The 114,828-nt window shown below is 67.0% G+C and carries 96 protein-coding genes, 4 tRNA genes and 3 pseudogenes (1 of these 103 only partly in view); 62 read left to right on the top strand and 41 right to left on the bottom strand.

Going from position 1 to position 114,828, the window contains the following annotated elements:
• Positions 1-256: 256 nt before the first annotated feature.
• Complete coding sequence (locus ACLJPX_RS15945) at positions 257-868, bottom strand: hypothetical protein (protein ID WP_410600768.1); 612 nt, start codon at positions 866-868, stop codon at positions 257-259.
• A gap of 373 nt (positions 869-1,241) precedes the next feature.
• Here ACLJPX_RS15945 and ACLJPX_RS15950 point away from each other — a divergent pair, with 373 nt between their 5' ends.
• Positions 1,242-1,784, top strand: coding sequence for a DUF4232 domain-containing protein (locus ACLJPX_RS15950; protein ID WP_410600769.1), 543 nt, complete (start codon positions 1,242-1,244; stop codon positions 1,782-1,784).
• 206 nt (positions 1,785-1,990) lie between these two features.
• Here ACLJPX_RS15950 and ACLJPX_RS15955 read toward each other — a convergent pair whose 3' ends face one another.
• Entirely contained in the window at positions 1,991-2,884 is an 894-nt protein-coding gene (locus ACLJPX_RS15955; protein ID WP_410600770.1) for a LysR family transcriptional regulator, read from the bottom strand.
• 95 nt (positions 2,885-2,979) lie between these two features.
• Here ACLJPX_RS15955 and ACLJPX_RS15960 point away from each other — a divergent pair, with 95 nt between their 5' ends.
• A complete protein-coding gene (locus ACLJPX_RS15960) occupies positions 2,980-4,149 on the top strand; it encodes an MFS transporter (RefSeq protein ID WP_410600771.1) in 1,170 nt (389 codons plus the stop codon).
• Here the strand turns inward: ACLJPX_RS15960 and ACLJPX_RS15965 are convergent.
• The gene (locus ACLJPX_RS15965) at positions 4,146-4,307 is read right to left on the bottom strand and encodes a hypothetical protein (RefSeq protein WP_410600772.1); all 162 of its coding nucleotides are present in this window, start codon (positions 4,305-4,307) and stop codon (positions 4,146-4,148) included. The genes ACLJPX_RS15960 and ACLJPX_RS15965 overlap by 4 nt on opposite strands.
• Positions 4,308-4,348: 41 nt before the next feature.
• On the opposite strand from ACLJPX_RS15965, the gene ACLJPX_RS15970 reads away from it, so the two are divergent.
• Positions 4,349-5,035 (top strand): hypothetical protein, encoded by a 687-nt coding sequence (locus ACLJPX_RS15970; protein ID WP_410600773.1) that lies wholly within the window; start codon positions 4,349-4,351, stop codon positions 5,033-5,035.
• An 85-nt stretch (positions 5,036-5,120) separates the two neighbouring features.
• On the opposite strand, the gene ACLJPX_RS15975 is transcribed toward ACLJPX_RS15970, so the two are convergent.
• Genes ACLJPX_RS15975 through ACLJPX_RS15985 form a run of 3 tightly spaced genes read right to left on the bottom strand, consistent with a single transcriptional unit; the run spans position 5,121 to position 7,449 of the window.
• Positions 5,121-5,636 carry an SRPBCC family protein gene (locus ACLJPX_RS15975; protein WP_410600774.1) on the bottom strand — a complete coding sequence of 172 codons (516 nt, stop codon included), beginning with the start codon at positions 5,634-5,636 and terminating at the stop codon, positions 5,121-5,123.
• Positions 5,637-5,666: 30 nt separating this feature from the next.
• Positions 5,667-6,590, bottom strand: coding sequence for a VOC family protein (locus tag ACLJPX_RS15980; protein WP_410600775.1), 924 nt, complete (start codon positions 6,588-6,590; stop codon positions 5,667-5,669).
• A gap of 1 nt (position 6,591) precedes the next feature.
• Entirely contained in the window at positions 6,592-7,449 is an 858-nt protein-coding gene (locus ACLJPX_RS15985; protein WP_410600776.1) for a fumarylacetoacetate hydrolase family protein, read from the bottom strand.
• A gap of 128 nt (positions 7,450-7,577) precedes the next feature.
• Here ACLJPX_RS15985 and ACLJPX_RS15990 point away from each other — a divergent pair, with 128 nt between their 5' ends.
• Positions 7,578-8,300 (top strand): GntR family transcriptional regulator, encoded by a 723-nt coding sequence (locus tag ACLJPX_RS15990; protein WP_410600777.1) that lies wholly within the window; start codon positions 7,578-7,580, stop codon positions 8,298-8,300.
• Here the strand turns inward: ACLJPX_RS15990 and ACLJPX_RS15995 are convergent.
• The gene (locus ACLJPX_RS15995; protein WP_410600778.1) at positions 8,284-9,825 is read right to left on the bottom strand and encodes an FAD-dependent oxidoreductase; all 1,542 of its coding nucleotides are present in this window, start codon (positions 9,823-9,825) and stop codon (positions 8,284-8,286) included. The genes ACLJPX_RS15990 and ACLJPX_RS15995 overlap by 17 nt on opposite strands.
• A 278-nt stretch (positions 9,826-10,103) precedes the next feature.
• Here ACLJPX_RS15995 and ACLJPX_RS16000 point away from each other — a divergent pair, with 278 nt between their 5' ends.
• From ACLJPX_RS16000 to ACLJPX_RS16090, 19 genes and pseudogenes are all read left to right on the top strand, one after another.
• Entirely contained in the window at positions 10,104-10,235 is a 132-nt protein-coding gene (locus ACLJPX_RS16000; protein WP_410600779.1) for a hypothetical protein, read from the top strand.
• Between the two features lie 537 nt (positions 10,236-10,772).
• On the top strand, positions 10,773-11,633 hold the full coding sequence (locus tag ACLJPX_RS16005) for an STAS domain-containing protein (protein ID WP_410600780.1): 861 nt from the start codon (positions 10,773-10,775) through the stop codon (positions 11,631-11,633).
• Entirely contained in the window at positions 11,633-12,040 is a 408-nt protein-coding gene (locus ACLJPX_RS16010; protein WP_410600781.1) for an STAS domain-containing protein, read from the top strand. Before ACLJPX_RS16005 ends, ACLJPX_RS16010 begins: the two co-directional genes overlap by 1 nt.
• Positions 12,037-12,447 (top strand): anti-sigma regulatory factor, encoded by a 411-nt coding sequence (locus ACLJPX_RS16015; RefSeq protein WP_410600782.1) that lies wholly within the window; start codon positions 12,037-12,039, stop codon positions 12,445-12,447. The genes ACLJPX_RS16010 and ACLJPX_RS16015 overlap by 4 nt, the downstream gene beginning before the upstream one ends.
• Positions 12,444-13,478 (top strand): ATP-binding protein, encoded by a 1,035-nt coding sequence (locus ACLJPX_RS16020; RefSeq protein WP_410601319.1) that lies wholly within the window; start codon positions 12,444-12,446, stop codon positions 13,476-13,478. Before ACLJPX_RS16015 ends, ACLJPX_RS16020 begins: the two co-directional genes overlap by 4 nt.
• Complete coding sequence (locus ACLJPX_RS16025; protein ID WP_410600783.1) at positions 13,475-15,223, top strand: ATP-binding protein; 1,749 nt, start codon at positions 13,475-13,477, stop codon at positions 15,221-15,223. Before ACLJPX_RS16020 ends, ACLJPX_RS16025 begins: the two co-directional genes overlap by 4 nt.
• A complete protein-coding gene (locus ACLJPX_RS16030; RefSeq protein WP_410600784.1) occupies positions 15,223-16,788 on the top strand; it encodes a SpoIIE family protein phosphatase in 1,566 nt (521 codons plus the stop codon). Before ACLJPX_RS16025 ends, ACLJPX_RS16030 begins: the two co-directional genes overlap by 1 nt.
• Positions 16,789-16,879: 91 nt before the next feature.
• Entirely contained in the window at positions 16,880-17,221 is a 342-nt protein-coding gene (locus ACLJPX_RS16035) for an STAS domain-containing protein (RefSeq protein ID WP_410600785.1), read from the top strand.
• Between the two features lie 11 nt (positions 17,222-17,232).
• Positions 17,233-17,637 (top strand): hypothetical protein, encoded by a 405-nt coding sequence (locus ACLJPX_RS16040; RefSeq protein WP_410600786.1) that lies wholly within the window; start codon positions 17,233-17,235, stop codon positions 17,635-17,637.
• A gap of 367 nt (positions 17,638-18,004) precedes the next feature.
• Positions 18,005-18,424: a hypothetical protein gene (locus ACLJPX_RS16045; protein WP_410600787.1), complete on the top strand. Its 420-nt coding sequence runs from the start codon at positions 18,005-18,007 to the stop codon at positions 18,422-18,424.
• A gap of 620 nt (positions 18,425-19,044) precedes the next feature.
• On the top strand, positions 19,045-19,866 hold the full coding sequence (locus ACLJPX_RS16050; protein WP_410600788.1) for an AfsR/SARP family transcriptional regulator: 822 nt from the start codon (positions 19,045-19,047) through the stop codon (positions 19,864-19,866).
• 406 nt (positions 19,867-20,272) lie between these two features.
• Complete coding sequence (locus ACLJPX_RS16055; RefSeq protein WP_410600789.1) at positions 20,273-21,394, top strand: hypothetical protein; 1,122 nt, start codon at positions 20,273-20,275, stop codon at positions 21,392-21,394.
• A gap of 41 nt (positions 21,395-21,435) precedes the next feature.
• Positions 21,436-22,674 carry an MFS transporter gene (locus ACLJPX_RS16060; protein ID WP_410600790.1) on the top strand — a complete coding sequence of 413 codons (1,239 nt, stop codon included), beginning with the start codon at positions 21,436-21,438 and terminating at the stop codon, positions 22,672-22,674.
• Positions 22,671-23,411 carry a PDZ domain-containing protein gene (locus ACLJPX_RS16065; protein WP_410600791.1) on the top strand — a complete coding sequence of 247 codons (741 nt, stop codon included), beginning with the start codon at positions 22,671-22,673 and terminating at the stop codon, positions 23,409-23,411. Before ACLJPX_RS16060 ends, ACLJPX_RS16065 begins: the two co-directional genes overlap by 4 nt.
• 12 nt (positions 23,412-23,423) lie before the next feature.
• Positions 23,424-24,851: an alpha/beta hydrolase gene (locus ACLJPX_RS16070; protein WP_410600792.1), complete on the top strand. Its 1,428-nt coding sequence runs from the start codon at positions 23,424-23,426 to the stop codon at positions 24,849-24,851.
• Positions 24,848-25,402: pseudogene (locus ACLJPX_RS16075) on the top strand (flavin reductase family protein). Before ACLJPX_RS16070 ends, ACLJPX_RS16075 begins: the two are co-directional and overlap by 4 nt.
• 307 nt (positions 25,403-25,709) lie before the next feature.
• Positions 25,710-28,736: a tetratricopeptide repeat protein gene (locus ACLJPX_RS16080; protein WP_410600793.1), complete on the top strand. Its 3,027-nt coding sequence runs from the start codon at positions 25,710-25,712 to the stop codon at positions 28,734-28,736.
• Positions 28,737-28,782: 46 nt separating this feature from the next.
• The gene (locus ACLJPX_RS16085) at positions 28,783-29,052 is read left to right on the top strand and encodes a hypothetical protein (RefSeq protein WP_410601338.1); all 270 of its coding nucleotides are present in this window, start codon (positions 28,783-28,785) and stop codon (positions 29,050-29,052) included.
• Between the two features lie 16 nt (positions 29,053-29,068).
• Positions 29,069-30,136, top strand: a complete 1,068-nt coding sequence (locus ACLJPX_RS16090) for an integrase core domain-containing protein (RefSeq protein WP_410600794.1) — start codon at positions 29,069-29,071, stop codon at positions 30,134-30,136.
• A 226-nt stretch (positions 30,137-30,362) separates the two neighbouring features.
• On the opposite strand, the gene ACLJPX_RS16095 is transcribed toward ACLJPX_RS16090, so the two are convergent.
• From ACLJPX_RS16095 to ACLJPX_RS16110, 4 genes are read right to left on the bottom strand one after another with little or no spacing between them, the layout of a single operon-like run.
• On the bottom strand, positions 30,363-32,996 hold the full coding sequence (locus tag ACLJPX_RS16095) for an SAV_2336 N-terminal domain-related protein (protein WP_410600795.1): 2,634 nt from the start codon (positions 32,994-32,996) through the stop codon (positions 30,363-30,365).
• Positions 32,997-33,003: 7 nt separating this feature from the next.
• Entirely contained in the window at positions 33,004-33,933 is a 930-nt protein-coding gene (locus ACLJPX_RS16100; RefSeq protein ID WP_410600796.1) for an AAA family ATPase, read from the bottom strand.
• Positions 33,933-35,930 carry a hypothetical protein gene (locus tag ACLJPX_RS16105; RefSeq protein ID WP_410600797.1) on the bottom strand — a complete coding sequence of 666 codons (1,998 nt, stop codon included), beginning with the start codon at positions 35,928-35,930 and terminating at the stop codon, positions 33,933-33,935. Before ACLJPX_RS16105 ends, ACLJPX_RS16100 begins: the two co-directional genes overlap by 1 nt.
• Complete coding sequence (locus tag ACLJPX_RS16110; RefSeq protein WP_410600798.1) at positions 35,927-36,847, bottom strand: hypothetical protein; 921 nt, start codon at positions 36,845-36,847, stop codon at positions 35,927-35,929. Before ACLJPX_RS16110 ends, ACLJPX_RS16105 begins: the two co-directional genes overlap by 4 nt.
• A gap of 695 nt (positions 36,848-37,542) precedes the next feature.
• Here ACLJPX_RS16110 and ACLJPX_RS16115 point away from each other — a divergent pair.
• Positions 37,543-37,854 carry a hypothetical protein gene (locus ACLJPX_RS16115; protein ID WP_410600799.1) on the top strand — a complete coding sequence of 104 codons (312 nt, stop codon included), beginning with the start codon at positions 37,543-37,545 and terminating at the stop codon, positions 37,852-37,854.
• Between the two features lie 459 nt (positions 37,855-38,313).
• On the opposite strand, the gene ACLJPX_RS16120 is transcribed toward ACLJPX_RS16115, so the two are convergent.
• From ACLJPX_RS16120 to ACLJPX_RS16130, 3 genes are all read right to left on the bottom strand, one after another.
• Entirely contained in the window at positions 38,314-38,586 is a 273-nt protein-coding gene (locus tag ACLJPX_RS16120; RefSeq protein WP_410600800.1) for a hypothetical protein, read from the bottom strand.
• Between the two features lie 278 nt (positions 38,587-38,864).
• Positions 38,865-39,284, bottom strand: coding sequence for a hypothetical protein (locus ACLJPX_RS16125; protein WP_410600801.1), 420 nt, complete (start codon positions 39,282-39,284; stop codon positions 38,865-38,867).
• A 163-nt stretch (positions 39,285-39,447) separates the two neighbouring features.
• Complete coding sequence (locus ACLJPX_RS16130) at positions 39,448-40,458, bottom strand: hypothetical protein (RefSeq protein WP_410600802.1); 1,011 nt, start codon at positions 40,456-40,458, stop codon at positions 39,448-39,450.
• A gap of 598 nt (positions 40,459-41,056) precedes the next feature.
• Between ACLJPX_RS16130 and ACLJPX_RS16135 the strand changes: the two genes are divergently transcribed.
• The 5 genes and pseudogenes from ACLJPX_RS16135 (at position 41,057) to ACLJPX_RS16155 (ending at position 46,424) form a co-directional block, all read left to right on the top strand.
• The gene (locus ACLJPX_RS16135) at positions 41,057-42,115 is read left to right on the top strand and encodes an integrase core domain-containing protein (RefSeq protein ID WP_410600803.1); all 1,059 of its coding nucleotides are present in this window, start codon (positions 41,057-41,059) and stop codon (positions 42,113-42,115) included.
• Positions 42,116-42,422: 307 nt separating this feature from the next.
• A complete protein-coding gene (locus ACLJPX_RS16140; RefSeq protein WP_410600804.1) occupies positions 42,423-43,640 on the top strand; it encodes a hypothetical protein in 1,218 nt (405 codons plus the stop codon).
• 116 nt (positions 43,641-43,756) lie between these two features.
• Positions 43,757-44,857, top strand: coding sequence for a hypothetical protein (locus ACLJPX_RS16145; RefSeq protein ID WP_410600805.1), 1,101 nt, complete (start codon positions 43,757-43,759; stop codon positions 44,855-44,857).
• Between the two features lie 281 nt (positions 44,858-45,138).
• Positions 45,139-45,327, top strand: coding sequence for a hypothetical protein (locus ACLJPX_RS16150; RefSeq protein WP_410600806.1), 189 nt, complete (start codon positions 45,139-45,141; stop codon positions 45,325-45,327).
• 105 nt (positions 45,328-45,432) lie between these two features.
• Positions 45,433-46,424, top strand: a pseudogene (locus tag ACLJPX_RS16155) (IS481 family transposase).
• Here the strand turns inward: ACLJPX_RS16155 and ACLJPX_RS16160 are convergent.
• Positions 46,421-48,358 (bottom strand): NACHT domain-containing protein, encoded by a 1,938-nt coding sequence (locus tag ACLJPX_RS16160; protein ID WP_410600807.1) that lies wholly within the window; start codon positions 48,356-48,358, stop codon positions 46,421-46,423. The pseudogene ACLJPX_RS16155 and the gene ACLJPX_RS16160 sit on opposite strands and share 4 nt — an antisense overlap.
• Before the next feature lie 7 nt (positions 48,359-48,365).
• A complete protein-coding gene (locus tag ACLJPX_RS16165; protein WP_410600808.1) occupies positions 48,366-49,457 on the bottom strand; it encodes a hypothetical protein in 1,092 nt (363 codons plus the stop codon).
• Positions 49,458-49,616: 159 nt separating this feature from the next.
• Between ACLJPX_RS16165 and ACLJPX_RS16170 the strand changes: the two genes are divergently transcribed.
• Positions 49,617-50,645, top strand: a complete 1,029-nt coding sequence (locus ACLJPX_RS16170; RefSeq protein WP_410600809.1) for a hypothetical protein — start codon at positions 49,617-49,619, stop codon at positions 50,643-50,645.
• A gap of 627 nt (positions 50,646-51,272) precedes the next feature.
• Positions 51,273-52,016, top strand: a complete 744-nt coding sequence (locus ACLJPX_RS16175; protein WP_410600810.1) for a CHAT domain-containing protein — start codon at positions 51,273-51,275, stop codon at positions 52,014-52,016.
• Positions 52,017-52,950: 934 nt separating this feature from the next.
• Here the strand turns inward: ACLJPX_RS16175 and ACLJPX_RS16180 are convergent.
• The gene (locus ACLJPX_RS16180) at positions 52,951-53,868 is read right to left on the bottom strand and encodes a tyrosine-type recombinase/integrase (protein ID WP_410600811.1); all 918 of its coding nucleotides are present in this window, start codon (positions 53,866-53,868) and stop codon (positions 52,951-52,953) included.
• 141 nt (positions 53,869-54,009) lie between these two features.
• Positions 54,010-55,179 (bottom strand): annotated as a pseudogene (locus tag ACLJPX_RS16185) (PHP domain-containing protein); the annotation flags it as partial.
• Between the two features lie 690 nt (positions 55,180-55,869).
• Between ACLJPX_RS16185 and ACLJPX_RS16190 the strand changes: the two are divergent.
• On the top strand, positions 55,870-56,073 hold the full coding sequence (locus tag ACLJPX_RS16190) for a hypothetical protein (RefSeq protein ID WP_410600812.1): 204 nt from the start codon (positions 55,870-55,872) through the stop codon (positions 56,071-56,073).
• A complete protein-coding gene (locus ACLJPX_RS16195; RefSeq protein WP_410600813.1) occupies positions 56,070-56,867 on the top strand; it encodes an RNA polymerase sigma factor in 798 nt (265 codons plus the stop codon). The genes ACLJPX_RS16190 and ACLJPX_RS16195 overlap by 4 nt, the downstream gene beginning before the upstream one ends.
• A gap of 54 nt (positions 56,868-56,921) precedes the next feature.
• On the opposite strand, the gene ACLJPX_RS16200 is transcribed toward ACLJPX_RS16195, so the two are convergent.
• Complete coding sequence (locus tag ACLJPX_RS16200) at positions 56,922-57,059, bottom strand: hypothetical protein (RefSeq protein ID WP_410600814.1); 138 nt, start codon at positions 57,057-57,059, stop codon at positions 56,922-56,924.
• 279 nt (positions 57,060-57,338) lie between these two features.
• Here ACLJPX_RS16200 and ACLJPX_RS16205 point away from each other — a divergent pair, with 279 nt between their 5' ends.
• Both ACLJPX_RS16205 and ACLJPX_RS16210 read left to right on the top strand, forming a co-directional pair.
• Positions 57,339-58,013: a hypothetical protein gene (locus tag ACLJPX_RS16205; RefSeq protein WP_410600815.1), complete on the top strand. Its 675-nt coding sequence runs from the start codon at positions 57,339-57,341 to the stop codon at positions 58,011-58,013.
• 356 nt (positions 58,014-58,369) lie between these two features.
• Positions 58,370-58,816 carry a dihydrofolate reductase family protein gene (locus ACLJPX_RS16210; RefSeq protein ID WP_410601320.1) on the top strand — a complete coding sequence of 149 codons (447 nt, stop codon included), beginning with the start codon at positions 58,370-58,372 and terminating at the stop codon, positions 58,814-58,816.
• 77 nt (positions 58,817-58,893) lie between these two features.
• Here the strand turns inward: ACLJPX_RS16210 and ACLJPX_RS16215 are convergent, their stop codons facing one another.
• Positions 58,894-59,769: an aminoglycoside phosphotransferase family protein gene (locus ACLJPX_RS16215; protein ID WP_410600816.1), complete on the bottom strand. Its 876-nt coding sequence runs from the start codon at positions 59,767-59,769 to the stop codon at positions 58,894-58,896.
• 290 nt (positions 59,770-60,059) lie between these two features.
• A complete protein-coding gene (locus ACLJPX_RS16220) occupies positions 60,060-60,662 on the bottom strand; it encodes a GNAT family N-acetyltransferase (protein ID WP_410600817.1) in 603 nt (200 codons plus the stop codon).
• 62 nt (positions 60,663-60,724) lie between these two features.
• Here ACLJPX_RS16220 and ACLJPX_RS16225 point away from each other — a divergent pair, with 62 nt between their 5' ends.
• Entirely contained in the window at positions 60,725-61,006 is a 282-nt protein-coding gene (locus ACLJPX_RS16225; protein ID WP_410600818.1) for a hypothetical protein, read from the top strand.
• Positions 61,007-61,138: 132 nt separating this feature from the next.
• Positions 61,139-61,336 (top strand): hypothetical protein, encoded by a 198-nt coding sequence (locus ACLJPX_RS16230; RefSeq protein ID WP_410600819.1) that lies wholly within the window; start codon positions 61,139-61,141, stop codon positions 61,334-61,336.
• 19 nt (positions 61,337-61,355) lie between these two features.
• Here ACLJPX_RS16230 and ACLJPX_RS16235 read toward each other — a convergent pair whose 3' ends face one another.
• Together ACLJPX_RS16235 and ACLJPX_RS16240 are read right to left on the bottom strand one after the other, a co-directional pair.
• Entirely contained in the window at positions 61,356-62,138 is a 783-nt protein-coding gene (locus ACLJPX_RS16235) for a hypothetical protein (protein ID WP_410600820.1), read from the bottom strand.
• A gap of 10 nt (positions 62,139-62,148) precedes the next feature.
• Entirely contained in the window at positions 62,149-62,538 is a 390-nt protein-coding gene (locus ACLJPX_RS16240; RefSeq protein ID WP_410600821.1) for a hypothetical protein, read from the bottom strand.
• Between the two features lie 37 nt (positions 62,539-62,575).
• Here ACLJPX_RS16240 and ACLJPX_RS16245 point away from each other — a divergent pair, with 37 nt between their 5' ends.
• A complete protein-coding gene (locus ACLJPX_RS16245) occupies positions 62,576-62,767 on the top strand; it encodes a hypothetical protein (protein ID WP_410600822.1) in 192 nt (63 codons plus the stop codon).
• On the opposite strand, the gene ACLJPX_RS16250 is transcribed toward ACLJPX_RS16245, so the two are convergent.
• The gene (locus tag ACLJPX_RS16250; RefSeq protein ID WP_410600823.1) at positions 62,764-63,003 is read right to left on the bottom strand and encodes a DUF6355 family natural product biosynthesis protein; all 240 of its coding nucleotides are present in this window, start codon (positions 63,001-63,003) and stop codon (positions 62,764-62,766) included. The genes ACLJPX_RS16245 and ACLJPX_RS16250 overlap by 4 nt on opposite strands.
• A gap of 305 nt (positions 63,004-63,308) precedes the next feature.
• Between ACLJPX_RS16250 and ACLJPX_RS16255 the strand changes: the two genes are divergently transcribed.
• A complete protein-coding gene (locus ACLJPX_RS16255; RefSeq protein ID WP_410600824.1) occupies positions 63,309-66,239 on the top strand; it encodes a helix-turn-helix domain-containing protein in 2,931 nt (976 codons plus the stop codon).
• On the opposite strand, the gene ACLJPX_RS16260 is transcribed toward ACLJPX_RS16255, so the two are convergent.
• A complete protein-coding gene (locus ACLJPX_RS16260) occupies positions 66,218-66,415 on the bottom strand; it encodes a (d)CMP kinase (protein WP_410601321.1) in 198 nt (65 codons plus the stop codon). The genes ACLJPX_RS16255 and ACLJPX_RS16260 overlap by 22 nt on opposite strands.
• 163 nt (positions 66,416-66,578) lie before the next feature.
• Between ACLJPX_RS16260 and ACLJPX_RS16265 the strand changes: the two genes are divergently transcribed.
• Entirely contained in the window at positions 66,579-67,331 is a 753-nt protein-coding gene (locus tag ACLJPX_RS16265) for a hypothetical protein (protein WP_410600825.1), read from the top strand.
• Positions 67,332-67,339: 8 nt separating this feature from the next.
• Entirely contained in the window at positions 67,340-67,561 is a 222-nt protein-coding gene (locus ACLJPX_RS16270) for a hypothetical protein (RefSeq protein WP_410600826.1), read from the top strand.
• A gap of 49 nt (positions 67,562-67,610) precedes the next feature.
• Here ACLJPX_RS16270 and ACLJPX_RS16275 read toward each other — a convergent pair.
• The 4 genes from ACLJPX_RS16275 to ACLJPX_RS16290 form a co-directional block, all read right to left on the bottom strand.
• A tRNA-Val gene (locus tag ACLJPX_RS16275) sits at positions 67,611-67,685 on the bottom strand.
• Position 67,686: 1 nt separating this feature from the next.
• Positions 67,687-67,757, bottom strand: a tRNA-Cys gene (locus tag ACLJPX_RS16280).
• 25 nt (positions 67,758-67,782) lie between these two features.
• Positions 67,783-67,855 (bottom strand) — tRNA-Gly (locus ACLJPX_RS16285).
• Between the two features lie 136 nt (positions 67,856-67,991).
• Positions 67,992-68,417 (bottom strand): SsgA family sporulation/cell division regulator, encoded by a 426-nt coding sequence (locus ACLJPX_RS16290; protein WP_020672550.1) that lies wholly within the window; start codon positions 68,415-68,417, stop codon positions 67,992-67,994.
• Positions 68,418-68,817: 400 nt separating this feature from the next.
• Between ACLJPX_RS16290 and ACLJPX_RS16295 the strand changes: the two genes are divergently transcribed.
• The 5 genes from ACLJPX_RS16295 (at position 68,818) to ACLJPX_RS16315 (ending at position 74,813) form a co-directional block, all read left to right on the top strand.
• Positions 68,818-68,889, top strand: a tRNA-Val gene (locus tag ACLJPX_RS16295).
• Positions 68,890-69,782: 893 nt separating this feature from the next.
• Positions 69,783-71,309 (top strand): sugar transferase, encoded by a 1,527-nt coding sequence (locus ACLJPX_RS16300; protein ID WP_410600827.1) that lies wholly within the window; start codon positions 69,783-69,785, stop codon positions 71,307-71,309.
• Between the two features lie 148 nt (positions 71,310-71,457).
• Positions 71,458-72,072, top strand: coding sequence for a malonic semialdehyde reductase (locus tag ACLJPX_RS16305; protein WP_410600828.1), 615 nt, complete (start codon positions 71,458-71,460; stop codon positions 72,070-72,072).
• 180 nt (positions 72,073-72,252) lie between these two features.
• On the top strand, positions 72,253-74,280 hold the full coding sequence (gene thrS / locus ACLJPX_RS16310; RefSeq protein ID WP_410600829.1) for a threonine--tRNA ligase: 2,028 nt from the start codon (positions 72,253-72,255) through the stop codon (positions 74,278-74,280).
• Complete coding sequence (locus ACLJPX_RS16315) at positions 74,277-74,813, top strand: HIT family protein (protein WP_101607333.1); 537 nt, start codon at positions 74,277-74,279, stop codon at positions 74,811-74,813. Before thrS ends, ACLJPX_RS16315 begins: the two co-directional genes overlap by 4 nt.
• 157 nt (positions 74,814-74,970) lie before the next feature.
• Here ACLJPX_RS16315 and ACLJPX_RS16320 read toward each other — a convergent pair whose 3' ends face one another.
• On the bottom strand, positions 74,971-75,513 hold the full coding sequence (locus ACLJPX_RS16320) for a YceI family protein (protein WP_410600830.1): 543 nt from the start codon (positions 75,511-75,513) through the stop codon (positions 74,971-74,973).
• A gap of 117 nt (positions 75,514-75,630) precedes the next feature.
• On the opposite strand from ACLJPX_RS16320, the gene ACLJPX_RS16325 reads away from it, so the two are divergent.
• The 6 genes from ACLJPX_RS16325 to ACLJPX_RS16350 all read left to right on the top strand — a co-directional run bounded on the left by ACLJPX_RS16325 (position 75,631) and on the right by ACLJPX_RS16350 (position 79,949).
• Entirely contained in the window at positions 75,631-76,173 is a 543-nt protein-coding gene (locus ACLJPX_RS16325; protein WP_101607334.1) for a MarR family winged helix-turn-helix transcriptional regulator, read from the top strand.
• A gap of 102 nt (positions 76,174-76,275) precedes the next feature.
• Entirely contained in the window at positions 76,276-76,917 is a 642-nt protein-coding gene (gene pgsA, locus ACLJPX_RS16330; RefSeq protein ID WP_101607335.1) for a phosphatidylinositol phosphate synthase, read from the top strand.
• On the top strand, positions 76,914-77,831 hold the full coding sequence (locus ACLJPX_RS16335; protein ID WP_410600831.1) for a phosphatidylinositol mannoside acyltransferase: 918 nt from the start codon (positions 76,914-76,916) through the stop codon (positions 77,829-77,831). The genes pgsA and ACLJPX_RS16335 overlap by 4 nt, the downstream gene beginning before the upstream one ends.
• A gap of 22 nt (positions 77,832-77,853) precedes the next feature.
• Positions 77,854-78,999: a glycosyltransferase family 4 protein gene (locus ACLJPX_RS16340; RefSeq protein WP_410600832.1), complete on the top strand. Its 1,146-nt coding sequence runs from the start codon at positions 77,854-77,856 to the stop codon at positions 78,997-78,999.
• Positions 78,996-79,478 carry an NUDIX hydrolase gene (locus ACLJPX_RS16345; RefSeq protein WP_410600833.1) on the top strand — a complete coding sequence of 161 codons (483 nt, stop codon included), beginning with the start codon at positions 78,996-78,998 and terminating at the stop codon, positions 79,476-79,478. The genes ACLJPX_RS16340 and ACLJPX_RS16345 overlap by 4 nt, the downstream gene beginning before the upstream one ends.
• Positions 79,479-79,490: 12 nt before the next feature.
• Entirely contained in the window at positions 79,491-79,949 is a 459-nt protein-coding gene (locus ACLJPX_RS16350; protein ID WP_410600834.1) for an XdhC family protein, read from the top strand.
• Here ACLJPX_RS16350 and ACLJPX_RS16355 read toward each other — a convergent pair.
• Entirely contained in the window at positions 79,946-82,054 is a 2,109-nt protein-coding gene (locus ACLJPX_RS16355; protein ID WP_410600835.1) for an elongation factor G-like protein EF-G2, read from the bottom strand. The two genes, ACLJPX_RS16350 and ACLJPX_RS16355, sit on opposite strands and share 4 nt — an antisense overlap.
• A 174-nt stretch (positions 82,055-82,228) precedes the next feature.
• On the opposite strand from ACLJPX_RS16355, the gene ACLJPX_RS16360 reads away from it, so the two are divergent.
• The 3 genes from ACLJPX_RS16360 to ACLJPX_RS16370 all read left to right on the top strand — a co-directional run bounded on the left by ACLJPX_RS16360 (position 82,229) and on the right by ACLJPX_RS16370 (position 85,148).
• A complete protein-coding gene (locus ACLJPX_RS16360) occupies positions 82,229-83,653 on the top strand; it encodes an FAD-binding oxidoreductase (RefSeq protein WP_410600836.1) in 1,425 nt (474 codons plus the stop codon).
• A 190-nt stretch (positions 83,654-83,843) separates the two neighbouring features.
• Complete coding sequence (gene pdxS, locus ACLJPX_RS16365) at positions 83,844-84,758, top strand: pyridoxal 5'-phosphate synthase lyase subunit PdxS (RefSeq protein ID WP_101607340.1); 915 nt, start codon at positions 83,844-83,846, stop codon at positions 84,756-84,758.
• Between the two features lie 225 nt (positions 84,759-84,983).
• Positions 84,984-85,148 (top strand): hypothetical protein, encoded by a 165-nt coding sequence (locus ACLJPX_RS16370; RefSeq protein ID WP_158255806.1) that lies wholly within the window; start codon positions 84,984-84,986, stop codon positions 85,146-85,148.
• 10 nt (positions 85,149-85,158) lie between these two features.
• Here ACLJPX_RS16370 and ACLJPX_RS16375 read toward each other — a convergent pair whose 3' ends face one another.
• The 5 genes from ACLJPX_RS16375 to ACLJPX_RS16395 all read right to left on the bottom strand — a co-directional run bounded on the left by ACLJPX_RS16375 (position 85,159) and on the right by ACLJPX_RS16395 (position 99,396).
• A complete protein-coding gene (locus ACLJPX_RS16375; RefSeq protein ID WP_410600837.1) occupies positions 85,159-95,538 on the bottom strand; it encodes an amino acid adenylation domain-containing protein in 10,380 nt (3,459 codons plus the stop codon).
• Positions 95,538-96,785 (bottom strand): MFS transporter, encoded by a 1,248-nt coding sequence (locus tag ACLJPX_RS16380; protein WP_410600838.1) that lies wholly within the window; start codon positions 96,783-96,785, stop codon positions 95,538-95,540. The genes ACLJPX_RS16375 and ACLJPX_RS16380 overlap by 1 nt, the downstream gene beginning before the upstream one ends.
• A 467-nt stretch (positions 96,786-97,252) precedes the next feature.
• Positions 97,253-98,437 carry an MAB_1171c family putative transporter gene (locus tag ACLJPX_RS16385; protein ID WP_410600839.1) on the bottom strand — a complete coding sequence of 395 codons (1,185 nt, stop codon included), beginning with the start codon at positions 98,435-98,437 and terminating at the stop codon, positions 97,253-97,255.
• A 21-nt stretch (positions 98,438-98,458) separates the two neighbouring features.
• Positions 98,459-98,869: a hypothetical protein gene (locus ACLJPX_RS16390; protein ID WP_410600840.1), complete on the bottom strand. Its 411-nt coding sequence runs from the start codon at positions 98,867-98,869 to the stop codon at positions 98,459-98,461.
• Positions 98,870-98,970: 101 nt separating this feature from the next.
• On the bottom strand, positions 98,971-99,396 hold the full coding sequence (locus tag ACLJPX_RS16395; RefSeq protein ID WP_410600841.1) for a helix-turn-helix domain-containing protein: 426 nt from the start codon (positions 99,394-99,396) through the stop codon (positions 98,971-98,973).
• 296 nt (positions 99,397-99,692) lie between these two features.
• Between ACLJPX_RS16395 and ACLJPX_RS16400 the strand changes: the two genes are divergently transcribed.
• Complete coding sequence (locus ACLJPX_RS16400; protein WP_410600842.1) at positions 99,693-100,130, top strand: peptidase inhibitor family I36 protein; 438 nt, start codon at positions 99,693-99,695, stop codon at positions 100,128-100,130.
• Positions 100,131-100,216: 86 nt separating this feature from the next.
• Here ACLJPX_RS16400 and ACLJPX_RS16405 read toward each other — a convergent pair whose 3' ends face one another.
• On the bottom strand, positions 100,217-100,513 hold the full coding sequence (locus ACLJPX_RS16405) for a YkvA family protein (RefSeq protein WP_410600843.1): 297 nt from the start codon (positions 100,511-100,513) through the stop codon (positions 100,217-100,219).
• A 57-nt stretch (positions 100,514-100,570) separates the two neighbouring features.
• Positions 100,571-103,321 carry an ATP-binding protein gene (locus tag ACLJPX_RS16410; RefSeq protein WP_410600844.1) on the bottom strand — a complete coding sequence of 917 codons (2,751 nt, stop codon included), beginning with the start codon at positions 103,319-103,321 and terminating at the stop codon, positions 100,571-100,573.
• 182 nt (positions 103,322-103,503) lie between these two features.
• On the opposite strand from ACLJPX_RS16410, the gene ACLJPX_RS16415 reads away from it, so the two are divergent.
• The 4 genes from ACLJPX_RS16415 to ACLJPX_RS16430 all read left to right on the top strand — a co-directional run bounded on the left by ACLJPX_RS16415 (position 103,504) and on the right by ACLJPX_RS16430 (position 110,769).
• Positions 103,504-105,453, top strand: a complete 1,950-nt coding sequence (locus tag ACLJPX_RS16415; protein ID WP_410600845.1) for a S8 family serine peptidase — start codon at positions 103,504-103,506, stop codon at positions 105,451-105,453.
• A 67-nt stretch (positions 105,454-105,520) separates the two neighbouring features.
• Positions 105,521-107,338 (top strand): proprotein convertase P-domain-containing protein, encoded by a 1,818-nt coding sequence (locus tag ACLJPX_RS16420; RefSeq protein WP_410600846.1) that lies wholly within the window; start codon positions 105,521-105,523, stop codon positions 107,336-107,338.
• A gap of 193 nt (positions 107,339-107,531) precedes the next feature.
• Positions 107,532-107,978, top strand: coding sequence for a peptidase inhibitor family I36 protein (locus ACLJPX_RS16425; RefSeq protein WP_410601322.1), 447 nt, complete (start codon positions 107,532-107,534; stop codon positions 107,976-107,978).
• Positions 107,979-108,066: 88 nt separating this feature from the next.
• Positions 108,067-110,769, top strand: coding sequence for a BTAD domain-containing putative transcriptional regulator (locus ACLJPX_RS16430; RefSeq protein ID WP_410600847.1), 2,703 nt, complete (start codon positions 108,067-108,069; stop codon positions 110,767-110,769).
• Between the two features lie 21 nt (positions 110,770-110,790).
• Here the strand turns inward: ACLJPX_RS16430 and ACLJPX_RS16435 are convergent, their stop codons facing one another.
• Positions 110,791-111,855: a P1 family peptidase gene (locus ACLJPX_RS16435; RefSeq protein WP_410600848.1), complete on the bottom strand. Its 1,065-nt coding sequence runs from the start codon at positions 111,853-111,855 to the stop codon at positions 110,791-110,793.
• Positions 111,852-112,463 carry a TetR/AcrR family transcriptional regulator gene (locus tag ACLJPX_RS16440; protein ID WP_410600849.1) on the bottom strand — a complete coding sequence of 204 codons (612 nt, stop codon included), beginning with the start codon at positions 112,461-112,463 and terminating at the stop codon, positions 111,852-111,854. Before ACLJPX_RS16440 ends, ACLJPX_RS16435 begins: the two co-directional genes overlap by 4 nt.
• A 142-nt stretch (positions 112,464-112,605) precedes the next feature.
• Between ACLJPX_RS16440 and ACLJPX_RS16445 the strand changes: the two genes are divergently transcribed.
• Positions 112,606-113,997, top strand: coding sequence for an APC family permease (locus tag ACLJPX_RS16445; RefSeq protein ID WP_101607354.1), 1,392 nt, complete (start codon positions 112,606-112,608; stop codon positions 113,995-113,997).
• On the opposite strand, the gene ACLJPX_RS16450 is transcribed toward ACLJPX_RS16445, so the two are convergent.
• On the bottom strand, positions 113,998-114,564 hold the full coding sequence (locus ACLJPX_RS16450; RefSeq protein WP_410600850.1) for a helix-turn-helix domain-containing protein: 567 nt from the start codon (positions 114,562-114,564) through the stop codon (positions 113,998-114,000). It abuts the gene before it with no gap.
• 68 nt (positions 114,565-114,632) lie between these two features.
• Here ACLJPX_RS16450 and ACLJPX_RS16455 point away from each other — a divergent pair, with 68 nt between their 5' ends.
• A protein-coding gene (locus ACLJPX_RS16455) for an AzlC family ABC transporter permease (protein WP_410600851.1) crosses the window boundary here: on the top strand, positions 114,633-114,828 show its 5' end (the start). 518 nt of this gene lie beyond the right edge of the window; 196 of the gene's 714 nt are visible here — the first part of the coding sequence; the start codon lies at positions 114,633-114,635; its stop codon lies off the right edge, out of view.

Below are 114,828 nucleotides of genomic sequence, written 5' to 3' on the forward strand. Positions count from 1 at the left end.
CCGGAACGAGGAGCGCGGAGGACGAACGCGCCCAGGCCCGGCTCACGGAGGTCGCGGACTTCTTCGAGTCCTATGTGGACGCGGGAGAGCAGATGCTGCGAAACAGACGTTCGTAACGCGGCACCTGCTCTACCGTGCCACCACGGTCATGCTCCATCGAATCTCACCGGGTCGAGGTCCGCCGAGATTCGACAACGTCCGCGACCAAGACCGTGGTGCTCGAGCTCTGGACCAGTCGGCGAGCTAAGGATCTCCGTCAGTTTTTCGGCCCCGCTCCCATCGCGTCCGGCGTGCGTCCGTTCTCGACGGACTCGGATGCTGTCGGGGGCTTTTCGGTTGTCTTTGTCGTGTCTGGCTCGTCGTGAAGCTCCAATGCGGGCGGCTTCTTCTTCATGCGAAGGATGTAGGCCGCTCCCATGGCCACTGCTGCGACTACCACGATCCATGGCCAGCGGGGGCGGGACTTCGGGAGACCTTCTCCTCGGGCCACGCTCTTGGCCTCGGCAAAGGCTTCGCCCAGGTTTGCCTTCGCGGCGGCTCGTCGCTTCTTGCCCCGCCGCCCGGGCTCTCGGGTTGATTTCGCGGCGAGCACTGCGGCTTTCGTCGCCCTGCGCCCAGGCTCGCGTAACCCGGCCATTCTCGTGAGCGTCTCATCGCGTACGGCAGCTGAGTTCTCCCGAATCTCCTTGCGGGTTTTCCGTGTGTGCTTGACAAACTTCTGACGTGCGCGGCGGGTGGTCTTGCTGACTTCGTCAGCTCCTTCGGAGAACTTCCGCTCGGCGATATCGGCAACCTCGGCGACCGTTTCGGCCCCGGCCTTTCCCGCCTCCACGGCGAGTTCGCGTACGCCAGTCACGCCGGTGCTCATCGATTGCCCCATCGAATTCGGGCTTTGCGCCATCACCTTCTCCTCACTGGCCGTACTACAAGGTCTTCCTGCTCAAGCAGCTGCGATCCCGGTTTACCCCCTGGCCGCGCCGCTGAAACAGTCCGGGGTTGGCCCGCCCATCGGGTGATCGGGAGGTCTGTGCCCAAGCCCGTCGGTTCGATCACGTCGGGGCGTGGAACTCGGGCTTAGGTCAGGTCGAGGTTGCTTCCAGCTGATCAATCTCACGTTGCCGCATGTCGGGGCCGCGGGATGGGCAGTTCAGTGGCGAGAGCGATTTCGGTCGGCATGACGCCCGCCGATCGCCGCCCGGGCAGGACCGTCCGTCCCGGAGTAGCGCAGAAGGGGAAGATCCATGACCACTCGCACGAATGTCCGCCGGAGCGCCGCGGTCCTGCTCGTCGCCGGAGCGGCGGCCGGGGCCACCTTCCTGACCACCGGTACCGCCGGCGCGATGCCCACCGATTTTCGGTGCACGTCGGGCCAGGTCACCAGTCAGCTCGTCTACGGCGGAGCGGGTGCCGGGGGCCGGGACGCGGCCATCCAGTTCACCGCGAGGCCGGGTGAGACCTGCACACTGCCCGGAGCGCTGCCCATCGACCTCGTCGGCGCCCGCGACGTGATGCTGTCCTCGGACGCCGCACCGGACGCTCCGTCAGTGGAGATCAGTGACGGCTCCTCGGCCTACATCCCGCTGCACTGGAGCGCGATCGGTGCGCCGCGGCAGGAGACACCGGTGGCGATCACGGTCACCGCGCCCCAGGAGACCAGCCCGCGCGGCGACACCAGCGACCCGCGGATCACCCTGCCCTGGAACTTCGGCGCGGTCAACGCCGCCCCGGAGAGTCACACCATCCACACCGGAGCGACGACGGCAGGCACCGCGCCCACCGTCTGACCACACCCGGACTTCGCCGTTTCCCGGCGGTCGGCCGCCCCGGCCCGGCTGCCGGGAACAGCGACCACGTGAGCGTATTCCTGGTGCTGACACAACTCCGCCTTGTCATACAGGGCTGACATGAAACGCATACGGACCCATTTGCCGCGGCATTGGTATCGGCGAACGACTGCATGGGTGGCAGGGGGCCAGGTCACACATCGAGGTCAGCTTCGAGCCGGACCAGCGATCTCCTCTGCGAAGGCCCGCGCCCGGCCGCTGTCCTCCGCATGCCAGACCACGCCGAGCACCGATTCCGGCAGTCCGGTGAGCGGTACGAAGACGACCGAATCCCGCCGTCCTTGGTGCTCGGCTGTCGAGCGGCACAGCACCATGCCGCCTTGGCCCGCCGCGGCGAGACCCATGCCTTCCTGCAGTGTGCCGACGGTCGGGCCGCGCGGTATCCGGCGGCCTCCGGGGGTGATTTCGGGGGCTTGGGCGTGGCGCCAGTAGTCCGGGGCCGGACCGCGGATCCCGATCAGAGGACATTCCGCCAGCTCCTCGACGGTGACGGACTCCCTGTGGGCGAACCGATGCCGAGGCGAGATGGCGAGCATCTGCGGCTGACGAGAGAAGACCGGGCCGAGTGCGAGATCCGGTTCCTCCACCGGAAGCAGCACCACCGCGGCGTCGATCTCTCGACGGCGGAGCGAGCCGAACGGATCGGCCAGCGGGATTTCGGTGAGTTCCACCGCGCAGTCCGGGTGGTGCTTCTCAAATCCGCCGATGGCGTTCGCGAGGTGGTCGTCGATGATGCCCTGGAAGCCGATTCGCAGCACGCCGCCGATCCCTCGCGCGGTGGACCGGGTGTGGTCCACGGCGGCCCGCAGCGCCTCATAGGCCGGACGTAGTTCGGCGAGGAATTTCTCTCCCAGCGGAGTCAGTTCCACCCGGCGGCTCGTGCGCTCGACGAGCGTCGCGCCGATCCGTCCCTCCAGTGAGCGGAGCAGCTGACTGACCCGGCTCTGAGAGACGTACAGGCGTTCGCCTGCCCGGCCGAAGTGCAGCTCCTCGGCGAGTACCAGGAACGCCTCCAGCTCACGGATCTCCAGGCCGCTCATCGGTCTTCTCCTTCCGTGGATCCATTAGTCCCGCTCATGGAAGGATGAGACATCGGCCGTTGTTCCCGGCAGCGGACGAAGGTTGCCTGGAACACGTGACGACAAGGGAAACCGAACAGAGGAAAAAGGGCTGGCCGGCGGTGGTCTCGCTCGCCGGGGCGACCTTCACCGTGGTCACCTCGGAAATGCTGCCGGTGGGTTTGCTGACCCCCATCAGCCGCGACCTGCAGGTCACCGAGGGTATGGCGGGTCTGACGCTCACGGTCACCGGTCTGGTCGCGGCCGTCTCCGCACCCCTGCTGATCCCGGCGCTCGGGAATCTCGACCGGCGGGCCGTGCTGTGCGCGTTGACGGCGCTGCTGGCGGTAGGGAATCTCCTGGCAGCGTGGTCGCCCGGCTACGGCGTCATGCTGGTCGCCCGAGTCCTGGTCGGGATCGGCATGGGCGGAGTGTGGGCGATCGCCGCGAGCCTGGCTGTGCGGCTGGTTCCACCGCGGTCGGTCGGATCCGCGACTTCGCTGATCTTCAGCGGAATCGCCGTGGCGTCCGTGCTGGGTGTACCGGCAGGCACCTATCTCGGGGAACTGGTCGGCTGGCGGATGGCTTTCGTAGGTGCCGGCGGCCTTTCACTGGTGGTAGTGGCCGCCTTGGTGATGTCACTGCCGTCGTTGCCGACGGAAGGGGCCGTTCGCCTGGGCGCGATGCTGCGGCTGGCCGGTGTGCCGCGGGTGCGCCTCGGCCTGATCGTGGTGACGCTGCTCGTCATCGGGCATTTCACCGCGTACACCTATGTCCGGCCGGTACTGGAAAAGGTGTCCGGGGTCAGCGCGGGGCAGATCGGGACGCTCCTTTTGGTCTACGGGATCTTCGGGGTCGCGGGCAATTTCGCCTCGGGCGCGGGAGCGGCGCGATCACCACGGGTGACCTTGCTGGTGCTCGGCGGGACTTTGTCGGCGACGATGGCGCTGGTTCCGCTCCTGGGGCTGACCACACTGGCGGCCGTGGCGCTCTTGGTGGTCTGGGGCCTGGCGTACGGCGGTGTCTCGGTGGCCGCGCAAGCATGGATGCTGGCGGCCGCGCCGGAGGCTCGTGAAGCGACGTCGGGTCTGTTCGCCGGAGTGTTCAACGCGGCGATCGCGGTGGGAGCGCTGGTCGGCGGGCTGGCCACGGACGCAGCCGGGACCACCGCGGTGATGTGGCTCGGTGGGGTATTCGCGGCCGGAGCGGTGCTGGTTCTCGCCACCGCCGGTGGCCGGTCCGCCTAGCAGGTCATGCGGGGCTCGCGGACGTCGCGCAGGAACGGAAGCTGCCCGAGGTGACGACTGTCCTGAGTGGACAGTACTGCCCGGCCTTCGGTCGGACACATCTTCAGCCGGGCGAAGACGGGGGAACCGCGCAGGTCCCGCACGCGTCGGAGTGACACTGACTGCTACAATGTCACATCGATCTGAGGGAGTGTGTCACATGTCGACTCGGTTCTTTCCCGTGCTCGCCGCGGGACTTGTTCTGCTGGTCACCGCGTGTTCCGGTGACGGCGGCGGCACCGACACGGCGGCGACCACCGGCGATACACCGTTCGACAGCTCGGCCACGGCCCAGTCGGGCCCGAAATACACGCGGTTCGCCGACTTCCCCGGTCAGGCCCTCGTCACCACGGAACCGGGCCTTGACCTGGCGATACAGGTCAAGGCCGTCGACGTCGTCTGGACGCCCGAACTGGCCGGCGTGTCGGCGAAGGCGGGAAAGCACTACGTCGCGGTGTATGTGGCTGCGACCGGAGAGCTTGCCGATCGTGGCGTGCAGCGAGCCAAGATCAAGTATCTGCAGCTCCGTCACCGCAACACGGCCGGAAAAACGTGCGACCCGTACCAGCCGAAAGAAGTCCCTCAGTACTGCTTCACCGAGGCATACCCCGCCAGCGACCTCAAAACCAAAGTCGCGGACAAGACGTGGCGCGACGCCAGTTGGTCGGCGGACTCCCTGATGGGCAGGGACATCGACCGGGGTGAAACCGCGATCGGCGTGGTCGGTTTCAGTCTGGAGGACGGCGCGGACACCGAAGGTCTCCAGCTCTGCGGGCCGACCAAGGAGACGACGGTCGACACCGATCGTTTCCCGTGTGTCCCGATCCCGAAGCCGGAAAGCGTCTGAAGCCGACCAAGCCGAGGCTGCCAGAACGGACCACGTTTCGGGGAGCCCGACGCAACTGGACAACGTTCCCGGTCCACATCCGGCGTCAGCCGGCCGTGCCATCGAGGTGCGCCTTGATCAGTTCCAGGCCGGGCTGGATGCGGGCCGGGTCCTCGACCGGATGCGGGCCGGGGGGCTCGGTGTCCGGGATCAGTCGTTCGAACAGGCGGCAGAACAGGGTCGTTCCGTCTCCGAGGTCGAACGTGGTGAAGGTGGCGATCGCGTGCATCGCCGGGGCCAGGGAGCCGTCGTCGAGCACGTCCCTGCCGACCACCGTCCACAGCTTGCCGGGGACCCGCGCCACCACTGTGTAGAGCTTCGGCTTCTCGTTCAGTTCCGGCCGGATGGTCTCGAGCAGTACGTCGCCCATCTCGGCGGGGACGCCTTCGGTGCCGCGTCGCACCTCGGTGCCGAGGGCCATCGGCAGCCATTTCGGCAGGTTCGACCAGGTGGTCACCCAGTCGTAGACGGCCTGTGCCGGGCGGTCGATGACGATGTGGTTTTCGACGAACCGGATGTTCAGGTTGTCCGGGATTTGAGGGACATACAGTTCCACTGGCATGACTTTCTCCTTTGCTGATCAGTTACGAGGTCACCGGGAGGGTGCGTGTTGTCCGGTCATGAGCGCGGCGAGGTCGTCCGGTTCCAGGAACGACGGTGGCGGTGGCGGGCCCCAGCTGAACAGGCCTTGGGCACCCTCGAAGACTTCCGGGGTCCAGATCTCGTCCTCGGGGATGCAGTCCATGTCGGCGTAGTACTCGCTGAAGTTGCCCGCCGGATCCTTGAGGTACCAGAAGAAGTTGGATCCCGCGTGGTGCCTGCCGAGGCCCCAGACATGTCGCTCGGGGTTGCCTGTCAGCATCGCCGCCGCGCCTCGTCCGACGTCGTCGATGTCGTCGACCTGCCAGGACGTGTGATGGAGGAAGTTCACCGGTGCCGCGAGCGCCAGCACGTTGTGGTGATCGACCGAGCAGCGCATGAAGGCGCCCTTGTTCCCGATGTAGTCGCTGACCTTGAAACCGAGTCCCTCGGTGAAGAACCCCATGGTGGCTTCGAGATCGGTCGTGCCCACCACGCAGTGGCCGAGTTTCTTGGGCCGGATCGGGTCCTCGCGCAGCACTCCGGGCGCGCGGCCGAACCGCTCGATGCGGCTGGGCCCGTTGTAGGGCGTGGCCGGGACGGGCCGTTGCACGATTCTCGGCGCGATTTCGACGCGGACGGTGAACCCGGAGACCGGCTCGATCGCGGTGACCGCGGTGCCGTCCGTGCCGCCTGCCACGCCGAGGCGATCCAGCTGTGACGCGGCCCGTGCGATGTCGTCGGCATCGTCGACCCCCACCCCGAGTTGGAGCAATCGTCGTGATGCGGCGTGCCGGACCCGCAACTGCTCGCCGCCTTCGCGAGTGCTGAATACCCCATCATCGAGGTGGGTGAGCCCGAACTCGGAGTAGTAGGCGATGGTTTCCGCGACGTTCGGGACACCCATGGTGACCTGGGTGAGGCGGTGCATGCCCATGTCAGTCCTCCTGTGCGGTGACGAAGGTCTGGCGCATCTCACCGATGCCTTCGATCCAGCTGACGAGGTGTTCGCCTGCTCGCAGGAACCGCTTCGGCGTGCGGCCCATGCCCACGCCCGCCGGGGTCCCGGTGAAGACGAGATCGCCCGGATACAGGGTGATGGTCCGCGACAGCGCGGATACCAGCCTGGCGACCGGGTAGATCAGTTCGCGGGTGCGCCCGTCCTGCACGGTCTCGCCGTCGACCGCGCAGCCGAGCGCCAGGTCGTCCCGGTTCGCCAGCTCGTCCGGCGTGACCAGCCACGGCCCGACCGGCGCGAAGTTCGGGAAGGACTTACCCAGGCTGAACTGCGGGGCGGGGCCGGCCAGTTGCGTGACGCGCTCGGAGAGGTCCTGTCCGATCGTCACCCCGGCGACGTGGTCCCACGCGTCGGATTCCGCGACTCGGGTGGCGGTCCGTCCGATGACGGCGACGAGTTCCACCTCCCAGTCCACGTCGCCACCGGCCGGTAGCACGACCTCCGCGTCGGGGCCGGTCAGCGCGGAGACGAACTTGGTGAACGTCGGGGGAAGTCCTTCCGGTGCCTGGAAACCGGACTCGGCGGCGTGGGCGTCGTAGTTCAGGCCGATCGCGACGATCTGCCGCGGGGCAGGGGAAGGGGAGCCCAGCTGCGCGCGGGTGAAGACGACGCCGGGTTCGGCGGGCGGCTGTCGCGCCCAGGCCCGGAACCCGTCCCAGTTCTCGTAAACGGACACGAGACCGGGGCCGAACTTGCCGGCCGACGCGGTTTCGACGTCGATTCCGGTGTTGTCGGCGGTCAGCAGGACCGCGCGCCCGTCCACATTGGCCAGTTTCATGACTGCACCTTTCGGGATCCGGCCGTGCACGACCTCTCGTGCGGCTCAGGGGATCTTGGGATAATTCGAAACTAACCCCAAACTTTCGAAAGTTCAACCCAGATTCGTAAAGTGCTAGGCTGGAGGGCATGACCAAGAGCGGCGGAGCGACCCGCACCGACGGCATCCACCAGGCGTTACGCGCCGACATCCTCGCCGGTCGGCTGGTTCCGGGCGGCCGGCTCAAGTTTCCGGACCTGGCCGACCGCTACCAAGTGAGCGTCGGTGCCACCCGCGAGGCGCTGACGAGGCTGGTCGCCGAAGGGCTGGTGGTGGCCAGGCCGCGTCAGGGGTACCTGGTCCGGCCGCTGTCCCATCAGGATCTGGCCGAACTGACACAGGCGCGGGCGGAGATCGAGTCCCTGGTACTGGGGCTGTCGGTGCGGGAAGGCGACACCCGCTGGGAGGCCGATGCCGTTGCCGCGCACCACTTTCTGGAACGCGCGCCGTATCGTGACCCGGCCGATCCGGACCACCTGTCCGACGAGTGGTCGCAGGCACACGCGGCCTTCCACCACGCGCTGCTGGCCGGCTGCCGCAACCAGCGGCTGCTCGACGCGGCACGGTCGTTGCGGCAGGAGGCCGAGCTGTACCGGCAGTGGTCGGTGTCCCTCGGCAACGAACCCGGCCGCGATGTCGCCGCCGAGCATCGAGCACTGCTCGACGCCGTGCTCGCGCACGACGCCGAACGCGCGCAGGAGCTGCTGCGTGACCACATCGCGCACACCGCCCGGCTGTTGATCAGCTGTGCGCCCGATCAACCCAACCAGGTCGCCGACATCGTCGCCGCGACGGTCAGGCGCTCCGGCTGACGCCGACCCGGTCCAGGTAGTCCCGCACGGCGGTCCTGCTCGCTCCGGGCGCGCGCAGCGCGAGATAGCCGTCGGGCCGCACCAGGACGAGGGTGTCCCCGGTGACGCCGTACGCGGTCCGCGCGTGCCCCTCGACGTCCTCCAGATCGGCACCGCTGCCCGGCGCGCCGACGGACACCGGCTTGACGAGTCCACGGTGGACGGTGCCGGCGTCCTGCAGTGGACCGGCGCAGGAATCGCCGAAGCCGAGCAGGGTGAAATGCGGGCCGCGGAAGGCGTCGAACAGCCGTCGTGGCGTGCCGGAGTTGTCGACGCAGGGCGCGTCGGGCGCACGATCACCGGCTCGCGGTCCATTCCCGGCGTCGCCGTCGACGGACAGCGAGCTGGCCGGGTAGCCGAGCCCGAGCTGCTGGCCGTCCGGGGGTGCGCCGTCCGCGATGTCCGGGCTGCCGCCGTCGGCGAACCGCTCCGCGACCCTGCGCAGACCCTCGTCACTCACGCCGAGTGTCCACGCGGCGACAGGGAGCCGCTCCTCCTGGTAGCTGTCCAGCAGCGTCTGCCGCGCGCCGGAACACACCAGGGCGAGCTTCCAGCCGAGGTTGTACGCGTCCTGGACGCCGGTGTTCATGCCGAGGCCGCCGGACGGCGGATGCACGTGCGCCGCGTCGCCGGCCAGCAACACCCTGCCCACCCTGAACCGGTCGGCCATCCGCACGTTCACCCGGTACGTGGACAGCCAGTTTGCCTTCGAGAGGCGGATGCCGTGCCCGCCGGCGAGATCGTCCACGATCCGCCGGAAGTACGGCAGCGAGGGTTCGGGGAGGCCGCCCTCCGCGCCGAAGTCGCGGGACGGTACGGCCTGCAGTTGCCAGGTCCGCTCGTGGCGGAACGGGCACAGGGCCAGGAACCCGCGACTGCGGACGGTCCACTGGTACCAGGCGTCCGGTTCGAGCCCGCTGAGCTCTACGTCCCCGAGCAGCATGGCCTGCTCCCTGCTCTCGCCCTCGAAGCGCACGCCGAGTGCCTTGCGCACGGTGCTGCGGCCGCCGTCACAGCCGACCAGGTAGCGCGCGGCCACCCGCTCGCCGGTGTCCAGCACCGCATGCACACCGTTCGCGGACTGGCTGAACTCGGCGACGCCCGCGGCCAGTTCCACCCGCACGCCGTCCTCGGCGAGCCGCGCGCGCAGGATCCGCTCGATCCGCCACTGCGGGATCAGCAGCCCGCCGTCGTAGGGCCGATCCGGTGTGGGTGCCCGCCGGGCGTGCGGGTCGGCCTCGGCAACCAGGTCGCCGTCGAGGTACCGCCGGTGTGGCAGGTGCCGGAACCCGTGGTGCAGCACCTCGTCGGCGACACCGAGGTCGTCCAGCACCTCCTGGGTGCGCGCGGTGAGCCCCTTGCCGCGCGAACCGGGGAAGTGCTCGCCGGCTCGGTCGACGATGCGCACGTCGACGCCCCGGCGGGCCAGCTCGATGGCCAGCGTGAGCCCGGTGGGTCCGGCACCCGCGATCAGGACGTCGGTCATCGGTCACCGTCCTGGCGCACTGCCGGCGCCGATGCGGCATGCATGCTCGCCATCACACCCTCCCTGATCCCGTGCGGTCACTGAAGCGATCGGCGGTGACGCTAACCGGTTTCCGGGCAGGGTGTCCTGGTGCCGGAGGTGGAGACGGGGTGGAGATCTGCCTGGGAAATCTCCACCGCGGTTCCTACCGCGAACCGACGACACACCCGGGCGGTCTTCGTAGCGTCGTCATCAAGGGTTGAGCCGTCGCGATAGTGACCATCGAAGGAGTACCACCCATGTTGATCGGATCCCTGCTGAGTGCCGCCGGCGTGTTGTTCGGTGTGCCCACCGTGGTGTGGGTGACCGTGGCCGTCCTCGCCGTGGTGGGCGTGGTGGCCTTCAAGACAAGGAGGCGCCGACGGCGTTGACCACCGCGATCGTTGCGTGCGATGCGGGTAAGGGGCCCTTCGGCTGTGCCCGGGCGGCGCTGTCCAAAGTCGCTGATCACCGAGACGAAAGTATGTCCTCTTCGGACAGTCATGGACCGGGGACTTTCGCGACACGGCCGCACGGCATCGGACGCGGCGAAGGACACCCTCGGCCCACCACCGATCCGCCCGCGAAGACGCCACCTTTGCTTTGCCCCTCAAGACATCCGAGCGTGGCCCCGGGCTCCGCCGGTTCAGTGGTGTGCCGGCGGAGTACTTCCGGGGCAGGGCGAGAAAGCTCGTCGTGCAGCTTCCTGTCGGAATGCCGGGAAATCTTCCTTGGTGCGGCGAACGCCTCACCTGTCACGAAGCCCGGGCTCCTCAGGCTGCCGCCGGATGGCCCAGCGGCTTCGGCGTCCGTCGACGGCGATCCGTTCGAACCGGACACCGTGACATCACCCGTGACCGCGACGTCGGCGGTGGCGATCAGCAAGCTAAGGTTCGCCGGAGATACTGCGAGGCTAGGGAGGCCCCGGGATGGCTGCCGATGACGAGCAGGCACAGAGACTTTCGGAGTTGCTGCGAGAGAACGCCGACCGATTGATCACCCGATGGGTCGAGCTGGCGGGTGCCGGCATGCGCGGACGGATCACGACGGCCGAGCTCACCCGCGAACTTGGTGAACTCTTCACAACTTTGATGCCTGTCGTAAAGGAAGGTGGCGACAACCTCGACCGCGACGAGTACGGTGAAATCAAGGCGTTTCTCGCTGAGATCTCCCGTACTCGTGCCCGCCAGGGATTCACCCCTTCGGAGACGGCTTCCGGTGTTTTCGCGTTGAAGCGCGCGGTGTTCGAGCTGACCGAGCAGAACGACGATCCGGTGGTGTTCCGCCAGCTGATGACGTTCTCCGGTCTCCTGGACGCGTTGGGGCTGTGGACCTTCGAGTCGTACGCGGCCGCCCGCGAGGCGATCATCGCGGAGCAGTCCGAGCAGCTGCTGGAGCTGACGACCCCGGTCGTGAAGCTGTGGGAAGGCGTCCTCGCGGTGCCGTTGGTCGGCACCCTCGACTCCGCCCGGACCCAGGTGGTCATGGAGAAGCTGCTCCAGACGTTGGTCGAGACCAATTCCGAGCACGCGATCATCGACATCACCGGTGTCCTCGCCGTCGACACCCAGGTGGCTCAGCACCTGCTGAAGACCGTCGTCGCGGCGCGGCTGATGGGCGCCGAGTGCACCATCTCCGGGATCCGGCCCCAGATCGCTCAGACGATCGTCGCGCTCGGGATCGAGTTCGGCGACATCACGACGAAGGCGTCGCTGGCCGACGCGCTGCGGCACGCCCTGCGCCGCGAAGGCGTCGACCTGGTGCGGCAGCAGACCAGGCGGCTGTCCTGATGGACCGGGTTCCGATTCTCAAGATCGGTGACGTCCTCCTGGTCTCCATCCAGGTCGATCTGCAGGACCAGACGGTCCTCGCGCTGGAGGAGGACCTCGCCGAGAAGATCAGCTCGTCCGGGGCGTCCGGGGTGGTGATCGACATCTCGGCGGTCGAGATCGTCGACTCCTTCATCGGCCGCATGTTCGCCACCATCGCCTCGCTCTCGCGGTTGTTCGACGCGGACACCGTCGTGGTCGGCATGCGGCCCGCGGTCGCGATCACGCTGGTGGAACTCGGCCTGACGCTGGGCGACGTACGGACGGCGCTGGACCTCGACCGGGGGATGGCGATCTTGCGCGGTCTCACGGCCGCCAAACGCGGATTCGCCGAGCCCGACGACGATCTCCCGCCGGGGGCGAGATGACCTCCGCCGGCGTGGTGGAGGAAATCCCGATCGTCACGGACGAAGACGTCGTCCGGGTCCGGCAGTTCGTCCGGGCGCTGGCTCAGAAGATCAAGCTCTCCCTGGTCGATCAGACCAAACTCGTGACGGCGACGAGCGAACTCGCCCGCAACACCCTTGTCTACGGCGGGGGTGGCGTGGCGAGGATCGAGGTCGTCGGTGACGGCCGCCGCTCCGGGGTGAAGGCCGTCTTCCACGACGACGGACCCGGGATCCCGGACATCACTCTGGCTCTCGCGGACGGCTGGAGCAGTGGCAAGGGGCTCGGTCTCGGGCTGAGCGGCGCGCGCCGGCTCGTCGACGAATTCGATTTGGACACCGAAGCGGGCAGGGGGACCGACGTGACCGTGGTGAAGTGGTCGCGATGATCGGCGCTTTCTGCCTGCCGGTGACCGACGACGTCGCCTGGGTGCGGGTGGACGAGCCGACCGCTGCCGGGCAGGCACGCAGAGCGGCGACCGCGCTGGCCCGGCAGCTGGGCTTCGGGGAGAACCGGGTCGCCGAGATCGGCATCGTGGTGACCGAACTCGCCACCAACCTGGATCGGCACGCCGATCAGGGAACGCTGGTGGTGCGATCGGTCCGGGCGACCGCTCACGCCGCCGTCGAGGTCGTCGCCATCGACCGAGGGCCCGGAATCGCCGACTTGGCCTCGGCGATCGAAGACGGCCGCTCCACGGCGGGAACGCTCGGTGTCGGTCTCGGGGCGGTGCACCGGCTCGCCGACGTCGTGACCGCGTTGTCCGAACCGGGACAAGGCACGGTCATCACCGCCCGATTCCACGCGTCGAAGGAGTCGCCGTCCGAACTGGCCGCCGACGACGCCGCCGGGCTGACCAGGCCGATCGAAGGTGAAGAGATCTGCGGTGACGCCTATGCCGTGATGCGGGCGGACGGCCGGATGCGCCTGATGATGTGCGATGGCTCCGGGCACGGACCGCTGGCCGCCGCCGCTTCCCGCGCCGCGGTCGCGACCTTCTGTGAGCGGCCCTCCGGCGAACCGCCCGAAGCGGTCGTCGCCGCGATCCACGCCGCCCTGCGGGGCAGCAGGGGAGGGGCAGTCGCGGTCGCGGATCTGGATCCCGCCGGGGGGCGGGTCCGCTTCGCCGGGTTGGGCAACATCGCCGCCTGCGTCGTCGCCGAGAACCGGAAAAGCGGCATGATCTCCGTTCCCGGCATCGCCGGGTACCAGGCCCGGACCATTCGCGCGTTCGACCATGCGCTCCCGGCTGGTGCGACCGTGGTGCTGCACAGCGACGGGCTGACCGGGAAGTGGTCCGCGGAGACTTGGCCGAGGCTGTTCTCCAGCACTCCACTGGTCATCGCGTCGGTGCTGCTGCGTGACGCCGGCGTCCACCGGGACGACGCGAGCGTCCTCGTCGCCAGGCCCGGCCCATGACTCCGAGACGAAGCCCGAACGAACTCCTCCGCATGGTGATCAGCGGGGAGCCCGACGTCTTCACCGTCCGGCAGCACGGTCGTGAGGTCGCGAAGGCGCTCGGGCTGGACACCCAGGACCAGGTCCGCGTCGCGACCGCCCTCAGCGACGTGGGGCGGGATCTGGTCCGGAGCGGCGTCGAGGTCTCGGTGGTCTTCGCTCTGAGGTCCACGTCGGCGCCGAGCTTGGACATCGAGTTCTCGTGGTCCGGCCCGTCCGCGACCGAACTGCTCAGCTTGAGCCACGCGACAGCGACCCGGCTGATGGACGAGGTGGTCACAGGACAAGAGGACGACCGAAGCAGCGTCGTGATGTCGAAGGGCGCCTTGGCGGCTCTGCCCGCGCTGACGGTGTCTCCGGCGACGTTGCGCAAACGGCTCTCCGCCAGCGACGTCGTCAGCCCGCTGGACGAGTTGCGCGCCCAGAATCAGGAGTTGCTCACCGCCCTCGGCGACCTGGAGCGCAAGCAGCAGGAACTGGTCAGGCTCAACGACGAACTCGAGGAGACCAACCAGGGCGTGGTGGCCCTCTACAAGGAGCTTTCCGACGAACTCGAAGAGACCAACCGCGGCGTCGTCGCCCTCTACGCGGATCTGAACGAGAAGTCGACGCAGCTGGCCGCCGTCAACGACGCCAAAACCCGCTTCTGGTCCAACATCAGCCACGAACTGCGCGCCCCGGTCAACTCGATCGTCGGTCTCGCGCGGCTGCTCGACGCGGGTGGTCCCGATCCGCTTTCCCCCGAGCAGAGCCGCCAGGTGCGGCTGATCAACGATTCGGGCGAGACCCTGCTGGCGCTGGTCAACGAACTGCTCGACACGGCCAAGGCGGAGTCGGGAAGGCTGGTACCGCAGCTCGCGCCCGTGGACCTGCGCGCGATCGTCCTGCACCTGCGAGGCGTGCTGCGGTCGACAGTGCCCGACGAGGTGGAGCTACGGGTCGCCGAACCCGGCGTGGACACCATCCTGACCGACGAGACGATGCTCGTCCGCATTCTCCGCAACGTCCTCTCGAACAGCGTGAAGTTCACGGAGCGGGGCCAGGTCGAGCTGACCGTCACCGCGGAGGACGACGATCACGTCCGCTTCACCGTCACCGATACCGGGATCGGTATCCCCGAAGACCAGGTCGAGCGGGTCTTCGAAGAGTTCTACCAGGTCAGGAACAAACTTCAGGCGAAGGCGGGCGGGACCGGCCTCGGCCTGTCCTACGCCAGGAAACTCGCCGAAATCCTCGGCGGCGACATGCGCCTGAGCAGTGTGCCCGGCCAGGGGACCACCGTGGAGCTGCGGTTGCCTCTCCGCCCGCCCGGTGACGACATCACCGACCTCGGCGAAGTGCTCGTCGTCGACGACGACCCGGTGTTCCGTGAGGAGTTCACCCGGCACGTGACGACGTTCGCCCGCGAGATCCAGTACGCCACCGACGGCCGCGAGGCGTTGGCGCTGCTCGCGGCCTCCCGGCCGGACGTGCTGTTCCTCGATCTCGTCATGCCGGGGATGAACGGCCGCGAGGTTCTCACCGTGCTGCGGGCGAAACCCGAGTCGCGCGACGTGCCCGTCGTGGTGGTCACCTCGGCCGTACCGGGAGGGCTGGATCTCACGGCGGCCGGATTGCGCGCGGGATTGCTGCTCAAATCGCAGATCTCCCCCGAAACCGTCAGGCTTGCAGTCGGCGAGGCGTTCGCCGTGGTGCGGAGGGCATGATGTCGAAACCGGTGACAGGTGACGTTCCCGTGGCGACGATCCTCGTCGTCGACGATATGGAAGCGAACCGCTACCTCGCGGGAAGCTGGTTGCGGCGCAAGGGATACCGCGTCGTCGAGGCGGCGACAGGTGCCGAAGCGCTGGAAACGCTCGCGGCCGAGCAGCCGAACCTGGTCCTCTTGGACGTGCATCTGCCCGACGTCAGCGGTTTCGAGGTCTGCGCGCGGATCAAGGCCGATCCGGAGACCGCGGCGATCCCGGTGATCCACATGTCCGCCACCGCCATCGAACCGGACGACCGGACCGACGGCCTCAACCACGGCGCCGACGGGTACGTCGTGGAGCCGGTGGATCCGGCCGAACTCATCGCCGTGGTCGAGTCGGCGCTGCGCTACCACCGCGCCCGCGCGGACGCGGAGCATCTGGCCGGCAGACTCACGAAACTCACCGAGGCCACACTGGCGATCAATTCGGCCACCACCTTCGACGATTTCCTCACCGCGGTGGCCGGGGGAGCGGCGGCTATCTTCGAAGTACCGGCGGCGGCGCTGACCACGACCCCGCTGGGCGTTCCCCGGGTGGCAACTGTTTCCGGGGGCGAAACATCAGTGGGCGCCGGGGCGGAGTCCGCCCTCGACGACCTGATCGATGTCGGGTTCCCCCCGGAAGCGCGCACGGTCATCAGCGACGGGCAACGGCCCGGCTGGCGCGCCGGCCGGAGCTCGACGATCGTGCTTTCCCGGTTCAAGGTCGACGCCCCCACGATCTGTATCGCGGTCGATGAGGCGGTGGCCACGACCGAACAGGCCCGCAACCTGCTCATCCAGCTCGGTCAGGTGGCCGCGCTGGCCGCGAACGCCATGCGGACCTTGAACGAGGAGCGCAATCTCGCCGTCACTCTCCAGCGAAGCCTGCTTCCCCGTCGGCTGCCGAGCAACAGCCGGCTGCCGATGGCGGCTCGCTACCAGCCCGCTTCCAACCATGCGGAAATCGGCGGTGACTTCTACGAGGTGACCGACCTCGACGGCCGGCTGCTCATCGCTGTCGGCGACGTCTGCGGCCACTCGATCAAGGCCGCGACGGTGATGGGCGAAGTGCGGCACGCGCTGCGTGCCTACGCCGCCGAGGGACATGGCCTGGTCCAGATCCTCGACCGGCTCGACGCGATGTTGATGCGATTCCACCCCGACGGCCTCACCACCGCCTGCCTCATGCTCGTGGACCCCGAGAGCGGCGCTGCCGAAGTGGCGTGCGCGGGGCACATCCCGCCGTTGGTGGCGGACCACACCGGCACCCGCTACCTCGATGTCAGCGGGCCTCTGCTCGGCGCCGGTATCGCGCGTCCCGAATCGACCAAGTTCGATCTGCCGCTCGGATCGCTGACGCTTTTGGTCACCGACGGTCTTCTCGAACGACGCGGTGTCGATATCGATGATGGATTGGCGGCCCTTGCCGCGACCGTCACCTCCGATGCCGATCTCGACACGCTGTGCGACAAACTGCTGAAGGAGTTCGGTCACGACGCGGAGGACGACATCGCCGTTCTTTCTTTCCGGCGTCGGTAGAGTGCCATCTTCGAGAATTTTTTCGGTCACGGCGAATTATTCGAAGGGCCATTCGGTTGCGGTCCATTTCTCCGCTTTGTAGGGTTCTTATATGGGTGCGAACACCGGAGCGGACAAGTCTTCGCCACTGTCCATGACCACGACAGGGCAGACGTCCTCCGTCATCACGGTCGTGGTCACTGGTGACGTCGATCTGGTGACCAGTCCGCAGCTTCGCGACAAAGTCGGCGAGTGTCTGGACGCGGGTCCGCGCGCGGTGGTGATCGACATGACCGGTGTGAATTTCTGCGATTCTTCCGGCCTCACCGTGCTGGTCGCACTTTCCCGTATCTGTACTGCCTCGAGTATCGACCTCGAGGTCGTTCCCTCCAGAGTTGTTCGTCGGGTGCTCGAACTCACCGGACTGACCGGAACGTTGAACGTGAGCGAATAGGTGTGGTCCGATTGCCGCGCGAGCAGTTGGCGGCGATCTGCCACTGCACCAGGCTCGACATGGTGAACACGAAGTTGGTGTTTACTGCAAAACTGTCGGGTGTCGTGCCCGCTGCCCGTGGCCCCTTCGACGTACACCTGGATCGGTCGAGCTTCCTCAACCGCTATTGGCGCTCGGCGTGGGGCGGTAGTGATGCTGAACACACGCGGTCTGCGGAAGTGGTTCAGCCGATCCTGCCGACGTTCACCCTCCACGAAGGACGGCACAGCCACAGCACCTGGTCGGCCGAGGCAGTTGGAGACCGCTCCGAGGACCATCGCCATTTCATCGTCCTTGAACGACTGAAGCCCTGCCTCTCCGAAGAGAGACAGGGCTTCAGTCCTGTGAAAACAGGTGGTGCGCGATACTGGGATTGAACCAGTGACCTCTTCCGTGTCAGGGAAGATCGAACTAGCTCCTGACCAGGCATTTCCCCTGTTTCTGCAGGCCCACGGTCTCTCGTTCCTCCTCGTTGGGGCGGCTTCGAACGCGTTGCGGCGCGTTCAGGTCGCCTGAGTATCGCCAGTTGATCTTGGAATGCTGGTTACGAGGAGTTACTTCGTGTCTGCTAAAGCTGTTGGTTTCCGGTCGAGCGTGACGTTGTTCTGCAGCTGGTGACGGTAATCGTCGGTGTCATCGTGGGGTTGACGTTCCTGTTTTGGGTTCGGCAACGTCCTGGCGTTCGGTCTCCGGCTGGGCGTACCCGGCTGGGTCGCCTCGCTAGTCGCGCCTGCCTCTGCCGAGGTGATCCGGCCGGCGCGTCGTCTGCTGTCGGTCTCGAGCTTCGTCGCGCTGGCATTGAGCGTGGCTGAACCGCTCATCGCGGGTGAGATCGGCCGGGCACTGTTTGATGCGGTCGGCCCGCTCCTGTTGATCGGCTGGGCCGACGTCGGCCCAGCGCTACTTCGTGAGCTTGCTTCCGCGACTCCACCTGTCGAGCAAAATGCTGGCCTGCTGGCGTCGCCGCACCTCTACGTTAGCCCTGCGACTACCGAAGCTCCCACGGATTCGCAGCCTCATGTGATCGACTCGTCCGCACCGTCTGCGGCGTGGTCAAGCTTGTCGAAGCTCGACGACGTACGGGTCGAGCAAGCCGTCGAGGTGGACCGTCGTCATCGCGAGGAGCACCAACGTCCCATCTCAGCGGAAGGCCTGATGCGATGATTCGGCCTCGGAGCGGAACGCTCACGCCTGCTGATGCGCACGGTGCGAGCGAAATGGGTTACTGACAACTAGCTCGAGGATGGCGACGGCATCGTGGAGCGTCGCCGCCGGGGGACTGGTCGGCATCGGGCCCGGCTACATGCGCGTCCTCGCCCCCGAACTCCTCGAGCGCCGGGCGACACGGCACGGGGCGGGTGATGGGCCGCGACGGCGATGGACGGACGGTGTCATCGTGATCGTCGCCAGGGCGCGAGCGCGACTTCGGTCGCGGTCCTCATCGCGGCCATGCTCGTGCCGAAGACCGGCATCGGCTTGGCGACCCGAAATTTCGCGGATCGCGCCTGGCCGCGGAGCGTGTGACCGCACGAACGACGGAACAGAACGGCCTCTGCTGAAACCGAGTTCGCAGTGCGCGCGCATCCGAGCAGTTCAACAATCACGACGACCCCTGGACGAACGGACTGGGGTGATCAGCGGCGGCTCGAGCCCGCCGTCGATCATGCCGGGGCGGAATCATCCGGGTCGGCAGGTCAGGGAAGATCGTGCCGCCGATACCACTTCGATGGCGACCGAATCTAGTGTCCAGTCGATCACGGTGCGACTATCCGGTGGGGGTCCGAATGCTGTTCCGCGTCCTTGGCAGGGTTGATTTTGTTCCCACTAAAGGGAATTTGGTGGCTATATCGTCGAAGAAGAAGCAGGTGCTCTTGGTCACTCTGTTGGTGGACAACGGGAACTGGGTTCGATCCGACGAGTTGATCGACACGATCTGGGGTGAGCGACCGCCGAAGTCCGCGGCAGGCAGTCTCAAGACCTATATCTGGCAGTTGCGTGCGCTCGCTTCTCAGGCTGAAGGTCGCGAGGTGATCGAGACCTGTCGCGGCGGCTACCGGATCAACCTCGGCCGTGAAGAACTCGACATGCTTCTGTTCGAGGACCAGGTGCTGGCGGGCACGGACGCGCTGAGCAAAGGGGAACCAGCCGCTGCTTTGGCCGATCTCGAAAGTGCTTGCCGACTGTGGCGTGGCCTTCCGTTCGCCGGTCTGGAAGCCCGGCCCACCGAGGTCCACACGAGCTGGCTGACCGAACTGCGGCTCGTCGCCCAGCAGGCACTCGCCAGGGCCAGGATCGCCACCGGAGCGGCCGCGCCGGCAGTAGTAGGGCTTCGTCAGATCATCGCTGATCACCCTCTGATCGAGAGCTTGCACGGATTGCTGATGCTCAGTCTCTACCAGAGCGGCCGCCAGGCTGAGGCGTTGGCGGCGTTCACCAGGGTCCGCGCTCTCCTTGACGCCGAGCTCGGCCTCGCGCCCTGCGCCGAGCTGCGCGAATTGCATCAGGACATCCTGCGGCAAGCGCCGTGGCTGGATTCCGTGGAACTGTCGCTATCCGTCTTCGGGGGTGTACCGAAGTCCGTCGCTGCCGGATGTCCCGCCCGATAGACCTGAAATAGACCGCCGTCGCGCAATATTTCCATTGTTCCCGAAACGGGAATCACGCCCGGCGAACCGAAGGAGGTGCTACCCATGGAGAACACCTTTGAGCTGGACATCGAGCAGACGGACTTCGACGTCCTCGGGGAGAAGGAGTACTGATCCTTCGCGTCGGTCGACGCGCCGGCGCAACGATCAGTAGTCGCAGATTCCGGGTCGGTGGACACGGTTGTGACCGCCGACCCGGAATTCGATGCGAAGACCCGTCCGCTGACGGCGACATCTGAAGGGGCGTGAAATGGAGCGCGTTCATTATCGGAGGAACTCGGCCATTCCGATTCGCGAAATCGTCTTCCCACCCCCTGACATCCTGGACACTGCCACGTTGCGCCGCCGTTGGGCACCATGGTTTGAGTTGAGCGATTCGGCGGAGGCTCCGGTCCGCGCCCGGCATGCATCGCTGCTGGCCGCGATGCTTTCCGGGAGCATGGAAAGCAAGGTACCGAACTGGTTCAGCATCATCTCGCCTGCGGGTACCCGCGAGCAGCTCGTCCGCCAGTCCAGGTCGGACGACCATTTATGCCCGATACCGACCTCATTGTCACCCGCGTTGGGTGGCTCTCATTGGCAGCTGCTGGCCGTCGGCGCGCGGAACTGGTCTCAGCAGGATCCGAACCGCCAGGTCTTGCTCGTCCAACTGCTCACACAGCTCGGCTTTCATGACACGGTCGCGACACTGGTACCCCGGGTTACCGTGCGGGCAGGCGACCCCATCGGTCAGCAACTGGCGTTCGAGATCGCGCGGTCCGGTCGGCTGCTCGACCGGAAGAGCAAAGCGCCGTTGCGGGTCTTCGAGTGGCTCACCGAGCACGCCGACCACCCCGCGTTGCGCGTCTCCTCGGCGATTCAGCTCGCTTCCGCACTGACCCGGGCGCACCACGACCACAACACGGCGCTCACCTGGATTCGGCGTGCAGACGGGGAGAACGCGCGACTGGACAGCGGCCCGGAATGGCTCTGGCACCTCCTCCACAGCAGGCGGCACCGGGTTGCCGCGTTGATCGCCGCGCGCGCCGATGACCACGGCCGCGGCGCGGAGGAGATGCGGAGCGCGCTTGATCACGACGACCGGCTCGCCGACCTTGCCCATGATGGGCTCACAAGGCACTACCAGCGGGAGAACCGCGCGTTGGTGATCGAGGCGTTCCTGAAGCTCGACACGATCACTGGATGTGACTCGGCTCCGGCCGGGATTGTCGAGTCTGCGACGCGGGTCGACGCGTACGACCCTGATCTGCGCTTCGCCGCTGGTAGCTACCTCGCCGGCTGTGAGCGCTGGGACCAGGCACAGGAGGCGTTCCTCGCGGCCGCGGGCTCCGGCACGATCCGCGGCGCGGTCGGAGCGTTCCGAGCCGGCCTGTGCCTTCAACGGCTCCGCCGTCCCGACGCGGCTCGCCGCGCTTTTCGGCTCTGCCTCGACCTCGATCCGGCTTCGATCAGCGCCGCCGAGCGGCTGTCCACCGGAGCGACGTCGTGACCAATACCGAAAGGCAAGCAAGCGGTCGGCTAAGGGACCGGTTGTTCATCCGGGGCACACCGGATTTCCGCTACCTGTGGGGAGCCTCGACGATCTCGTACGCGGGCGACGGAATGTCCGCGGTGGTGCTGCCGCTGCTGGCGGCGACGTTGTCCAGCGATCCGAAAGTGGTCGCCGCGGTAGTGGCCGTGCGCTGGCTTCCGTGGGTGTTGTTCGCGCTACCGGCGGGCGCACTCGCCGACTCGTGGAACCGGGTGCGGGTCATGTGGGTTTGCGACCTCGTGCGAGCCGCGCTGACCGCGGCTCTCGCGGTCACGGTGCTGGCGGACGTGGTCACCATCCCGCTGCTCATGGCGGCCGCGTTCCTCTTGACCTGCGCCGGAATCCTGTTCGACAGCAGCAGTGTCGCGGTGCTGCCGAAGATGACCGGCCGAGATCCCGATCGGATCCGCGCGGCGAACTCCCGGCTGATGACCAGCCAGACGCTGACCCTCGACTTTCTGGGGCCGCCGCTCGGCGGCCTCCTGTTCGGCTGGCATCGGATGTTCCCGCTGGTCGGTGATGCGTTGAGCTATCTGGTGAGCGCGGCCCTGCTGCGTCGCATGCGTGGTGACTATCGGGTGCCCAATCCGCGCGCGATGTCCTTCGGCACCGTCAGGTCGAGCCTGGCGGAGGGCTTGCGTTGGCTGCTCCGGCAACCCCTGCTGCGTTCACTGACCATGCTCTCCGGTGGCGGCAACCTGGCGAACTTCGCGCAGTCGTCGATTCTGGTCCTGTTCGTCGGGCAGATCTTCGGCATCGGCCCGGTCGGGTTCAGCCTTCTGCTTGCCTGTGGCTCGGTCGGCGCGTTCGTGGGCGGTCTGGCTGCTCCACGGATTGATCGGCTTCTCGGTACCGCGCCGACCATCCAGGTGACCCTGCTCGTCAGCTGCGCCGGCAGCCTGCTGCTGGGGTTCGCGATCGCGGCCTGGATGCCGTTCGCGATCGTGGTGTTCACCGGGTTCGCGGTGACCGTCCGGAATGTGGTGCAGGTATCGCTACGGCAGTCGCACACACCGGACGACTTGCTCGGCCGAGTCAACGGTGTGCACCGGCTGGTCACCTACGGCGCCATCCCGATCGGTGCGGCGGTCGGCGGTGTACTCGCCGCGTCGGCCGGGCTGCGTGCCGCGATGTTCCTCGCGGCCGGGATCTTCGCGGCGCTCGCCGTGTTCGCCGGCTGCACGGTGACCACCGCGCGGATCGTCCGTCAACCAGACGAAGAAGGAAGGATGTCATGACCGCAAGCGAAACCACCACTGCCCCGGTGCGCCACGACGTAGTGCTCCGCCACACGCCGGAACGAGTATGGGACAAGATATTCGACAGCGGGGCGGCACGTGGATGGCTTGGCGTGGCCGGGTTCGTCATGCCTGAGAGGCAGGGAGCGGCGTTCTGCTGGTTCTACGACGCCGGGCTGACCATGCCATCCGCGGACGTCGGCCGGATCACCGCTCTGCGACGTCCTGAGCGACTCACCCTCCTGCTGCGACTCGCTCAGTCCCAAGTGGACAGTACGGTCACCCTGCTGCTGACCGGGACGGACGACGGACACGCGACACTCCGGCTGACCCACGCCGGGTTCCCGGACGACCGCATCGGCCGTTTCGAACGGGACGGCTGGGAACACGGCTGGGAACACCACCTCGAACTGCTCGCCGATCACCTTGACGGCAGTGCGAACAACTACCAGATCGGCCACCGCGCAGTCCTCGGCGTCGTGCCGGTCGGGGTCACCGAGGGCGACGGGATCTTGGTTTCCAGAGTGCGCTCCGGCTCTCCCGCTGACCTGGCCGGGGTCCGGCCGGGCGACGTTATCCGGTCCGCGGATCAGGTCGTCTTCGACAGCATGGAGGACTTCGACGGGTGGATCGACGACCGGCGGCCCGGTGACCAGGTGCGGCTGCGGGTCGGCGATCGGTCGCTGGTCGCCGTGCTGGAGGCGAAACAGCCGCCCGAGTACCTGACGAACGCCTGATCAGGGCCGTCGATGTTCCTTTCGGTCCCTCCGCTGCCGGACCGCGCACCGGATATAGTGCGCGGCCTGCCCGGCCCTTTCGCCCGGGCTCAGCTCGACGGCTTCGAACCGGCGTTCGCACTGGACGGCCGCGGCAGGCCACTGGTGAGCACCGACGCGTGGTCGGGCCGGCATCTCGCGGTGCCGGAAACAACCGGCTGGCGGCAGCTCACCAGCGGAAGTTCCTGGTATCGCCGTCCGCAATGGACGAATTCCGGGCTGACCTGTGAGGTCTTCGACGACCTGGCAAGCGAATCGGGCCGGATGCTCCGGTTGTCGGCACCCGGTATGCCGCTTGCGGACGCGCCGGAGGCGCGGACAGTACGGCGCAATCCGGACCTGCCCGGCAGGGTCGCATTCCTCACCAAGGACGGATGGAGCCGCGTAGCGCTCTGTCAAGAGGACGGAAAGGCACCAGCACGACTCGGCAACGTGGTCGAGCTGGGTCCTTGGCTCGGCCGCGACGAGGTGCTGGTGACCAGGGAGCGGTGGCCATCCCGGCAGCTCTGCCGCTGGGACGTGACGACGGGCGCGGTGCGGTCGGTGCTGGCCGGTGCGGACCTCGTGGTCTCCGGTGTCCGCCGAGTCGGCGACGTGGTCGGCCTCTGCTGGACTTCGACCGGTCAGCCGAGGCGGCTCGAACTCTTGCCGGTGGGCCGGATCCGCCGGGCGGCGCACCTGCCCGTGGTCCCCGGCTCGCGCCACGCCCCCACGCCCACGCGGGCGGTCGTGATCGACGGGCCCGCATGCCGGCTGCCTTGCCTGTGGTACGAACCGGACCAGCCGCCGCGCGGCACCATTGTGATCCTGCACGGCGGCCCGAACGGGATGAACGTGGCGACATGGTCTCCCTTCGCCGACTCCCTGGTCCTCGACGGATGGCGGGTCGTGCTGCCGAACGTGCGCGGCAGCGGAATTCTCGACCCCTCGTTGCGCCCTCCCCGGCCGGCGCGTTACGGCGACGACGACGTCAAGGACGTACTTGCGGTCGTCCGCCGGTTCGCCACCGGCCCGGTCGTGCTCGGCGGTCGCAGCTACGGTGGTTACCTCGCCGCTCGCACCGCGGCCGAGTCGACCGCGATCAAGGCGGTCTTCCTGCTCGGGGGGTTCTTCGCGACGACGGACCTCGACGAAGCCGAGCACCCTGGTGTCGCCGCGTTCCTCGGCGCACCCGGCACCCGGTTCGCCCCGGACCGTCCTCCAGCGGCAGTACCGCACTTCGTCGCACACGGCCGGGGCGACCAGCGCATTCCGGTCGGGGCGGTGACCCGGCACGCGGATCGGCTCGCCTCGGGCTCCGAGGTTGTGGTGCTGGCGGGCGAAGGCCACGGGGTGCGCACCGATGCCGGCGCACGCCGGGTTTTTCCCGCACTCCTGCGCTGGCTGGAGGGGATCGGATGAGCGGGCGTGCGTACGCGGCCGTGCGCCTCGCGGCGGTCGGACCCGAACGGTTTCGTGAAACCGCAGGGTATTTCGTCGCTGGCGTGACGGTGCTGTGCGCGGTCGTTCGCGGCGAACCGAGGGCGATGACCGCGAACTCGTTCCTCCCGGTGTCGCTCGAACCGCCCCTGGTTCTGGTGTCGGTGCGCGAAGGCAGCCGGTGGCTGGCCGATGTCGCTCCGGGCACCGCCTTCGCGATCAGTGTGCTGTCGGACGCTCAGCAATCCGAGTCTCGGCGATTCGCACTCCCGGACCGCCCTCGGGACGGGCGGTCACTGGAGGAGGTCGAGTGGTAACCCGCTCCGTGCACCGGTTCGCCCGTGCTCACGGCGAGCGTGGCCTATTTCGACTGCGTGGTGGACTCCTTGGTGCACGCGGGCGATCACATGCTGGTCGTTGCCGGTGTGCGAACGCTCGGCGATCTGCGTGGCGACGTGTCGCCGCTGGTGTTCTGGCGTGGCCGGTACTGGAACGGGCCTTCGGCGGAGGTGGCTTCGATGTCGGTTCGATAGCGAGCGGTTCCATGATGCGGTAGTTCGTCAATGACACGATCTGGGAGGTACCGGTCATGCGAATCGTACGATTGAGAGCATTCTTCGCCGGGCTTGCGATCATCGGAGCCCTCGCGGTTCCTGCAGTGATGTCCGCGGGTTCAGCCAGTGAAACGACGAATGTGGCCTCGATGTGCTGGTTGCATCACTGCTGAGGCTCGGGGGACGGCACTGCCGCAGGCCAACAGCCTGCGGCAGTGCACCCGGTCGGCCTAATTAGGGGCCGAACCAGGCCCGCGAGCCATGCAGGTTATTGAATACTGGGGGTATGAGGGATAACGCGCAGGTGGGGGTCGCCGAGTTCCGATTGCTGGGCCCGCTCGAGGTGGTCCTCGACGGTGAGCGGCGTCATCTTGGCGGCGGCAGACAGGACAAGTTGCTCGCCGCGCTGTTGCTCGCCGGAGGGGGCGTACTCACCACCTCGAATCTGATCGACGTGCTCTGGGAGGACGCTCCGCCGGACACCGCGCGGCGACAGGTCCACAACGCGATCGCGGCATTGCGCAAATGCCTTGGCACGGCCAGGTCGATCGTGGTCACGGACGGCGCGCACTATCGTGTGGACGTCGAGAAGGATCTGGTCGATGCGCAGCGATTCGCCGCCGCGCACGCGGAGGCGCGCAAAGCATCGTCCGAAGGGGAGCGAAAAGACGCCATCGCCAGCCTTCAGGTGGCGCTCGGTCTTTGGCGAGGTCCGGCGCTAGCCGGCCTTAGCGGGCGGTTCATCGACGCGGCTGCCGCCAGGCTGAACGAGCAACGACTGGAAGCCAGGGAACTGCTGGTCGACCTCCGGTTGGCGAGCGGGGAAACCGGCTCGCTGATTTCCGAACTCACCGAACTGGTCACGGCGAATCCACTCCGAGAGCGATTCAGCTACCAGTTGATCCTGGCGCTTCATCGTTGCCGCAGGCAACCGGAGGCGTTGGCCCTTTACGAACGCACGCGGGCACGGCTGGCGGACGAACTCGGGGTCGACCCTGGGCAGGAACTGCGTGACCTGCATCAGCGCATGTTGCGCGGCGACCCGGAACTCGAGCTGCTTGCCGACCGTCACTCGGCCCCCGGCACCGGCGCGATCAAGCCGTGCGTGCTACCGCACGATATCGCGGACTTCACCGGCCGGAGTGCGGAGATCGATCGACTGCTCGCGGCAGAGGGCTCGACCGACGACACCGCGCTCGTCATCACCGCGGTCGACGGCATGGCCGGGGTCGGCAAGACCACCGTCGCCGTCCGTGTCGCGCATCAGCTGGCCGACCAGTATCCCGATGGACAGCTATTCATCGACCTGCACGGCTACACCCCCGGCGAGCATCCGCTCGAGACCGGTGCGGCGCTGGATCAGCTGCTGCGCAGCCTTGGCCTGCCGCCCGAACAGGTGCCGCACGACGTCGAGTCGAAGGTGGCCAGATGGCGCTCCGAGCTGGCTGATCGTCGGATGATCATCGTGCTGGACAACGCCGCGAACGCCGCACAGGTGCGCGCCTTACTACCCGGTTCACCCAGCGGCCAGGCGATCATCACCAGCAGACGGAGCCTGTCCACTTTGGAGGGAGTGACACCGGTTCCACTGGAGCCGATGCCCGAGGACGAGGCGATCGAGCTGTTCCGCAGAATTGCCGGGCAGAAGCGAGTCGACCGCGAGCCTGATCGGCTGCGTGAGGTCGTTGCCCAATGTGGCCGTCTTCCGCTCGCCATCCGGATCGCCGCATCCCGACTGCGTCATCGCCCGATGTGGACTATCGAATACCTTTCGAGCAGGTTGGCCAACGAACGAAGACGGCTCAACGAACTGTCCACAGCGGACCGGAGCGTGCGGGCAGCGTTCACCGTCTCCTATCGGCACCTCCCCGGTCGCCAGCGACGGCTCTACCGACTACTCGGACTTCACCCAGGGTCGGATTTCGACTCCGGCGCCGCGGCGACGCTGTTGAACGCACCTTCCCAGGATGTGGAGGCGTTGCTGGAGGAGTTGCTCGACGTCCATCTGCTGACCCAGCACAAACCCGGCCGATACCACTTTCACGATCTGGTTCGTCAGCATGCACAGGACGTCGCGGAGGAGGAGGAGCCACCGGACGAGCGGCGATCCGCGATCGAGCGACTCACCACTCACTATGTCGAACTGGCCACTTCGGCGGAGAAGGTACTAGGGCAGGCGAAGAGTCTGCTCGCCGCGGAACATCGGAACCTGGTCGCGATCGCCAGCAGCGCATTCGCCGCCGGTTTGCTCGACCAAGCCCGCCTGCTACCGCTGACGGTGGGTCCGTTGCTGCTGCGGAACGGGTATCTCGACGACGCGCTGGACATCTACGAACATGGGCTCGAAGCTGCGCGCAGGGCAGGGAACCGGGCCGCCGAGGCGACACTGCGGAGCAACCTCGGCGTCGCTCAGCTCGGCATCGGCTGCTACGACGAGGCTGAGAGTGGGCTGCGTGAGGCGCTCGCCATCACCAGGGAGCTCGGCGATCCGGACGGCGAGGCGAGCGCCCTTCGGCATATCGGCACCGTCTACATCCGGCTCGGCCGGTACGACGCGGCGATCGCGACCCTGCAAACGGCGCTCGGTGCGCTCAGTGAGTCCGCGGCCCCGTTCGACCGGGCGTCGGTGCTGGCAAATCTTGGCGTGGCACTCACCAAGGCCGGTCGGTACGATGAGGCTGCGGAATACCACCTTGGTGCGCTCGGCATGATCTCCGGCCGGGACAACCACTATGCCGAGGCGATGGGCCTGATCAATGTCGGCTGGACAAACACTTTGATCGGTGATCTCGCGGTGGCACGGAGATACCTTCTGGATGCGCTCTCGCTCACCCGGCGGATCGGCGCGAAGGAAGCCGAAGCGCGGAGTCTGTACATTCTCGCGGATTGCCTGCGCCGCAACGGTGACACCGACGAAGCACTGGAACTGGGTCGCGAGGCCCTTGTGATCGCGCGCGCGATCCGTGACCAGGACGTCGAGAGCCAGGCACTGAACGTGCTCGGTGAGGTCCACGAAGGGGCAAGCGATCTCGAAGCAGCGGTTGAGTGCTTTCGGCACGCGTTGCGGCTCATCAAGGAAAGTGGGCAGACCTACAAAGCCGCCCAGTCATACCGGGGTCTCGGCAGGATCGCGGTGGCACAGGGGGATGAGGTCGAGGCTCTTTCCCACTGGCAACGCGCACTGGCCATCGCTACCGACGCGAATCTCCCGGAGCGAGAGGAAATCGAGGAAGACGCGGCTGTCCTCCAAGCCCGCGCGTCGCGGAGCGACAGTGAGAAGACGATCATTGCAGCTATGCGCCAGCGCCAGTAGAAATGGACAGCACAGGCTATCGATTGGGCGGTCTCAGTACTGAGCCTTGATCAACCGGATCGGACAGGCCCAGCAGATCGCAAGCGACCGGTCCGATACGCATCGAGCCGTGCCGCTGGCGTGCGAAAGCCACTTTCCCACAACCTTCAACGCTGCGAAAGTGGCTTTCGCAACACGCCACCTGGGCTATGACAAGCACGACCCGGCCAGCCGCGGAACCGGCAACTCACGCAACGGCACCCGCTCCAAGACCGTGCGGGGATCCAGAAGTCGGTTCATGCATCAGACCTGCTGCGACGCGCGCTTCGGCGGGTAGGGCATGATCGTCGGTCATGTCGTTGCGTCTGCTCTATCTGATCTTCTTTCGGCTGGCGGGTTTGCTGGTGTTGCTCGGCCGGTCGTCGGCGTCGAAGAATGTCGAGTTGCTGGTATTGCGCCATGAGGTGGCCGTGCTGCGCAGAGGCAACCCGAAGCCTCGTCTGGACTGGGCTGACCGGGCTGTGTTCGCCGCGTTGGTCCGACTGCTGCCCAGGGCGCTGCGGCTGCACCGGTTGGTCACTCCGGGCACGGTCCTGCGCTGGCATCGGCGCCTGGTAGCTGCGAAGTGGACTTGTCCACGCCGGGTCGGTCGTCCACCGGTCGACGACGTGATCGCTGGGCTGATCGAACGGATGGCCAGGGAGAACCAGGGCTGGGGCTACAAGAGGATTCAGGGTGAGCTGCTCAAGCTCGGACACCGGGTCGGCGCGTCGACGATCCGGCGGATCCTGAAACGGGCACGTGTACCTCCAGCGCCGGTCCGGGACACCGATACGACCTGGCGGCAGTTCCGGCGCACGCAGGCCTCGACGATGCTGGCGTGCGACTTCTTCCACATCGACTGCGCGCTGACACTCAGAAGAATCTATGTGTTCTTCGTGCTGGAGGTCGGCAGCCGCTACGTCCACATCCTGGGCACGACCACGAATCCGGACGGCCGGTGGACTACTCAGCAGATCCGCAATCTCATGCTGGATCTTGGTGATCGCATCGACGAGTTCAGGTTCCTCATCCGTGATCGGGCTGGCCAGTTCTCGGCCTCGTTCGACGCCGTTCTGGCCGACGTCGGCATGGAGGCGGTAAGGATTCCTCCGCGTTGCCCGCGGGCGAACTGCTACGCGGAACGGTTTGTGCTCACGGCCAGAACCGAGCTCACCGAGCGGATGTTGATTCTGAGCGAGCGACATCTGCGCGCCGTGCTCGCCGAGTACGTCCGACATTACAACGGTCGACGCCCGCACCGGGCACGCGAGCTTCGCCCACCACAGCCGACCCATCCCGTGGCGGACCTCAACTCTCAGCGGGTCAGGCGACAGCGGCTTCTCGGAGGCATGATCAACGAGTACGAACGGGCGGCATAACCCTACGGGTCAGAGCCGTCGGCAGACTTGTGGAACCCCGCAAGCTCGTCGATGCAGACAAGGTCGACAGGAGCCTGCCGCGCCACCGCATCCATGAAGTGATGAGCATGGTGCCCCAGCGGATGTTGAATCGCAAAAACTCCGCTTGTCAACAGCTTGGACAGGAATGTCCGGCGAGCTCAGGAAGTACTGGCCGTCGGGCTGCGGAAAACCGGACGCACCCGCCCTACAAGCCTGCCCGAACTGGCCAGCTTTCCTCGAAGAGAAGCACTCGGCGCGGGTCATCCCACAGCAAGACAAGGTCGAGAGCGGTGCTAGGAATCGTCCCGGCCAGTGCTTCCAGGCGTAACTTGTGGATTCGCGAGGTCAGGTCTGCCAGTCCATCTACTTCTGTCAGACCTCTGACAATTGTCCGCATCCACTCGATATCTACCGATTGCTGATTCCAGAGCACCAGAGGAATACCGCTCCTCAGAGCTGCTGTAAGGTCGTCTGGTTCCCGCCCAGGTTCGATTGTTTGAGTCGGAGGGGCCGAAAGTGCCACTGATACCCAGTGTTCATCTGATAGTACGGCGTCGATGGGATGGGTGTTGCCAAACTGGCCTACGAAGTATAAACGTTCCGCAGATGGGTCCTCTTCAAACTGGCTCCATCGAGCTTGCCAGCTTCGATGCCAGTGCCGTGCGCGCATTCGCTCCAGTGAACGGACCGCGACCGGGTAGTCTGCGCATAAGGGACTATGGGTGCCGGATCGGCTTGCGTTGCGCCACCGATGGACCGGCAGGTTGAGAAGGCTGCGCGGGAGAATGAATTCCAGCCGGGGCGTGCCGCCGTAGCCAATCCAAGCGTTTTCCGTGTTCATGACCAGGTCGGCAGTGGCACGTTCCAGATCGTTGGCGTCGACTGTTAGGGGCACGCCTGGCGTGGGCGGCCATGCGTAGGGATCATCCTGTCGCCAGTGAGAAATGACGAGGGTGCGTGAGTTCGCGGGTTCTGGCTCGATTGCAATGCAGAGGTGGAGTGGCGGGATGACGATGGCGGGATCGAGTGCGCGCCATCTCCACGAATTAACGTCGATGCCTAGTCGATGTGCATTCGTGTCTGCCCAATCGTTAAGGGTGGAGCCTTGTTTCAGAGGGTTGAGTGTCGCTGACAGGGCTTTGATAAAGGCGAGTGCAGGCGGGATTCCGTCTGCGCCCGGATCGAGTCCGCTCAGGAAGTCTATGATGTCCCAGGCAGTCGCATCCGCCGTAAACCCCGTGTGCGCGAAGCGGCGCGCGAGGGCTCTAAGATCTGGCGACCTGAAGGTTTCCAAGAACGTTCGGATCTCACCTCGAATCGCTGCCGAGTTCCAGCTGTTGAGGGGTGTGGTGATCCCGAGGACGCGACGGAGATCGTTCGAAGCAGCGGCGAACGGGCGCAACTCGGCGGTTATGGCCAATCCGGCCCCGGGCTCGTTCACCACCGCTAGCACTCCGTCGGTTGAGCGCGTTCGAGTAGCGCGCGAGTGCTCCGTGATATGGCGCGTAATGGCGTCCATGGTCTGCCAGGCGTCGTGGTAGGTGAGGTATGCGCTTAGTCTGGTGGCAGCTTGGGGGTACAGGGAAAGAACCGGCGCATGACTGTCTGGTTGCTCGATCACCAGCAGGCCGCTGACCAGGAATTCCGCGATGTCCGTCAGTCCAGCTTCAGGAACCGCGGCCCGGCAAACGAGATGAAGCAAAGGCAGACTGAGGCTTTCGAACGGCGAGCACAGAACACTCAACCGCGCGGCCGCGGGCGACGCGGTACGCAGGAAAGCGTCGGTCAGTTCCGTTGTGGACGTTGTCGAGGTCGCTTCCTGAGGGTTTGGCTCATACCCACTGGCGGGCACCAGGACCGCATCGCAGCCTTGGAGTTCGGCCCGCATGATCGTTTGGGAAAGGCGGGCCAGGCTGCGGGCCGTGAGTGCCGCCACTGGGATAGGCGACCAGTCGTCGATGGGCTCGTCGAGAGCCTGTAGGCGCAGCGGAACAGGGAATTCCAGGTCCGCATTCCGCGCGCCGATGGTCTTCGTTCGCGCACGGACGATAGGGTGCCTCAGGCCGGAATGTCGCCACAAGCGACGTGGCAATGGATTGACAAGCACGGTCGGTGTCGTCGCGGCCAAGGTTCGCAGGAGCAGCCATGCGGGGGCATCCTGCCAACCCTGCCCGGCGAAGTCGGAGACGAGTAACACGAGCCGACGTGATCCGGGCGAGTTGACGGCCCGGGTAACTGGTCCGACTTGTCGGCCGCGGTTGTTGGTCAGCTCTGCGGTGTCCGAGTTGAGCGACCATGAGATGACTTCCTGGAACGCCCCCATCCCGCGCAGCAGTGTGGTGAACTCGGCGATCTGTTCGTGCCACACTGCCATCGACGCGGTGGTGTCGGTTACGACGACCAGGACGAACCAGCGCTCGGGTTCGGAGGCCATGACGGGTACCAGGATGCCGCTCTGGGTGTAGCTGTCAACGGTAGCGTCGATGTCGAGTTGTGCCCGTGGGCCGCGTGGCCATCGCCCCATGAACGGCTGCAGCGCGCGACCAATCGCCATCGTGTCGGCAAGACCGCGTGTCCGTGTGATCGTGACCGCTTGGCCGGTATGAACAGCGGTGCTGGTGGGGAGGGTCTCGAAGAGTGATCCCGTCGACGGTTCAGCCGGCGTGGCGGGTTCGTTTTGCTGAACGGGTTTCCGGGCTTCTGGATGCGATCGGTCGACCGGCATGCTGTGCGTCTGGGTCTGATCGTCCTCGGCGGCCGCGAGCCACAAGGCATCGCCCACACTCCAGACGTCGAGTTCTGGACAGGCGGCCCGGAGCACGGTGATCAGCTCGAGCAAAGAGGACTCAATCATTGGACAATTCACGCAGTAGCAGCTGACGCAAGTTGTCGGGGGCGAGCACAGACTCGTCTGTGAGTAGATGAACTGCGTTGAGTAGCTGGTCGACCGCCAGCCGCTCACCTCGGCTCACCCGTTCCACGAACTCGGTAACGAGGGTGGCCCTGGTACCGGTGACACCTGGGCCGAGATGTGCAGCGAGGATCTTGTGTAGCATCTCCGGGCTGGCCGGGGGCATGGCGAACCGGATGCAGCGCCGCAGAAAGGCTTCCGGAAAGCCTCGCTCGTCGTTGCTGGTCATCACGATGAACGGGAACTCGGTGCACGCTATCTGGCCGCGCGTGATGGTTGCGGTCTCGAAGCTGTGCCACGTCCGGACAGAGACCACAGGCTGCGGGTGGCGGGCCAGTTCCGGGATTTCGAACTCGCCGCGTTCCAGTACGTCGAGCAAGTCGCTCGGCAGGTCGAGGTCACTCTTGTCGATCTCGTCGATGAGCAGGGCACGCGGGCGCTTCGTGGGGAGGAGGGCTGTGCCGAGCGGGCCGAGCTGCAGGTAGTCACCGATGTCGTCGTAATTGTTGTCAGGAAGCGTGTTGGCTGCGCTGAGGTTGTGGGCGTGGATGCGGCCGAGTGCGTCGTAACGGTAGAGCGCGTCCCGCAGGGTGCTGCGGGAGGTGACATGCCAGCGCACGACGGGGCCAAGGTCTAGTTCGTGGGCGACCTGGTCGGGGACGGTTGACTTGCCCGATCCTGCAGGGCCGCGCAAGAGTAGCGGGCGTCGCAGCTGGACAGCCGCGTTCACCGCCTCGACCAGTCCTTCTGGTGGCTGGAACTGAGCGTGCTGGGACTGACGGGGGAACGTTCGCCACGGCGGCGGCGTCGGCAGATCAACCCGGCGTTGCGTTCCGTCTCCATGGTAGTACGGCGACCAGGTCATCAAGACTCGCTTTCTGGATTGGAGGGTTTTGATTCCGGGCTCCGCACCGAACGTTGCTCAAATTGACGGCAGAACTCGAGCCAGCCCGCGTCGTGCCAGGCCGCACGGACGAAGGACAGCACCGCCGTTTTGCCGTCCAAGCGGTCGCGAAACGCGTCGGCAAAACCCTGGGGAAGGTCGGCCCAACTGTCCTCGACCGCGCCCACCCACGTCCCCTCGATGTCCGCTTGGGGGCCTGGCCAGAACAGGATCGGGGAGTACGGCAGCAGCATCTCGAGGACGTCGACCAGGTTCGACGGCCGGTGGTCCAGACCGATCGCCCGCCGGAATGGCCCACCGAGAAGTTTGGTGCGAAAGGAATGCAGGTCACCCAAATCCTTCCGAGTCACCCAATCGACGGGAACGCCGACGTGGTCCTCGATCTCCCGGAGGGCGCTCCGGGCGTACTCGTTGCTCTGCACCAGGCTTGGTTCCATCCGTCCGCTCCACTGGGTGAGTACGTCACGCCGGCTGCCAAGGAGGTACAGGCCTGCGCGAGTCTCTTCCGGGCACCATTCAGCCAGTAGGTGCGCTGGGGCGGCGACGTCAACATGTCCCAGGTGTTCCCCTGGCTGAACGACATCACGGAGCACCCACTCCAATGCGCGGTGAACGGCGTCCTCAGTGCTAGGCCGGTCATTGCGTGCACAGTCAAAACTCGCCTGAGGGGTCGGTGTTTCACCGTGCCGGAGCACCCAGGCGTATACGGTGTCTGGCCACGATGTAAGCCCGTCCGCGAGACTCAGCACCAGACGCAGGTCGGTTCGCTCAGGCGCTGCGGTGAGCGCTTGCATCGCGTCATTGATCTCGAACTGCAACCCGCGCGTCTTCGCCCACTGACGCAGACCGGGCCCATCGAACGGGGACTTTGTCGCCATCACTAAAGCGCAGACGAACTTCGCTAACGGCTCCCACCGGCTTCGACCTATCCGAGCGGCGCGAAGAGCGGCGCACTCCAGGAGGGTGACAAGCAGGGGAGAACCGGACGACGCTGGTGTCCTCGGGAGTCCCGCGCGTCGTGCGGCGGCCCGCATTTCCGGTGTGGAAAGCTTTTCGCCCAGGTGATCACGGACGAACTCAGCCGCGTGCATGGCGTGCCTGACACCATCGACAGTGTCCCTGACTCGCTGATTCCCTTTCTCCCACAGGTCCTGCAGCGAACGCGGGGTCCACGTCGCCGGTATTGGAAAGGCGCCGTCCCAAGCTGTGACCGCCGCAGCCAGCTCTTCGTTACCCACAGCACCAACAGAACCGATGGTCGTCCCGATGCTCTTCGCACGGTTGTGCGCCAGCCACAGCTGGGTCGCCGTGCCACCGTTGTAGTTCAGGCACGCGGGTGTCTGGGAGGGCACCATCTTCTTCAACCGGTTGACTAGTTTTCCGTCGACATAGATCTTGTCAGCGGCGTCGGCGATGCCCTCGTTCAGCAGGCTGGTCAGCGCGAACGTGAAGTCCATTCGGTAGGCGAGCTGGTCGACGGCCGAGGCCAGGAGCACCTCCAGGCCAATTCGTCCAGTGCCGCCTACAACGGCAGACATATCTGGGAGACCGCCCGCGGCGTGACATGTGTCGATTAAGCCGATCACCCCGCCGATACCTGGTTGTAGCGCGGCTTCGGTAAGCAGGCGACCGATCTCGACACCTGACGCGGGATGGTCGCGCACGGTGTTATGTGCCATGTAGTAGAGGTTTCTCCCGGAAGTGAACCCATGCCCTAGGAATGCGATAATGAGAACCGCATTTTGTGCGCCAGCGTGGCTGACCGCCTGTTCAACAGCTGCTTCAACTCGGGACTTTTCCGCCGGGTCCACCAGCACCGCGCCTGTTGCGGCCGAGACGCCTGGTGCGGTCAGGGTGGTATGCAGGGCTCTCGCTGCGGTGTCTAGCTGGACCAAAGGCCGCTCGCTCCTGCACTGGGTGGCGATCACCAAGAAGTGTCGGGTGGATTCCTTGCTCATTCGCGGAGTGCCTCGGCGATCGGACCCGCTACGGCGGCCTGGGCGAGATACTTCGCGGCGGAATGCACCCACAATCCGTCCGAGTCGACCCGGCTGGACACCGGCCGTACTCCGAGTGCATTGGGCCTGATGTGCCGCTCTAGCCTCGGCCGGGCGACGATGACATCGTCGCGGTCCCAGAAGTTCAGCCATCGTTCGACCGACGACGGCGTCATCGGCGGTTTGGGCTCAACCCGGTCCAGCACCAGTGTGGCCATTGCCAACGGCGAACCCAAGGTCACCAACAACGGTACTCGAACCTCCAGGTCGTGTAGGGCCTCGAAGGCTACAACCGAGCCCAGCGAATGCGCGACAATTATGGCTGGCTGGTCAGCATGTAGCGCCGACCGCACCCGCGCTCTGATGCGCTGGTCAATGGTATGGCCGTTCTCCGGCTCGCCGCGCCGTAGGTACCTAGCCACCTGCGCCAGAGAGAGGAGCAGCGAACGGGCCGAGGCCCACTGCGCGGTCTGCCGAATTCCTGGGATCTGCAGCACCGCAGTGAGCGCGGCGATCAGCAGCCGTACCGGCTCGCCGAACCCTTGCGGGTCATTCTGGCCCAGTTGCGACCGCGCGACCTCAACCTCATGCAGATCCGACTCCTCGACCGCATCCTTCGCCAAGTTGGTTAGCAAGGCGCCCACCAAGTCGGTGAGGAAGACGATCTCGTCAGCTGGAGGCGCCTCGTCCTTCCCCTGCGCACCATCGGGGAGAAACAAGTCGCTGTAGTCGACAAAGGTCGCCTGCAACGATCCGGCGATCCTGGAATGCCCAGCCTGGCGCATCCCGCCCGACAATGCCTCCACCCACTGGGTCAGTTCGGAGCCAGGGTTTCGTAGTCCACCAATTCCATGCACAAAGACCAGACGAGGGAGCATGCCAACTACGTCGGCTCTCTAAGCGATGTAGTTACGACGGCGATGGTGCCGTGATGGCCGGTCATCGTTCACGCGTCCCGGGACTCAATGATGATCATGTCCTTCACACTGACCTCCACTTGAAGGAGCGTCCCATAGTCACTGATGGAACAGCGGTGCAACCCCATGGCCCTGGCCCACAAGGGCGGAAGAGTAACACGGCACGAACGGGACACAGATCTCGTGACTGGATGGAGCAGATTGAGCGCGAGCTTTCTTCCCTGCGGGCTATGGCCGTTTTCGATGGATGGCGGCGAGACTTGAAGGCGGTGTCGTTCGGCGGGGCACTGTGGAGTCGCCCGCTGCCGCAGGCTTGTCTGCTGAGATCGCTAGGGCTGACCGCTCTGTGGCTCTTCTCTCCTCGGTCTCAACGTCGAAGCCTCTGAGGCGACGTGCAGCCGGAACCGTTCGAATTTCCCGGCCCCGAGTGAGCACCACGGTGCTGGCGGCGAGCGACGGGGATCAGGACCTGCCGGCGGCTGAGCAATCCCGGCAGGAGCAGCGCAGCTCGCTGAGCTTGAGCTCACGTGCGGTCTCCCGGACCGGCCTGCCAGCCCTACCTAGCGCGACTGCCCGAGCCCGGAACTCAGCGACGAGGTGACTGGAATGCTGGACTTGCTCCAACTGTCCTCGGTTGCTGGTTGGTCATTCCTACGGTGGGGTCGCGGCACGAGTTCTCGCTGTTCGGACACCCGCATCAGCACCACGCCCTTCACATCCGGCGGCGGCGGCCACGTCAGTGGCCGGATCATCCAGGTCTGCGGCGGGCCGACGCCGTCGTCGAGGATCCCGTTGTCCTCCGATGGCCGGGTGCGCGGAGCGGGGGCGGCCGGCGGGATTCTGGTGTCGCCGGGCCGGGCGGGGCGGCCATCGCGGTCAACGGCAGGCTCACCGTCTCCGTGGCGGGCGCGGCGTGCAAATTCGGCTCGACCAGAACTCCCTCGTTGGCAGCGCACTCGGCGTCGTGACAACGACGCGCGCTTGTTCGACGGTGATCCGTACTGGGTGAAGGTCTACAAGTAGTCGCGGTCCTTACGGACGACGGTGTGAGGCGCGGGCAGGGCCTTGTCCAGGGGCTCGGCCCGCGCCGACATCGCGCCGACATCGTGTCGTTGTCATCGGGGTCGGCGAGCCCGTCTAGAGACACAGGTCGTGACGCGGCACGCCTGGCTCGGTGCTTTCCGAGCAGTGTGGAGGCGTTAGTGACCGCTGGCGGTGTGGCCGCCACGCCGGCGAGTTCATCGATCAGGCGGTTCCGCCATGCTGTGCCGACCCGGCGGTGCAGCATCTCCGCCACGGCTGTCCGCGGGCCGCCGCGCAGCAGCGCGGCGGCCACCACACCGGCGGACACACGACGCTGTACCAGCTCGGGATCAATCGGTCGCCCTGCGCGCTTCTCGAGCTGTGGCGCGAAGGGGCGGTGCCGCTCAGCAGTATTGCTCGGCTAGCAGTACCCGCAGATCGTGGCCCGCGGCCGACTCGTCGGTCACCGCTGCAGCGCGGCCAGCGAACGCCTCGACAGCAGACCGGATCGCGTCCGACTCGACCCTTGACTCGCGGAGCATCTCCTGGACATGACGGGCGAACGCGGGGCGCAACTGCTCGTCGTCGCCGGACTCAGCGAGGGCTGCCAACGAGGCGTCGAGCTGCGACCTCACGGGCACGACGACCGAGAAGGTGACCGGTAGCAGAGGGAGCATCACACTGACGAGACCGGGTGGTGGTGCTGCCGGGCATGACGGTCTCGTTGTCGATCACTCTGGGCAACTACAGCGCGACCCCGTCCAGGCCAGGGTCCGGTTCCGCGCCAAGTGCATCACGAAGGACATCGACTTCCTGACGGTCTGGTCCGATCCGCAGACCGTCACGGTTCCGGGCGACCCGGCGAACCCGCCGAAGGGCGAGAAGGACCTCAAAACCGTTTCTGCGAGCATCACGTTGCCCGCGACGTGCGCCCCGCAGCCCGACCAGGGCTCGATCACCCACGACGGTGATTTCGCCGCGGAGATGGGGCCGGCGGTCGGCCCGGCGACCCGGGCTGAAACAGACTCTGTACTGGATCGGCAAGCCGTTCACCAAGGCCTACTACAAAGACAATCTCATCTTGCAGACGCGCGGCCAGCCCGCCGAGTCGGCCGCGCCACACTGCCTCAGACTTGTTGTCACCCGTTACCGCGGGTGTCGTACCGGCCAGACACGGCAGGAGGAACTCGATCCCGCCCTTGCGGACCTGCGCGACCAGCCGGGCGCCGGAAGGATCGGTCCAGACATGTTCGCCGATCTTCGGCGCGATCTGCCGGGCCGTGCCCGCGCTGATCAGGGAGACCACCCGCTCCGAGAACTCGCCCTGGCTGGTGTCATCGAGCCCGATGGCCCCAAATTGGCTGGCCACGCTCACTCTTTCTGCTTGTTCGTCCGCCGATGCCTAACGGCCAGGCTGTTTCTGCGGCCGCGGACGGGGGAGGGCCCCCGGTTTGATGACGATCGCTCCTCGGGGCGTCGACATCGTTCTGAATGGTGCTCACCACGCCTGGAGTGTTGGACGGCCCGTGCGGGGCCGCCTACCGCTCGTCCTTGGCGATCGACGCGATCGCCAAGGCCGCGATTCCGCCAACGATCGCGTAGATGATCGAGCGCTTGAACTTGGCCAGATCCGGCTCCGGCTTCAGCCGTGCGAGGTTGCTGATGACGCCGAGCGCCGAGAGGCTCACGATCAGCAGGGCGATCGAGATGTCCAGGTTCGGCACGCCGTCGTTCTGCAGGTGGACCCGCAGCCAAGCCGCCATCGCGTCCGGGTACCAGGAGTACGCATCGAGGATGTTGCCGATGAGCATCAACATCGCGAGCGCCGATCCCACGGCGAGTGCTCCCATGACGACTCCTCGGCGTCCGCTTCCGGCGATCATGGTTCCCTGGAGTTGATCGACGAAGAGTTGCCCCACCGTCGCGACGGCCAGTCCCACCAGCAGCAGACTCAAGACCTTGCCCACCATGACCCAGAAACTCTGCGGGATCAGCCCGAAGAGCAGGCCGAGCCCGCCGAACACGACGATCGCGCCCGCCAAGTACCCCAGCGCGATCAGGGTCGGTTTCACCCGGTTCTTGCCGGCCGGACGCCACAGCACGAGCAGACCGGCGAGGATGATCGCCGGGACCAGCCACCACCAGCTCGTGAAGACGAAGACCAGGAATTCCAGGACGTCGCGGGCGACGTCGCTGAAGAAGCCGGCCACGGCGATGAACACGTCGGCCAGGAACGCGCCTACGTGGAAGACCACGAATCCGACGTAGCTGAGCAGGTGCGGCAGGGTCGCGGTGCCGGCCGCGACCAGCACGCCGATCAGGAACAGGCCAGGCTTCCAGTGTCGGAGGGAGATCACGAGCAGCGCACCCAGGTAGGCCAAAAGTGCGTAGCCCAGCCAGGTCAGCAGATCGGGCAAGCCCGACAGCGTCGTTTCGAGCCATTTGCTCGCGCTCGCCGGCGCGGCCAGCCAATCCCAGTTTTCAGTCTGGGACAGCTCGCCTGTCCGCTTCGGCAGGCTTGCGATCAGGAAGGCCGCTCCGACGATCAACAGGAAAACTAGTCGCCCGAAGTGTCTGCTCAATTGTCGACCGAGAGTGGGCGACGGTGCGGTGGCGTAGACCATGCTCCCGAGTCGCGCCAGCAAAGCGGCTCGTTACGGCATTCGCGAAGACTCGTGAATCACCGCTCCAAGACAGTACCGTGTAACGAGTCCGTGGTGGCGACGACCTCAAGAGGCAAGCCCAGTACGGCCGAAGAGAGAGCCGAATGTCATGACCGATGTGCCGGCAGGGTCCGTTGCGGATTTTCGTTTGAATGGCGAAGACCACCGTCTCACGCTCGACGACGTGGTGGCCGCGGACGCTCGTGCGGTGCCGGAAGAGGGCACACGATCTGGTCGCCAGGGCTTGATAAGAATCCATCGCCTGGCGCGCAGTCGCCCGCCGCGCGGACACACAGAGTGGAATGCTATCGGTACATGATCACCGATCCGGCGCATTCTGGCAGTCGTGACGCTCGACTCTCGCGCTACCGCATCCTGTGGGTGCCGGAAACGTTGTCATGAGTGTCGACCAACTGGTTTGTGGCGTGTGGGCGGGTGGTTGATGGGGTGATGGTGCCGTGGTTCATGATCACATGCTGTGAGTATGAGGCTTCTGTATCTGCTGGTGACATGGGTGTTCGGTTGGCTGGTGCTGTGCTCGCGGTCGAATGCTGCGAAGGATGCGGAGATCTTGGTGTTGCGTCATCAGCTCGCGGTGCTTCAGCGTCAGGTGGCGCAGCCGAGTTTGACCTGGGCTGATCGTGCGGTGCTGACGGCGTTGGTGCGGCTCGTGCCGGGCTGGCGTCGGTTGCGGTTGATCGTGTCGCCGCGCACGATCCTGCGGTGGCATGCGGCGCTGGTGCGACGTCGGTGGACCTACGGGCGTCGACCGGGTCGGCCTGCTGTTGCCGCGGTGATCCGCTGGTTGGTGGTAGAGATGGCGAGGGACAATCCGGGTTGGGGTTACCGGCGAATCCACGGCGAACTTGTCGGGCTGGGATACACGATTGCGCCCTCGACAGTGTGGAAGATCCTCAAGGATGGAGGAGTGGACCCGACACCGCGCCGATCGGGACCGACGTGGAAGCAGTTCCTCACCGCCCAGGCCAAAGGTATTCTGGCGATGGACTTCTTTCACGTAGACACGGTGTTGCTGCGCCGGCTGTACGTGTTGTTTGTCGTCGAGCATGATCGTCGCCGGGTGCACATTGTTGGGACGACGGTTCATCCGACTGCGGAGTGGCTGGTGCAGCAGGCCCGGAACCTGCTGGTGGAACTCGGTGACCGAATGGACAGTTTGCGGTTTTTGATCCGTGACCGTGACGCGAAGTTCACGGCCGCGTTCGATGCGGTGTTCACGTCGATCGGCATCGACGTCCTGCGGAGCCCTGTCCGAGCTCCTCGGGCGAACGCGATCGCCGAGCGATGGGTAGGCAGTGTGCGTCGCGAGTGTCTGGATCGGATACTCATCGTCAACCAGCGGCACCTGGAGCAAGTGCTGGCCGAGTATGTCGATCACTTCAACCATCACCGGCCCCATCGCTCCTTGGACCAACAACCGCCCGACCCGGGCCCGGTTCCCGACCGGATGACTGGCGTCGGACGGGTTCGTCGGCGTGATCGGCTCGGCGGACTGATCCACGAATATCAGCAGGTCGCATGACGTGACACAGTTCTCGGCACCCACATGCTCTGAATCACCATGAGCGCCTCTAGGCAATCTCGCCTTCCTTCGTCACGAGAGGTTGTCGACGTCCGGCACATGAACGTTTCATCACCCTCGCGGCGGCGATGGGAACGCCCATCGCTCAAAGAATCAAGTCCGTGACCGGCGGCTGGGCCCGCACGGCTTCTGGTCGACAGCGATGACAAGTCGTATAGCAACTGCCGATCTGTGTAACAACTGCGCCCCGGTCCGCGAGTGGTAAGCCAGGACAATCGACTCGCGATGTCCGGTCCAGGAGGTCAGTGTGAGTGGGGTCCGAGCCGTATGGACATCGGCGATCTTCAGCGCTCTGGTTGCGACAGGTCTCGGCGTGACGATCAATATAGCCACTGACCGCGACGGCAACTCGTTGGCCTGGATCTTGGTCGGAGTTTTCACCGTCGCCACTGTTGGTGCAACGGTCTGCGCCCACTACCTGCTGAATCGCGGCAAGGCTCGTCCGGTCAAATTCGGGCACGTGAACGACGGATATGAAGCCCTAGTCGATTTTGCTGTCATCGGCGACAGGAACAAGACGACCACCATTGCGGGGCCGGTAAATAACTATCCGCCCGTGAACGGCTGGTTCGTACTGCTCGTTCTCGGAGTATGCCTTATGATCATGGCGGCGACCCTGGTTTCCGGCAGTGTTATGACATCAAGTGCTGGAACTAATCCGGAATCTAGCGGTTCCGCGCTAGCCCCGGGTGGGTTGGTCCCAGCGCCAAGGGAAGCGGCAAGCGATGCTCTTATCGCCACAACAGTTCGCGTCGATTCGATGACGCCATATTGGGCGAGCGTCTTTCCGGCAGATACTGGTGCGTATGAAAAATTCCGTAGCCATATTGAACGGGTTGGTGCACCGGATCTGGACAACACTTTAGAGTCCGCGTTTAGATATGGCGGCTATGCGCTCGGCGGTGTGCATCTCACCGTTACCTTGGAAGGAAATTCGGATCGCCAGGTAACCGTAAACAGTATTCGGCCTGTCAACATTCAGCGTTCCGACCCTGCTCTTGGGATCGTCGTGCAGGGTCCTAGTGCGGGTAATGGTAACCCGAGGCCCGAGCGGCTCGGTTATGTTCTTGACGCAGACGCGCCAGAGCCACTGACGATTGATAGCTCTGACACGCTTCGTGAACGCTACTTTGACGAGAACGAAATCAGTCTTCCTGGGAAGACTAAGCAGCAGTTTATCCTCTTCTTGCTCGCTGAGGAGAAGACTGCGACTTTCGACCTTGAAGTTGGCTATGAAGTCGGCGGGCAGCATTTCAAAACTCTAGTGCTAGATGCGACCAGAAAAGAAGTCCTCCACCTTCGGGCTTCTCCCGACCTTTGTTCGAATCGACGAATTAAGAACCCTCGCAATCTGTCGAGGCCGTCGCTGGTGGCAAAGAAGTTTACCGGAGTTACCTTTCTTCCTGCGGAGGGTGAAAAGGTCATGTCTGATGTGAGAGCATTGGAATCTGAGTCATGCGCATGAACGGCAAAGTAACGCTAGCGTCAGATCGAAGTGCTCGCCGACGAAGGCTTCGCATCTGCATTGTCGTGTGCTCCTTATGGCTGTCGACCGTAACTTCCTGTAGTCAAACACCCGAGGTGGCAGGCTTGCAAGGTGCAACTTCAGGCTCATCTGACCTGCCGGCCATTCCTGCTTCATATGTTTTCATCAAGTCAAATCAATTTGGGCTTATCGAAAATGGTAAAATTGCGCTTCGGCAAAATGTAAACCTGAACGGCTTCCTATGGCGCGACGGATACAGCTGGTCTAATTCAGGCCGCTATTTTGCGTTCTTTAACAGTAATCCAATGTACGCTGAGGAATACGAAGGCCGGTCAATCTATGTGATAGACATTCGAACAAAAGAGGTTTCATCAATACTGTGCCCCCGGTGTACTGGGTTGACCCCAAGTGATAGTGATAAGTTTATTGTCGCGAAGGTTGAAAAGTTCGAATCCCCCGCGGTCTTGTATCAAGTGGACCTTGGAAGTGCTGATCGTGTCTTCGTGCCGGTAACAGTCGCTATGCCGGAGGAGGTCGAAGAGTTCGAACTTGTCGCCGGAACGAGCAAGAGCGTGCTTCTGCTTGCTCGCATGACAGGTGTGAAGACTAGCAAGAATCTTTACCTGACAGGATCGGGGCGCCAAACTATGGCTCTCATGAACTCGTCTTCGCAAACTTTCAGAATTACAGCTCGGGCGTCGGCGAAGCATGTCAATCTTGAAAAAATCGCTGTTAATGTCACCGCGACCGGAGTCTGTGCTGCGAATAGTCAAGTTATTGTTATCGACGCCACTAGTGGACGAGTCGACCGTACGGATACAAGTGCTGTGGTGCCACCGGAGCGTTTGGGGGAAAAGGGCTTCAGTTTCGATGCTCAAGACCTTTGGTGGGGCCGGGGCGGCATGCTGTACGGGAGTTTCTATACTTGGAATTGTGAAGATGGATTCCCATCTTCCTCCACGACCTCGACGCATATATACAAGCTAGAGGGAAACCGCTGGGTGAAGGTTAGTGATACTCCTCTAATATCGCAATTGGAGCTCGGCCAGGGGGTGGGAGCATTTATTGCGCCGACCAACGATCCGCTCGAGTTTCACAACATGGGAATACCTGTCGAAGGTGTGTTGTATCACCGAATCGGTGACAAGGAAACTCGGCTTGCCACCAACGTCTTCGCCATACTTGCTCCGTGGTAATGGTGAGTAATTCGACGTTAATAGTGTCGCTCAGAACTGTGCTGGATGTATAGGTTCCAGTGGCGGCGGAGTTGGCGGATGGGCTCGTGGCAGGAGTTCCTGCTTACCGGTGCGTGCTTTCGGGTTGCGGGCAGGATCGCAGCGGTATGCACAGGATCGGCGCCGACACGATCCTGGCAGCCTCCTCCGGGTTGGCTGGGAGATGCCTTGCATCGCGGGGGAGCTGTGGCTCCTCGCGCGAACGCGGTCGCCGAGCGCGGTCGCCGAGCGCTGGGTAGGCAGTGTGCGTCGCGAGTGTCTGGATCGGATGCTCATCGTCAACCGGCAAGGCGCTGGCCGAGTATGTCGATCATTTCAACCGCCATCGCTTCATCGCTCGTTGGATCAACACCCGCCTGACCGGAGGCTGCTTCCTGACCAGATCACTGGCGTCGGAGGGGTTCGGCGGCGTGATCGGCTCGGTGGATTGATCCGCGAACACCAGCAGGTCACATGGTGTGACACAGTTTTCGGCACCCACAGCCTCCGGGTTCGGTGTGGATTGCGACATCTGCACCGGTTACCAGGAGGCCCTCGTGTCCCACCGTAATGCCCCGTTGTCTGAGACCGGCAGGCTCCGTCTGGCCAGGTGTGTCGTTGATGACGAATGGTCGTTGCGGCGCGCCGCTGAGCGGTTCCAGGTCGCGGTCACCACTGCGAAACGCTGGGTCGACCGCTACCGCGCCGAGGGCACCGCCGGCATGACCGACCGCTCCTCGCGGCCCCGGACCTGCCCACACCGGACACCCACCCGACTCGAGCGGCGGATCATCAAAGTCCGGGTGATCCGCCGATGGAGACCTGCCCGGATCGCCTATCTGCTCAGGCTGAACCCGTCCACGATGCAGCGGGTCCTGACTCGCTACCGGTGTTCCCGGCTGGCTCATCTGGACGGGGCCACTGGACGGCCGGTCCGCCGCTACGAACACGCCGTACCCGGTGACCTGGTCCACATCGACATCAAGAAACTGGGCAACATCCCCGACGGCGGCGGGCACCGGGTCACCGGCCGCCAAGCTGGGCAGCGACACCGCCCCCGCACACCAGGAAAACCTTGGACGGCAACGGCAACAGCCATGTCAGCTACAGCTACCTGCACAACGCGGTCGACGACCACTCCCGCCTGGCCTACAGCGGAATCCTGTCCGACGAGAAGAAAGAGACTGCGGTCGCGTTCTGGCAACGAGCCCAGACCTTCTTCGCCAGCAACGGAATCACCGTTACACGGATCCTGACCGACAACGGCTCCTGCTACAAGTCCCGCCTCTGGCGCGACACGCTGCGCGACGCGGACATCGTCCACAAACGCACCCGACCCTACCGGCCCCAAACCAACGGCAAAGTCGAACGGTTCAACCGCACCCTGCTCGAAGAATGGGCCTACGCCCACCCCTACCGCTCAGAACGTGAGCGTCGCGACGCCTACCCAGACTGGCTACACACCTACAATCACCACCGCGGCCACACCGCACTCGGCGGCCACCCACCCGCCAGCCGCGTCCCCAACCTCACGGGTCAGTACACCTAGTCGGCCATCGGCTGGACAGCGGCGTCGAGGAGGTAGGTGCCGTCGTCCTCCTGGTCTGCGACAGTGAAGTGCCCTTCTAAGTGCAGGCATGACGCGAACGACCGCACGCTCCTGATATTGGATTCCTCCAGCCGCCGCACCAGCAGGTCTTTCGCCGCACCTGAGCGGGCTTGGTGCAGGAGCATCAGCAGGAGTACGACTTTTGGTCGCAGGTCAGCTGGTGGCGCATCTTCCGGGCCGGCGGTGAGGCGCATAGTCCACTCTTCGCCGTCGGACTCGGCCATGCCGGCGAAGGCGGCAAGGGCGGTCTCCAGGACCATGGCCACGAAGTCGCAGCTTGCCTCAACAGCAGACTTCCGGGCAGTGAGGTCTGAGGCCAAGACGTCGGCGAGCATGATTGCCCGCTGCAACTGGTCGAGCCCCTGGTCGTGTTCGACGAGATCGAGCAGATCACCCGCGTCGCTTGCGAGTCCGCAGGAGTACCGCCACGCCCGTCCGCGCTGGGAGGTAGCGAGGTGCGAGACGAAGAACTCGCTGATGTCCGACGTGCTATCGATGAGGTGCCGAGCTGCCAAGTAGTCGCGGATGGTGGCGTGCGTGAAAGTCCAGCCACCTTCCTGGACCGGTAATATCAACCCGGTCGACGAGCACGCGGCCAGGAAGACCGGCGTGGGAACCTGGGTACCGACGTAGTCGGCGCGCCAGTGGTCGACGTCGTCGACCGTGAAGAGGGTGCGCTCGGTCTGGCACAGGGCCAGAGAGATCGTCGACAGGCCGTGGGCTAGCTGGTTCGGGTTGACGACGGCCTTCGGCCAGCGGTTGACACCGCGCGCCGTGTCCCACTCGTGCAACAGCATGCTCACGAACCTGCCGATGAGATGTGCCGGATTGCTCGGCAAGGCGCCTTCGCGTAGGAAAAGGGTGCTGGCGACCGACAGCAACATCGGATTGCTGACTATTGCTGCGATGTCTGGGGCCTTTGACAAACGCTCCCAGAACTCCGACCAATGCCGCCCGGAACCCAAGCGCGTCAGGTGTTGCAACAGCCACTCAGCTATCTGTTCCGTGGTAAACGGTTTGATCGCGACACGGCGGAACCCGGACAATTCAGAGTCGTAGGCTGCGGCGCGGCATGTGACCACGGCGCGCGCGGCAGGCAACCGCTCACAGACCCGGGAGATGCGCTGAAGCGCTTCGGCCCTCATCTCATCGGCTTCGATCTCGTCCAGACCGTCGAACAAGAGCAGCAGGTGACCACTCAGCGCAGGGGTGAACAACGCGGGGTCCAACTCGCTGCTCGGTGCGAGCGCCCTGGCATTTCGGAACAGCCCCTCGACAGTCAGGTCTTCCGCTTCGCATGACCGCAGTTGCATGTAGACGGGCACTGTCACTCCACCAAGGGCACTCTCGTGCCCTGTAGCTTCGAGGGCCATCCTCCGCAGACAGGACGACTTGCCAGCACCCGGCTCGCCCAAGATGACCAGCCTGCCGAACTCCTTTATCCGCCGCCACGAGAACACCTCGTCGCGTCCCTCCTGATCGAGGTCTGAGAAGACCGGTTCCACGAACCAGCGATCCAAGGGCGTCTCGGTCATCGGGAGCGGAGGTTCGGACGCACGCGCTATCGCGCGGACCGCGTCGAGGTATGCCTGGGGCGAGGCGGTGGAACGCTGGAAGGCTTGGACATCGAGCGGAATACTGTCGCCGTCGACCTCCACGTACGCGACGCCTGGCTCCTCTGGGGAGACTGCCACCTGGGTCCGGTGGATCCCGCCTTCCAACTGAACCAACGCCGTGACCCTCTCGTATCCGACGGTCTGCATGCGCAAGCTGGCTTGCATCTCCGGCTCGTCATCCACTCCTGTGTCATCCATAGGCCGGTAGATGTCGCCATCCAGCCTGAGTGGCACGTAGAACGACAGGGGTGTGGTCACCCGGGATTCATTCACTGCCCACCAACTTTCCCCGGTACGGCAAGATGCATTCCTGGAACACCGCCCCAGCGTTGAGCTGTTCGAACACATCACGCACATCGTCGAAGACTCCCGCGCGATCTGCGACGGAAACGGGCCGGAAGATCTGGGCGCGCAAGTAACCGATCCGCTGTTCGCAGTTGAGCGCGCTCAGGTTGGAAATGAGCGCCTCTACCTCCTCATCGGTGTGCACGATCTCACCGAATCCTTTGAGCACCAGCTTTATCGCCCGGACGGCGACCTTGCCGATGTGGTAGGCCGAGCGGACCTGTGAGTTGTACACGGTGCGGAGCCGTGATCCGACGGCGTCGTCGAGTCCGCGACCGGTGGGATCTATGAAGACCTTGTTGATCGGGTCGTAGTACACCGAGTTGCATGCGAAGTCGCGGTGCCAGATGTCGCGTTCGAAGTCTGAGCCGAAGATGGCGTCCGCGGTGCCGGGCAAGTGGTGTTTGAAGACGCAGAGGTCCATGTACGGGTCGAGTGATCCGACTTGTCCGCCGACTCTGATGTGCCCGTTGCGGCATGCGGCCCGTGGCGGGCGCTGTTCCGAGATCCGGTACATGCCTCTGACAAGGCAGTGCAGTACCTGTAGCGGCATGGTGGTCACGAGGTCGACGTCGTTGGTGGGCAGGCCGGCGAGCACGTCGCGGACGCTGCCGCCCACCACGAACACCTCGTATCCTCGCAACCAGATCTCGTTGATCAGGTCGATGTGGCGGGGTGCGGACGGGACGGTCTGCTGGAGCAAGGAGGCGAGTTGGTCCGCTTCGTCCGCCGTCGGCTTGAGAATCAGGCCAGATGACGCCAAGCACGTCCAGTTGGGGGCTGACGAGGCGGTCCTGTCCTTGAGTCGGATCGCATCGTGGGAGGACGCGCGCTGCTGACCAAAAAGCGGGGTCGAGATGACCGGCTGGAAATCGACGTCGTACCCCTCTAGGACACCGGACATCTGGATCGACTCCCGGTACCAGACGACCTCGGAGCCGGGACGGGGCGTCGGGCACTCTGGAAGTTCGAGGGTATCCGCAGCCACTTCCAGGCGCGGGATGCTGCTCATCGTCACATATGCCGCCAAGGGCTCCGGTCGCAATTGGCTCAATTCTCCACGGGACGTCAAGACGGCCGAACGTGTGGTCTTGAGGGCATTTTGTAACGACGCTCGAACGTGGCACGAACCTGACGTAAAGAATCCGCCACTGCCGCCGGGAAGCGCCACATGACTGGACTGCTGATCTTCGCCGCCGCCGCCGTGACAGGGGGTTTGCTCGGCTTCCTGTTCGGTATCCCCCGGGTCTTGCAGGCCGATGGTCAGGGGGCAAACGAATCCGCAGTACCTCGGCTCCTGGTGAACACGAACCTGGAGCAGGTCTCCGATTGGCTGACGAAGATTCTAGTGGGGATTGGCCTAGTCGAGTTCACGCGGATCATCGACTCATCCGGTGCGCTGTTCACCAGGCTCGGCGCCGCCTTCGCGCCGCGGGCGGACGCGGCGGTGCTTGCTGGGACGCTGGTCGTGGCAGGGATAGTGCTGGGGTTCCTCGGAGGGTACGTCGTCACTAGGACCTGGCTCACGCATATCTTCCGCAAGGCGGACCTGACCGCGATCGAGAAAGTGGTCAAGGAGGAAGTCAGCAAGCGCATCTCCCAGGACGGTGACGCCATGCGGATGGTCATGCAACAGCTCGACAGTGACGAACCGGTGATTGAGGTGAACCAGTTGGCCGAAGCACTGGGCTCGGCCTCCTCGACGGCCCGTGCCCAGGTCTTCCAGCTTGCAGGCACCCAACGGCGGACATCCTGGCGAACAGCGGACGGCAAGCCCAGGCTGCTACGGACCGTCCCTGTCTTCCAGGCGTTGACCCAAGTGGCTCCGCATGAGCACAGGTACTGGGGTGAGCTGGGGTTCGCCCTCGCAGAGCAGACACCGCCGGATGACAAGGCGGCAGTCGACGTGCTCACGGTGGCGATCGAACGCCGGGACAACGCCGGAGATGCGGCCGGATGGTACCATTACGAGTTTGTCCGAGCCCAGGCGAGGTTGCGAGCCCTTAACGGAGCACCTGCGGATGCCGCCACCCGAGATTTGGTGCTCGCGGACGCCCGGATCGCCATGAGCAGACCGAACATCAAGAAGATCATCGAGAGCGCGCCGCCCGGCAACGGCCGTGATGTGGTCGGCATCATCCGCAGCTACGTCGACGAACGTCCACAGGTCAGGGTGAGTACCAAGCCGGAGGTTGACTAAAGACCGTGGCCAATTTGGTGAGTTGCCCACAGGCACCAGTTCAGTGCGGTTCCAGTGGCCGCTACCTTCAGTAGTCTAATAGAGCCTACTGGACTTGGCCGCGAAGACGCTCCCATATGCCGTGGCATACCGGAGCCCTTTCATACCAGACAAGCACGTGCTATGGCCTGCGGGGCGTGAGCGCTGGATTCGGCCGGCAAGCCTGCGTGATGTGCCTGGAGGGCGCGTCCTCGACGTCGAACTCAGTCTCCTTCTGGTCGGCTCATTTTGGGCGCAGTCGCTTCCGGGCGGGAACATCGCGTCGGCAGCTGAACGGGCTCGATCGTGACTGGTGGGCATCAGGTGAACATATTTCTGAGCGGGTGGAGCCAAGACGGGATCTCTCGATCTCTGTGCTGGCGGGAGTGGTCTGTGGGATGGCAGCAGGGAGAGCGCGCAGCGTTCGCGGAGTTCGATGCTTGATCATGGTCGGGTCGATAGGGCTACTGTGGACCGCCCTCGTCGCTCCTCTTCGGCACGCACTTCCAGCCTCGGGTCCTTTCACCGTGGTCGTCGCCGGCAGGCTCGCGCTGCTGCCGATCACCGCGGCCGTCGACCCCACCACCGGACAGGCGGCGGCCGACCTGCTTGATTGGAGATTCGTGCCTAGCTCGACGGCTCTCACTGCGACGTCGAGCACCGCATCCCGACACCCACAACACGAACGCTCTCGTGGTTGTCGATCCGCAGCCGATCAATGCCGCACCCCTGCGCTGGGCTCGAGCCGAAGCCGCTGCCGTCGCCGCTCGAGCCGGACGAGTGAGCGTCCTCGAAGGCGAGGACGCCACCCTCCTGACGGTTGTTAACGCGCTCTCAGAGCGGTCGGTCCTCCACTTCGCCTGCCACGGCCTGGCAACCCCACAGGAACCGCTGAACAGCTATCTGCTGCTCGCGAACAACGAGCAACTCACCATCGACCGGCTAATCCTCAACGCCCGGCTCCCCATGGTTCGGCTGGCCGTGCTCTCCGCATGCGACACGGCCGTCGTGGGCGAGGTGGTGCCGCACGAGGTCGTCTCGATGCCCAGCGCCCTCATCCAACTCGACGCGGCTGCCGTCATAGCAGCGCAATGGCCGGTAGCCGACACGACAGCCTCGGTGTTCTCAGCGCGCTTCTACGAGTTGTGGGATGTACAGACCGAACCGACAGATGCGTTCGCTGCCACACAACGCTGGCTCCGAACCGCTCAACGAGGCCAGATCTCCGCGCTGCTCCGACGTTGCGCGCCCGATCTCGACGATCTCGGCGAACTAATCGCCGAGATCCCACTGCGCCAGGTCCCGTTCAGTTCACCGGTCGACTGGGCAGCCTTCTCCTACTCAGGCACCTAGTACTTCAGGCCCCTGAGCTGCCTTTCTGTCTGAAGATTCGGGTCTGAACAGGTGTCGGGAGATGTGGCCGACGCGTCGATGTGCTGCACGCGAGCTCGTCGTGGATGGTCTGTGACTGTGACGCGATCATCGCTGTTGTCGACCCGCGGTTCAGTTCTGGCTGCACGTGGCAGGCGGTGAAGAATGTCCCGTCCAGCACGCCAATCATCCGCATTGACGTACTCCACCGCAGGACTACCCTGCGCGACTCGGACCGCTCGAATCTGATCGAGGGCGATGCGCGCCAGGAATGAAAAGCCAGCGACCGGCCGTGTAGGCCACGAACGCAGGATGGGCGCGTCGCCACGCACCAATCCTGCGTTGCCGCTGCACACGGCGAATGACTAGCTGTCTCGGCACTCACTGATACGAAAGGCCTGCGATGGCCACCGCTCCGACTCCCGCCGGCAAGCGCGATGACTTCAAGCAGCCCCGCCAGAACGTGACTGGCACGGACCGCTCCGATCTCTTCATCCTGCGCCTCACCGAACTCCGCAGGGGCTACCTGAAGACCGCTCGTTGAAACGCTGGCATAACATGTTGAATATTGTCGGCGGGCTGGCGGTCTCAAGCGCGCGTAGTGCGGCCGTACCGGGCGGCGAGGCCGGCCGGTATACGGGGCACCCGCGCCCAGTGCCCTGATCCTGGAACGAATGCCACGTAAGTCACGAAGCGGTACTTAGTGGGCCAGGTGGCGGCGAAACTCTCGCCGCGCTTCGTGGGTCGCCAGGAGAGCCCGGCGAAGGCGACCTGATGACCGGCCGCTGCGGACTTGACCTAGGCCGGTATGGGCGAAGCAACACGCCGGACAGCATCATGATCTCGGTGTAAGCAGACCGCCGCGGCGATGGGATAGGCCGAGGCGGCTGTGTTGATCCTGGGGCGGAGAGCGGGGTCAGTGTCCTGCGGTGTGTGGGCGTAGAGGCCTGCCAGCTACCCGGCGTGAGGTGCCTGAAGGGCGATTCTTGGACGTCGGGCTCTGTCTCCTTCTGACCGGCTTACCTTGGGCGCTGTTGCTTCCGGGCGGGAACATCGCATCGGCGGCAGCACGGGCTCGATCGTGGCTGGTTGGCATCAGGTGAACATACTTTCTGAGGGTGAAGGCCTCATCTGTGTGCCCGAGAAACGAGGCAAGTTCTTTGATGTTCACGCCTTGAGTCAGCATGTGGGATGCGTATAGATGCCGCAGGGCGTGTGTGCCGTCAACTTGGTCCTCGTAGGGCTCTCCGGCGGTCGCGAAGGCTGGTTTCCAGACCTTCGCGGCCCACCCATTGAACCACCAAGCGCTATTTGTTTCGGTTGTCAGTAGTAGCCGGACCGTCATGAATTCCTGCCCGTCCTGCTCGGCCCATGGCAAGGTGACGGTGACTGGTGTATATCGGTGCATATATGCGCCGATTCGCTGCAAGACTCCTTCGCTGATGGGGATTTGGCGTTCCTTGTGCCCCTTGGGCAGCTTGAACTGAAGCGGTCCTGTTCGGGAATTGATCTGGCGTGCGAAGCGGTATGTCATTCGCTCGCGGTCGATGAAGTCGGGAGAAAATGCATGTATTTCGCCCACTCGCAAGCCGAGGCCTCCGCCAAGGGTGACGCCTATTCTGCACCTGTCCGGCAATGCAGCCTCGATGGCTTGAAACTTGCGCTCAGACCACGGGGTGATTAGTCGCGTTATTCTAGTTGGACTGGAGACGCTCCGGCTTTTGCACGGGTTGGAGAGAATCTTTCCAGCGGCGACCGCTGCGTCGAGCATGGCGCTAAGATTATTCCAGCAGTCGACTTGATAGTTTGCCGAAATTTTGGAGATGTTGCTCATTCAGTGCCGCCACTCCCGAAGGGCTGTGTCATCGATGCCCTTCAGTGACTTCCGTCCCATTAGCGGAAAAAGTTGGCACCTGAAGAGGTTGCCGACTGTGTTCTGGCTGGAGCCGTCTTGTGAGCGTCCTTTTAGGTACGTGACCGCCCACTCTTCGACGAGGATCTCCCCGGCCTTCGGGTCCCGGTACACGCCGGCGAGCCCGTACCGCTTCGCCGCCCCTTTCCACGTCAGCTCCTGCAGGAAGCTCATCTCGTCGTGTCCAGACGGAACCGGAAAAGGCGGCAGGTCCGGCGCGACGAGATTCAGATCGAAAGCGCACTCGACGCCCAGGAGCGCGGCGCGATCGACCGCGCCGGGATAGCGAGCGAAGTAGTCGGCCTGCTCGGCACCGGAACGGATGAACGCGGTGTGCGCCGGAGGCAGCCAGCCCTCCATGTCATCCAGCGACCGGCGCGCCCGCACCGCCGCGACGGCGTCACCGAGCGGGCCACGCTCGGGACGGGCGAAGTGGACGTTGTTCGTTGCCACCGTCACCACCCCAGCCGCCTCCGCCATCGAGGCCAACATGTCGTTGTGGGTCGAGTCCAGGGGCTGACTGTGGTCGATCAGCTCCACCGCCACGTGATCCCGGCCGAACCGGTCCACTAAGGACACCAGCTCCGACATCGCGGCGATCTTGTCCTTCGCCGCCAAGGCGCGGCGAATTCGTCCTTTGCGGCAACCGGTCAGCACCAGTGCGTGCCCGGCGAGATCATCGACCAGCGCGGTCTCGTCGTAGACCGGGCGGCCCTTCTCGCCCCCGGCGAGCTGGGCGCGGGAGATCACCCGGCACAGGCGCCGGTAGCCCTCCAGGCCGCGGGCGAGTACCAGCAGATGCGCCCCGCCCGGGTCGGCGATCCCGTTTTGCGGAGCGGGCAAGTCGAGAGACAGTTCGGCGCCGAAGCCGACGCGGACGCCGAGTTCGCGGGCGGCCTGGTTGAACCGAACCGCGCCGTACATGCCGTCGTGATCGGTCAGGCAGATCGAGTCCAAGCCCTGCCGGGCGGCCTCCTCGACCAGCTCCTCGGGATGACTGGCACCGTCGAGGAAACTGAAGTTCGAATGCGTGTGCAACTCCGCATACGGCACCCGCGGCACCGCACCGCCATTGTCGTCCCCCTTTCGCACCAGCAGGTCCACCGGAGGACCGGCGTATCCCTCCCGCTTGCGCGAGCACGCCGGTGCGTCGCTCCCGTCATCCTCCGCGCGGGGACGGCCGGACGCGACCCGCTGTACCTCGCGCCAGGGAACGGCGGGATTGTTGAACATGCGCTAGCTCCACACTGTGACTGCCGACCGCACTTGTCGTCAGCCAATCCGATATCCGCCGTCCTCGGCGTTTCTGTCAGCTCCTGCTTTCGCCTGTGGACAGCTCCTTCTGTCGTTTCCGCACTCCAGGGGCCTGCCGCGGCCCTCGGGCAACGTACGACAGAAACCCCCAGTTTGTCGAACTTGTGTTCGATTGACTGCGCGCTGGTTCACCCGGACACCTTTCGGTACGTCGTTCGACGCCAGCGGCTCGGCGCAGATGATTCGCCACGTGCAGGCCAAGAAATCAGGGGCATCGCCACGCGCGGAGCTGCGATCCGAGCGTGGGCGCCTGGCTGCGTCTGACGGACAAGTTCACCGACTCGGATGACGAACGTCACCAGCTGCGCTACCACTCCGTGGTGCCGATGGAGCCTTCGCCGGCGAGCAATTCCCGTCCTAGAGGGCGTTCCGTGAGGAGTCGAGCTTTCCGGAGTCGGCGCGGTCCTCGGCGACGAGGGTCGGTAGCTGGGCGGCGAACGACGTGATGATCACTCACGATTCTCGCCTGCAGCGCGCCGTTGCCCTGTCACACGTGCAAATCGCGATCCGGTTGTAAAGGTTTCGGTCCGATTCCGCCACGTACTGGGTAGAAGGGCCGTCTTTCGGATGGTGGTCCTGGTGAGGCGGGAGGCGAGGGTGTCAGACCCCGTGCTGATTGTGATGGTGGCCGTGTGCGCGCGAGGCGTGGTTCGGCTGGCCGAGGCGCTGACAGTGTGGATCGCGCTGCGGGCGAGAATAGAGCTGGCGCGGATCGCGGCCGCTGCTCCGCCGGGCACGGAACTCGTCGAACAGGACCGCCAGGGGGGCGGCTGGCGGTTCCGGTCACCGCAGCAACCGGGAGAGGGTTCGTGACGGACGAGCAGGAGCCCGATCCTGGCGACAACGGTGACCTGGACCTTGTCGATTGCCTGTATCGCGCTTACGCGAAGCCGCTGCGGCGGTACGTGCGTCATGTGGCGGCAAACCGGGGATTGTCAGAGTCCCTCGTCGATACCGAAGGTGTAGTGCACGAGGCATTCGTCGCAATGCTCTGCACCCGCACCACCATCGAGGATCCGCCAGCGTGGTTGTTCACCGTGGCCCGCCGCCTGATCAGCAAGATCGCGGCCCAGCCTACGAGCAGGGCCGTGGGTGAGCCCCAGGACCTACTGCACACCAACGCGACCCAGTGGACGTCGCTGACCGCCCAGGCCAGCACCGAGGACGTCGCCGAAGCACGGGAGGTACTGGCACGCATCGCCGAACTGCCCGACCGCCAGAAGATCGCGGTCTATCTACGCAACGTGCAAGGCTGGAGCACCGCCGAGCTCAGTGACTACCTGAAATGCGCCCCGGCGACCGCCAACGTGCACAGCCACCGCGGCAGGCAACGCATCCGGCTGGCAATGGCCGTTGCGGTTTTCCTCCTTTCGGCGAACCTGGTTGCGTGGATGCCGCCCTGGTGGGTACCGCCGCCGCCTCCCCTGGATCCCAGTTTTGTCGACCTGGTGCCTCTGATCATCCTTGCCCTCCTAGTGGTCATTGCGGTCCTGGTGTGCATCGTCTGCTGTGTGAAAGCGTTCCGGTACCGCTGGGCCGTGCACCAGTACCACCGGGCAGAGCTCCGCCGCGGTCCTGGCGAGCAGGCGGGCGCGGAAGATGGCTGACTTCCTTTGCCCGCGCGGACGGCATCGGGGTCCGCGATCGGGCGATTTTCGACGTCACGCGACCGGCCAGGGGAGGCCGTGGTCGGTGATGATTTGTCCGGCGAGGTCGTGGAAGGCGTCGCGGGCGTGGTCGCCGGTGACGCGGCGGTCGAGCAGGCGCTCGGCGAGTTCGTCGACGGGCCAGGTGACCATCACGCCGTGTGGTCCGTACCGGGAACCGCATGTCGTCCGGAGTCCGGCTTCTCGATGGTAGTTGCGGTGGCCGGGCGGCACGCCCGCGTAACGCGCAGCATGCTCGCGGTGACCTACTCTGGTAGTTCGTGGTGGGGAGGCGACTGTGTTCAGTGAGCTCAGCGTGGCCGAGCTGGCGTTCTTCGGGCTGATCGTGCTTGCCACCGTTCCGTCGGACTGGAGGCGCTCGCGGTGAGCTCCTCCCGCGGTCCTGACCGAACGACGAGCAACCGGTCAACGGTGCTGGTCGCAGTCCTTGCTCTGGTCGGCCTCGTCACCGTCCTACTCTCTTTTGATCTCACAGAGACATTGAGTCCGGGGCCTCCTGTGACCACGGCTTGCTACCTGACGCCGCAGCCGGTCACGGTAGACGTGAACCATCCGACGACGGCCAAAGTGGTGATCAGGCTCAACCAGACGGGCTGCGCCAAAGCGACCACCGACCCTGCAGGTCGGTTGATCCGCATCACCCCGAAGGTTCGAGTCGAGCTGTCCAGTAAGGGCTTCAACGGCACGGTCGATGCCATCACCGCCGCTGAACTTCCCCTGGACGCGGACCGGTCCGAGGCGGTGTGGAAGTGGTCGGTCAAGGCAGACGTACCCGGTGACTACCGGTTGAGCCTGGTCGCAACCGCCATGGACGACTCCGCGATCTTCGCTCAAGACTCGAACAGCGAGCTTCAGATCCGCGTGAACGCCACCTGGCCGTACCGGTTCTCCAAGACTGGCCAGTGGTTGAAAGAAGCCATCACCAACGCTCAGACCATCGTCGTGGGCGCCATCGCGATCGGGTCCGCGGGCGGCACGGCCTTCTGGTTCAGGCGCAGGAAGCGACCGCCGACCAACCGTGGGCGACCCCGTCGGCTTCGAAGCCCGAGACTCCGGCGACGCAGGTCAGGCAGTAAGACTCGATGATTTCGCACCATCGTCACTAGTGTCGGAACGGGCTCTAACTGTGCGGGTAGCGTGATCCGGGTACGCCAAGCGCCGATCAGTCATCCGCGGAGTAGCGGCGTCGAACCGCTCCACCAAGTACGCTCCCGCCCGCTACCAGGCGCAGGGAGTGCAGATCGACGTCCAGGAAACGCGAGCCCGCGCACGCTTCCGACCTCCGAGTGCTGGAATAAGGCCGGGTTACCTACGAGGGCTTCGCGTCCGCCTGGCCCGACCGCCCCGTCGAGGACGATGAAGGCACAGACTTCATAAGCTGCGTCCGCAAATACGTCCTCTCGACGACGCTCGTCGAGGTCACGTGGGGCAACTCGGTACTGCTGCCCGGCGATCCCAAGGCGGAATCCGGCGGCACCGCCGTCCGGTGGCTGCTGTCCGAAGACTTGGTCGACGAGCTGCGGTTGCTGCTGTGCCCGGTCGTGGTCGGCACCGGGAGTCGCCTGTTCCCCACGGAAGACTCGAACTTCCCGCTCACACTCAAGACCTGCACGGCCTTCGGCAACGGCGTCGTGCAACTCCTACTCACAAGTCTGAGCAGTCCGGACGTCCGCTCGTGCCGTGATGAGGACCTTCGGACAGGCGGCTGGACCAGCCAACGCCGCCCGATCGCCGCAGCCGCCCGGCTCAAAAGGCCGAAGAAATGCCAGGAGTTTGAGACTGATCATGGTGACGTCGCTGTGAGACAACCCGGAACACCCAGGTCACACAAGATCGACATGTCACGAGCGGTGAAAACCTACCCGTGTCATATAGGGTCTCGCGGCTGATGTCGTAATCTCACGAGCGATGTCACCGCGATGTCATATACGACATCGCGGTGCGATTCTTTCCGGCGTAAGTGAGTTCACGCGGTGTCGGCGAGGACCTCGGCGATCACGTGGCGGGAGTTGGCTGCCAGTGCCGGGTTCGTGTGCCCGTAGTACGGCAGCTGGATCAGCGAGATCGACAGTGCCCAGCCTCGGCCGCGGCGCCAGGTGTCGTCATCGGCGTCCAGTGCCTCGCGGAATGTCAACCGGGCAGAGGCCGGCAGCAGGTTCCACGCGACGATGAGGTCCACAGTGGGGTCGCCGACACCGGCAATGCTCCAGTCGATCACAGCTGTCAGACGGCCGTCGCGAACCAGCAGATTACCGGGCGAGAGGTCCGCATGCGCCCAGGCGGGCGGACCGGACCAGGCCGGGATACGCAGCGCGCCCTGCCACACCGCGGTCACCGCGGCGGTGTCGACGAGCCCGTCCAACGCCGCGATGGCCGCCCGGGTCGGCTTGTCCCGCATGGCCAGCGGCACGCCACGGCCCGAGGACGGCGCGCCGTCCGGGGGCACCCGCCGCAGCGCGGTGATAAACGACGCAAGGTCCGCCGCCAGTTGCTCGGGTGCCGCGAGGTCATCCACGGCCGGGTTGGTGCCCGGCAGCCATCGACACACCGTCCACGGGTACGGGTAGCCCAGCGCCGGCCCGCCGCACGCGACCGGCATCGGCACGACGACCGGCAGGTGCGGCGCCAGCAGCGGCACCCACTGCTGTTCTTCGGCGACGTCTTTCGCCGCACCTGGAATGCGGGGCAACCGCACGGCGAGATCAGTGCCTAAGCGGTACATCGCGTTGTCCGTGCCCGACGACGCCACCGCCTCGATCGGTAGGTCCGCCCACGTCGGGACTTGCCCAGCCACCAGCCGGCGCACAAGCTCCTCGTCGATATCCACCTCGTCCGCGTGCATCCTCACACCAACGATCATCAACGGCCGTCAACCGAGATATCACACAGAAAGGAAGTGCCCCGTCGCGACGGATCCGGAGATCTGAAGCCAGGCGGTGCCTGGTGCGGCACGGATGCGCGATCGCAGTCAAAAAAATGTCACGGGTTTGAGACTGATTTTGACGACATCCCCCGTGAGACAACAGGCAAAACCGCAGGTCGCGGGAGATCAACATGTCACACGCGGTGAGACCCTGCATGTCAGTTCTAGGTTCTCTGCAGCTTTGGCGGATTCTCAAATGATCTTGGTGGCTAGTTGCCGGGTTCGCCAGATCGGCAGACACCTCGGCGCTGAGTCCAGGTGGTCCGGGTGATCTCGTATTCGACTTCACCTTGCTCGGCGCCCGGTACTGGGTCGCCGTCGTGTCCGGCGGAGATGAACGCTCGAACGAACGCGAGCCCAGCGGCGGTCATGGTGGCCCGCGACGCGGTGTTGACTGCCAGGGTTTGCGCGAAGATCCGGTTGAGCCCAAGGTCGGTAAAGCCGTAGCGGATGAGCTCACGGGCACCCTCGGTGGCATATCCGTGGCGCCACCGGCGGCGCAAAAGCCGGTAGCCGAGATCCGCCTCGCCGGCGACTTTGGGCTGATCCGGCCCATGGGGCGGTTGCAGCAACCACCAGCCGACGAACCCGTCTTCGGCAAAGCCGACCCAGAACCCGAGGCCGGGCACCTCGCGCGAAGCTGCATGCCGACGGCGGCGATGCGAGCGCTCGACCTCGGTGCGCGAGGCGGCCCGGCCGGTGAGGTAGCGCATCACCTCGGGATCGGAGTCCAGTTCGATCTCCAACTCGAGGTGCTCGTCGGCCAGCGGCACGAGTGTGAGCCGCTGGGTGCGCAACATGGGTTGAGCCATGTGCTGATTTTCGCAGCGAGGGCAACCCAATTAGCCTGCGGCAGCGTTTGCTCCGAGGGTGTATGCGGCCATCAGACAACCCGGGAACATTCGATCATGGCCAGTCGCACCGTCTGCTCGGGCGCCCGGTCGAGCACGTCGACGTGCGGCATGGTGAGTTCGTCAGGTACCTGCGAAGCACCTGGCTTCCGTCCGGCATCGCCGGCGTACTGGCTGATCTGGACCAGCTCATCCGGGCAGGAGCCGAGGACCGGGTGAGCGACACCGTCGAACGGCTGACCGGACGCCCACCCCGCGACCTCGTCGACATCCTGGTTGCCGCGCCGGACGCGCGCGAATGCTGACTTGGATGGCTCCGGTTCGAGGGCAGTCGACTATCCGGCCTCGGGCCGGGAAGTGTTGCCCCGCATCGCTCGGTTCCGACGACACCGCAACGGGCCGGCGGAAATTGGGCGCGGGGCCCGACAGCGCCGGCTGTGCTGATCGCGGCGATCGGGATCACGGTGGCCTGGCGCCGCGCGACCGCTGCGGCTGGCACGCTGGCCGATCTCACCGAAGCGGTCGTCGACCTGCACGGCCGGACACTGGCGGAGTTCCTCGGCCTTGAATGCCCGCAACCGTTCGACCGCGAAACCGGCAGCCGGATCACGACGCTGCTGCGCAAAGGCGCCTGACCGTCGCCGCGCTGGGTGGTCAGTTCTGATTGACTGGCCAGGCTGCGGCGGGGTGGCAGTGTGACGGGCAAGCCAGCACGTAGGTCTCGTTGCCGAGAAAGAGGCCGTACTGGCCGAAGCGGAAGGTGTCGAGTTGTTCGGGCCGGTCGTGATGTTTGTCGAACCCGGTGTCTGTGGGGAGCTGGCACACGTAGACGAGATTGTGGCCGCAGGGGCAGGTGTAGGACTCGCGGCCCTGGATCCAGCTCGGCACCCCTCCGATCTTGAATTCGCGGAGACCGGTGCCGTGGTCGGTAAACGCCGAGTCCAGGTCTTGGCCGTCCGAGAGCACGTCCTCGGGCCACCAGATCTTGACTTCCTCGCTGGCCGGACGGAAGTCCAGCTGTCGTGGTCGCAGGTACTCGTCCGGGGCCGGGGCTGGGCTTGTGTCGTCGCGGTGCCGCATGATTCGCCAGAACGCGCCAGGTGCCGTGTAGAGCGGCGGTGGCGTGTCCCAGAACCCTGGCGGCAGCTTGTCTGGCGCACCTTTGGCGACGACCGCGTCGTTGTGCGTGGGACATTGAAAGACCAAGAGATGATCTCCGCCGAACACGGCGATGTCTGCGGGGATGTCGAATTGGAAGAACAGGATCATCCTCGTGCCGCAGAAACAGAGCGGCCAAGGCTCTCCTGCGGGGAGAACCGGCCATCCGCCGACGGTGTTGCGTGCGCCCGGCGTGGCTGGGGCACCGGTCGTCTCGGCCACGTACATCGGGACGGTGGAATCGCGAGTCAGCGGAGCTTGTACCGGAGAAGTGCTCACCCTCGACACCTTAGGTCGATCTTGCCGGCTGGATGGCGTGGGGCTCAGACGGTGGAAGGTCGCCGAACCACACGGGACCTTCGGAGTCGCGAGCATCGGATCTGGTGTGAGGAACCAGTGTGGCGTCACTCCCACGTTCCGTACTCACCCTTGGCGACTGGGGAGCGCTCACGGGTGGTGTGACAGCCCCTTCTCTGGCCTGGTCGGCGAGCGCGAGTGATCTCGGCACTCGCCGACCGATCAGGGCGTGTTGTGGTGTGTTCAGCAGCGCCCGAGGCCGACGGCTTCGCTGAGGGCGCTCACGCCAACGGCCTGGCGCGACGCGGTCCAGCACCACCACGGGAATGACGCGGTGACTGTGTGTCTTGTAGGCCCGGTACACCGGCGCCAGCTCGACCATCAGCCGCCACAGCCGCTGGCGTTCCTCACCTTCCGCGGTGCGGGCGCGTGGTGAAGCGCTACGCGCCGGCCACCCCGAGCGCGCGAAGGACCTGCTCGACGCGGCGAGACGGCTGAGGGAAGCCACCGGTGCGCCGCTGCCGCCCGGCGAATGCGGAGACGTCGACCGCATCCAGGCGGCTCTGAACCTGCTCGAGGACCCTGCGGGAGGCACCCTCGGACGTAGCTAGACCGGACAGACTCCCGAGCGGATGTAGTAGGCGTGGTCGATCTGAGCGGGGGTGCCCAGCGGGGTGCGCCTGCGGTTCACCAGTTGACAGTAGTCGTTCTCGACGCCTCCACCCGCGCGGTCCACGCGGATCAGAATCGTGGTGGGGGCGTTGCAGTGTTCGTAGTAGGCACCCACGTGGTTTTCCCAGAAGCCGCAGACCTGTGCCGGGGTTGCCTGGGCTGTGGCAGGGGCCATGAGCGCACCGGCCGCAGCCGTGACGGCAGCGGCAAGTGTCAGTCGCCGACGATTTGTTCGAACGGGCCTCGCGGAGGGGCGGGCTGTGTCGTGTCCTGGTGTGGCGAACGGGTTCATGAACCAACGCATCTGTCTTTTCCTTTCTCAGATTCGTAAATGCCGGACGAGCCGGCTGAGCTTCGTCTCCTGCGGAGCGAGGCACGCCTCCGGTTGTAGTGCGGACGGGTTGTCCGGCGCCGGGAACTGGACGCCGGACATCAACGTCCGGACAATCGGTCACCGATCTGGGGAGGGGGTAGCGGACTATGCCGCGCGCGGAGCGACCGCTGGAACAGGACGGAACAATCCTTACTGAGTTCGCCGCTGACCTGCGGAAAGTGCGGGAGAACGCCGGCGGTCCGTCGTATCGGGAGCTGGCTCGGCGTGCGCATTACTCGTCAACCACGCTGTCGGACGCAGCCGGTGGGCGTCGGCTGCCGAGTCTCGAGGTCACGCTGGCGTATGTACGGGCGTGTGGTGGTGACGTCGAGCGGTGGGAGCGGCGGTGGCGGTCGGTCGCCGCAGAGCTGACGGAGCCGGCGACCGGGCGATCGGCAGCGGATGACGAGTCAGCGCCGTACGTGGGCCTGCGTCCCTACGGTGGCGGCGATGCTGACCGTTTCTTCGGGCGGGAGCGGCTCACCGACGACGTGCTCAGTCGGGTCGCGGGCCGGCGGTTTGTCGCGGTGTTCGGTCCGTCGGGATCCGGGAAGTCCTCCCTGCTTCGTGCGGGCCTGGTGCCACGGCTGGCGTCCCCAGTCGTCGTGTTTACCCCTGGTGGTCATCCGCTGGAGGAGTGCGCGATCCAGCTCGCGGCCGTGACGGGCAGCGGGCCGGGTGCTGTGCGTGAGGAACTGGGGAGTGAGCCTCGCGGCCTGCACAGGCTGGTCCGTCAAGCGCTCGTGTCCGAGCCGCCAGAGACGGAGATCGTGATCGTGGTGGACCAGTTCGAAGAGCTGTTCACGGTATGCCAGGACGAACGTGAACGGTCTGCGTTCATCACCATGCTGCTCACCACCGCGTCAGCTGCGGACAGCCGTTGCCGAGTCGTGATCGGCGTGCGTGCCGACTTCTACCAGCAGTGCGCCCTGCACGCTGAACTCGCCGAGGCGCTTCAGGACGCCCAGATCACCGTGGGTCCGATGAGCGCCGACGAGCTGAGGCTGGTCATCACCGAGCCGGCACGTCAGGCTCACTGTGCCGTGGAGAGCGCTCTGCTGACCACTCTGGTCGCGCAGACACACGGCCGGACCGCAGTGTTGCCGTTGCTGTCTCACGCGCTGCTGGAGACGTGGCGACGTCGTAAAGGCAACACACTCACCCTGGCCGGGTTCCAGGCATCCGGACAATTCGACGGCGCCCTCGCCAAGACCGCCGAGGCCGCCTTCGCCACACTCGACGAATCCCAGCAGGACCTTGCCCAGGACCTGTTTCGGCGGCTGACCGCGCTCGGCTCGGGAACCGAGCACACCAGACGCAGAATCCATACCGGCGAACTCGACGAGGAGCCCACCCTGGCGCAGGTCGTGGACAGGTTCACCCAGGTCCGTCTGCTCACCCGTGGCGAGGACACTGTCGAGCTCGCTCACGAAGCGTTGATCAAAGCCTGGCCGCGCCTGGCCTCGTGGCTGGCCGATGATCGCGAGGGGCAGCGTGTTCACCGCGAACTCACCGACGCCACCGCGGCGTGGCGCCGGCACGACCACGATCCCAGTGTGCTGCTGCGCGGAACCCGCCTCGCCGTCGTGCGGGACTGGGTCGACCACGGCGGCCGGCCCAGCACGAAAGAACAAGAACTCCTCAACGCAAGCATCGCGGCCGATGCTCGTGAGCGCGACGGCAAAAGGCGAGTGGTTCGTCGGCAGCGGAGACTTCTCGCGCTGCTCACCGTGTTGTTGGTGCTCGCGGTTTCCGTCACCGTGTACGCGGTACGCGCCCAGGAGCAAGTCGCGCGCGAACGCAACACCGCGATAGCGCTCAAAGCTCTCGACGACATCAATAGCCTGGCCAGAAGCGCACCCGGAGACGCTGCGCTCCTCAGCCTCGCCGCCTACCGGCTGGCCCCGTCGACGCCGACCCGAGACAGCCTCATTGCCACTGCGGCCGACCAAGCAGTCCTGGGCAACGACGATGGCAACCCGCTGACTGCGCAGGCGGCTGCCGACGGGCAAACCGTTCTGACTTCCTCCACTGATGACAACATGACGCAGCTCTACCGGGTCTCGAACCATCAGTGGGCAAAGCGCGGGACTCTTCGAGGCGGATGGAGTGCAAGCGCCGGGGGCCAGGTAGCGGCGACTAGCGACAACGAGCCGACGAAAGCGCCTAAAGTAAGGATTTGGAACGTCGAACAGCCTCAGATGCCGGAGGAATTCGCTGCTATCCCGGTCCCAGCCCGGGTTGGCGCACTGAGTGCCGACGGGCGGTTCCTCGTCACGCTGGACGTCCCCGCGGTTCCCGATGGCGTGGGGCGAACAGCGTCGGCCAAGCTCTGGAACCTGGACGAGCCGCGCAAGCCCCGCTTGCTGGGACCGCTCTCCTGTGACGAGCGACCGGACCTGGGGCAAAGCTTTATCTTCGGCACCAGATTCGTGGGGAAGGAGGCGATACTGCTCCACTGCCTCATTGATCCGGGCAGGGCCACGCCCCCAGCGAGATCAGTGCGCTTGTGGACTATCAGTGAACTGGACAAGCCCACGCGAGCGGGACAGCTGGGAGTCGCCAGGCCCGACCCGTGGGGCAGCAATGTGATCGTCGACAAGAGAGTCGGCCTGACCAGAGAAGCGCGCGGCCTGACCAGGTGGAATATAGAGGATCTTGGTCAACCGCAGGAAGTCGTGACGACGATCGAACTTAAGGAGGCCCTGTATGCGGGCGCGATCTCATCCACTGCGAATCTTGTCGCATTAGCGGACGACGACGGTAGCGTAGCCGTCAGAGACTTGCGAGAACTCGGATCTGTGTTGAACACGCTCGCGCTGCCAGGTCGGGTCGGCTCCGTGCACTCACTCGCATTCGGACCTGATGGCAAAACCCTGATCGGCACCAGCATTAGCGCCGTCACGGTCGCATGGCGTTGGGACCTCGACCCGGAAGCCGCAGCTACGGCAGTCTGCGCGCGTCCCCATGCGCCCATCGCCGCGACTCAGTGGGATACCTACTTTCCAGGTGTCAGCTACAAACACCCCTGTCCATGAACGCGCTCCGACCGTCCGCGGTACACCGCTGCCATGCGGGCGACGACCTGGTGGCTGGTGAGGTCGGTGGTGTCGATCTCGATGGCGTCGCGGGCGGGGAGCAGGGGCGCGACCGCCCGGTTCATCTCCTGGTAGTCACGGCGGAGGATGTCCTGCAGGACCGCGGCGTAGGACAGCCCGGGTTCCTGCCGGACGCGGCATTCCGCGCGGACGGCGGGGGTGGCGGTGAGGTAGAACTACCGGTCCTTTCTGGACAACCATCTGCTGCCCCAGTGGTCGTCCTGGCCGCTCGCCGGGATCTTCAACAGCTACGTCGAGATCGAGAAGTGGCTCTCGGAGTTGCACGAGGACTACGCCGACTCGTCGGTGGCGTCGATCTTTTCTTTGTTCTCCACGATCCTCGGCGCTGCGGTCAAGGCGAGGAAGATCCCAGCGAACCCGTGCGCCGGGATCCGGGTGACCTCGGGCGAGTTCGAGGTCGAGAACCTTGTCGCGACACCGGTGCAGGCGCTGCGTGCGTCGATGCGTCTGTACGAGAGCGGGCTCGGGCTCGCCGGGTTCGTGCTCGGGTTGCTCGACTTCTACACAGGTTCGAGGTGGGGCGAGTTGGTCGGTCAGCAGCGGCACGAGTACGACAGCGAAGCTCGGGCGATCCAGATCCGTGAGCCGCTGAAGGAGATCGGTGGACGCCTGTTCAAAGGCGGTCGCCGGGTAGATACTTCGCGGCTTGCCGACTTGGGTCCGCGGCCGACTCGTCCGGTGACGCCGAGACGACAGGGCGGCCGGGTGAAGAAGGGCCGGACGAAGACACCGGCAGGCACGCGAAGCGTGGAGCTGCCGCCGAGCATCGCGGTCTTCTACGAAGAGTTGATCGACAGTCACAGTTTCCTGTTCGTGCTGTGCAGCGCGGAGGGGGCGCCGTTGCGTCGGTCGAACGCCCGGTGTGGGATGGCAGTGAGGCCGAGCACACGCGGTCTGCGGAAGTGGTGCAACCGATTCTGCCGACCTTCACCTTCCACGAAGGACGGCACAGCCACAGCACTTGGCTGGCCGAGGACGGCATCCCAGAAGTCGCCCGGCGGGCACGCCTAGGCCAGAAGATGAAGGGCATCGCGAGGGTCTACGACCACGTGACGCCGCTGATGCGCCGTCAGATCCTGCAAGCGCTCGAGACCCGGTGGATCGGCTCGCTGGTCGCACTCACGCCGAGCGAGCGGACGAAGCTGGGGGAGTGGTTCCCACACCTGCACGCCACTTTCCGTGACGGGCAGCTGGAGACGGCCCCGAGGGCCATCGCCATTTCATCGCCATTGAACGACTGAAGCCCTGCCTCTCCGAAGAGAGACAGGGCTTCAGTCCTGTGAAAACAGGTGGTGCGCGATACTGGGATTGAACCAGTGACCTCTTCCGTGTCAGGGAAGCGCTCTCCCGCTGAGCTAATCGCGCGAGGTGGAGACGGGATTCGAACCCGTGTACACGGCTTTGCAGGCCGTTGCCTCGCCTCTCGGCCACTCCACCGTGTCAGGCCCGAGAAGGCCTTCCGAGCGGATGACGGGATTCGAACCCGCGACCCTCACCTTGGCAAGGTGATGCGCTACCAGCTGCGCTACATCCGCACATCCTCGGTCCGGTTCGAGAGTTTCTACCTCGCGGTTTTGCCTCTCACCCCGTCGCCGTGGTGTGTGTGAACACTATCCGACCCCGAAAACGGCCCTGCAACCGGGGTGCCACTTGCTGTTCGCAAGCCCGTCATCAGGACAGATCGTTGGGGATGAGGTGCGTGAGGGCGTCGTCGACGTCGACCCACAGGTGCTCGTTGCCCGGCAGCACGACGTCGTAGGTCCTGTCGAGGAAGTCGGCCAGCTCCTGGGCGGACGCCTCGAACATGGCGTGCCCGGACGGCGAGTTCAGTTCGATCAGGACGGACTCGGGGTCTTCGACGGAGGGGCGGATGCGTACGTCGCCGTCGCCCGCGTCGGCCAGGAGACCGTCCGCGAGGAGGTCGCGCGCGTAGACCCACTCGACCCAGCCGGCGCGGCCGGTGCGGAAGGCGGCGACGACCGCATAGGGGTCGCGTGTGTCGTATCGCAGTTCCACCTTGACCGGAACCGCGGGTGTCCGCGGCGCCAGGAGGTCGAACACCGCCGTCGAGCGGAGCGTCACGTGATCGTTGCGCATCGTCCTACCCTTCGTCTCCTTCCCGGCCCGGTCGAACCGAGTGGCGATGATGTGACGCATCGGCCGGGCGATCGGAACGCGGTTTTGCCGCAGATCACCCGGACGGGGTCATCGGACCCCGGGTCCCTACTTCGTCACCCCATCATCACCCGCGCGACGCGCAGCCCTACATGCGCCCTGCAGGCAGTCCACATGTACATACTGCGCGGTTTAGTCGTCACGCGATAGCACCGTCGCACGAATGTCGAAACGCGTCGCGGGCGCCCCCTGGCCCCGACAACCCCGGCTAGCTCGTGGTTGTTCGCTCCGTATTTGCTGGTGAGCGGAGTGTGGTCGGCGCGAACCACCCGTTTGCAGGCCCCCTAAAGTCGTGCGGTAGAGTCGGCCGAACACCGCGAGCGGGCGATTAGCTCAGCGGGAGAGCGCTTCGTTCACACCGAAGAGGTCGCTGGTTCGATCCCAGTATCGCCCACCGGATGAAGGCCCTGGACCACTCGGTCCGGGGCCTTGATTCATTCTCGGACACTGTCGGCGGCGAGCCGTCCGGCGGCATTCGATCCCCAGGTCGGACGCGGGTTAAGTGGGGGCGGCACTTCTACCGTCGCGGGCGTGCCCGCCGATGGGGCCGAATCGGCCTGGTGCGAGGGCGACGGCGGAGAGAACCGGTTCGAAGATCTTCGGCAACGGCGGTTCCGGCCGGTGTGGACATTCGCCGGAAACCACGTGTCGCGCGACGAAAACGTCGTATGAGCCATCCGTCGAGACGACATTGTGATCCTCGGCACTTCGCACCCCGTGAGAAGGTCCAGACCACCTTCGAAGTGATGCGGGGCACGGACGACCGGCTCACCCGTCCGGCTCCGGGAGAGGGGGTGCCGTGATGCTGACGTGATGTGACGAAACGCCACTCCGGTGACCGATTGACAAGGTAGGTCCGCGCGCTGTGAGCGCGCCTCCCCCGCCGTGGTGCTCCGGAGGTGTGAAATCCACTGTGGACCGGCCGGAGATCGACTTCGGCAGACCGTCCACTGTGGAGTTTTCGGGGCTGTTCGGCCGTTTGGGCGCGAGGTGCTCCAAGTGGCCGGGAAAGCCGGGAATTCGTGACTACTTTGCGTAGTTGTTCGACGGATACGGTCTATTACGCATCGTCATCATCTTGTTATCAACACGGCATTCATTTGCCTGAAGCTCGGACAGGGTGTGGCTGGAAATCCTTGTAACGATGGTCGGAGAGTGGCCGATACCTTGGCGTGTGTCGCCCCATCGGCCGCTGAGGAACCTTGAGAATCGATCACTCTTCGAAATCGCTCTCATTTACTCAGCGTGTTGGTCCGGCGTTCGGGAATCCCCACTCCGGGAGGTCTGATGGAAGAGTCGGTGCGGCCGTCGTCCACCGTTAACGGGACGCCGCAGCACATCGACCTTCAGTCGATCCCGCTTCCCCCGCAAAGGGACGCGGGCAGCGGCGCGGCAGTCGACACCACGTCGGCACGGCCGCCTTACGCGGCTTGGGAATCGCGCTACCGTGCCTGGGTCATCGGTAGTGACGTTTTCACCGCTTTCGCGCTCATCGTGATGAGCGCCTTCTTGATCGATCGATCCGATCCGCACGACATGCACGCGCTCGGCACCGCCGCCGCCTTCTTGTTCGGGTTGTCGGTCTGCCGGGCCTGGAGTCCGCGAGTCCTCGGCGAGGGCGCGGAGGAGTACCGGACGCTGGGCCGTGGCCTCGTGGCCACCGCGGTCCTCGTCGCCCTGGGCGGTCTGCTCTTCGGGGCGCTCGCCGTGCAGCCGTGGGTCTTCATCGTCGTCCCGATGATCTCGGTCTTCATGTTCCTGCAGCGGTACGCGCTGAGACAGGTGCTGCACCGGCGCAGGCGGCTCGGTGAGTGCCTGCTGCCCGTGCTCGCGGCGGGAAGCCCCGACACGGTCGCCGATCTCATCGCCCGCACCAAGGCCGACCCCCATGTCGGTTGGCGGGTGGAAGCCGTCTGCACGTACAGCGGCGCCGGCGCGGAGCGGGGGAGCGGCGAGGTGGAAGGCGTCCCGGTCGTCGGGAAGCTCGACGAGCTCGCGGGCCACGTCCGCCGTGGCGGCTACCGGGTGGTCGCCGTGACCGCGGATCAGCACTGGAACCCGAAACGCCTGCAGCGGCTCGCCTGGGACCTCGAAGGGACCTCTGCCGAGATGGTGGTCGCCCCGATGCTGATGGAGGTGGCCGGACCCCGGCTGAACGTCTCCGGGGTGCTCGGCATGCCACTGCTGCGGGTCACCGCGCCGATGTTCACCGGCGGCCGCCGTCTGGTGAAGGAAGTGCTCGACCGGTTCGGCTCCACGCTCCTCCTCACCCTCGTTTCCCCGCTGCTGCTGGCGATCGCGATCGCGATCAAGCTCGACGACCGCGGCCCGGTGATCTACCGCCAGCGCCGGGTGGGCCGCGACGGGCACACCTTCACCATGCTGAAGTTCCGCACGATGGTCACCAACGCCGACAAGCTCAAGCAGGACCTGCAGTCGGACAACGAAGGCGCCGGACCGCTGTTCAAAATGCGCAAGGATCCGCGGGTCACACGGGTCGGTGCCATGCTTCGCCGGTACTCGCTCGACGAGCTGCCGCAGCTGTTCAACGTCGCGAGCGGGCGTATGTCGCTCGTCGGTCCCCGCCCGCCGTTGCCGGAGGAGACCGCGAAGTACGCCCCCGACGCGCGCCGCCGTCTGCTGGTCAAGCCGGGGTTGACCGGGCTCTGGCAGGTCAGCGGCCGCAGCGACCTCAGCTGGGCCGAGAGCATCCGTCTCGACCTGCGCTATGTCGAGGACTGGTCGCTCGCCCTGGACCTGGTCATCCTCTGGAAGACTTTCCGGGCCGTGGTGCAAGGGCGAGGGGCCTACTGACCTTTCGCCGTGTCGGCCGCCGTTCCCTCCGGGACGGCGGCCGATTCTTGTGATCGACCGCACACGCAGAGGTAGTTGAACCAGAAATAGTCAAGCGCTCAACTATGTTGTGACGAGTACAGGAAGCGTACGGAAGGAAGATCCACCCATGACCACCAGCGTTGAGTCGGCCGAGACCCTGAACCTCCCGCAGGACGTGCAGGACCTGCTGTTCCGCGAGGCCCGCACCGCGAACAACTTCAGCGACGAGCCGGTGACCGACGAGCAGATCCGCGCGATCTACGAACTGGTCAAGTGGGCCCCGACGTCGATGAACAACCAGCCGCTGCGCGCGCTGGTGATCCGGACCGAAGAGGGCAAGAAGCGCCTCTCCCCGTTGATGTCCGAGGGCAACCGCGCGAAGACCGAGGCCGCTCCGGTGACCGTCGTGCTGGCCGCCGACACCGACTTCCACGAGAACCTGCCGCGGACCTTCCCGCACTTCCCGGGCGCCAAGGACCTGTTCGCCGACGAGGCGGGCCGCACCGAGACCGCCAAGCTCAACGCGCTGCTGCAGGTCGGCTACTTCATCATCGGTGTCCGCGCCGCCGGGCTGGCCGCCGGCCCGATGACCGGCTTCGACCGCGAAGGCATCGACAAGGAGTTCTTCGCGGACAAGCCGTGGAAGTCCCTCGTCGTGATCAACGTCGGCAAGCCGGGCGAGAACCCCTGGTTCGACCGCCTGCCGCGGCTGGACTTCGACGAGGTCGTCGAGACCGTCTGACCTCGTCGCTCGATACGCGAAGGCCTTCTTCCGATGGGAAGGAGGCCTTCGTGGTGTTAGGGGTAATGCGCGTGAGCCGCGCCGCACCTGACGACTAACATCACGGGAACCATCCGCTTTCACCGCGAGGAGTCCATCGTGTCCCAGCCGTCGTCAGTAGCAGCCGCAACCGCCTCGCGCGTGGTGGTACCGGCGGGCACTACGGCGGGCACCGCGGTCCGCGAAGCCGGGCTGCCGACCAAGGGGCCGGACACGATCGTCGTCGTGCGCGACGCCGAGGGCAACCTCCGCGATCTGGCCTGGGCTCCGGAGTCCGAGGTCGAGGTCGAAGCCGTCGCGGCGAACACCGACGACGGCCGCAGCGTCATCCGCCACTCGGCCGCCCACGTGCTCGCCCAGGCCGTGCAGCAGCAGTTCCCGCAGGCCAAGCTCGGCATCGGCCCGCCGGTCAGGGACGGCTTCTACTACGACTTCGCCGTCGACACCCCGTTCACCCCGGAAGACCTGCAGGCGCTGGAAAAGCGCATGAAGCAGATCGTGAAGGGCTCGCAGCAGTTCTCCCGCCGCGTTTTCGACTCGGTCGACGAGGCCAAGAAGGAACTGGCCGACGAGCCGTTCAAGCTCGAACTGGTCGACCTCAAGTCCGAAGACTCCACAGTGGACACCTCCGAGGTGATGGAGGTCGGCGGCGGCGAGCTGACCATCTACGACAACCTCGACCCGCGCACCAAGGAGCGCGTGTGGAGCGACCTCTGCCGCGGCCCGCACGTGCCGACCACCAAGTTCATCCCGGCGTTCAAGCTCACCCGCGTCGCCGCCGCGTACTGGCGCGGTGACGACAAGAACCCGCAGCTGCAGCGGATCTACGGCACCGCGTGGGAATCCGCCGAGGCGCAGGACGTCTACCTGGAGCGCCTCGCCGAGGCCGAGCGGCGCGACCACCGCAAGCTCGGTGTCGAGCTGGACCTCTTCTCCTTCCCCGACGAGATCGGCTCGGGGCTGCCGGTGTTCCACCCCAAAGGCGGGATCATCCGGCAGGAGATGGAGAACTACTCGCGTCAGCGGCACGTCGAGGCCGGGTACGACTTCGTCTACTCGCCGCACATCACCAAGGGCGCGCTCTTCGAGACCTCCGGTCACCTCGACTGGTACCGCGACGGCATGTACCCGGCGATGCACCTCGACGCCGAGCACAACGAGGACGGCACGGTCCGCAAGCCCGGCCAGGACTACTACCTCAAGCCGATGAACTGCCCGTTCCACGACCTGATCTTCCGTTCGCGCGGGCGTTCCTACCGGGAACTGCCGCTGCGGATGTTCGAGTTCGGCTCGGTGTACCGCTACGAGAAGTCCGGCGTGATCCACGGGCTCACCCGCGTCCGGGGCATGACGCAGGACGACGCGCACATCTTCTGCACCCTGGAGCAGGTCCCCGGCGAGCTGAAGTCCCTTTTGGACTTCGTGCTGAACCTGTTGCGCGACTACGGTCTCGACGACTTCTACCTCGAACTGTCCACTCGGAACGAAGAGAAGTACATCGGGTCGGAAGAAGTCTGGGCCGAGGCCACCGAGGTGCTGCGCACCGCCGCCGTGGATTCCGGTCTCGAACTGGTGCCGGACCCGGGTGGCGCGGCCTTCTACGGGCCGAAGATCTCCGTGCAGGCCAAGGACGCGCTGGGCCGCACCTGGCAGATGTCGACCATCCAGCTGGACTTCATGCTGCCCGAGAAGTTCGAGCTCGAGTACACCGCCGGTGACGGCAGCCGTCAGCGCCCGGTGATGATCCACCGCGCGCTGTTCGGCTCGATCGAGCGGTTCTTCGGCGTGCTGACCGAGCACTACGCGGGCGCGTTCCCGGCGTGGCTGTCGCCGGTCCAGGTGGTCGGCATCCCGATCACCGAGGACCAGGTGGAGCACCTGCGCGGGGTCGAGAAGGCACTGCGGTCCAAGGGGATCCGGGTCAACGTCGACGCGGGCGACGACCGGATGCAGAAGAAGATCCGCACCCACACCACGCAGAAGGTGCCCTTCATGCTCCTGGCGGGCGCCAAGGACGTCGAGGCGGGCGCGGTGTCGTTCCGGTTCCGCGACGGCGGCCAGATCAACGGCGTCCCGGTGGCCGACGCGGTCGAGGCGATCGCCGGCTGGGTCCAGCGCCGCGAGAACTCGTCGCCGACCGCGGCGGGCTTGGAGGCGATCCTCCGGTGACGGGCCCCGATGGCCCCGAAGTCGTCGGACAGGACGGTGTCGGGGTTCCGGACGCGCTGCAGCGTCTGTGGACCCCGCATCGGCTCGCCTACGTCCAGGGATCGAAGCGACCCGACGAGGGCTGCCCGTTCTGTCATCTTCCGGAGAAGAGCGACGAGGACGCGCTGATCCTCGCGCGCGGGAAGACGGTGTACGCGGTGCTGAACCTGTACCCGTACAACCCCGGCCACCTGATGGCCGTGCCGTACCGCCATGTCGCGGACTACACGGATCTGACGCCGGAGGAGACCGTCGAGGTGGCGGAGTTCACCCAACGCGCGATGCGCGTGATCAGGGAAGTGTCTTCGGCGCACGGGTTCAACATCGGGATGAACCAGGGCGTGATCGCCGGCGCCGGGATCGCCGCTCATCTGCACCAGCACGTGGTGCCGCGGTGGGGTGGCGACGCGAACTTCATGCCGGTGATCGGGCACACGAAGGTGCTGCCGCAGCTGCTGGGGGAGACGCGGCAACTGCTGGCGGACGCCTGGTAGGACACAAAGCACGTGAAGGCCCCCTTCCCTCGGCTCAGCCATGGGAAGGGGGCCTGTCGCAAGTGGTCCTCTAGTTGCGGTCCTTGCACACGCAACTACCGCAACCAGAGGACCACTTGCGGGCAGGCACTCACGACCAACCCGGCCGAAGCGGGGCTCAGGCGTTGAGCGCGGCCTGCAGCTCGATGTCGATCTTGACCTTCTCGGACAGGAAGGCGTTGCCCTCCGGGCCGATGCCGAAGTCGCGGCGGTTCACGGTGGCGGTGGCCGAGACGCCGAGGGTGGTGGCGTTGTCGTTGGCCGGGTTGGTGCCGATGCCGTTGAACTCGGCCTCGAGCGAGACCGGGACGCTCTTGCCGCGCCAGGTGAGCTCGCCGTCGATGACGTAGTCGCCACCGTCCTCGCGGATGCCGGTCGAGCGGAAGGTGATGACCGGGTGCTCGTCGACGTGGAAGAAGTCCTCGGACTTGAGGTGCGTGTCACGCCCGTCGACACCGCTGGCGACCGACGAGGCGTCGATCTCGACGGTGACCGTGGAGTCGAGGATGTTGTCCGCGGTGACGACCTCGCCGGTGAAGGCGGTGAAGTTGCCGCGGGACTTCGCCAGGCCGAGGTGCTTCACGGTGTAGGCGATGTCCGAGTGGGCGGTGTCGACGGTCCACTTGCCTGCGACGTAGCCCGGGATTTCGGTGGTGGTCATGAAGTCGATCTCCAAAAGTCTCTGGTCTGGCTGTGGTGAACCCTCGTCTGGTTGAGCGCTCAACCACGACTGTAGCGCAGTTTGGTTGAGCGTTCAACCAGGGGTAGAATGGGTGACATGTCCGAACCCCGATGGCTCTCCGACGAGGAGCAAAAAGTCTGGCGTGACTTCTCCGAGGCCACGCGGATGCTGCAAGCGCATCTGGAGGGCCAGCTCCAGCACGAGGCGGGCATGCCCCACACCTACTACGAGGTGCTCGTGGCCCTGTCCGAGGCGCCGGGCCGCAGGCTGCGGATGAGTGAGCTCGCCGACGCGCGCAAGGCGTCGCGCAGCAGGCTCTCGCACGCGGTCGCGCGGCTCGAGGCCAACGGCTGGGTGCACCGTGAGTCCTGCCCCACCGACAAGCGCGGTTCCTGGGCGGTGCTGACCGCCGAGGGTTTCGCCGCGCTGGAGAAGGCCGCGCCCGGGCACGTCGAGGCCGTCCGGGAGAGCCTTTTCGACCCGCTGACCCCCGAACAGGTGAAGGCGCTCGGGGAGATCAGTGCCGCCGTCCTGGGGCGGCTGTCGCCGAAATGTGCCGCCGCGGAGGCGGAACTGGCGCTGCGGGAAGACAATCTCGCCGACTTCGGAGAGACGCCCGAACTGGCCAAAGCGGACTGAGCGAAAGCCGGTCCAGGGCGGGCACGACGACGGGTGTCGGTGCGGGTGGATAGGCTTCGGACGCCCAACCGACCCTGCTGCTTAGGTGCACCTGAAGAACCGATGCTCAACATTTTCGCGCGCGCCTCCGTTTCCCGCGTCACCGACCCCATGGGGAAGGTGCTCGTGCGCGCCGGCCTGACCCCGAACGCGATGACCGTCATCGGCACGGCCGGGGCGGTGCTCTGCGCGCTCGTGTTCTTCCCGAACGACATGCTGCTGTGGGGCACCTTCACCGTCTGGGGCTTCGCGATGCTGGACCTGCTCGACGGCGCGATGGCCCGCGCCCGCGGGTACGGCACGGCGTTCGGGGCCGTCCTCGACGCGACCTGCGACAGACTGGTCGACGGCGCGCTGTTCGCCGCGATCGCGTGGTGGTGCTTCGTCCACGACGACAACCGCCCGGCCGCGGCCGCGGCGCTGATCTGCCTGGTGCTCGCGCAGGTCATCTCGTACGTCAAGGCCCGCGCCGAGGCTTCCGGGCTGGAGGCCGACGGCGGCCTCGTCGAGCGTGCGGAACGGCTGATCATCGCCCTGGTGGGAACCGGACTGCACGGTCTGGGCGTTCCGTACACCGTGGACATCACCCTCTGGCTGCTCGCGGTGCTTTCCGTGATCACCCTTCTGCAGCGGACGGCCGCGGTGGCCAAGGCCGCGAGGGCCGCCAAGGCGGCCGGGCCACCCGCCACGGAAGGCGGCTCATGACCGGGTTCTCGCAGCGGCTGGGCGACTTCGGCTACGCGGCGGGCTGGCGGCTCGCGCGCTGGCTGCCGGAGCAGGTCGGCTCGGTGACCTTCGGCCTCGGCGCCGACCTGGCCGTCCGGCGGGACGGCGGAGGGGTGCGCCAGCTGCGGAGCAACCTCGCCAGGGTCGTGCCCCAGGCCGACGGCGTCGAACTCGACGAACTGACCCGCCGCGCGATGCGGTCCTACGCTCGCTACTGGCACGAGATGTTCCGGCTGCCCTCGATGGACCACAAGGAGGTCAGCCGCAAGGTCGCCCAGTCGATCACCGGGGTCGAGAACCTCGACGCCGCTCTCGCCGAGGGCAATGGCGCGGTGATGGCGCTGCCGCACAGCGGGAACTGGGACGCGGCGGGCGTCTGGCTCGCGGACTACCTCGGCGGCTTCACCACGGTCGCGGAGCGGCTGAAACCCGAATCGCTGTACCAGCGGTTCGTGTCCTATCGCGAATCCCTCGGTTTCGAGATCGTGCCGCTGACCGGCGACAGTTCCGCGATGCGCGTGCTGCTCAAGCGGCTGCGGGAGAACAAGGCGATCTGCCTGGTGGGCGACAGGGACCTGACGAACTCCGGGGTGCCGGTCAAGTTCTTCGGCGAGCAGACCAAGATGCCGGGCGGACCGGCCCGGCTGGCCGCCACCACCGGCGCCGCGCTGATCCCGGCGGGCTGCTGGTTCACCGAGGACGGCTGGCAGATCCGGCTGCATCCGAGGATCCGGGTCACGAACCGGTCCGAGGTCCCGGCCGCCACCCAGGCGCTGGCGGACATCTTCGCCGGTGACATCGCCGCGCATCCGGCCGATTGGCACATGATGCAGAAGTTCTGGCTCTCCGACTTCGAAGCCGGGGAACAAGCCGCCCTCGGCGAAGCGAGTTGAGCCGATGGCTCAGGCGCGCGTCATGAAGATCGGGATCGTCTGCCCCTATTCGTTCGACGTGCCGGGCGGCGTCCAGGGACACGTCATCGACCTGGCCAAGGCGCTTCTCGCACGGGGGCACGAGGTTTCGGTGCTCGCGCCGGCGGACGAAGACTCCGACGTCCCGGATTTCGTCGTCCCCGCGGGGAAGGCGCTCGGCATCCCGTACAACGGCTCGGTCGCGCGGCTGCAGTTCGGCCCGGTGTCCTACGCCCGGGTGCGGTGGTGGATCCGTGACGGTGACTTCGACGTCCTCCATCTCCACGAGCCCGCCGCGCCGAGCCTTTCCCTGCTCGCGCTGAAGGTCGCGGACGGCCCGATCGTGGCGACCTTCCACACCGCGACGACGCGTTCGCGCACGCTGGCGGCGTTCCAGCCGGTGCTGCGGCCGCTGCTGGAGAAGATCACCGCGCGGATCGCGGTGTCGGCGCTGGCCCGCCGGGTCCAGGTCGAGCACGCCGGGGGAGACGCGGTCGAGGTGCCCAACGGCGTCGACGTCGACTTCTTCTCCCGCGCGCTCCCGTTGGACGGCTACCCGCGGGCGGGCGGCACGGTCGGGTTCGTCGGGCGGTACACCGAACCCCGCAAGGGGATGGGTGTCCTGCTGGAGGCGCTGCGGATGCTGCTGCCGGAGTTCGAGGACCTGCGGATGCTGGTCGTCGGCCGTGGCGACGCCGATCAGCTCCGCCGTGAAGCGGGGCCGGAACTGGCGTCGCATATCGATCTGCTGGGCCAGGTCGACCACGAGACGAAGGCACGGGCGCTGCGCAGCGTCGACGTCTACTGCGCGCCGAACACGGGCGGCGAGAGTTTCGGGATGATCCTCACCGAGGCGATGGCGGCGGGCACCCCGGTGCTGGCGAGCGGCCTGGACTCGTTCCGCCGGGTCCTCGACGACGGCAAGGCCGGGATGCTGACCGAAACCGGCGACGCGGCGGCGCTGGCCGAAGGGTTGCGTGAGCTGCTCGGCGATCCGGCACGGCGGGCGTCGCTCGCGGCGGCCGCGGGGGAGCGGGTCGCGATGTTCGACTGGTCCGTGGTCACCACGCAGGTCCTGCGCGTGTACGAGGCGGCGATCGCCGCCGACCCCCGGCGGGTCGGCGCGGGCGAACGCGAGTTCAGCCGATGACGACCTGGGTGTGGATCGGCGGCCTGGTGGCCGTGATCGTGGTGCTGGGCGGGCTGTTCCTGCTCGCGACGGCGAACCGGCTGGACCGGCTGCACGTCCGGATGGACGCGGGCTGGGCGGCGCTCGACGCGGCCCTCGCACGCCGCGCCGTCGTCGCCAGGGCGGCCGCGGTGATCCTGGAGGACGAACAGCTGCGCGCGCTGGGCGAACGGGCCGAGCACGCCGAGCGCCCGGATCGCGAAGCCGAGGAGAGCGAGCTGACGTTGCGGCTGGCGCACGTCGACCGGACCGCCTTGCCCGCCCCCTTGGCCGAAGAGCTGAACGACGCCGAGCACCGCGTCGTCATCGCGCGGCGGGTGCACAACGACGCCGTCCGGGACACACTGCATCTACGACGGCGCCGGAAGGTCCGGTACTTCGGCCTCGCCGGCACCGCCAGGCTCCCGGAGTACTTCGAAATCGCCGAACCCGACGTGTAGGAGGACTGCCCCATGACCGAGCGGGTACTGGTCGCCGTGTTCGCGACGCCGGTGGCGTCCTTCCTCCTGCGCTACGGCAAGGACCTCGGGTACACGCCGGTGTTGTTCGATCCGGACGGCGCACGGGCGACAGACGTCGAGGGCGGCTTCGAGGCCGTCTCGACGGTGCCGGACCTCGGAGCGGACGCCGACGTGGTCGTCACCGATCACGACCGGCCCGAACTCGGCGAAGTGCTCAAAGCCGTGCTCGACCGCCCGGCCCGGTGGGTCGGTGTGCTGGGCAACCCGCGCCACGCCGGCCCGCACGTCGTCGCGCTCCAGGCGCTGGACGTTCCGGCCGACGAGATCGCCCGCGTGCATCGCCCGGTCGGGCTGAACATCGGCTCGCGTACGCCGCCGGAGATCGCCATCGCCACCCTGGCCGGGCTGCTCGCCGACCGGAACGGGCGTCCCGGCGGTTTCGAGTTCTAGAGCGCCACCGCTCCTTCCGGCATCGGCTCGAAGCGGGCGTGCTTGCGGGTGAAGGTCGCCGTGCCCGAGGTCAGCGAACGCAGGTCGATCGCGTAGCGCAGTAGTTCCGCCGCGGGGACCTCGGCGCGGATGACCGTGCGACCGCCTTCACCCGATTCGGTGCCGAGAACGCGGCCTCGCCGGGACGAGAGATCACCCAGCACAGTGCCCAGATGCTCGTCGGGAAGCCGCACCGCCACCTCTTCGAGTGGCTCCAGCAACGCGATCTTCCCGGCCGCGGCCGCCTCCTTCAGCGCCAGCGCGCCCGCCGTCTGGAACGCGGCGTCCGACGAGTCGACGCTGTGCGCCTTGCCGTCGACCAGGGTCACCCGGATGTCGATCAGCGGATGGCCGTCGACCAGCCCTCGCTGGGCCTGCGCCCGGACTCCCTTCTCGACGCTGGGGATGAACTGGTGCGGCACCGAGCCGCCGACGACTTTGTCCACGAACTCGAAGCCGGCACCCCGTGGCAGCGGTTGGACTTCGATGTCGCAGACGGCGAACTGGCCGTGGCCGCCGGACTGCTTGACGTGCCGCCCGTGCCCGCGGCCCGGCCCGGCGAAGGTCGACCGCAGGCTGATGCGGACGGGTTCGGTGTCCACGTCGGCGCCACCCGCGCGCAGCCGTGACAGCACGACGTCGGCGTGGGCCTCGCCCATGCACCACAGCACGAGCTGGTTCGTCTCGGCGTTGCGGTCCAGCCGCAGGGTCGGGTCGCCCGCGACGAGCCGGGAAAGGTTGCGCGCCAGTGTGTCCTCGTCGCTGCGTGTCTTCGCGATGACGGCGACCGGCAGCAATGGTTCCGGCATCGTCCACGGTTTCATGATCAGCGGGTCTTCGGGGGAGGAGACGGTGTCGCCCGTCTCGGCCGAGCCGACCTTGGTGAGCGCGCAGAGGTCGCCCGCGACGCAGTACGGGACTTCGCGCAGGTTCGCGCCGAGCGGCGAGTACAGGTGCGCGACCCGCTCGTCGGCGTCGTGATCCTCGTGCCCTCGTTCGGCGAGACCGTGGCCGGAGACGTGCACCGGGCGTTCCGGGCGAAGCGTCCCGGAGAACACCCGCACCAGCGACACCCGGCCGACGTAGGAGTCGACGGCGGTCCGGACGACCTCGGCGGCCAGCGGGCCGTCGGGATCGGCGCGGAGAAGCGCGTGCGGCTCGCCGGTGGGCGAGGTGACCTCCGGCGGGACGTGCTCCAGCGGCGAGGGGAAGGCGCGCACGATCCCGTCGAGGACTTCGGCGAGCCCGACCCCCGTCGTCGCGCACACCGGGATCACCGGATGGAAGGACCCGCGGGCGACGGCGGTCTCGAGGTCGGCGATCAGCGTGTCCTCGGCGATCTCCTCACCGGAGAGGTACCTGTCCATCAACGACTCGTCCTCGCTCTCGGCGATGACGCCTTCGATCAGTTCGTTGCGGGCCTCGGTCAGCCGGGCGAGATCGTTCCCGTCCGGCTCGCCGACTTCGGGCGGGAAGCCGTGCGAATAGTCGAAATAGCGGCGCGTGATGAGCCCGACGAGACCGTCACGAGCGGGTAGGTACAGCGGCAGGACGCCGGCCCCGAAGGCCTCCTGGCAGGCCGCGATCTCGCCCTCGGGGTCGGCGCGGTGATGGTCGAGCCGGGAGACGACCACCGCCCTCGGCATCCCGACGGCCGCGCACTCCTCCCAGACCGCGATCGTGGCCGCGTCGACGCCTTCCGCCGCGCAGACCACGAACAGCGCCGCGTCGGCGGCGCGGAGCCCGGCCCGCAGTTCACCGACGAAATCGGCGTACCCGGGGGTGTCGATGAGGTTGATCTTGTGGCCCTGGTGCAGCACCGGCGCGACCGAGAGGCCGACCGACCGCTGCTGCCGGACCGCGGCGGGATCGTGGTCGCACACCGTGGTGCCCTCCACGACCGAGCCCGCCCGCGTCACCGTGCCGGACGCGGCGAGCAGTGCTTCGGCGAGTGTCGTCTTGCCGGATCCCGAGGGACCGACCAGGACGACGTTGCGCACCTTCGCCGGGTCGTCCACAGCGACGGCGGCCCCGGAGTCTCCGTTCTTGCTCTGTTTCTCGGCCATGCCGGTCTCCTCACCACACGACGCCGCGAACAGTGTGTCCTCGATCACACACCCGCGACCGCCGTCGCGGCAAGGCGACCGGCGAGGGACCCCCCGAATGTCGACCCGGCGCTATGCTCGATGGCGGACACCCGGAGGCGTATCCGAACCGAATCCGACGGTGGGGGATGAGCGATGGAGCTCGACAGGCGGACGGTGTTGCGGCTGGCAGGTGCGGTCCCGGTGCTGGCGGCGGTGCCCGCGGCGATCCCCGGGCACGGCGGCGGGGACGAATGGGAACGGCTGCGAGCCCGGCTGACGGGCACGCTGTTCCGGCCCGGTGAGCCGGGGTACGACGAAGCGCGGCTCGGGTTCTTCTCGCTGTACGACCATCGGCTGCCCGCCGGGATCGCGGTCTGCGCGAACGAGGACGACGTCCGGCGCTGTGTCGATTTCGCCGCGCGGCACCATGTGCCGATCGCGGCTCGCTCGGGCGGGCACAGCTACGCCGGTTACTCCATTGTGGACAAAGGGCTCATCGTCGACCTGTCCCGGCTGAACGCGATCGAGATCCGGCCGGGTGGCCGCGCGGCGATCGGAGCCGGCGCGCAGCTCGGCCAGGTGTACGAAGCGTTGGCGGCGGCGGGCCGCGCGTTGCCCGCGGGCAGCTGCCCGTCGGTCGGCATCGCCGGGCTGACCCTCGGCGGCGGGATCGGCGTCTTGGGTCGCAAGTACGGACTGACCTGCGACAACCTGGAATCCGTGCGGTTCGTCGGCGCGGACGGGAAACTGCGCGTGGTGTCGGAGGGGACCGCGCCGGACCTGCTGTGGGCGTTGCGTGGCGGTGGCGGTGGCAACTTCGGCATCGTCACCTCGTTCACCTTCCGCACGGCGGAGGCCAGGACGCTGACGAACTTCGGGCTGACCTTCCCGCCCGCCGTGCTGGCCGATCTGGTCGCGGCCTGGCAGGACTGGCAGCCCGCGATGCCGGACGAACTGTGGTCCGGGATGGGTCTCGGACCGGCGGCTGTCAACTGCGGCGGCTGTTTCGTGGGCCGTGCCACGGAACTGAACCCGCTCATCGACGACCTCGTCCGCCGCGTCGGCACCGAGCCGCTCACCCGGGACGTGACCGAGCAGGGCCACTTGGCGACCATGCGCGCCTTCGCCGAGGAGACCAATTTCCCGGCGGCGGTGGCGCAGCGAGGGGAGTACGTCTCCACTTCGCGGATGCTGACCCATCGGGTTCCGGATCCCGACGCGCTGGCGTCACTGCTTACCAGCGATCCCGAGCTGTACTCGATCGTCGACGCGTACGGCGGCGCGATCGCGCGGGTGCCGTCGAGCGAGTCGTGCTTCCCGCACCGGTCCGCGCTCGGCAGCATCCAGATCACCCGCGGCCTGGCAGGCGGCGAGGCGCACGCGCGCCAGGTGATCGGCCGGGTCAGGGACGAACTGGGCCGGGAATTCGGGCAGGCCGGATACATCAACTACATCGACCCGGAGATGCCGGACTGGGCGAAGGCGTACTACGGCGACAGCCTGCCGCGGCTGCGCCGGGTGGCGCGGAAGTACGACCCGGACGGCCTGTTCGCCTTCGAGCAGGGCCTGACCCGCTAGCCCCCTTTCGCGTTTCGTCCTCTGGTTGCGGTACTTGCGCGTGCAAGTACCGCAACCAGAGGACTAATTGCGGGCTAGATCACCCAGTGGACTGCTGAAATCGCCGCGAACTGGCCTGCTTCAGAGGTCCAAAAGCGGCCTACCCTCGGAAGCGTCACCCCTCCTCGTGCGCTTTCCGAAAGGTCCAGCAGTGTCTGACGACTCCACGAACACGGCCACCACCTCGCTCACCGGCACCGCCCGGGTCAAGCGCGGGATGGCGGAGATGCTCAAGGGCGGTGTGATCATGGACGTGGTCACCGCCGAGCAGGCGAAGATCGCCGAAGACGCCGGTGCCGTCGCGGTGATGGCGCTCGAGCGGGTCCCCGCGGACATCCGCGCGCAGGGCGGTGTCGCGCGGATGAGCGACCCGGATCTGATCGACGGCATCATCGAGGCCGTCTCGATCCCCGTGATGGCGAAGGCCCGCATCGGCCACTTCGTCGAGGCTCAGCTGCTGCAGTCGCTCGGCGTCGACTACATCGACGAGTCCGAGGTGCTGACCCCGGCCGACTTCGAGAACCACATCGACAAGTGGGCTTACACCGTGCCCTTCGTCTGTGGTGCGACCAACCTCGGTGAAGCGCTGCGCCGGATCAACGAGGGCGCGGCGATGATCCGCTCCAAGGGCGAGGCCGGCACCGGCGACGTCTCGAACGCGACCACGCACATGCGCAAGATCCGCGCGGAGCTGCGTCGCCTTTCCTCGCTGCCCGAGGACGAGCTTTACGTCGCGGCGAAGGAACTCCAGGCGCCGTACGAACTCGTCAAGGAGGTCGCGGAGAAGGGCAAGCTGCCCGTCGTGCTGTTCACCGCCGGCGGCATCGCGACCCCGGCCGACGCCGCGATGATGATGCAGCTCGGCGCCGAAGGCGTGTTCGTCGGCTCCGGCATCTTCAAGTCCGGCAACCCGGCGCAGCGCGCCGAGGCGATCGTCAAGGCGACCACGTTCTACGACGACCCGGACGTCATCGCGAAGGTTTCGCGCGGTCTCGGTGAGGCCATGGTCGGCATCAACGTCGCGGACTTGCCCGAGCCGCACCGGCTGGCCGAGCGCGGCTGGTAAGCGACTCGGTCGATCGAGAGGCCCCGTGGACTTCTGTTCACGGGGCCTCTTCGCGTGCCGAAGCGCACGGTCGTTTCGATGCCCTTACGGCCTTCGATCAGGGAAGAAGCGGGAGTAAGGGGTCGATCGGCCCCCGGGTGTAGGTGATCACCCGATGCCGGAGGGCACCCCTCAGGACGAATCTGGTCATTACCAAACGAGGTAGTGAGTTCCTGAGGGGAAACGATGATGAACAGCAACGACGTCCTGCTCGCCGAGGTGCTGGCCGAGGTGGACTACCGGACCGAGCGGATGCTGGATGCCGGTCGCAGCGTGTGGGTCGAGCGGGCCCGCCGGGCGGGTAAGCGGATCCGCGGGCACCGCGCCGAGGGCCGGGTTTCGGCCCAGTAGGGAAAGCCGATCAGGGAAGCTCCTTCAGCAGCCGGACGAGTTCGCGGGCGAACCGGTCGATGGTCTTGGCGTCGAACAGGTCGGTGGAGTACTCGAACGTGATTCCCAGGCCGTCGGCGTCTTCGGCGAACACGACGTAGAGCTCGGTTCTGGCGCAGCCGGGAACAGGCAATCCGCGCACGGTGGCCGAAACGCCGGGCAGGTCGAGTTCCCCTGGAGGCGTCGTGACCACGGTGAACAACACGGCGGGATAGCGCTCGACGTCTTGCCCGGACAGCGCGATCGTTTCCCTGAGCGGTAGGTCCTGGTGATCGAGAGAGGCGAACAGTTTCTCCGCGACGATCGGGATCACGTCGGACAGCTCCGCGGTTTCGCCGAGCCGGACGCGCAGGGGCACGGCCTCCCCGATCATGCCGACCGTCTGCTCGTGCTCGCGGCGGCTCCGGCGGGCGCTGGAGGTGGCGAGCACGAGGTCCCGTTGACCACAGGTCTCCGCGCCCCAAAGCGCGAACACGCTCGCGAGGAGTATGGCCCGAGTGCTGTGGGCGGCAGCGGCGAAGCCGTCGATGCGGCGCAGCTGTTCCGGCGTGAGACGCACGTGGTGCAGATCGCCCTCACCGGAAGGCCGGGCGGGCGGAACGCGGTCATAGGGCAGCCTCCAGCGCAGGTCGGCGTCCGCCAGTTCGGTTCGCCAGTAGTCGACGTCGGCGGAATGATCAGCGCCCGCTTGCCATCGCGCATAGTCGGAGTGCTGGCCTCCGGGCGCGGGCAGGGCGGCGGACGTCGCGTCGATCTCGGCGGCGTACAGCCGGGACAGCTCGTGCCACAGGATGTTCAGGGACCAGCCGTCACAGACCAGGTGATGCAGGACGAGCACCAGCACCCACCGGTCACCGGCGATCCGGCCGAGCCGGGCACGCAGCAACGGGCCTTCGGTGAGTTCGAACGGTTCCGCGACGACGCTTCCGCACCACGCGTCGATGCCGGTGCCGAGCTCGTCGAGAGGCAGGTCGAGCGCGAACGGGGCCAGCACTTCGATCATCCGCCCGGCGCCGGACGCCGCGACGCGGCCGCGCAAGGCGTCGTGCCGGGCCACCAGCCGGTCGAGCGCGCGGTGCAGTGCCCGCGGGTTCAGGTCGCCGCGCAGGTCGACGCGATGACCGACGTTGTAGACCTGAGGCCGCGGCTTTTCCGCCTGACGTTCCCAAAGCCTGCGCTGTAGCGAGGTCATCGGGACGGTCTGTGCGATTTGGCGGCCCAGTCCGGCCGCCATCGCGCGGATCGTGGGCGCGCGGAAGAACTCCGCGACCGAGACCTCCGCCCGGAACTCCTCGTTGATCCGGTTGACCAGCCTGACCACGGCGAGCGAATGCCCGCCCGCGTTGAAGAAGGACCGGTCGGCCGCCACGGCGTCCAGGCCGAGCTCCGCGCACCACAGCGCGTGCAGACGGAGTTCGAGCTCGGTGGACGGCGGGGCGGTGTCCCGGTTTTCGGCTGCGGCCGGTGGTTCGGGCAGGGCGGACCGGTCGAGCTTTCCCGTGGTGGTCATGGGCAAGCGGTCGAGCGCGACCCAGCGGGTCGGGATGAGGTAGGCGGGCAGGTCGTCCGCGAGGGCTTCGGCGATTCCCGTCCACGGCTCCGGCGCGGCGGTGCCAGCGAGTACGACGTAGCCGACGAGTTCCGCTTCGCCCCGGTGGTCCGGCCGCACGATCACCGCGGCGTCCGCCACCGCGCCGAGGCCGGCCAGCACCCGTTGTGTTTCACCGGGTTCGACCCGGTTGCCGCGGATCTTGGCCTGGTCGTCGAGACGGCCGAGGAACTCGAGCGTGCCGTCGCCACGCCATCGGGCGAGGTCGCCGGTGCGGTACCACCGGTCTCCGGGCCGGAGCACGCCGGAGAGGAAAGCCGCGGCGGTCTCTTCCGGCTTGCCGACGTAACCTTCGGCCAGCCCGGCTCCGCCGAGGTGGATCTCGCCGATGGCGCCGATCGGGACGGCCCGCCCGGCGGGATCAACCAGTCGCAGCCGCACACCGTCGATCGGGGCGCCGATCGGCGGACGGGGCCCGCGGCGCGGATCCACCAGGTGATCGGTGACGATGATCGACGCCTCGGTCGGACCGTACTGGTTGTGCAGCACGCAGCCGGGATTGTCCGCAAGGAAGCGGCGCAGCGCCGGGGTGAGCACGAGCGGCTCGCCGCAGCACAGGATCAACCGCAGCGACGGCGCGGTGAGGCCGGGTTCGACCAGGTACTTCAGCGGAGTGAACGGCATCAGGATCCGCTCCACCCGGTGGCGGCCGATCGCGGCGGCGACGGCGTCACGATCCTTGTGCTGGTCGTCGTCGAGCAGCACGAGCGTCCCACCGGCGGCCAGCGTGGAGAAGATCTCCTGGACGCTGACGTCGAAGCTCGGTGAGGTCCAGTGCAGGGTGCGCATCGGCGGATGCTGATCCCGTTGCCACGCGATGACGTTGGCCGGACCGCGGTGCGGAACGAGAACGCCTTTCGGGGTTCCCGTGGACCCGGAGGTGTACACGCAGTACGCGGGCGCCTCCGGTCGCACCTCGGGCAGCTCCGGCGCCTCCGGGCCCGGCAAGATCTCCTCGGCGAGTTGCACCGGGAAGTCGTTCAGCACCGGCTGGGAAACGCGAATGTCCTTTGTGGTCAGTACGAGGACGGCGCCGCTGTCTTCCAGCATGTACCGGCACCGTTGCGGCGGTAGCCGCGGATCCAGCGGCAGGTACGCCGCACCACTCTTCAGTACGCCGTAGAGCGCGGCGATCAGTTCGGGGCCGCGGGGGAGGGACACCGCCACGATCTGCCCGGGTCCGACGCCCCGGCTCGCCAGCCGACGCGCGATCGTCTCGGCGCGCTGGTCCAGTTCGCGGTAGCTGATCTCACCGTCGTCGCTGACCAGCGCCACCTCGCCGGGCGTCCCGGCGACCTGCTGCTCGACCATCGTGTGCAGGCAGCGCGCGGGGTGTTCCGGCGCACCGTTCTGCCACCGGTCCAGCAGCCGCAGGTCTTCTTCGACCGGCGTGGTCAGCTCGGACAGCCGGGCCGACGGATCCGCGGTCGCGCGGCGCAGCACCTGCGCCAGCAGGTCCAGCAACCGGGCGATGGTCGCTTCGTCGAACAGGTCGGTGCTGTACTCGATCAGGCAACGCAGGCCGTCACGGTGCGCCGTCAGATAGCAGGCGAGGTCGAAGGGCACCTCGTCGCGCGCCACGTCCAGCGCGGTGGCCGTCAGTGGTGGCGCGAAAGGCTCGTCCACGGCGTTCTCGAACTCGACCAGGACGTCGAACAGCGGGTTGCGGTTCGCCGCGCGGTCCGGATTCAGCATGCCGACCAGCTCGTCGAACGGGACCGCCCGGTGCTCGTAGGCGCCCGTGGTGCGATCCCGGACGCGCTGGGTCAGTTCGGCGAAGGTCGGATCCCCGGACAGATCGAGCCGTACCGGGACCGTGTCGAGGAACAGCCCGATCGTGTCCCTCGCCGTGTCCGGCCGGGTGCTGACGACCGTGCCGACCGAGAAGTCCTGCTGCCCGCTGTAGCGGCCGAGCACCGCGCCGATCGCGCCGAGCACCGCCATGAACACCGTGCTCCCACACTCGGCCGCGAGGGCGCGGAGCGGCTCGCCGAGACCGGCCGCGAGCTCTCTGCTCAGACCGGCGCCGCGTCTGGACACCACCGGCGGACGCGGCCGGTCGGTGGGCAGCAGGAGTTCGGGGGTCCCCTTCAGCTCATCGCGCCAGAACTCCGTGTCGGACGCGGGATTCCCGATCTCGTCCGCCTCGAGAACCTGTCCGGGCCGCGCGGCAGGCAGGGCGGGCCACGCGCGGTAGTGCGCGGCGAGATCCCGGAGGAACACCGCTGTCGACGCCGAGTCGAAGACGATGTGGTGGGCCACCAGGTAGAGCAGATGGCGATCGTCGGCGAGCCGGACCAACACCGCGGCGACCAGTGGCCCGGTGTCGAGATCGAACCGGATCCGGCCCACCGTGGCCTGGATCTCGGCCACGGCTTCCGCTTCGGTGCGGCCGGACAGGTCGATCAGCGGACAGCCGACGGTCACCGACGGCCGCACGAGCTTCCTCGGCACGCCGTCCCGCTCGCGGAACACCGTGCGCAGGCTGGGATGCACCGACACCACGCGCGGCACCGACTCCCGCAGCGCCACGTCGTCCAGCGGCCCGTCGAGCCGGATCGCCTTGGGTTCGTGATAGGCGCCGGTGCCGGGGAACATCCTTTCCAGGAACCAGATCCGGCGTTGCGCGGCGGACAGCTCGTCCTCCCGCGACGGCCCGTCCGGCGAGTAGCGGCGGCGTAAACCATCGAGCAGCGGCAGGGCGTCGAGCACCTGCTCCCGGGGGACGCCGAAATCCACGAAAGCGGCGATCTCGTCGGCCCCCGCCGCGATCAGCGCGTCCACCACCGGCGCGCACTGATCGGGACCGCCGATCAACGCACGGGACTCGCAGTAGCGTTCATACGCGCCACCCAGGACGAAATCGACGTCCTCATCGGTCGCGCCGTCCAGGTCGACCTTCATCCCGAGGCTGTTGCCGACCTGGCCGAGCAGGGAAAGCGACGAGCGCAGGTAGTCGCAGAACGGCCGGAAAGCCCGCTGCCGCGCGGTTTCGTGATCCTCACCGAGAAAGGTGTGCACGAGCACCACGACCCGTCCCTGGTCCGGATCGAGTCCGTGTTCCGCGCGGGTCCGGCGGTAGAGCGCGATGTTCTCGGCCAGGGCGGGCACGTCCTGGGTCATCAGGTTGGTGACCACGCCGAGATCGGCGGCGGCCGCCCGGCGGTAGCTGTCCGGGTTGCCCACCACGGCCGCGAACAACGGCGGATTCCGCTGGAGGGGAGCGGGATGCAGGCGGACCCGGGTCGCGGTGCCGTCACCCGCGACGGCGTCGATCTCTTCTCCCGACCACAGCCGGCGCACGGTGTCCAGGTGTTCGTACATCAGGTCGCGGTGGCCGCCGAAATTCTCCGGGGCGAGCGTGAAGTCTCTGGCGTGCCATCCGCTGGCCACGCACAGGCCGACCCGCCCCGAAGACAGGTTGTCCACAATGGACCATTCTTCGGCGACCCGGATCGGATGGTGCAGCGGGAGCACGACCGACCCGGCGTGCAGCCGGATCCGCTCGGTGTGGACGGCCAGCGCGGAGGCCAGCACGGACGGATTCGGGAACAGTGCGCCGAACGAGTCGAAATGCCGTTCCGGCAACCAGAGCGCGTGGAAGTCGTGCTGATCGGCGAACCGCGCCGCGTCCATGATCAGCCGGTACTTGTCGCTGGAGTCCCGGTCGGGATAGTCACCGAAGAAGTAGAGGCTGAAGGCACAGCCGTTCCCTGTCTTCGTCGCCGGACGGGGTGTCGCCGCCGGACGGACGACGTGGTCGACCGGCTTCGGCACGGGCATCGGTGGCGGTTCGGACGTCACGGTGTCGGCGGGCGCGCCGCGCACCACGTCGAGCTGACGGTGCATCAGGTCCGTCACCTGTCGCATCATGTCGTCCGCGAGCTGCAACTGCCGGGCCATCAAGCCGTGAAGTGAGGAGTCCTCGGCAGGGGCGGATGGCGGCTCGTCGTGTTCGCGGACCACCGGCTCGGTCTCCGGGACCGCTCCGCCGCGCTGAACGATCAGTTCGGCCACCTTGGCCGGGGTCTGCGCTTCGGCGAGCAGTTCGCGAACGCCGATCCGCACCCCGTAGACGTTGTGCAGTTCGCGGGCCAAGCCCATCAGCGCGAGCGAATCGGCGCCGCCCGCCACGAAAGTGGTGTCGTCGGAGAGCTCGCTCACGCCGAGACGCTCGGCGGCGAGGCGCCGGACTTCGGTGAGGACGGCGCCAGCGGGTACAGGCTCGGCCGGAGCCGTCGGCTGAGCGAAACGTTTGCGCTGGTAGGGGTATCCCGGCAGCGGGACGCGTCGTCCGCCGGGCACGAGCGCGGACCAGTCCAGGTCGGCGCCACGACGGTAAAGCGCCGCGGCGGCGCGCAGCACCGCGTCAGGCTCGTCCTCGGCGGGTGAGACGAGGGACGGCCGCCAGTATCGGTGTGGGAGAGCCGCCTGCCCGATCGAACCGAGCACCTCGCGCGGTCCGATCTCCAGATAGGCCCCGCAACCGGTCCGTTCGAGCGCCCGAAGCGTCTCGTCGAAGCGCGCCGTCTCACGGATTTGCCGACGCAGGTAGCGCGCGTCCACTGCGGCGCCCGCCGGGATCAGTCCGTCCAGATTGGACGCCAACGGAATCCGCAGCGGGCCGAACCGTACCGCGACGGCCGCTTGCTCGAACTCGTCGAGGATGGGATCGAGCAGCGCCGAGTGAAAGGCCCGGTCCACCGGAAGTCGTTGCCAGGAAAGGCGTTCCCGATCGAGTGCCGCTTCGGCGGCCGCGATCGCCGCCACCGGCCCGGACAGCACGTGTGACCGGTCGCCATTGACCACCGCGACCTCGGTCCCGGTGACGGCGGCCAGCCGCCGGGCCTGCTCCGACGAGGCGCGGATCGCGATCATGCCGCCCGCCGCGGTCGCGTGCATCAGCCGTCCGCGCAGGCAGGTCAGCCGCAGCCCGTCGGCCACGCTGATCCCGCCCGCCACCGCGAGAGCCGCGTATTCCCCCAAGCTGTGCCCGGCCACGTAGTCCGGTTGGACGCCCCACGATCGCCACAACCCGGCCAGCGCGACCTGGTAGCAGAAAAGCGCGGGCTGTCCGTCCTCAGTGGACAGAACGGTGGCCGGATCCGGGGTGCCGAGCAGAGCGTCGGACAGCCTGGGCGCGCCGAACTCTCTGGCGAAACCCAGACACTCGTCCAGCGCTTCGCGGAAGGCGGGGAACGTGTCACGGAGCCGTGCCGCCATTCCGCGATACGTCGACCCCTGCCCGGAGAAGACGAACGCGAGCGTTTCGAAACGTTGCGAGGCAACGGGTTCCACCGCGATCGAGTCGAGCGCGGCGGCCAGTTCGGCGGTGTCCCGGCCGACCACGGCGTGCCGATGCGCCCGGTGCGGTCTGCCGAGCGCCATGCTCGCCGCCACGTCCCGGGCCCGGAGTCCGGGATGCGCGCGCAGGTGATCCCGCAGCGCTTCGGTGAGCGCGGACAGTCCTGCCTCGTCGTTGGCCGACACGGGCAGCAGCACCGGTCCCGGTGCCGCCGGTGCGGGGACGGGCACCGGGGCCTGTTCCAGTACCAGGTGGACGTTCGTGCCGCCGACGCCCAGCGCGCTGACCCCGGCCCGCCGGGGTCCGTCGGTGATCCACGGGGTGTTTTCCTTCGCCAGCACGAACGGACTGCCCGCCAGCCGCAGTCCCGGGTTGGGCCGGTCCAGGTTCACCGTCGGCACCAGCTCTCCGTGACGCAGCATCAGCACCGTCTTGACCAAACCGGCGAGGCCCGCGCAGGTGTCGAGGTGGCCGATGCCGGGTTTGACCGAGCCGAGCGCGCAGAATCCCGTGTGCCCGGTTTCGCCGTAGGCCTGGCTGAGTGCCTCGAACTCGACCGGATCACCCAGCGCGGTGCCGGTCCCGTGCGCCTCGACGTAGGTGACGGACGACGCGGGCACGCGTGCCCGCGCCAATGCCCGTCGGACGACCTCCGCCTGCCCGGACACACTCGGTGTCGCGAAACCCGCCGTGCGGCCGGCGTCGTTGTTCACCGCGGAGCCCAGGATCACCGCGTGCACGGTGTCCCCGTCGGCGATCGCCCGGTCGAGCCGTTTCAGCAGCACCGCGACCACGCCGTTGCCGCCGACCGTGCCGTCCGCGTTCGCGTCGAAGGCCCGGCAGGCACCCGTCGGCGACAGGATTCCGCCTTCGTACGGCCGGTAGCCGGAATCCTGCGGCAGATGGATCGCCGCCGCTCCGGCCAAAGCCAGGTCGGCGTCCCCGGTGAGGAGCGCCTGCCCGGCCAGATGCACCGCGACCAGCCCGGTCGAACACGCCGTCTGTACGCCGATCGCGGGTCCCGACAGTCCCAGCCGGTACGCCACCCGGCTGGCCAGGAAGTCGGGTTCCGACCCCATCGCGGCCTGCATCGCGGCCAACTCGTCCGCGGCGGGCGGGCGCCCGTTCTCCCGTGCGCGCCGCTGGTGGCCGTAAAGCTGCATGCCCGCTCCGGCGAACACGCCGATCCTGGTGCCCGCACCGGTCGCCGCGTATCCGCCGAGTTCGAGCGCCTCGTGGCAGCACTCCAGGAACAAGCGGTGCGCGGGGTCGGTCAGGGCCGCCTCGTGCGGGCTCATCCCGAAGAACTCCGCGTCGAACGAGTCCACGTCGTCGAGCACGCCCCCGACCGGAACCACCCCCGGCTCCACCGGGTGGGCGAAGGTCCGCACACTGCACACACCGTCGCGCAGGTTGGCCCAGAACGAGGCGAGGTCCGGCGCACCGGGCAACCGCGCCGCGATGCCGATGATCGCGATCCGGTCTTCGGACGCCGGGGTCTCGGGTGCGGCGAGGCGCGGCCGCTGGGCAGCGCTCGCCAGGCTGCCGGCGAGGGCAGCGGGGGTCGGGTACTCGAACACCGCGGTCGGCGATACCTCACGGCGCAGTCGCCCGCTGAGGGTCGAGGCCAACTTGATCACGGACACCGAGGTCAGGCCCGCCTCGTAGAACGGCGTCGCCGGATCGACGTCGCGGCCGAGGATCTCCCGGACAGCCGACAAGACCGTGGACTCGACGTCGGCGGGCGTGGTGCCCGCCTGCCCGAGTTCCCCGGCGGCCAGCCGTCGTCGCAGCTCGGCCCGCTGAACCTTGCCGCCGCCCGTCCGCGGAAAGGATTCGGGCGCGACCGGGAGGACCCGGGTCACTGTCAGCCGCAACCGGGTGAACACCGCCCCGCGCACCGCCGTCGCGACCGCGTCGAACTCGTCCGCGGGTGCCGAGGTGGCCAGTAGGACGATCAAATCCTCCGTACCGGTCTCCGCGTTGGGAACGCCCACAGCGGCCACCTCACCGGCGCGGGCACCGCTCGCCGCGCAGACGACCTCCTCGATCTCGTGGCAGAAATGGTTCTGCCCATTGAGGATGATCAGATCCTTGGCGCGCCCGGTGATCACCACCTGCCCGTGCGCCAGAAAGGCGAGATCGCCCGTGTCCAGCCAGCCCGGCTCGGGGAACGCGGCGCGATTCGCCGCTTCGTCGTGCAGGTAGCCGGGCGTGACGCGCGCCGAGCGCAGCTGCAGCCTGCCGATCTCACGCTCGCGCAGGAGCTCGCCCCGGTCGTCCACCACCCGCACACTCGCCCCCGGCGCGGGCGGCCCGACCGCCACGAAAGTGCTGCACTCGTGCTCTTCCGCGGATTCGGGGGCCTGGCGTAGCTCGCCGCCGAGGCTGGACTTCAGGACACGGTGCACGCTTTCCGGCGTGCCGAGCCTTCCGAAGGTGATCGCGGTGACCGTCTCCGTCATGCCCCACACCGGCAGGATGGTGGTTTCCTCGATGCCGAACGGGGCGGTGTGTTCGAGAAAACGCGCCAGCACCGGCAGCTGGATTTGCTCCCCGCCACAGAGCAGCGTCCGGACCGCGGACAGGTCCAGGTCACGGGAATCCTCGGACAACGCCGAGGCCACCTGGGCGAAGCCGAACATCGGCGCCCAGCTGTGCGCGACCCGGTGCTCAGCGAGCAGCTCCAGCCAGGTATTCGGCCTGGCAAGGACAACCTCGGTCGGAACGTGCACGTTGGTCACCCCGGCGAACACTTCGAGCACGTGGTAGATCAGCAAAGCGCCACTGTGGTCGATCGGAAGCCAGTTCAGTGTGGTGTCACCGGCCCGCAGGCCGAGCGATCTGCGGGCTCCTGCCGCGAATTCCAGCAGGCCGCGATGCGTCAGGGGGATTCCCTTCGCCGCGCCGGTGCTCCCGGAAGACAGCATCACGAGCGCCGGATCGGCCAGGCTTGGCCGGTGCACGTCGAGCTCGGGCAGCGCGCTCATCGGCTCCGTCGGGACCCGCGCGGTCCGCAAGCCGGGCAAGCCGGGGTCCGCGTCCGCGACGAGCACGAGGGGATCATGAAGCAGGTTTGCCACGTGCCGGACCCGTCGCCGTAACGTGTCGTCCGCTGTCGCGCCCGCGATCGGCACCGGCAGCGCACCGCCGAGTACGCATCCCCAGAAGAGGGGGAAGAACTCGGCGAGCGGCAGGCCGAACAGCACGACCGGGTCGCCGGGCCCGACTCCGAGATCCCGCAGCCGTGCCTGGACCGCGCTCGCCCTGGCCAAGAGTTCCGGATAGGGACAGCGATTCGGCCTGCCCGCCGAATCCAGGGTCACCACCGCGTGGCCGGGTGCGCCGGCCGCGGCGTTCCGCAACGCCTGCGCGAGATCCACCCGCTCGCCGTCACCCAGATCGAGTGGTTCTCCGTGAACCAGCGCTTCCCCCATCACGACCCCTTCTTCGATACCTTCCCGGCACCAAGCGCCCGGCGGCTTCGTAAGCGCAGCAAGACGATTCCCGCCACGAGAACCGGAAGACAGTGGTAGGCCGCCACCACGACCGGCGGAGACGCCACCTCGAGCACCAGCCCGCAGGTGGCCATCCCGGCGGCGAAACCCGCCGTCTCGGCGGTGGCCGACAAGCCGAACAACCGGGCACGCTCCGCCTCCGGCGCGGCCTGCAGCCTGCTGAGATACGCGACCTCGGTGAGCCCGTCGGCGAGACCGGCGACGAACAGCACGGCCACCAGCAACGGAACCGGCAGCCCGGTGAACGCGACCACGAAGGCCACGGACATGAGCACGGTGCCCGCCGCGAACACCCGCTCGTCGAGCCGGACCCCGCCTCCGCGATCCATCCTGCGTACCACCCACTGCACCGCGATGCTGCCGATGGCCCACGCGGTCCAGAACCAGCTCATGAACGCGTACGGCGCGCCCGGCCACTCCGTACCCGCGTGGATCGGGAGGGCCACGTTGTGCGACGCCGACCCGAAGGCATCCGAGCCACGGATCAGCACCAGGGCGAGGACGGCCAACGGCAGTCCCGCCAGTGCCGGCAATCTCGAACCGGTGGACGGCACATTGCCTTCGTCCTGGCCGGATGCGTTGGTACGCAAGGGAAGGATCCACAGCACTGCCGCGGACACCAAGAACGACGCGGCGTTGACCAAGAACGCGGCCTCGAACCCGCCCGCCAGGACCACGACGGGTGCCGACGCGTAGCCCAGCACCGTTCCCAGTGATCGCCCCGCGACCAGCCGTCCGTTCGCCCGGACCCGGTGCTCCTGACCCACCATCGCGGGCACGCTCGTCCGCAGCGACACCGAGAAGACCGTGTTGCCGACACCGAGCACGGCGGCGGCCACCAGCAGCCCGCCGAGCCCCGCGGCCCGCCCGGCGAAGCCGAGCACGATCATCGCCGTCGCCTGCGCGAGATCCGCGCAGACCATCAGGCGCCGTCGATCGAAGCGCGCGGCCAGCTTTCCGGCCAGCACTCCGGACAGGAGGCCGGAACCGACGCGGACGGCCATCACCGCGCCGAGGCCGACCGGCCCGCCGGTCACCTCCAGGGTGAACAGACTCAACGCGATCAGGTTGAGAAAGGTCCCGAACGACGACACCGAGTACGCCACGAGGAACGCCCAGAACGCGGCGCTCCCGGCGTCGGTCGTCCTGGTGCGGAAGACGAGCATCGAAGCCTCTGATCGTTTGGCCGGACGGGATACGATCGTCCCGACGCGGCCTTGTCCGCCGGCGGAATTCACCAGGGAACAGCGAACTCGACCCGTTTCGCCCGCGATGGAAGAAAAGCCGGCCGGAAAACGCGGACGCGAAGGTCCCGTCCCGGACCTGGGTTCACGGTGTCCTTGAGGACCGCCGGAAGTGGATCGGAATTTCACGGTTCGAGTCGAATCCGGTTTTCAGCATGTCAAGCCCCCAAAGCCGACTCACCCGCCCAACGGCGGGTGATTTGCCAATAATGCCGCCTTTCATGAGTACCATCGCACGTCGGCCCGGGCAAGGATTCGACCTCGGCGCGATCCGCGGCATCGGTTCCCTTGCCACAAAGAATCCGTTCCGGCAAGGGGTGTTCGCGCCGAAAAAGGCGAAGCGGAATCGAGCGGTCGGACATTTTCCGACCTGCCGGGAGATCAGGACGTCAGGACAACGACCGTCGCCTCAGGATCGCGGGAACGATGGGGGAGTGCCGGTATGCCTGGCTGACTTTGACCAGCCAGGCCGTCTCCGCGTCGAAGTCCTCTTCCCGTCGCAAGCGCGGTGCCGGGGTCGTGGGAATCGCGGCGGATTCGCCTTGGGAATGCGCGGACACCGCGGCGGCGATGAGAGCCGCTTCCGCGACGGCCTGCGCGTCGTCCTCCGTGAGCCCGGAGCGCATCGCTTCCCCCTTGGCGAGGTTGATCGTGTCCTCGTCGAGGTAGTGGCGCAGGGGGCCGACCAGCGCGTCGCGGATGCCGATGACCCGGTGGCGCAGCCGGGAGTGAGGGCTGCGCGGGGCCGCGACCGGAATGGCCGTCCTTGCCGGGGCGAGTGCTTCCCACAACGGGGTCAGCCGGCGATAGGCGCGACGCTGGTGCCAGTACCGGGCGACGCGCGGCCCCCAGGACGGGATGGTCATCCCGATCACCAGGAAACAGACCCCCGGGGCGGAGAACAGGAACTGGATGCCGTGCACGCCGTTCTCTTCGTACGGCAGGTCGTAGCCGAGGCCGACGATCGTCTGGTAGGCCACCTTGTGGATCAGCATGACCAGCCAGATCAAGCAACCGAGGCCCATGAAGCGCACCCCGATCCGCAGGTAGGTGCTCTCGATGGTCAGCCCGCGCCACCGGACGAGCAGGATGTCGACCAGGACGATGATGTTGTGGGTCTCCCAGATCAGGTCGTAGACGAGCACACCCGGATCATGGGTGCCGCTCGGTCCGACGATCGGCAGCCCGATGCGCAGCGGGCCGATCACGTAGCCGATCAGGAGCAAGGGGAGAGCCACCCCGAACAGCGCCCGCCCGAACCGCAGACGTCGTCGCAGTTGCCACTCGGGGGCCGAGACCCGGATGACGAAGATGTGGGCGTAGAAGGACATCGCCATCCACACCACGTGCTGGATCACCTGCGGCAGACTGGGGATCCGGCCGAGCAGGTCGTAGGCCAGCCAATAGGCCGGTGCCCAGCCCAGCAGGTAGAGGGCGAAGAGATTCACCATCGTCAGGGACAAGGCCCGGCCGGCGGGGGCCTTGTTGTCTTCACGCCAGGTCGTGGCCCGGTAGGCGACGGCCACGGCGATGGTCGTCAGGGCGATGAGATGAACAACGCTGGCCACCGGCATCCGGCATTCCCCCAGGGCTCGTCACCGTTCCAGCGCCTGGCTCAACCGGGCGCTCATCCCGGTCGGTTCCCGGCGCGGGCGGCGCGGCCGCGTCTCGATGATCTCCGAAATCAGATAGGCCACGGTTTCCGCTTCGGCCTCGTGCTGGGTGGTGAAACCCGCGTGCTGCCGGGCCAGCATGATCTTGAGCGTGGTGCCGCTCAGATCGGGAAAGATGTTCGCCAGCGCCGATTCGGCGTGCTCGGCGCCGGGGTGCTCGCAGAGGATGTGGCCCAGTTCGTGGAGCACGATATGCGCCTGGTGCACGGGCGTGGTGTCGCGCTCGTAGCAGACATAGTCGGTCGAGGATCCCGCCATCCACAGCCCGCAGGCACCCGAGGCCGACATCGGCAGCGGCAGAAGCGCGATCGGCCTGCCCCGTTGTTCCCCCACCCGACCGCATAATTCCAGGACGTCACACGAGTCCGGTACCACCAGTTGACCCACGACCCGCCGACACCGTCGTTCGATCCCGCGGGATCCTCGACGCCACCTCAAGTTCGACGCCCTCCAGCGTTGTCGGAGTCGAGTCCTTCCAGTTTCCGGAGCTGTTCGGTCATGGCCGTGACGGTTTCCAGACTTCCATCGGAGAGACCGACCATCCTAGCGGCCACCCGGGCGATTCCGGCGTCCCGCAGCAACGCGGCCAACGCGATCTGGGCACTGACTTGTTCGGACGGCTCGTCATCGAGGAAGTAGACGGCCGACACCCCGAAGAACTTGCCCAGCTTCTCCAAGGTGTCCTTGGTGGGGTTGACGTTCTTCCCCGAACGCAGCGCGGAGAGCAGCCCGGTGGAGAGACCGGTGGCCTTCGCCACCTCTGGATGGGTGAAGGGCTTCCGGTCGCGTGGATGGACCTCCCGGAACAGGTAGTCCACCTTTTCGGCCAGGGTCCGCGGGGCCTGCTGCTTCTTGTCCACGGACGCCCTCCCACTCCCACGAGGATCAGTAAACTGATCTGACCTGGTCAAGGCTATCAGCCGGGCCTGTTGACGCAGATGTTGTGGTCAAACCATTGTCCCACCCGCTGGTATGACCGACTGCCCATAAGGGTCACTGGAGTGACTTAGACGTGTAGGCCAGTCAGCTTATTGACGCTTTTTGAAGCGAGTCGCTACAGTCGGTCGTGTCATCAAAGTGATCCAGCATGACATTCCAATCACATTAACCGCAGCTTGGGGTGTCGTGTGTCCACTCTTTCTCGCGGAGGTTGATCATGAGCAGATCAGGCAAAACACGGACGAAGAGTGTGGTGGGCCTCGCCATGATGCTGGGCGCGGGGTTGCTTGCCAGTGCTCCGGCCGCCACCGCGGCTTCGCCGGAGTCCATCGAAATCCGGCAGGTGGAGGGCTGGGGCGACTGTTACAACGGGCAGATGTGCCTGTTCCAGCACGCAGACGGTGAAGGATTCGTGGCCAAATGGACCGCGAACCAGTACAACGGCGACTTCCGGACCATCTCGTGCAGCGCGTGCGGTGGAACCTTCGACAACCAGGCGACCTCGTGGTGGAACCGGACGGGCCAGAACTTCTGCGTCTCCGACGGCTACTGGGGTGGCAACCCGGACAACACCATGCCCGCCGGCACCAGCGGCAACTTCACCCCCGACTGGAACGACCGCGCCTCTTCGATCGGCTACCAGGGTTGCCCCTAGCGGCCCGTCTCGGCTGAAGGGGACTTTCCCCGCGTCTCACGCGGTGAAGGGCGCTTTCCCCACGTCGCATGTGGGGAAAGCGCCCTTCAGTCCAGCTGGCGGTCTTCGCGCGTCTTCTTGGTGAGCGACCGGCTGACGTAGATCAGCCCACCGGTCAGGACCACGATGTCGTCGAAGTAGACCGGGTCGGGCAGCAGATCGAACGGGAACACCGTGTAGGCCAGGGAAAGCCAGTAGGCGACCTTGGTCGGTACCGGCGTGCCCGGCTGATGGACCTGACGGTGTTTCCGGATCAGCTTGACCAAGAGGAACAACGCGACCAGGACGAAGACGATGATCACCACAACGGCCACGACACCGAGCGTCGTCCATAGCGACTCCACGCGATCCCCTCTCACCACGACGACAATCGGTGTACGGCACCACCGTAATCCACCGGCTCACCCGGCCGCCGGTTCACCGGGATCGGCGAGTTCGTAGCGCGAGGTGGCGCCGGTTTTCCTCATGGCGTGGGCGATGTGTTGTTCGACCGTGCGAATCGACAGGCCCAGCCGGGTGGCGATCTGGGCGTTGGTGCGGCCGGCGCAGGCGAGCTGGGCGACCTCGGTCTCGCGCGGGGAGAGCGTTGAGCCATAGCTCGGCCGCCCACGACGCCGGGGCTTGCGGGTGTCGAGTGTCTCCTGGGTGCGGCGCTCGGACACGGTGGCTCCCAGGGAACCGAAGATGCCGACAGCGATGGAGAGGTCGTCGGTGTCCTGCCGCAGTTCGGTGTGGAGGTACCGGTCACGCCACACGTGTGTGGTCGCGATCCAGTACGGGCGGCCCACGTCGGTGAAGGAGTCCAGTGCGGTGTCGTAGCGGTCCAGCACGTCGTCGGGCGTTCCGTGTCCCAGGTCGAGGTCTATCGCTTTGCCGAGGGCGAGGCTGGCCATCGCCGCGGGCGCGTCCTTGCCTTCGAGGCCGGTCTCCATGGCCGAGAGCAGCTCCGGGATCTGGTCGCGGTGTCCGGCGTTGTGCAGCAGTTCGACGGCGATGGGCGCGATTTCACTGGCCCATACCCAGATGCCGGTGTCGTGGATGACCCGCAACGCGGCGTCGAGTTCTCGTAGCGCCGCGGTTTTGGCTCCGCGGTGGTAGTGGTGACGGGCCAGCAGCGCCGCGGCGGTGGCGCCGACCGGCGGTGCGGCCGCCGAACGGGGCCGGGTCGCGCTCACCTCCGAGAGCAGGGCGACCGCGGCCTGGTGGTCGCCGTGTTCCAGGGCGAGCGCTCCGGCGACGAGGCGGCATTCGGAGGCGACGAGGGGAAGCGAGTCGTACCGGTCGACAAGTGCTTCGGCGGTGATCCGGAGATCCCGCCAGTCGCCTCGCAACCAGTTCAGCAGCGCCGCCGCGACACGGAGTTGTTCGGACAGGTAGTCGGCCCCGAGCTGATGGGACCACGTGCGGCCGCGGGCGAGATAGCGCTTCGCCGCGGCATAGTGGCCGAGCCAGCTGGTGCAGTCGGTGAGATTCAGGCAGCCGCGCATCCGCTGCCGGGCGAGGTGCGGGTCGTCGGTGTCGCCGGTGACGACTTCGGCGGCCTCCCACGCCTCGGGCGCGCCGATGGTCATCAACGTGGTCAGCCTGTTCACCTGAATGGTCGCGGCGGTCAGCGGATCGGGCAGGCAGGTCTGGCCGAGCCCGCCGTCGAGCCGCTCGAGCCAGCCGAGGTGCGTGTCGATGTGCCGGTGGCCGGTATAGGGAATCGCGAGTGAGGACATCACTTTCAGCGCGAGGGGCGGATCGCTGTCCTTGAGCTCGTCAGCGGCCTTCTCCAGTTCCCGGTACCCGTCCTCGTGTTCTCCGGTCTGGCTGAGCAGGAGAATTCCCAGGTTGTTGCGCAACTCGCCCCGGGTGGCCGGGGGTAGGGGGACCTCGGAGAGGATCTCGCGGACCGTGGAGACGATCTGGTCGCAGTCGAGGCCGTCGAAGGCCGCGCGGCTCAGGGTGGTCGCGAGATGGACGCGGTCGGGGTCGGCGAGGTCGGCGTGGCGAAGCAGCGCCCGGAGCAACCGGACGGCGGTGCTCCAGTCGCCTTCGTTCAGTGCGAGGTCGGCGTGACGCCGGCTGTACTCGAGCCACTGGCCGGTGTCGCCCGCTCGGCGGAGGTGATGAGCGGTGAAGACCGGGTCGTGCGGCCGGAGTGACGCCGCCGCGCGGTGAAGTCCGCGTCGCAGGACGGGAGACGTCGACTCGTGGACGGCCTGCCGGTCGAGTTCGCGGTGCCAGCCGTACCGGTTCGGCCGCGTTTCCCGCAGGATCCCGGTCTCGATCGCCTCCGTGAGCGCGACGCTGATCGCGCTTCGCCCCAGACCGGACAACGTGCGCAACTCTTCCTCGGTGGCTCCGTCCGCGCAGAGGGCGGCGGCGCGGAGCATGGCTCGCACATCCTTGCCGCACAACCGCAGTCGCTCGGCGTGGACGTCGGACACCGCTCTGGGCAGCCGTCCGATCTTCTCGCTTACAAGAGCGCTGATCGCGTACGGCAGTCCTTCGGCCGAGGGCAGTGAACGGCTCAGCGAAGGGGAAAGCGGGCTTCGGCCGGAAAGGGTTTCGGCCAGTTCGGTGGCTCGTGACTCGTCGAGCGGTCCGAGTGAAAGCGTTTCGACGGGAAAACCCGGACCGGCCAAGTGGGTCAGCCGCGGGGAATCGCCGTGCGGCCGATAAGTGAGCACCACCGACAAAGCCGATGACCGCCGTGCGCACAGAGAGCGCAGAAAAGCACGGGTGGCGGAATCGCTCCACTGAAGGTCGTCGAGCAGCAATATCGTCGGCACCTTCGACGAGAAGAGTGCGCGCAAAGCACGGAAACAGCGGGCGAGATCTGCTCGCGGATCGGCCAGGGGTGGAAGAGCGGCAGGCAGCCGATCGGCGAGTTCGGGCAGTCGCGGAGCCAGCGCGCCCAGGACGGCATCGCCTTGGCGGGGAACAAGTCTCGGGTCGCTGAGCGCGGCCTCCAGCAGTGGTTCGAGGTCGCCGGAGAAGGGCGCGCACCGTCCTGAGAGGACGAGCCGGGATTCCGCTGTGTACCGCGCGCGCAGCCGCTCCTGCAGATGGGTCTTGCCGACTCCCAGTTCCCCTTCCACCAGCACGACCGCGGACGCGCGAGCGACCAGGCCGGCGATCGCCTCCTCCGCCCGTCCCGAGTCCATCCCGACACCGTAAGCACGGGCAAGAGGGTGGGCAACCACAGAAAGTCTGCCGATCCGGTTGCCGTTTTAGTGCGTGGAACGAGACCTTTTCCTGCGTGCCGCCACGGATTGAAGTCACCGCCCGCACTGCGGATCGTCAGGTGCCGAGATGAACGGACGTTTCATCGAGGAGGTTCCCCACCATGATCCGAAGTTCCCGGACGAGAATCGCGGCCACGATCGCGCTCGCCGTCGCGCTCACCGCCGTGTCCACCCAAGGGTCGTCCGCGGCATCGCTGACCGCCTCCGCGGCGAACGAGAGCGTGCGTGCCTACCTGGTGCTGACCACTCCCGGCGGCATCGACGCCGTCACCAAGGCGGTCACCGACAACGGCGGGCAGGTCCGGGCGGGCTACGCGCCGATCGGCGTCGTCCTCGCGCATTCGGGTGCCGACGACTTCGCCGCGAAGATGCGGAAGGTCTCCGGTGTCCAGAAAGTCGGTGACACCCGCGCCGGTTACGACGTGCCCGTCGAAGGCACCCGCCCGGCGGCCGCGGACCGGAACTCGGCCGCGCGCCGCTTCCTCGAACCCCAGCTGGGCAAGTCGATCGCCGCTCCCGCCGAGCCCGTCGACTGGAACATGCAGCAGATGGGCGCGGACAAGGCCTGGGCGATCAACCCGGGCAGCCGGAACGTCACCGTCGGCATCCTCGACACCGGCGTCCAGGGCACCCACGAGGACCTGCGGGACAACTTCGACGCCGCGAACTCGGTGTCCTGCCTCTACGGCAGGCCCGACACCAAACCCGGCGCGTGGGAACCCGATCCCGGTGCGCCCGCCGCCGGGCACGGTACCTCCGTCGCCGGAATCGTCGCGGCGGCGAAGAACGGCAAGGGCGTCGTCGGTGTCGCCCCGAACGTGCGGATCGCGGCGGTCAAGGTGATGGAACCGTCGGGGAACATGTTCCCGGAGAACGTGGTCTGCGGCCTGATGTGGTCGGCCGACCACGGTTTCGAGGTCACCAACAACAGCTACTACGTCGACCCGATCATGTTCAACAATCCCGGTGACCCCGACCAGGCCGCGGTGATCGAAGGCGTCCAGCGCGCCGTCGACTACGCCCGGGGCAAGGGCTCGGTCACCGTCGCGGCGGCGGGGAACTACTCGACCAACCTCGACAACGAGCCCGGCCTGTTCCTGCCCGGCGATCTGCCGAACGCCGTTTCGGTCACCGCCGACACGATCGACAAGAAGCTGGCGTACTACTCCAACTACGGCGTCGACACGGTCGAACTGACCGCTCCCGGCGGCGAAGGCTCCGCGATGGTCAACACCACCGCGCTGGGAGGCGGCTATACCACGTTCAACGGGACGTCCGCGTCTTCGCCGCACGCCGCCGGTGTCGTGGCCCTGCTGGCCTCGGCACATCCGCAAGCCACCCCCGACCAGCTGCGTACGATGCTGCTGACTCAGGCCATCGACACCCCCTGTCCGTCCGGCGATTCCCGCTGCACCGGCACCCCGGCGAAGAACTCGCACTTCGGTGAAGGCATCGCGAACGCCCTCGCCGCGGTGTCCGGCGGCACCAACCCCGAGCCGGAACCCGAGACTCCCGTCTACTCCACGGACTTCGAGACCGCAGGAGGCTGGAGCGTCAATCCCGCGGGCTCCGACACGGCGACCGCGGGCCGGTTCGAGGTGGCCGACCCCGCCGCGACGAACTTCAACTCGCTGACCATGCAGCGCGGTGACACCACCAGCGGCACACGCGCCCTCGTCACCGGCGCCGCGGCAGGCGCGGCGGTGGGGGACAACGACCTCGACGGCGGCGTCACCAGCGCGCTGTCCGCCCCGATCCAGTTGCCCGCCAACGGAAAGCTGTCCGTCTCCCTGTCGTGGTACCTCGGCTACCTGGCGAACTCCGCGGGCGCCGACTACCTCCGCGTCCGTGCCGTCACCGCCGAGGGCGCGACCGTCCTGCTCGACAAGAAAACCGGCTCGGCCGACACCGCCGCGCAGTGGTCCACCGCGACCGCCGACCTGACCGCGCTGGCGGGCAAGACGATCCGGATTTCGGTCGAGGCCGCCGACGCCGCGGGCGGAAGCCTGGTCGAAGCGGGCGTGGACGACATCCGCATCACCCGCCGCTGACCGTGACCAGCGGGGTCCTCGCATCCCCGGGGACCCCGCTCCTTCCGCCCGCCCACAGGAGACAACCATGCGCACACCCGCTCTCGCCGCGCTCCTCAGCGCAGCCACCCTCGTCCTGACCGCGCTACCGGCCGCGGCCGTGCTCCCCGCGCCACCGCCCGGTTCCCCGCCCGCCGCGATGCTCGACGCGCTGTCCCGCGACCTCGGGATCAGCCATGACGCGGCCGCCTCCCGCCTTCTCGCGCAGGACGCGGCCGAAGAGATCAACCGCGCCTTGCCCGCGTGGATCCGCGAACGGAGCCCCGGCTCGTGGCTCGACGAAGCGACCGGAAGGCTCCTGGTCGCCGTCACCGATGATCAGGCCGCGGCCCGGATCGCGGCGTCGGGCGCCACACCGGTGAAGGTCACCCGCGACCGCGCTGAACTCAAGCGGCTCAGCGCGGAAGTCGCCCGTCTCGCCGCCGGGGGAGTGCCGGGCCTGACCGGCTGGGGCATCGATCCGGTCACCGACACCGTCACGGTGCGGATCACCGCCGCCGCACGCGACCGGAGCAGCGAGAAGTTCGGCAAGGACGTCGCCGGGCTCGGTGACGGGGTGCGCATCACCTACGTGGCCGAACGCCCACGGCCGCAAGGCGGCGACGTGCGCCCCGGCGGCCGGTGGCTTCCCGGCGGCGAAGCCAACTGCTCGATCGGATTCCCGGCCACCGACAGCGGAGGCGGCAGGCATTTCCTGACCGCCGGGCACTGCACCAACGACGTGGACCAGCCGGCCTGGGGGAGCGACGGGCAACAGAACAGGATCGGCACCTCGAACGTCGGCGGCACACACAGCGTCTTCGGCCGCGAAGGAGACATGGGACTCGTCGGCGTCACCGAGCCGTCATGGCGGCTCTCGTCCTCGGTGAACACCTCCGGCGGCCCCGCGGTCGATGTCACCGGCGCCACCGAACCCATGGTCAACCAGGCCGTCTGCCACGCGGGCGTGACCACCGGGTGGCAATGCGGCAAGGTGACCGCGGTCGACCAGACGGTCGTCTACACCGTGGCGACCCTCGAAGGCATCACCCACACCACCGCCTGCTCGCTCCCCGGTGACTCCGGAGGGGCCTGGCTCGCCGGGACCAGGGCCGTCGGGCTGCACTCCGGCGGCTACTCCTCCTGCTCGCCGGGAGGCGCCCGCGACCAATCCCTGTTCCAGCCGGTCGGCGAGGCACTCGGCAAATGGGGACTGACCCTGCACACCGCGGGCGGCTCCGGGGACGGCCAAGCGCCCACGGCCCCGGCGTCCCTCCGCGCGAGCGGAGTCACCTCGAGCACGGCGACCCTCGAATGGAACGCCTCCACCGACAACGTGGGCGTGGCCGGATACCGGATCTACAACGGCACCGCACTCGCCGCGACCAGCACCACCACCAAGGCCACCGTCGGCGACCTCGCTCCGGCGTCGAGCTACACCTTCACCGTCAAGGCCGTCGACGCCGCCGGGAACCTCTCGGCGGCCAGCGCGCCGGTCACCGTGAAGACCGGCGCCGACGACACCGGCCGCACCTTCACCACCACCGCGAACGCCCCGATCCGCGATTTCCAGACCACGACCAGCAAGGTGACCTCCACCGCCTCCGGAACCACCCGCGATCCGGTCACCGTGAGCATCAACGCGAGCCACAGCTGCATCGAAGATCTCGACATCACCCTCACCAGCCCCTCCGGCCAGAACCACGTGCTTCACCGCTACGGCGGCTACACGTGCCATCCCCTGTCCGGCACCACCACCTACCGCGTCCAAACCACCGAACGAGCGGCCGGGACCTGGACCCTGTCCGTCCGTGACGGCGGCCCCGGCGACACCGGCACGCTCGAACGATGGTCTCTCGCACTTTGACCGACGGCGCGTGAACCAGGTGACCTGCGGCCCTAAGCGGCCGGATCGAGGTCCCTTTCCGGCTGCTTAGCCGTCGGACAGCGCAGCGCGGGACCTTGATGCCGGTGTGCACGAGGCACACCGGCATCAAGGAGGAGAAATGCGCACTCTTCGGTTCGTTTCCGCGGCGTTGGGAGCCGCAGCCGTGGCGGCCATGCTCGTCACTTCACCGGCCTCGGCCGCTTCGGACGAGGCGGCGCCGCTGAAGGCCGCCGGCGTCGACACGGCGAAGCTCGCTCCGGGCTGGAAGATCGCCGGGGACGAGGTCGTCTGGAACGGCGGTGAAATCACGCTGTCGCTTTCGGCCAAGGCGCCCGGGGATTGTGACGCGAACTACGTGTGCCTGTGGCAGGATCGTGATTTCGTCGGCAGGCGGCTGCAGTTCCAGTCGGCGGGCCTGAAGAATCTCGTCGATTACGGATTCAACGACCAGATGTCGTCCTGGTACAACCGGCGCGGGGTCGACGCCCGGTGGTACTACAACATCGGCAGCGGAACCAGTCGCTGCATGCAGGCCGGCGCCCGGTCGTCGTATGTCGGCAACGCCGACAACGACAAGGCGACCTCGCTCAGGATCTACACTTCTGCCAGCGCCTGCTGAGCGCCCTTTCCTTCGAATGCCGGACGCCTCCCTCGGATATTTCTGACACTCTCGGTCAGGGGTGTTTCGAATAACGGGGGAGAAAAAGGTGAAGGAAATAGCATATTTCTATCGTTTGTTCGGTGAACCCGCGGCCGAGTGGCAGGGCACGGATCTGCCACTCGGCCCGCCGCAGGCACGCCGGGTCTTCGCGCTCCTGCTGATCGAGGCAGGCCGTCCGGTGTCCCGCGACAGGATCGTCGACGAGCTCTGGGGTGAAAATCCACCGATTTCGGCGAAGGTTCAGGTCCAAGGGCTGATATCGGGCCTTCGCCGCGCTTTGCGCTCTCCACGGGGCGGTGGGCCGATCCTCACCAGGGGAGCGGCGTACCTGCTCGACGCACGGCCGGAGGAGACCGACACCGGCCGGTTCACCTGCCTCGCCGCCCAGGGCCGCGAGCTCCTCGCGCGTGACTGCCATCGCGAGGCGGCCCAGCGGTTCCGGGACGCGCTCGAACTGTGGCGCGGGCCGGTGCTCGCCGGGATCCCGGCCGCGGCCGAGGTCGTCGCGCGCTGGGAGGAGGAACGTCTCGCGGCACTGGAGGGCCGGGCCGAGGCCGAACTCGAGCTCGGCGAGCACGATCGGCTGATCCCCGAACTGCGTGACGTGCTCGCCGAGGCGCCGTTCCGCGAGCGGGTCTGCGGGCAGCTGATGACCGCGCTCGCCCACGCCGGCCGGGTGGCCGAGGCGCTCGACGTCTACACCGGATGGCGCCGGAGGCTCGTCGACGAGCTCGGTGTCGAGCCGTCACCGGCGATCCGTGCGTTGCACTGCGAAATCCTGCGTGACGGCCAGGGCGGGGCGGCGCGTGAACATCCCGCGTACCAGGAGCCCGCCGTGCCCAGCCAGCTGCCACCGGGCATCCCCGACTTCGTCGGGCGGGACGAGCTCATCGCCGACCTGCTCGCGGAACTGCGTCAGGACACCGGCCGCGACACCCCGCCGGTCCTGTTGCTGACCGGCGCCGGCGGGATCGGGAAGTCCTCGCTGGCGATCAAGCTCGCGCACCAGGTCGCGGACGACTACCCGGACGGGAGGCTGTTCGCGGCCCTGCGCGGGACCACGTCCGAGCCGAGGTCGCCGGAGGCCGTGCTCGCCGGATTCCTGCGCGCGTTCGGTGTTCCCACCGAGGTGATCCCCGGCGACATCGACGAAAGCGCCTGCCTGTTCCGCAGCCTGGTCCACGGGCGCCGCGTCCTGTTCGTCCTCGACGACGCCGCCGGTGAGGCCCAGCTGCGGCCGTTGCTGCCCGCAGGCCGCGGTTGCGCGGTGCTCGTCACGAGCCGGTTCGTTCTGGCCGGGCTCGAGCTCGGGCGCCAGGTCCCGCTCGACGTCATGCCACCCTGCGACGCGAAGGCCCTGCTCGCGAAGCTCACCGAGATCGACGAGGATCCCGTTGCCGCTCAACGGGTTCTCGACCACTGCGACGGTCTGCCGCTGGCCTTGCGGATCGTCGGCAGCCGGATCGGCGATCACTCGGGCTGGCGGCTCGCCGACGCCGCGAGTGAGCTCTCCGTCGAACGGCGAAGGCTGGATTGGCTGTGCGCCGGGGACCTCGCCGTCCGCGGCAGTCTGTCTCTCGGCTACCGGCAACTGGCACCGGATCGGCAGCGGCTGTTCCGCAGGCTGGGTTTGCTGCCCCCGGCCGATTTTCCCGCCTGGGCGGCCGCGCTGGCCGACAACGGCGAGCCCGAGAGCGCGGCCCGCGCGCTCGAAGACCTGCGGCACCGGCACATGGTCCAGCCGGTGTCCCGGGAGACCGGCGTGCCCCGCTATCGCGTGCACGACCTCCTGCGCGCGTACGCGGTCGAGGAGGTCGCGGCCGAGCCGGAACGGGCCCGCGCGGACGCGACCGAACGGGTGCTGGGCGGCTGGCTCTGGCTCGCGGAGAAGGCCGCGGATCGGCTGTCCCGCAGCGTGTTGCGCCCCGCGCCGGGTGACGCGGCCAGGACCTCGCTCGACGAAAGGCTGGTGACGGAACCGCTTCCGTGGTTCCAGAGCGAACTTCCCGCGCTGGAGGCCGCCGTTTCGCACGCGGCGGGCGCCGGGCTCGGGGAACTCGCCTGGGAACTCGCGGTCGTGACGGCGTCCTACTTCGACCACAGTGGACTGTACGCGGAATGGTCCCGGTGCCACCGGTGCGCGCTCGAGGCGGCGAGGGCGTCGGGGTGCGCACGCGGGGAAGCCGCGCTGTTGCGCGGAATCGGCCAGATCCACCTGTACCGGGACGACTTCCGGGAAGCGGGCGAGGCGTTCACCGAGTCGCGCCGGATCAGTGAACGGATCGGCGACCCGGCGGGGCGGGCGAGGGCGCTGACCGGGCTCTGCGTTCTCGCCCGCTCGGCCGGACGGCACGAGAAGGCGCGCGTGACCGCGAGGCGGGCGTTGGCCCTCTTCAGCGAGATCGGTGACGTCCTCGGCATGGCGCACGCCCACACGTCGCACGCCGTCGCGAGCGCCGAACTCGGCCTGCTCGACGAAGCCGAAGCGGAACTGGACAAGGCCGCGCGGCTCTGCGCCGAACTGGGCGACCCGCATCGCATGGCGCTCGTCCTGCACCGGCGAGGGCAGGTGCACCTGCGGCGCCACGACCGGCGTAGCGCGATGTCGTGCCTGCGCCGCGCGCTCGACCTGCTCGACTCGCTTTCCGACGAGATCTGCGCCTCGCGGGTCCGGCTCGATCTGGGGCGGGCCCGCGCGATGGAGGGGGACCGGCGGGCCCTCGGGAAGATGCTGATCGGCACCCCGTGAGCGGCCCGCCGGTCCCGGGGTTCAGCCGCGCCAGCGCGCCGTCGGCAGCGCGGGGACCCGGTGACCCCGATGGCCGGTCATCTCGTCGTTCGCGAACAGGGCGTTGAGCACCGCCTCTTCGGTCGCCTGCACCACGGCTTCGAAGAACGGGTCGAGCCTGCCCCACGGAACGAACCGGAGGTTCTCGTACTCGGCCTCCTCCGTCCGCGGGAACCGGCTGGTGAGCGCGCCCGGGTTCGCCGTGCTGAACGCGAGGAAGAGGTCGCCGGAGAAATGCGAGCCCGTGGTGCCGGTGCGGGCGAGACCGAGCGGGACCCGGCGCGCGAGCGAGGTGCACTGGCCGGGCAGCAGGGGAGCGTCGGTCCCCACGATCACGATGACCGAGCCCGCCCCCGGCGGCGCCGTCCAGGCCTCCTCCAACGGGTTGTCCGCGCTCAGTTCGAGCCCGACCCGCTCACCGGCGACGGTGAGTTCGCGGCGTGAGCCGAAGTTGGCCTGTACCAAAACACCCACGGTGTATTCGTCGTCTCCATAGGACACGACACGGGAGGACGTGCCGGTGCCGCCCTTGAAGCCGTAACAGGTCATCCCGGTGCCACCGCCGACGGAACCCTCGCCGACGGGACCGCTCGCCGCGGCGTCGATGGCGGCGATGGCGTGTCCGTTGTGGATTGTCGGCGCGGTGCTGTCGTTCAGGTAGCCGTCCCAGGTTTCGGCGACCACCGGCAGGAGCCATTCGGCGGCCACGTCGGGCCGTTCCCGCACCACCCAGTCGATCACGCCGCGGTGGCAGGCGCCGACGGCGTGTGTGGAGGTGATCAGCACCGGCAGGGTCAGCGACCCGGTCTCGGCCAGCCACGCGGTGCCGGTCATCTCGCCGTTGCCGTTGAGGGCGTAGGTCCCTGCCGCGCAGGGCACGGCGAAGTCCTCGTGCCCACGCGGCAGGACCGCGGTGACGCCGGTGCGCACCGATTCGCCTTCGACGAGGGTCGTGAAGCCGACTTCGACGCCGGGGACGTCGGTGAGCGCGTTGTGCTCGCCGGTCCGGCCGGGCAGGGGGACATCCAGATCGCGGGCGCGGGTCATGAACGGTCCTCCAGGGGATTCGTGGTGGCGGTGCGAGCGTAGGACAGCAACATGGCTTCGGCGGTCGCGGTTTCGAGCGTCGGCACGGCCTGGGTGAGGTGCAGGCCGTAGCCGTCCTCCAACGCGACCAGGTTCCGCGCGATGGCCACCGCGTCCGCGGTCAGGGTGAACTCGCCGGTGGCCGCACCCGCTTCGAGGATGCCGGTGTAGATCCGCACCTGCTGCTCGTAGAGCGTGATGTGCCGGGCGGCGTACACGGGATCGCGGCGGGCGATGGTGCCGAGCTCGTAGAGCAGCACGCAGAGTTCGTCGCCGGGGCCGGTGGGCAGGCCGCTGCGGATCATCGACAGCAGCCGCTCGACCGGGCCCGTCTTCGCGCTCGCCGCCCGCTCCCGCTCCGAGCAGAACCGCGCCACCGCTTCGCGCTGCACCTCTTGGAGCAGGTCGGTGAGGGTGGGGAAGTAGTACAGGACCGAACCCGACGACAGGCCCGCGCCCTCGGCGATGTCCCGCAGCCGCAGGTTCAGCACGCCGCGTTCGAGGACGGCCCGTCTGGCCACCTCGATCAGTTCGGCCCGTCGTTCCGGTGCCCTGCTCGGTCTCGCCATGCCCCCATTCTTTGAATCTTCTTCAAAAAACGCAACCCCTGAGCCGGATCAGGTCTTGACGTCACACGGCGAAGGGCCTTTGATGCGTGCTCAACAGTTCTTCGAAGGAGTTTCAAGGAACCCACCTTGTAGGAGGTCGGCCGTGTCCACTCCCGCCCTGCGCCGCGGTCTGCGCACCCTCGGCACGCTGCTCATCACGCTCTCCGCGATCAGCCCCGCCTCGTCCGTCTTCATCATCGCGCCGGGGGTGATCTCCGGCGCCGGTACGGGTGCCTTCTACAGCTTCGTGGCCGCCGCGGTCGTCGGCGTGTTCATGGCCTTCGTCTACGCCGAACTCGCGTCCGCCTTCCCACTGGCGGGCGGGGAGTACGCGATCGTCACCCGCACGCTCGGCCGCTTGCCAGGGTTCGCGGTACTGGGGCTGATGATCATCACGCAGGTGCTCATCGTCGCGGTGATCGCGCTCGGCGTCGGCACCTATCTCGGCGTGCTCCTGCCCGGCGTGCCCGGTCCGGTGATCGCCGCCGTGACCTGCGTGGTCGCGGCCGTCGTCGGCGTGTTCGACATCAAGCTCAACGCCTGGGTGACCGGCGTCTTCCTCGCCATCGAGATCCTCGCGCTGATCGTGGTCAGCGCGCTCGGGCTGTTCAACCCGGCGCGGTCGTTCAGCGAGCTGCTCGCGCATCCGGTCGCCTCCGACGGGAGCCCGGCGACGGTCGGCGCCATCGCGATCGCCACGTCGGTCGCGATCTTCGCCTACAACGGCTACGGCTCGGCGGTGTACTTCGGCGAGGAGACACAGGACGCCTCCCGCGGGATCGCCCGCGCGATCCTGTTCGCGCTCGGCATCACGGTGCTCGCCGAGCTGATCCCGGTGACCGCGGTGCTGCTCGGCGCGCCCGACCTGAACGCGCTGTTCGCCTCCGAGAACATGCTGTCCTACTTCATCGACTCGCGCGGCGGCGGAACGCTCGACACCGTGCTCGGCCTGGCCGTCGCGCTCGCGATCATCAACGCGGTGCTGGCGATCGTGCTGATCAGCTCGCGGATGCTGTTCAGCAGCGGCCGCGACCGCGCGTGGCCGTCGCCGGTCAACCGCGCGCTGTCCGCGGTGCACCCGAAGTTCGGGACGCCGTGGGTGGCCACCGTCGGCACCGGCCTGGTGGCCGCGCTGCTCTGCTTCGTCGATCCGAAACTGCTGCTGGTGGTGACGAGCACGTCGATCGTGGCGGTGTACGCGGCACTGTGTCTCGGCGCGATCGTCGGCCGCCGCACCGGGGCGACGGCGCACGCGAAGTACCGGATGCCGTGGTTCCCGGTCGCGCCGGTGCTGGCGCTGGCCGTCCTGGTGTTCGTGGTCTACCAGAACCTGCTCGACCCGGCGGTCGGACGGCCGAGCCTGATCGTCACGGCCTGCGTCGCCCTGCTGTCGATCGGGTACTACCTCCTGGTGCTGCGGAGGAAGGGCGGCTGGAAACTCGCGGACGTCACCGAAGAGAAGGTCGCCGACGAGAAGGCGGAGGAGTCTGCCTGATCAGGTGTACTCCGCGATCTCAACGCCGTACGTCCCCGGCTCGAGCGCCTCGAAGATGTGCGGGATGTCGCCGGGGTAGCAGATGTAGTCGCCGGGCAGCAGCTCGACCGGTTCGTCCAGCGGCCCGACCTTGGCACGGCCGGCGCTGAGGATCATGTGCTCGACGATGCCGCTCATATGCGGGTCGGAAAGCCGCGGCTTCCCGGGCTCGGCGCGAATCAGGTAGACGTCGCGCCGGGCTCCGGGCGGACAGGAACTGAGCAGCGTGCACGCGTAGTCGGCGTGTTCAGCGAACACCGTCGGCCCGCTGCCCGAGCGGATGACCTGCACGCGGGGGCGCTCGGGCTCGACCACCCGGGAGAACGGGACGTCGAGCGCGACGCACAGCGCCCAGATCGTCTCGACGCTCGGATTCCCGGAGCCGGACTCCAGCTGGGAGAGCGTGGACTTCGCGATGCCGGCGCGTTTGGCGACCTCGGTGAGGGACAGCCCGGTGCGGGCGCGTTCCCGGCGCAGTGAGGTGGCGATGACGTCCAGGGGTGCGCCGTCGGACGCGGTCGGGGACATGCGTTCGCTCCATCGGTCGTTTTGTTCGCCTTGACGAACACGGGTGCGTTCGTTCATTGTATGACGCTATGCGTTCGATATGGCGAACAACCACTCGTGTCCTGGGGCGCGATCTTCTCCGTGACATCGGGCTGGTCTGCCTCGCCGACACCATCGTCGGTATCTCCTACGGCGCGATCGCGGTCGGCTCCGGCTTCCCGATCTGGGCGCCGATGCTGCTTTCGGTGCTGGTCTTCGCCGGTGCCTCGCAGTTCATGTTCGTCG

The organism is Amycolatopsis sp. lyj-90, assembly GCF_046549035.1.
Taxonomy (GTDB): Bacteria; Actinomycetota; Actinomycetes; order Mycobacteriales; family Pseudonocardiaceae; genus Amycolatopsis.

Excerpts from the sequence above, each read along its gene's own strand:
- ACLJPX_RS15945 (WP_410600768.1), bottom strand. The coding sequence starts at position 868 with ATGAGCACCGGCGTGACTGGCGTACGCGAACTCGCCGTGGAGGCGGGA.
- ACLJPX_RS15950 (WP_410600769.1), top strand. The coding sequence starts at position 1,242 with ATGACCACTCGCACGAATGTCCGCCGGAGCGCCGCGGTCCTGCTCGTC.
- ACLJPX_RS15955 (WP_410600770.1), bottom strand. The coding sequence starts at position 2,884 with ATGAGCGGCCTGGAGATCCGTGAGCTGGAGGCGTTCCTGGTACTCGCC.
- ACLJPX_RS15970 (WP_410600773.1), top strand. The coding sequence starts at position 4,349 with ATGTCGACTCGGTTCTTTCCCGTGCTCGCCGCGGGACTTGTTCTGCTG.
- ACLJPX_RS15975 (WP_410600774.1), bottom strand. The coding sequence starts at position 5,636 with ATGCCAGTGGAACTGTATGTCCCTCAAATCCCGGACAACCTGAACATC.
- ACLJPX_RS15980 (WP_410600775.1), bottom strand. The coding sequence starts at position 6,590 with ATGGGCATGCACCGCCTCACCCAGGTCACCATGGGTGTCCCGAACGTC.
- ACLJPX_RS15985 (WP_410600776.1), bottom strand. The coding sequence starts at position 7,449 with ATGAAACTGGCCAATGTGGACGGGCGCGCGGTCCTGCTGACCGCCGAC.
- ACLJPX_RS15990 (WP_410600777.1), top strand. The coding sequence starts at position 7,578 with ATGACCAAGAGCGGCGGAGCGACCCGCACCGACGGCATCCACCAGGCG.
- ACLJPX_RS15995 (WP_410600778.1), bottom strand. The coding sequence starts at position 9,825 with ATGACCGACGTCCTGATCGCGGGTGCCGGACCCACCGGGCTCACGCTG.
- ACLJPX_RS16000 (WP_410600779.1), top strand. The coding sequence starts at position 10,104 with ATGTTGATCGGATCCCTGCTGAGTGCCGCCGGCGTGTTGTTCGGTGTG.
- ACLJPX_RS16005 (WP_410600780.1), top strand. The coding sequence starts at position 10,773 with ATGGCTGCCGATGACGAGCAGGCACAGAGACTTTCGGAGTTGCTGCGA.
- ACLJPX_RS16010 (WP_410600781.1), top strand. The coding sequence starts at position 11,633 with ATGGACCGGGTTCCGATTCTCAAGATCGGTGACGTCCTCCTGGTCTCC.
- ACLJPX_RS16015 (WP_410600782.1), top strand. The coding sequence starts at position 12,037 with ATGACCTCCGCCGGCGTGGTGGAGGAAATCCCGATCGTCACGGACGAA.
- ACLJPX_RS16020 (WP_410601319.1), top strand. The coding sequence starts at position 12,444 with ATGATCGGCGCTTTCTGCCTGCCGGTGACCGACGACGTCGCCTGGGTG.
- ACLJPX_RS16025 (WP_410600783.1), top strand. The coding sequence starts at position 13,475 with ATGACTCCGAGACGAAGCCCGAACGAACTCCTCCGCATGGTGATCAGC.
- ACLJPX_RS16030 (WP_410600784.1), top strand. The coding sequence starts at position 15,223 with ATGTCGAAACCGGTGACAGGTGACGTTCCCGTGGCGACGATCCTCGTC.
- ACLJPX_RS16035 (WP_410600785.1), top strand. The coding sequence starts at position 16,880 with ATGGGTGCGAACACCGGAGCGGACAAGTCTTCGCCACTGTCCATGACC.
- ACLJPX_RS16050 (WP_410600788.1), top strand. The coding sequence starts at position 19,045 with ATGCTGTTCCGCGTCCTTGGCAGGGTTGATTTTGTTCCCACTAAAGGG.
- ACLJPX_RS16065 (WP_410600791.1), top strand. The coding sequence starts at position 22,671 with ATGACCGCAAGCGAAACCACCACTGCCCCGGTGCGCCACGACGTAGTG.
- ACLJPX_RS16070 (WP_410600792.1), top strand. The coding sequence starts at position 23,424 with ATGTTCCTTTCGGTCCCTCCGCTGCCGGACCGCGCACCGGATATAGTG.
- ACLJPX_RS16080 (WP_410600793.1), top strand. The coding sequence starts at position 25,710 with ATGAGGGATAACGCGCAGGTGGGGGTCGCCGAGTTCCGATTGCTGGGC.
- ACLJPX_RS16090 (WP_410600794.1), top strand. The coding sequence starts at position 29,069 with ATGTCGTTGCGTCTGCTCTATCTGATCTTCTTTCGGCTGGCGGGTTTG.
- ACLJPX_RS16100 (WP_410600796.1), bottom strand. The coding sequence starts at position 33,933 with ATGACCTGGTCGCCGTACTACCATGGAGACGGAACGCAACGCCGGGTT.
- ACLJPX_RS16105 (WP_410600797.1), bottom strand. The coding sequence starts at position 35,930 with ATGAGCAAGGAATCCACCCGACACTTCTTGGTGATCGCCACCCAGTGC.
- ACLJPX_RS16110 (WP_410600798.1), bottom strand. The coding sequence starts at position 36,847 with ATGCTCCCTCGTCTGGTCTTTGTGCATGGAATTGGTGGACTACGAAAC.
- ACLJPX_RS16120 (WP_410600800.1), bottom strand. The coding sequence starts at position 38,586 with ATGCTCCCTCTGCTACCGGTCACCTTCTCGGTCGTCGTGCCCGTGAGG.
- ACLJPX_RS16135 (WP_410600803.1), top strand. The coding sequence starts at position 41,057 with ATGAGGCTTCTGTATCTGCTGGTGACATGGGTGTTCGGTTGGCTGGTG.
- ACLJPX_RS16165 (WP_410600808.1), bottom strand. The coding sequence starts at position 49,457 with ATGAGCAGCATCCCGCGCCTGGAAGTGGCTGCGGATACCCTCGAACTT.
- ACLJPX_RS16170 (WP_410600809.1), top strand. The coding sequence starts at position 49,617 with ATGACTGGACTGCTGATCTTCGCCGCCGCCGCCGTGACAGGGGGTTTG.
- ACLJPX_RS16180 (WP_410600811.1), bottom strand. The coding sequence starts at position 53,868 with ATGAGCAACATCTCCAAAATTTCGGCAAACTATCAAGTCGACTGCTGG.
- ACLJPX_RS16200 (WP_410600814.1), bottom strand. The coding sequence starts at position 57,059 with ATGGTCACCTGGCCCGTCGACGAACTCGCCGAGCGCCTGCTCGACCGC.
- ACLJPX_RS16215 (WP_410600816.1), bottom strand. The coding sequence starts at position 59,769 with ATGCACGCGGACGAGGTGGATATCGACGAGGAGCTTGTGCGCCGGCTG.
- ACLJPX_RS16220 (WP_410600817.1), bottom strand. The coding sequence starts at position 60,662 with ATGGCTCAACCCATGTTGCGCACCCAGCGGCTCACACTCGTGCCGCTG.
- ACLJPX_RS16225 (WP_410600818.1), top strand. The coding sequence starts at position 60,725 with ATGCGGCCATCAGACAACCCGGGAACATTCGATCATGGCCAGTCGCAC.
- ACLJPX_RS16240 (WP_410600821.1), bottom strand. The coding sequence starts at position 62,538 with ATGGTCGAGCTGGCGCCGGTGTACCGGGCCTACAAGACACACAGTCAC.
- ACLJPX_RS16250 (WP_410600823.1), bottom strand. The coding sequence starts at position 63,003 with ATGGCCCCTGCCACAGCCCAGGCAACCCCGGCACAGGTCTGCGGCTTC.
- ACLJPX_RS16255 (WP_410600824.1), top strand. The coding sequence starts at position 63,309 with ATGCCGCGCGCGGAGCGACCGCTGGAACAGGACGGAACAATCCTTACT.
- ACLJPX_RS16270 (WP_410600826.1), top strand. The coding sequence starts at position 67,340 with ATGAAGGGCATCGCGAGGGTCTACGACCACGTGACGCCGCTGATGCGC.
- ACLJPX_RS16290 (WP_020672550.1), bottom strand. The coding sequence starts at position 68,417 with ATGCGCAACGATCACGTGACGCTCCGCTCGACGGCGGTGTTCGACCTC.
- ACLJPX_RS16300 (WP_410600827.1), top strand. The coding sequence starts at position 69,783 with ATGGAAGAGTCGGTGCGGCCGTCGTCCACCGTTAACGGGACGCCGCAG.
- ACLJPX_RS16305 (WP_410600828.1), top strand. The coding sequence starts at position 71,458 with ATGACCACCAGCGTTGAGTCGGCCGAGACCCTGAACCTCCCGCAGGAC.
- ACLJPX_RS16320 (WP_410600830.1), bottom strand. The coding sequence starts at position 75,513 with ATGACCACCACCGAAATCCCGGGCTACGTCGCAGGCAAGTGGACCGTC.
- ACLJPX_RS16325 (WP_101607334.1), top strand. The coding sequence starts at position 75,631 with ATGTCCGAACCCCGATGGCTCTCCGACGAGGAGCAAAAAGTCTGGCGT.
- pgsA (WP_101607335.1), top strand. The coding sequence starts at position 76,276 with ATGCTCAACATTTTCGCGCGCGCCTCCGTTTCCCGCGTCACCGACCCC.
- ACLJPX_RS16335 (WP_410600831.1), top strand. The coding sequence starts at position 76,914 with ATGACCGGGTTCTCGCAGCGGCTGGGCGACTTCGGCTACGCGGCGGGC.
- ACLJPX_RS16340 (WP_410600832.1), top strand. The coding sequence starts at position 77,854 with ATGAAGATCGGGATCGTCTGCCCCTATTCGTTCGACGTGCCGGGCGGC.
- ACLJPX_RS16345 (WP_410600833.1), top strand. The coding sequence starts at position 78,996 with ATGACGACCTGGGTGTGGATCGGCGGCCTGGTGGCCGTGATCGTGGTG.
- ACLJPX_RS16350 (WP_410600834.1), top strand. The coding sequence starts at position 79,491 with ATGACCGAGCGGGTACTGGTCGCCGTGTTCGCGACGCCGGTGGCGTCC.
- ACLJPX_RS16355 (WP_410600835.1), bottom strand. The coding sequence starts at position 82,054 with ATGGCCGAGAAACAGAGCAAGAACGGAGACTCCGGGGCCGCCGTCGCT.
- ACLJPX_RS16360 (WP_410600836.1), top strand. The coding sequence starts at position 82,229 with ATGGAGCTCGACAGGCGGACGGTGTTGCGGCTGGCAGGTGCGGTCCCG.
- ACLJPX_RS16370 (WP_158255806.1), top strand. The coding sequence starts at position 84,984 with ATGATGAACAGCAACGACGTCCTGCTCGCCGAGGTGCTGGCCGAGGTG.
- ACLJPX_RS16375 (WP_410600837.1), bottom strand. The coding sequence starts at position 95,538 with ATGGGGGAAGCGCTGGTTCACGGAGAACCACTCGATCTGGGTGACGGC.
- ACLJPX_RS16380 (WP_410600838.1), bottom strand. The coding sequence starts at position 96,785 with ATGCTCGTCTTCCGCACCAGGACGACCGACGCCGGGAGCGCCGCGTTC.
- ACLJPX_RS16385 (WP_410600839.1), bottom strand. The coding sequence starts at position 98,437 with ATGCCGGTGGCCAGCGTTGTTCATCTCATCGCCCTGACGACCATCGCC.
- ACLJPX_RS16400 (WP_410600842.1), top strand. The coding sequence starts at position 99,693 with ATGAGCAGATCAGGCAAAACACGGACGAAGAGTGTGGTGGGCCTCGCC.
- ACLJPX_RS16410 (WP_410600844.1), bottom strand. The coding sequence starts at position 103,321 with ATGGACTCGGGACGGGCGGAGGAGGCGATCGCCGGCCTGGTCGCTCGC.
- ACLJPX_RS16415 (WP_410600845.1), top strand. The coding sequence starts at position 103,504 with ATGATCCGAAGTTCCCGGACGAGAATCGCGGCCACGATCGCGCTCGCC.
- ACLJPX_RS16420 (WP_410600846.1), top strand. The coding sequence starts at position 105,521 with ATGCGCACACCCGCTCTCGCCGCGCTCCTCAGCGCAGCCACCCTCGTC.
- ACLJPX_RS16425 (WP_410601322.1), top strand. The coding sequence starts at position 107,532 with ATGCTCGTCACTTCACCGGCCTCGGCCGCTTCGGACGAGGCGGCGCCG.
- ACLJPX_RS16435 (WP_410600848.1), bottom strand. The coding sequence starts at position 111,855 with ATGACCCGCGCCCGCGATCTGGATGTCCCCCTGCCCGGCCGGACCGGC.
- ACLJPX_RS16440 (WP_410600849.1), bottom strand. The coding sequence starts at position 112,463 with ATGGCGAGACCGAGCAGGGCACCGGAACGACGGGCCGAACTGATCGAG.
- ACLJPX_RS16450 (WP_410600850.1), bottom strand. The coding sequence starts at position 114,564 with ATGTCCCCGACCGCGTCCGACGGCGCACCCCTGGACGTCATCGCCACC.